Raw genomic sequence first — 85,357 nt, forward strand, 5'->3', positions numbered from 1 at the left:
CAAGCTGAGAACATCGGAAGCTGGGTGCGGTGAAAGTCGCACGCCCAGATTTAACTGAGAGATGCGGGGAATAATATCCCCCATCGACTCAACCTTGAAGATAATTTACTGAATAAAGTAGTGATCATATGTTCAGCTTTTGGGGATTCAGATAAAGTAAAGGAAATTGCAAGGTCTAAATCTAAAGAATTAATAAATTATTTGAGATATGTAATATGTGTTATGGCACATGAAAGAATTTCTGAAAATATGATGAAAATCAATATTGCTTCTGAAGCTTATATTCAAACTGAATATTGGCTGAAAAGAGACGTTGAAAATAATACAATAGCTTATGGGAGAGGTAGAGGAAGAAGACATTTACAAAAATTTGTTATTGATAATAACTTACTCAATACCCTAGAAGAAAAAGCTTTTTTAAACGATGTTAAAACATTTTTTAATAATGAAAAATTAAGTCAATTAGAGGGATGTATTCTAACTGCAATATATTGGACTGGAGAAGCTCAAAATGAATTCGACCGGGATATGGCATTTTTAAAATATTGGACTGCTCTTGAAGTTATATTTTCCAACAAGAAGGAAGATATTACTCATGCTTTGTGTAAAGGAATTCCAACTACACTAGCATTGAGCAATTATCATTTTATTGAATTCAGTGAAATTCTTAATATTTATAAAAGAATTTCTAAGCTTTATGATAGACGTTCAAAAATAATTCATACTGGGTTAAGGGAAACTATTAATGAATTAGAACTATCAGAAATTTGTAGATATACTTCATATGTAATTTTAAGCTTGTTTGATTTTAGAAATCAAGGTTATACAGAATTAAGAGAAATTGGTGGGGAAATTGAAAGACTCTATAGAGTTATAAATCAACAAAAAATACAAACAATCACAGAATTAGCTAAGAAAATTGATAAAATCTTAGAAGAAACAAGCGCTTGTGATTCAATGAATACAACTGCTGAAAAAATGATAATTGCAGCAAAAACTATTGAATATATAGAAAATAGTTCCGAATTGATGCAGGAAATTACTAATGTAATAAGACAAGGTACTATTACCGATTTGTCAAAATTACTTGCTCATCCATCTGCACCTTTTTTAATTATGGCTTTAGAAACTTGTCAGAAAAAAAAGGTATAGGCTTTGGCTTATCCCCAAAAAATCGACTGCGGGATAGAATGCAAAAAATTTAAACAGATGCAAAACCAGTAAACTGCCTGACATAAGGTGATCTAAAACCCAAAACAATATCTGTTGTTGGCACACCTAATTCTACTAATTGATTAGCTATTCCTTCTTCAGTAAAATCGCGCTGAATCCAAATTTTTTTATCCTTGATACTAATATGAATTGGGCATCCATATACTCTTTCTTCATCATGCCATCCCACATATAATAATAAGTAGCGATCGCGTTCTGTATCAAAGACAATTTCGGTATTTTCTAAATCTTCTTTGGGTTGCTCATTTACATATTTATAGATGATCCTTTTCACTAATTCCTGATAATCTAATTTTTCCATAATACTATCTCTTGTTTCTGAACATGAAAAACGAATAATTTGATTTCATACCGTTCTAATACACTTTGAATAAAAGAATCTATAAAAAACTCTTGGTATATATCTTGAGATATTGCTAAATATAATACTCGTTCAGAGTCCTTTTGTTCTAATGCTACCCTGTAGTTCAAAAATTGACCTATAGCTGTATGAAACTCTGAGATTGCTGATACCCCAATAAAACTTTTTACCTCTACTGCTATTTTTTGCTTATCTTTTTCAGCCGAAATTAACTTTTGCGCTCCTAAGTCTATTTTAATTCTAATTTGTTCCGAGAGTTTAAAAAATAAGGGATCATGTGTAATTTTCCAGCCATCTTTTTCTAAGGCTACTTTCACAGTATTATGAAAAATATCTTTTGCTGACATAAAAACTTACAATAACACCCTCTATCCCAATACGGTTCAGTTAAAGGCTACTGGCAAAATTTTGGGTTTTCGAGACGCGATAAATCGCCGTCTCTACAAGTGTTTTGGTCTTATCTGAACTGTATTGCCCTCTATCCTATTATATTCTCTCTGTGCCTCTGCATCTCTGCGAGAGAAACACAAAAAAAGGGATAAGCAAAACGCCTATCCCTCAAAAAATCAATTAATCAATGTATCAAGTTCCACTTGTCCAAGAATTGATGTACTCAATTTGATCTGCTGTCAAACTATCAATCGTGATACCAATAGCTTGCAACTTCAAACGAGCAATTTCTTGATCGACTTCAACAGGGATTGAGTGCAAACCAGGTTCCAACTTACCCTTATTCTTCACCAAGAATTCACAAGCCAAAGCTTGGTTCGCAAAACTCATATCCATTACCGCGCTGGGGTGTCCTTCAGCCGCAGCTAGGTTAATCAAGCGTCCTTGTCCAAGAACGACAACTGATTTACCATTTTTCAACTTATACTCTTCGGTGAAAGGACGCACTTCTTTGATTTCCTTAGCTTGTGCAGCCAAGTATTTCAAATCAAGTTCCAAATCAAAGTGACCGGAGTTACAAACGATCGCACCATCTTTCATCACATCGAAGTGTTCGCCGCGAACGACGTGCTTGTTACCAGTCACAGTGATAAATATATCACCTTCAGGTGCAGCTTTAGCCATTGGCAGGACGCGGAAGCCATCCATTACGGCTTCAATTGCCTTGATGGGGTCGATTTCGGTGACGATGACGTTAGCACCCATCCCACGGGCGCGGAGGGCTGTACCTTTACCACACCAGCCATAACCGACGACGACAATGTTTTTACCAGCCAACAAAATATTTGTGGCGCGGATAATGCCATCTAGGGTTGATTGCCCAGTACCATAGCGATTATCAAAGAAGTGCTTGGTGTCGGCGTCGTTGACGTTGACTGCGGGGAAGGTGAGAACGCCTTCTCTAAACATGGCGCGTAGGCGCACAATACCAGTGGTGGTTTCTTCGGTGCTACCAATCAAATCAGCAATTTGGTGTTGGCGGTGTTGGATTAAAGCCGCAACTACATCGCTACCGTCATCAACAATAATGTTGGGGCGATGATCTAAAGCTATTTGGACGTGGCGGTTATAAGTTTCGTTATCTTCGCCTTTTTGAGCAAAGACGGGAATTTCATGATCGACGACGAGGCTAGCGGCTACGTCATCTTGCGTTGATAAAGGATTGCTAGCAATTAAAAGCGCATCTGCACCACCGGCTTTCAGAGCGATCGCCAAATGTGCTGTTTCTGTTGTAATGTGGGCACAAGCTACAAGGCGTAAACCAGCGAAGGGCTTTTCGATCGCAAAGCGATCGCGGATTTGCTTCAAAACTGGCATTTCGCGTCCAGCCCATTCAATGCGCTGTCTTCCCAAGGCAGCTAGGCCGAGGTCTTTAACCTCGTGCTTTAATCGGGGAGAAGTTGCGGTCATCAAAAGTTACCTCAAAAAATAAAAAAAGCTACGTAAATTTTACGCACTCTACTAGGTTATTGTACAACTGGTGATTTTTGCTTGAATATTGCAAATCACTAGTCAACAGTCCTCAAAACTAGCTTGACGTTTGATTACCCTAATGTCAACTTCATCGTCAGCTTCTTCCTTTTTGTTTTATCTTTGGTAAGAGTAATACTCTAATCAGCCTTACCTGCTGATTCTCAGTATCTTGTCATCTGTCGAAAGATAGAAGACAAACAAAAAAACATGAAAATTTCATTGTCTAAAGGGAAAACCTCAACTTTAGATAGGTACATCTACCCAAAGTTATTGCGGAGGATAGTTATCGAAGTAGTCACCAGTAGATTTTATTTAAGGAGGTGTTTAAGTGCGCTTTCAATTTTTGGCGTTGGCTTTGCCCGCCGTAGGCATCGCCAGTTCAATGGCTGTATGCGTTGTATCTGTGCCAAAAGCCACAGCCCAGATTCCTTTTGTACCGCAATTGCAAGCTCCCAGCAGTATTAGTAATGATTCAGATAACAGAGTTGTTTCGGGCTGGATTTATTTAGATGGTCGTCGGTTATTTCAAATAGCAGCAACAAGAACCAATTTTCCTGAGCGTTCAGAAGATATTCAAAAGAAGTTGGAGAAAATTGGTCAAAATTACTTTCAATCACCAGCAAAAACACCAGTCAAGGTGGATGTTCGCAAAGTAAACGAATTACCAGTAATTTATGTTAACGGTCAATATCTGATGACCGTTACTTCTGAAGATGCGGGACTGCGACAGGTAGATATATCAACATCGGCAAATCAAGTCGCCGAATCATTACAAGAAGACTTGCAACAAGCCAAGCAAGAAAGGCAAATTCAATCTTTAATCGACCAAGGTAAAATTGCTGGCGGTATCGGACTGGCAATGATTGTCATGAGTTGGGGAGTATATAGCTGGCAGCGGCGTACCCAAAAGGATTTAGAAAAATCCATTGCCTCCCAACCCCAAAGGGAACTCTTCAACTACCCAAAACCAGCAGATCAAGCAATTACAACACAACTAAATCAACGGCAACAGCAACATCTCCAAGAAGCCAAGAGACGATTGTTTCAGCTAAGTCAAGCCGGAATTTGGGGAGGTGGAAGCTTCTTTATTTTGGGTCTATTTCCCTATACACGAGGTTTTCAGGTAGCAATTCTCACAGCTGCCCAATTTCCTGTGCGATTAGGTGTTGTATGCTTGGCAACTTATGTAGCAATTCGTTTGACCTACGCCCTGATTGACCGCTTCGCCTCCACTCTGATTAGCAGTGGTGCTTTCCTCACTCCAGAAAGTTCTGCACGGCTGCAACTGCGAGTTTCCACATTTTCTGGTGTCACTAAAAGTATCACTACTGCTATCTGGGTAGGAGTAGGTTTCTTGATAGCCCTAGTATCCTTGGGGATAGATATCGTTCCCTTACTGGCGGGTGCTAGTTTAGTTGGTGTTGCATTATCTCTGGCATCGCAAAACTTAATTAAAGATGCCATTAACGGTTTTTTGATCATTTTAGAAGACCAGTATGCTTTAGGGGATGTAATTAATGTGGGAGACGTGGGAGGCTTAGTAGAAAATCTGAATCTGCGGATGACCCAACTGCGGGATTCTGAAGGACGCTTGATCACAATTCCCAATAGTGAAATTAAAGTTGTTGCCAATCTTTCGAGTCGTTGGTCGCGAGCCGATTTAACAATTCCCATCGCCTACCAAGCCGATACAGAAGAGGCTTTGAATTTGATTGCAACTATTGCGGATAAGATGAATCAAGAAATGCAATGGCAGCGTCAAATTTTGGAACCACCGCAAGTTTTAGGAATAGATCAATTTGGCGATCGCGGTTTGATAATTCGTGTCTGGATTAAAACACAACCCCTCAAACAATGGGATGTCGCACGGGAACTTCGCCGCCGCCTAAAAGTTGCCCTAGACGAGGCTGGAATTTCCATCTCTGTACCTCAACAAGCAATTTGGGTCAATGACGATCAATTGTTAAATTTTCCGAGTAATGGCAAAGCTAATTAGAAATTTGGATTCATTACCGCATTTTTTAGACCAAATTCTAACTCTCCTCTTATCAAGCTACGTTGTACACACAAGTTCTAAAAACCTAGCTTGATAAGACTTGACTCGTTCCCATGTTTTGCATGGGAACGGTTAATTACAAGCTTTGCCGACTCTGCCTCTAATGATACATTGAGTCATCAGCATAAATGTGTGTATTCCCATACTGACTATAGGAAAAAGAAAATATCTAACATTAAGCCTTAATAAATCCTTATATTAATAAAAAGCTACTACGTTCCTAACCAGTCTGAAACTTTTCCTTTATTCCTTGATTTATGTTTGTCAATACCTTCATCAGACGGCCAGTGCTGACGACGGTCTGCACGTTCATCATCTTGCTGCTGGGAAGCATCTGTATACCGATTCTTCCCATTTCTCAGCTACCAGACCTTGCTCCAGTGCAAATTACTGTTAGCTCCAACAATATTGGTGCGGATGCTCAAACAACAGAAAATACTGTCACCAACATTATTGAGCGACAAATTAATGGTGTTAAAGATGTATCTTATATATCTTCTAATACGGGTAATGATGGTTCGAGCAATATAACTGTCTCCTTTCCGACTAATGTCAATAGCGATATTGCTCAAGTAAACGTTCAGAATAAAGAAGCACTGGCTTCACCTCAATTGCCAGATACTGTTCAACGAACAGGTGTGACTGTTGAAACAGCATCAAGCAGTTTGCTACTTGTCTATGGGTTTTACTCAGAAAATAATGAGTATGACAACATTTTTATCAGTAACTATGTCGATCTGTATATTTTCGATCAGATCAAACGGCTCCCTGGTGTAGGAAGTGCCAGAGTTTTTGGAGAACGCAAATATGCCATGCGTCTCTGGCTCGATCCCAACAAGCTTGCCCAACATCAACTAACTCCGCAAGATGTAACATCTGCCCTGCAACAACAAAATATTCAAGTGGGTGCAGGGGCGATTGGTAAGGAACCAGCACCAGATAATCAAAGCTTTGAATTTGCTTTACGGGCAACCAGTCGATTTAAAGATGCGGCTGAATTTGAGGATATGGTGCTGAAGGTAAGTCCAGCTGGCACTAATAGCACTACTAATAACCCCACTAGCAGCATTCTAGTTAAAGTCAGAGATGTCGGTCGAGTTGAACTGGGAGCAGAGAACTATCTCGCTGATGCCAAATTCACCATCCCAGGAAATGCGCCCAAGGCAGCCGTGGGTTTGGGGATATATCAACTTCCCGGTAGTAATGCCCTGAACGTTGCTCATGCTGTTGAAGAACAGATCGAGATACTAAAGAAAAGTTTTCCACCTGGACTCAAAGCAGAGTTGGCATTTGATACCACTCCGTTTGTAGAAATTTCTTTAGAAGAAGTTCTGCACACTCTGGTTGAGGCGATTGTGCTAGTGGTCTTGGTAATTTTTGTCTTTTTACAAGACTGGCGTACCACGATCATTCCCACTGTAGCGATCCCCGTTTCCTTGATTGGGACGTGTGCGGCTCTGTTGGTTTTAGGATTTCAAATTAATACACTGACCTTATTTGGTTTCGTTCTCGCGATCGGGATCGTCGTGGATGATGCCATTATTGTGGTCGAGGCAGTTGCAGTCAAACTAGAGCAGGGTATGAGACCCTTTGAGGCCGCTGTCGAAGCCATGAAGGAGTTAACTGGGGCAATCATTGCCACTTCACTTGTACTCATGGCAGTATTTATTCCCGTTGCATTCATTCCGGGTACTACTGGGATTGTTTACAAACAATTTGCGTTAACCGTTGCTTGCTCCATTGCCATTTCCACCTTCAACGCCTTAACCTTCTCTCCGAGTATGGCAGCCATTCTGATGCGCCCGGCTCAGACTCCACGGGGCCCTTTGGGGTGGTTTTTTACGCAGTTTAATCGGGGATTTAGCTGGTTCACGCGGCGATATGTTGGGTTTGTTAGCTACCTTACCCATGTCAAGCCGATTGTAATTGGAGTTTTTGTCACTGGTTTATTAGCAACGGTTTTGATGTACAGAGCAGTGCCTACCGGATTTATTCCAGAGGAAGATCAGGGTTACTTCTTTGTAATTGTCCAAGGGCCTGATGGAGTTTCTTTGAAATATACCGAATCTGTGATGAACAAGGTGGTCAAAGAAGTCACATCGGCTCCCGAAGTTAAAGCTAGTTTTATGATCAGTGGCTTTGGTTTCGATGGCAATGCTTCTAATTTAGGCATTGCCTTTGCTAACCTGAAACCCTGGAAAGAGAGAACTGAAGAATCTCAATCTGTTTATGGCATACTTCAGAGACTGAACAAAAAGCTCTCTACAATTACAGAAGCCAGAGCGATCGCAGTAAATGCCCCTCCAGTGAGAGGATTAAGTACTACGGGTGGTTTTGAGTTTATCATTCAAGACAAAACCGGCAGTGCGCCGATTGAAACCTTAATTGAGGCTGCTCAAAAAGTGATTGGGGCGGCACGTAAAAGCCCTGCTCTCCAAGGAGTTTTCACTCAGTTCACCGCAGACACTCCCCAATTTGACATTCAGGTAAATCGCAACCAAGCCAAAGCTCTCAATGTCGAAATTAACGACATCTTTGGGGCGTTGCAAACTTACTTGGGGTCGCAATATGTGAATAACTTCGTGCAGGGACAGCGACAGTATCGGGTATATGTCCAAGCAGATGGGGTGTTCCGCTCGAATCCAGATGATATTGGCAAGCTGTATGTTCGCTCTGCCAGTGGGGCCATGATTCCGTTGAGCAGTTTGGTGAAAATTACTCCCTTCGTGGGGCCGAAAACCATCGCCCATTACAACTTGTACAGGTCAATCAAAGTACAGGGCGCTCCAGCTCCCGGTGCTAGTTCTGGACAGGCAATTAAAGCGATGGAGCAAATAGCAGCAGAAAACTTACCTCAAGGGTTTGGTTATGAGTGGACAGGGACTTATCTCCAAGAGAAAACATCTGGGGGAGCTACAGGCTTGATTTTTGGTTTAGCGATTGTGATTGTCTTTCTGGTGCTGGCGGCTCAGTATGAAAGCTACATTGACCCAATTATTATTTTGCTGACAGTTCCCCTAGCAGTCTTGGGAGCAATGACAGCGATTTGGCTACGTTCCAATATTTTCATGGCAGGCAGCCTCTTCCCGAAAGTAGTGGATGATATCTATTGCCAAGTAGGTTTGGTAACTTTGATTGGTCTAGCTGCGAAAAACGCGATTCTAGTCGTGGAATTTGCCAATCAACTGCACGAGCAGGGCATGAGCTACACGCGGGCGGCAGTGAAAGCGGGGCAAGAACGTCTACGACCGATCTTAATGACATCCTTTGCAGCGTTGTTAGGATTTTTGCCTCTGGTGATTTCTCAAGGGGCTGGAGCCAGCAGCCGTTGGTCTTTAGGAACAGCGCTGTTTGGGGGGTTGATGCTTTCGACCTTCTTGAGTTTGTTCTTAGTGCCAATTCTCTATATTTTGGTTAAGAGTTTGGCTCAGGCTATATTACCTGGGAAGCGAGGAGGTTCAAATCCTCCAGATTCTCCAGGAGCTTCGGGAACTAGACATGAAGCTCTACCTGCTGGCTCAAGTCAGCCAGAGACGCAATTTAGGTCTCAGGAGGATGGGATAACCTAAGTTTGGGCAAGGGGGCAGGGGAGCAGAGGGGCAAGGGAGCAGGGGGGACAAAACAGAAAAGAGATTAACCCCACTGTTGCGCTAGCTTCCCGTAGGGTACGAGAACCACTTATTAAGAAGTGGATGGACTCAGCCCCATGTTCTGCTCTGATTCACGGCACTAGAGAAGAGGTCTTTTCCCTCTGCCCCTCTGCTCCCCTGCCCCTCTGCCCCCTTGCCTCCCTGCCCCTCTGCCCCTCTGCCCCCTCTGCCCCCTCTGAATTATGCTGCTTAAAAGCGTATCAGCTTATCCACAACATCCTCTAACTCTGATACCATTTTCTGTAATTTCCTGCTTGCTAAAAAAATTAGTCGAATAGAATTAAGTACTTAGATAAGGAAAAGTGAAATGGGACTTAGCGACGGACTTTTGAACCCGACCAAAAAGGCTATGGTCATAGATGATTGTTGCAACATGATTGAAGGACAGCTTGCATCCAAGTCAGGCATGAGCGGCATCGCTTTGAAAACTGCCTTTGCTGCTTTGAAGGGGGTTAAGCCAGGGTATATTCCCTATGTCGTTGAGCAGATATTACCGCAATGTTTTACAGCTCTCGATCCCATCTGGAGTCAAGGCGTAGAGAAAGGCGACCCAGTTGAATATCTGAGTGCGAATCGCTCTAATACAGCAGATGCACTACTAGGTGTTACTGATGCGAGAGTCAAGAACTCAAACCGCCAAATCGTGCGAGGAACCTATGAAAAACTTCGCGGTTCAGCCAAAAAGCACGTAGAAGAAGCAGTGCCAGATTTAGCCAAAGTAATCAATAATTACACTAAGGTCTGAGCCAAACGAGTAGAGACGCGATTAATCGCGTCTTCTAGAAAGGTGGGAAGCGCAGATACAAATTTATAAAGAATTTTTAAGAAATTAACATTTTTCAGAAAACGAAAGACCTAATGCTGAAGTAATCCCCAAAAGTTCAGAATCATAGATTTTGTAGTTTACACACCCTAGTGTCTGAAAACCTTACATGGCAAAGTCTCTGATGTACTTCATCCATGTCGAAACCTAATTATTAGTTTTTCAATTTTTTGGAGGAGAGGAAAATGAAGAAGTTCACCTGTTTGATGATTGTCGGGGCAGTATTGTCGATTAGCGCGCCGGCTTTTGCTGAAAGTCGTGCGGTTAATATCAGTATTGGCAGTATTGGTGGTCCCTTAGATAATGCCGCTTTGCGAACAGTTCGCCAGGTTATCGGGTTTGCAGTCGGCACTAGCACCGTCGATAAATTCATTGTATATAGTCCCAGAACCGGATCTATTCCCATCGAAGGAGGTTTATCTGCTTGTGTTGAAGCTGGCTTCGGCATAAGCAATACAACATTTAATGCTTTTATCCAGCAGTTGCGTTCAATTAATCCCAAACCAGGGACTTTCTACAATCTAGAACTTACCGCAAGCTGCAAACTGAAATAAGACGTTTGCACTCAAGCACGGTAGATGGGCTGAGGTACGAAGCCCATCCATCGAGTTAGACTCTACGCGATAAACGCAAAACTCCATATTTTAAATTGGAGATGTAACATTAATGTTAATTTTTATCAGTGTCAAGAAGCGCCTAGATTAGTTGTATCAGACTCTGGACTCAATAGTGCAGATACTTCCAGTATGAAACAAAAAAGAATATAAAATTGGAGCGCATTTGTGGGAGCGGAGAAAAAAATATGTCTAATGTGAGCATTACAAAAGGTAGCTGCCTGTGTGGAGTAGTAAACGTTTCTACAACCCGTATGAGTAATCAGGTAGGAGCGTGTCATTGTAGTATGTGTCGCAACTGGAGTGGAGGGCCTTTGTTAGTAGTTGAGTGTGAAAGTGATGTTAGCTTCTCTGGTGAAGAAAATATCGGAGTTTATCAATCTTCAGAATGGGCAGAGCGTGGATTCTGTAAGAAGTGTGGTAGCCATCTCTTTTACAAATTGAAACAAAGTAACCAGTATTTCATACCCGTTGGACTATTCGATAGCTGTGAAGGTCTTGTTTTTGGTTATCAGGTATTTATTGATGAAAAACCTAAATATTATTGTTTTGCCAATGAAACCAAGAACCTGACAGGTGCAGAGGTATTTGCACAGTTTGCACCTCCATCAGAGCGGTAAAGGTTGGCTGATGTACTATCAACTAGCAATCGCATTGTTCCAGTTGCGTAAGTCCTGAAAAAAGATTGTGTAAAAGCTAAAAAACTGTCGCTGGGAGTAGATTGATATATTGGAACCTTTATGAAAGTCAGGTTAAAATCGCTAGCAAAGTGTAAATCTGAAGTGAAACTATGAAAACTGCTGAAAAATTAGCTGCCGGTTGGCTACTGACACTCGGATTCATGTTTGTAACTCTATCAGCAACAGCGGCTTTAGAAAAATTTGCTACACGTAAAGCTATCATAATACCCACGGATGAATATGAGTTTAATGCACCGAATGCTACTTATGAAGATAATAATACTGCTGCTGCTGGTCTAATTTTTGGTGTCCCTACCCTAACACTGGGCACGTGGTTAGCATTGGGATTGTACCGTCAAAGTCGGCAGGAGAAAAAGGCGATTAATCAACAAGTTAGCGATCGCCTACAATCGATTTTTTATGAGATGCTACAAGAAAATAATGGGCGCGTAACTGTTTTAGGCTTTGCCATCCAGTCACAACTACCCGCAGCCCATGCCAGACAATATTTAGATGAAAAAGCTAAAGAATTCAATGCAAACTTTAAGGTGAACGAAGAAGGGGCTGTATCATATCATTTTGATGTTTAATTGTCATTAGTCATTAGTGATTTGTCCTTTGTCCTTCGTCATTTGTTATTTGTTATTCACTAATACTTCGACTACGCTCAGTACAAGTGACCAATGACTAATGACTAATGACTACTTTACCAACTTACGGCTAGGTCTAATGACGCAGATTTTTTTGAGCGTAGCTGCTATTTTAGGCGGTTTGTCGGTTGCTGCTGGTGCTTTTGCTTCCCATGCCTTGCGGGAAAAGATTAGTGAGCGATCGCTAGAAATTTTTGAAACTGGCGCTCGTTACCAAATGTATCATGCTCTTGCACTTTTTCTAGTAGCCATACTAATTAGTCGTACCGAGTCCCCTCAACCCACACTCGTAGTCAGTGGATGGCTGTTTATCATTGGCATTGCTATTTTCTCAGGTAGCTTGTACGCTCTTAGCTTAACCGGTATTAAATCCTTGGGAGCGATCACACCACTAGGCGGCACAGCCTTTCTTGCAGGTTGGGGTGCTTTAGCTTTTGCTGCTTGGAATTTGAAGTTGTAAAAAAGTTAGGAGTTAAGAGTTAAAAACTCTTAACTCCATTTTTTAGAAGCTCATTTACCTCATTTTTACAAAAGCTTATAATTCATAGCTAATTGCTCTCAAGCGTATTAACAAATTATCCAAATCTGCATTAGCTGAAGGTGTTTCAGGTAATGGACTAGATTGATATGCCTCATGTAACTTATTACGCAGACGTTCATATTCTCTTTGATAAAAAACTACATTAATATCTGACAAAACAGACTTTTCTGTACCTGCTAATTTTTGGGCGATCAAATCAGAAATATATGGTAAATTAAAAACCTCATTTAGCTTAATTAAATTAGACTCAACTACTCCTGCTTGCATCAGATAGATCCCAGTTAATAGAACTCGGTAAACATAAAGTAATGGCTTAATTCGATGCATATTTTCTTTCTCAAAAAGTTTCCATTGTGTTGCTGCAAAACCAATATAATGGTAGCTATGGTGACGGGTAATACAATTTTTAGCAATATTTTTCAATTCCTCATGTTCAGGTGAGGTTATTAATATTAAAGGAGAATACAATTGTTCTAATACATAACCATTCTTTTTAAGTAGCATCAAAAAGAATTTTTTTACATCATGAGTTACTAAATCAATCTCTAAAGATTCGCGAACTTCTGAAACTTCAATAGTTTCATTTCTAGTCTGTAATCCCACTACTTCTTGAACTGGTAAAATATGCACACCACGCAAGTCATAATCAGAATCGGCTGAGGGAAAGCCATATAAGTGGGAACCACTGATGATGGTGAATAAAAACGGGTAAGGCTGCTGCTCAATAATTGTGTTAATAGAAGTTGGAATATTCATAATGTATGTGCCGTTTACTTGCTTACCTCGGTTCGCCTATTTCTTTAGAACATCTTCTGTATAAACCAGAACACTCACTCATCGTCCAGAGTTATCAACCCCGTGAAATGATTTCTGGAGTGGTAAATGCAGATGGCTTTGGTGTGGGTTGGTATCATAATCAAAAAGATACTGACCCTTTTATCTACAAAAATACCCTACCTATTTGGAATGATATAAATCTACCCAGTCTCAGCCGTTACGTCGAATCAAAGTGTGTACTTGCTTATGTCCGCAGTGCTACACCAGGACAAGCCGTAGATTTTGCTAACTGTCAGCCATTTAACCATCAACAACAGCTATTTATTCACAATGGACGAATCGAAAATTTCCGCAAAACATTACACAGAAAAATTCGCAGCACTTTAACCCAAGAATTTTACGAAAAAATTAATGGCAGTACTGACTCAGAACACATTTTTGCATTGTTACTTTCGCAAAGTCAAATTAACAAACATCGACCTCCAGAGTATGCCTTACGCACCACATTATTAACGCTTTTAGAGATGGCAAAACGCTATCAAGTAGAAGCCTCGCTCAATGTAATTTTTAGTGACGGACATCGTTTAATAGCTTCTCGTTTTGCTACCACTTCACCGCCTCCATCTCTTTACTGGATACGAGACGATCCGACTTTCCCACAGTCCGTAATTATTGCGTCTGAACCTCTATTTCTAGGTAATTGGATTGCTTGCCCAGAAAATAGCATCATTAGTGTGGGAGCAGACTGTGAGATCCAATTTGAGCAAATCTAGTGTGAAAGAGGCTATTTCTCAAGCCTTCGATAAATGTGGCTCGAAAACTTTTGCACTATTCCAGGATATGACGAAGCCACATTCTCTAGTAAATCTCATTCTGACTCGATCTGCTATTTGCTGGTACTTGGGGCATATTGCCTATATCGAATCTTTATCGCCACGAGAACATAGCACTTAGGCGCTTACTTGCTACTATTTTAATGGGAAAATGCTGAAAAATAGCTTTAAAGCTTGAGCTATATTGCTCAAGCATGATTTTATTAACTATGGCTATGTGTTTCACTGATTGGGGTAAAGGTCTGCGATCAAAGTAACCCATTACGCCAAGTAAACGGAGGTTTCATGTCAATATCTAAAACTGTTAACAGCAAGGTTACTTCTCAAAGCAGCGTTAAAAAACGCTTGCAGATAGAGCGTTTGATAGGAGCAACTCAAATAGTTGCACCTAGTGCTGGGAGTGATGTAGTGAAGGGATTAACTCAAACACCTAAATCTCTACCCCCTTGTTACTTTTATGACGATCGCGGTTCCGATCTGTTTGAGCAAATCTGTGATTTACCAGAATATTATCTTACACGCACAGAAACAACGATTTTACAGCAGTATGCTGGTGAAATTGCCAAAATAACTGGCGTTTGTGAATTGGTAGAACTTGGTAGTGGTAGTTCTAGTAAAACCCGCATTTTACTAGATGCCTACCAGCAACTAGGCTATCCTCTGCACTACCTGCCAATTGATGTATGTGCAGGTATGTTGGAAAGTAGTGCCAAGCAGTTATTAGAAGATTATCCCTTACTCCAAGTTTATGCACTAGCGGGAACCTATGAATTAGCCCTTGCAAAACTCCTACCGACGCAATTACCCAGTCGGATGATTTGTTTTATTGGCAGCAGCTTAGGTAATCTTACCCCTGATGAGTGTGATGTGTTCTTCTCTCAAATTACCAATGCTCTACAAGTAGGTGAGTATTTTTTATTGGGGATAGATTTACGAAAGCCAAAACAGATTTTGGAACCAGCTTATAACGACAGCCAGGGAGTAACAGCTGCATTTAACCTCAATATGCTGGAACATTTAAATCAGCGCTTTGAGGGGAACTTTGACACCACCCAGTTTGAACACCGGGCATTTTACAATGAAAGCGAGCATCAAATAGAAATGCATTTATGCAGCCTGCGATCGCAAATTGTAGAATTACGCGCTCTTAATCTTAAGCTTAATTTTGCACTAGGTGAGACTATCCTCACCGAAATTTCCCGCAAATTTGATCTTAATACCATTAAACAGCAACTAAACACACAAGGTTTATTACCTCTTCATGTGTGGACAGATTCAAATCAATGGTTTGGTTTACTGCTCTGTCAGCTGCAAGCATAAAGCAAATCAGAGTACGCCTCATATATATTGCGGTTCTCAGTTGAGTCCAATATATACCTAACAAAAACAGCCCTTGTCTACAAGCGTTAGGGAGTAACACTCAAAGCCTCTCTTCTAAAAGGGGAGAGGTCAAACTATATTAGACTTCTTGCACAAATGCAAGTTTGCCTACCCAGATGATATTCGTCCCACCCCAACAAGAGAGAACAATTAGAATCCCTCTTGCTGGGGTAGTATTTTCACTAGATTATGTACATTGTACATAACGTATGAATGCAAAATTCTATCAACCCAAGCAAATAAACTAAATGTTTACCTGCTAATTATTGCTGCATCGAAGGTGTGGGAAAAATTCTGCTGAATATAGGAACCCGTGGACGAGGTTTATTTGCTGTTATATTGGCATTAGTAGCAGAAGAGTTATTAGCTGCCTCAGAAAGGAGAGGTGGTTTGCCATTAGTAGAATTAGCAAAATCAGTTAATTTTGCAGCTGAAGGTGAACTTGAAGATATGGAAGTAACATTCTCAGGATTTTGACTGTTGGTTTTTACCGGAGTTTGAGCTTGACATGGAGTAACGAGGAAATTTGAACTTGTTCCTAATACCAGTATGAGCAAATGAGAAATATATTGTTGCATAGAGATTGGTAAAATGGGTTGAGAAATATTCAAAGCTTAAAAAAGTTGTGTTTGTTCTCAGTTAGAAATAAAACTGCAATTTTCCAATAGAAATCATGACGCTGTTGCCCAAGAAAACTTGAACACAGCGATTTCTAAATGAATAGACTATTAATGCTTAGTACATTAATTTGCTAACAACAATCTAACCTCCCTCAATCAAGGGGAAGCTAAACTCTCTTTTGTAAAAGAAAGAGATCGGTTATTTTAAGACTACTAAATCTGTCTGAAAGAGAGTTAGAAATAGATACACCTGGAATAATTGACGTTTTTTTAATCAACTAAGCCAGCACAACCATTAATATTTTAGTAATATTTAACTTGTTAATAAAAGAGGAATGTTACTGAACTTTTTGACAAAACTGATTTATATAAAATCAACTCTAACTCGCATATTTAACTAATTAAAGCAAAAAGTACATGAACTTTTAATAAAGCCTAAGTTTGATAAAATAGTTTTCGTTAATAAATGCGTGTATATTTCAGCAATGTACACTAATACCATTTCTTTGTGAGGCTGCGCCAAACCATTTTAACTTCTTTCTTTGCGTCCAACTCTTACGAGACGCTGCGCGTAGCAAGATCCCCGAAGGGGTATGCGGTTCGTTTTTGTTTCTTTTATTTATGGTTTAGCGCATCTTCATACAGAATTGGTATAAGTTTGACTATATTAAGTAAAGATTGAGAATATAAACCCACAGATGATTTAGGTTTGCTCGATATGAGTTTAGGTGTAGACATCCTTAAACTACAACCAATTCCTATTAGATAAGACAGATAACAATTAATTAAAATGAGATTTTTTGATTTATGTAAATCGATTACTCAACTAGAAGAGTTAGCTGAGGCGCTGTTAGATTTCAACAGTCAAAGCGATTTAGTAAATTACTTAGGAAATATCTTTTTACCTCAACCTAATCTGGAAGATTAAGCGACACCTACGCAAGAGGAAAGGGGGCAGGAATTAGGGGAATATTCCTGCATCTTTCTCCCCTTCTCCTTGCCCCCCTACCTCTCTGGTCTTGAATTATCAAAAGCGTTACAGCTTCGTCCCACACTCAGCACAGAAGTTGTGGGTAGGAGCATTTTTGGCATTGCAATGGCTACAATACACTGGCTCAGATGCCGCTTTCGGCGCTTGCTTCTGCAAACCGACCATTTGAGCGTTGCTCTTACCAGGGGCTACCATTGGATAGCAGTTTTCGTCTCTAGTGACGTGGACATTTAAGATTACTGGGCCATTGTGTGCTAGCATTTCGGCGATCGCATCTTTTAATTGACTGCGATCGCTGATTATCATGCCTTTAATGCCATAAGCTTTTCCCAATAACTCTACGTCTGGCATCCCTACTTCCATGTCGGAGCATGAGTAACGCTCACCATAGAAGGCTTGCTGCCACTGCCGCACCATCCCTTGCCAGCCGTTGTTGATAATTATTGTCTTGACATTTATTCCATATTGTGCAAGGGTTCCTAGTTCCTGTAAACACATTTGGAAACTAGCATCACCGCTGATACAGATAACTTCTTCATCAGGAAACGCCACTTTCGCGCCCATTGCCGCAGGTAAGCCAAAACCCATCGTTCCTAAACCAGCGCTAGAAATCCAGCGCCTTGGGCCATTTTTCAGGAATTGTGCCGCCCACATTTGATGTTGTCCGACATCTGTGGTGTAGAAAGCGTTGGGTGCTTGGCTGTTGACTTCTACAATCACTTCTTGGGGTGAAATGCTATCGGGATGATGCGGCACGATGAGAGGATACTCTTCGCGCCAACGGTTGACTAAATTTAACCACTCTTGGTTTTGATTTGGTGTAGCCTTAACGCCTGTTTCTTTGCAGCGACGCAATAAGTCTACTAACACATTCCGCACATCGCCGACGATGGGCACTTCGGGAATGCGGTTTTTGCCAACTTCTGCGGGATCGATGTCGATGTGAATTACTTTGGCGCGGGAAGCGAATTCGTCTAATTTGCCTGTAACGCGATCGTCAAATCTAGCGCCAACGCAAATTAGCAAGTCACAATCACTAACAGCGAAGTTAGCGTAAGCAGTGCCGTGCATCCCCAACATTCCCAAAGCGAGGGGATGATGTTCGTCAAATGCACCGATCCCCATTAAGGTTGTGGTGACAGGGATATCGAATAATTCAGCTAGTTGTTTGATTTCTTCATGGGCACCGGCTGCGATCGCACCACCACCGACATACAATAGCGGACGGCGACTTTCAGTAATCAACTGGATGGCGGCATTAATCTGCCGGGGATTTCCCTTTACTGTGGGACGATAACCGCGTAACTTCACTGAACCTGGTTTTACAGGTACATAGTCAAATTCTTCTAAAGCTACATCCTTGGGGACATCTATCAAAACTGGCCCCGGTCGCCCAGTACTAGCAATGTGGAAGGCTTCGGCGACAATTCGCGCCATATCTTTGGGATCGCGCACCACATAAGAGTGCTTGACGATTGGTAAGGTAATCCCGTAAATATCAGTTTCCTGAAACGCATCTGTACCAATGGACGGACGTGCTACCTGTCCTGTAACTACAATCATCGGGATTGAATCCATGTAGGCGGTGGCGATGCCTGTCACCAAGTTAGTTGCTCCTGGCCCAGAAGTACCAAAGCAGACTCCTACTTTGCCTGTAGCACGGGCATAACCATCAGCGGCGTGGGCTGCGCCTTGCTCGTGTCTCACGAGAATGTGCTTCATAGCACCAGTTGCTACCACCTTATACAGGTCGTCGTAAATTGGGAGAATTGCTCCACCAGGATAACCAAAAATATAATCAACGCCGTGGCGATGAAGGCTGTCAAGCAGAGCAAAACCGCCAGATGCACGTTTGGGCATAACTGGCGGACTAGAAGCACGAGACTGTTTGTGATTCTCAGTTTGTGGGAGACTAATTGGGGAAAGCGATCGCACGGTCAAACCTCAGACTATAGCTAAAGTTAATGCTGAATTCTGTAGTTAAGATTTCATTTTAATGGAAAAGTCCAATTAAATTCTGAGAATTTTATATATTAGATATAAAGCTAGATTATTAGCCTACATTAATTAAATTACGTCTTGCAAGACATTGCGGGTATTTTTCCAAGCCCAAACACCAACAACCACGACAACAATACTCATTCCTACTAGTACAAATCGCAAGCCCAGAGCATCAGTTAATGGGCCAGTAATCGCCAGAGGTAATGCCAGAGCGATGTTCACAGCATGATTTTGAAAGCCAAATACTTTCCCGTGCATGGTAGGTGGTGTTTGCTGTTGAATTAAAGTTTGCATGGGGACACCAATTAAAGCAGCACCTACACCCAAAAATGCACAGAGTCCTAGCGCCAGCAACAAGTTGTGCGTAAAAGTGAACACCCCTAAGACTAGTGCCATCATCAAAAATCCAATTAAAGGTAGAGGCTTGTGATGCAATTTATCACCCCAATGACCTAAAATTGCCGCACCAAAGACCATACCTACGCCTGCTGCTGCCAAGAAAAAACCAAATTGTTTTTCTTTAAGACCAAACTCCTCAGCTAATCGAATCGTCAGCACTGTTAAGGCTGCAAACACACAATATAAGGTTGTCAGTTGCAGCATGGCGTTCAAGATCAAAGGGTTTTTCTTGAGGTAGCGGAGGCTTTCGGTGAATTCAGCCCAAGGGTGATTTGATGCCCGATGTTCCCTCGGTTGTTTGGGTTCTTTAAACTTAATTGGCTGCATGATCGCAGCCGATAATATGTATAATCCACCAACCACAAGCTCTTGACCATATTCTTCTCCCATCCAGCTTTTCGCCAAACTCAAAATTGGCTCTCCGATGGCGAAACCAACAATTAAAGCTCCCATCATCGTGCTGGTAAACAGCGCATTGGCTGCCAACAAATTCTCTCGCTTCACCAACAAGGGAATAGCTGCTTGTTCAGCTGGTGCAAAAAACTGCGTCACCGTGGAAATGGCAAAAGTCAGGATTAACAGAATCAAGAAGTGTCGTGGTAACAAGGGAAGACACAGCGTTAATATTCCCCGCACGACATCTGAGCCAACCATAATCAGCTTTTTTGGCAAGCGGTCAACAAAGATGCCACCAGCAGAGCCGAACAAAATTGCTGGGATTGTAAACGACAGCATCAAGGTTGAGTACATCGAGTTTTGTGCCAACCCTGGAAGCGGTGGGTAGTTCTCCAAGAGAGCAATCAGCAAAACGAAGAAGACCTTATCTGCTAACTGGGACAGCAGTTGCCCAATCCACAGGAGCATAAAACCACGGTTTTTTAGCAGTGCGCCAAACCCGTTATTAACAGCAGCTGGTTCAGTTGGAAACATTTAGATACTTTTTTTGGGTAGATGGGCATTGGGCATTGGGCATGGGGCATTGGGCAGAGGGGAGAATAAACGCTAATTCCTAACTTTTAACTCCTCACTCCTAACTCCTCACTCACTCCTAACTCCTGTGTACTTACTCCATTGTCCGGATTAATTTGCTTCATAGTGCTTTAACAGCATAAGCAAAAACTCAGTTGCTGTCAGACGACCTTTGGGTGGAATAATCTCAATAGAAGAATCTACCCAACAGCCTTGTACAGTTTGGGGCGATCGCCAGATAGACAAATGATCAACTGCTGGCTCTGCATAAAAGTTATTTTGCCCACAACCTAGCAAACATGAACTCCAATGAGTGAAATAATCATGGCTCATCCGATGAATAGGGAAATTCCCCTGTAGTGGTACTCCCCATCCATCTATAGCAATAAACGCTTTCACACGACCACCCAATAGTTGCCACAAATGCGCTGCTCCTATTGCCCCGACTACGCCAGCACTAAAGCTAATGAATATAATTGGTGATTTTAAAGAGTCGGTCAAGCGATCGCGCAAAAACTGCAAGATGTGCAATGCTGATAAAACCAAAACATCTTTACCCGGATAAATCAATATATTTGTGGGATTGGGTGCGTTAGCGTAGCTCACCGCAGGTATCGCGCTCTGAGAAACTAAATCTAACAATTCTACTTTAAAGCTTTCAGTTAACTCTGGTTCATGGATTCCAGGGCAGATAATTATACTCATCCGTAACACTACCTTTGATTTTTTGACTCTTGAGATATACAGAGTTTCTTCAAAAATAAAGCAATATTATTATATATTACCTGATTTTTACTGAGCAAATTATAGCTGCTTTACATATCTCTTCCGAAAGAATACTATTCCACAAAACTATTAATTTGAATTACAAATAATATTAGATTAATCTAATAAACAAAATGTTTATTTTTCTAGGTAGTTTTATATTTTTATTCTTAATTGTTTTGGTTGCTCTATATAATAATTTAATTCAGAAAAAGAATCAAGTTGAGAATGCGTTTTCTACCGTTGATGTCATTCTGCAAAAAAGAAGCGATTTGATACCTAGACTTGTTACGTTAGCTCAAATGTATATGCAGTTTGAGCAAAAAATATTGACAGAAATTAGCAGGCTCAGAAGTAGAGCAAGTTCAAAAGATTTAAGTGACAATAGCCGAGTCGCTACAGAAGACCAAATTTCGAGAATTTTAACCAAAATTATAGTAGTATTTGAAGCCTATCCCGAATTAAAAACAAATGAACATTTTATCAACTTACAATATTCCTTGAATGAAGTAGAAGAACAACTTTCCGCCGCTAGAAGATTTTACAACTCTGCGGTAACTGAATATAATAACGCCGTAGAAATGTTTACGACAAATATTATAACTTCGTGGATCGTGTCATAAGAAGGAATACTGTTGGGTAATCTGTAAGAATTCAGGAGTCAGAATTCAGAATAGTTAAAGAATTAGGAGAAAATTTGATACATAAATGTACTAATCATGCTGCATTCCTTTTAAATTCTGACTTCTGGGTGCTGAATTCTTACGGTAATCTTAAAAACGTTTCCAGCCATTCTCGTTTGGATTGAGTATAAGTTTCAATTGCTATCCAGCTATCTGCTCCATTGATGACCGCTAAAATTGCGATCGCAATAATATCTATCAACAGATGCTGTTTGGTTCGCTCAATTCTTGGGTCTTCTAGGCGAGAAAAGTATTTGAGGATGGTATCGTCGAAACTTGGAACCATAATTAGTGGATGCACCAAACGCTTAAAAAGCTGTCACCAGAATCAGAGATTTTTGAAAATCTACTTACATCAGCATCAACTACTCTGGATACTTCCATCTGGCATGATGGTTTCGTGGAGAATGGCCCCTTCAAGGTAAACATCCTCAGCACCTCTGAGATCGGCATGACTCAAGTTAGCACCTTTCAACCTAGTATTATCCATCCTAGCTCCTCGCAGGTCAGCCTCACTCAGGTTAGCACCACGACAATCAGCAACTCCCAAGTCAGATCCATTCAACTGGGCACCGCAGAGATTGCAATTGCGAAGACTAGCCTTCCAGAAACCAGTTCCATGCAAATCGGCTCTGTGCAAATCGGCTTCGTCCAAAACAGCTTCGGAGAGGTACGCTCCGCTCAATAAGGCATGGCTCAAGTCAGCTCCAACCAAGGAGACGGAATGGAAGCTGGCTCCTCTCAAATTCACACCCCTGAGGTTAATACCATCAAGAATTTCGCCTTCTCGAACTATAATACCTCCGAAATCCTTCTCCCCAGCAGCACATCTTCTACGCAGCTCCTCAGCAGTTATGTTCATACTTTAATTCTATGTTGTTTAATTCTTGTTCCTAAGAAGGCGGCTTTTCGGCATTTTAACCGCTTTCGTTATTTCAGCAACATACGAGATGGCGTATGGTTTAATTTCCCATACCTAATGCCCTACAAAAGTCTTACTTTTGATGTATTATTTTGATTTTCCTACCTATCCTATCCCCCTGGATGGGATAATAAGTTACAAGTAGGGAAAATGTGCAAACTATTCCCTAGCTCTAAATCTCTCTGCACTCTGGTTATATTGAGGAACTAATTGTGGTTGCCACGCCGGAAAAAGTACAACACACCCACGAGCATCTATCAGGTAAAGACCGTGTAGCCGTATTGCTCATGGGCTACGGCGAAGTCGAAAGCTACGAAGATTTCGCCAACTATAACGAACAGGCTTTAAATCTACTGACAGCAAAATTTGCACCAGTACCAACCTGGATTTATCCCCCACTGGCAAAGCTTTTGGCGCTATTTGACCGCCATGAGTGGGGACACACACACCATGATTTTATCTCCCCACACAACGCCATCTTTGAACAGCAACGGGCTGGAATTGAGAAGAATTTACAAGAAAAATGGGGTGATAAAGTTCAAGTTTTCAAGGCTTTCAACTTCTGCGCCCCTTTTCTACCCAATCAAGTTTTAGCGGAAATCAAAAACCAAGGCTTCGACAAACTGCTAATCTACCCGTTGCTAGTTGTTGATTCTATCTTTACCAGTGGGATTGCGATCGAGCAAGTTAACAATGCTCTCGTTGAGTTGGCTGATGGTGAGGAACACTGGGTTAAAGCACAGCGTTACATTCCTTCTTTCTTCAACGAACCAGCTTACATCGATTTGATGGCTCATCTGGTTGAGGAGAAAATTGCCGAGTTAGCAGGAGCTTATCTCCCTTCTCAAATCGGTATTGTGTTAATGAATCACGGCTGTCCCCACAAAGCCAAAGGCTTTACTTCTGGGATTGCCGAAAGTGAAGCAATGTACGATTTAGTTCGGGATAAGTTGATTAACCGCTATCCGTTAATCTCCGTGGGTTGGCTCAATCATGACACACCCCTAATTGATTGGACGCAGCCAAATGCAGAGCAAGCTGCTAATAACCTTATTCAGTTGGGTGCAAAAGTGGTAATTTTTATGCCAATTGGCTTTGCCACAGAAAACCACGAAACTCTATTGGATGTACACCATATCATCCATGCTTTAGAGAAACAGCATCCTAGCACGAACTACGTGCAAATGGCTTGCGTCAACGATCATCCAGAATTTTTGGCAATGGTGGCGCAATGGGCTGATACTCATATAGCAGAGTTGTTGTCGGAGCAACCTTTGGCAATTAATCCCCAATTAGCTGGGGATCACCATCATCACCACCATCATCATTAAGTTTTGAGTTTACGAGGGTGGGCAAAGCTAGACCCACCCTACAATTAATTTACGCCCCGCAGTTTGCGAGTGTTATCAACTAAACTCTGAGCAAATTGATCGAATCTTTGAGAGAGCTTCTCATCTACTAGTTTGCCTTCAGGACTGAAAGCACCCCAAGCTTGTCCGATCGCAATTTGTTCAGGGATAGACCAACAATGCACCCATCTGGTAATTAACCGTAGTTCGTTTAGAGCATTACTATTAGACTGACCACCCAAAACACTAATAAATCCTGCTACTTTATCAGACAGTTGCTCAAAGCTCATTAAATCCAGGGCATTTTTCAGGACACCACTAACGCCGCCATGATACTCAGGTGTCGCTAAAATTAACCCATCGGACTGACTAACTGTTTCTTGCAACCGCTGAACATCTGGATACTCTGGATACTCCTTTGCGCCAGTGCAAAATGGTAGCTGCAACTGCCGTAAATCGAGAATTTCTACCTCTGCGCCTACAGCTTCAACTCTTTGCGCTGCGACTTCTAAAGCAAGCTGGGTATAAGAGTTGGGTCTTAAACTACCACCAATGCCAATAATTTTCACCATAATTAACCCATAAACTATTAACTAGCTACTATCGATTTCTTAAAAAGCGGAATCGTTATGACTATGTTTATCTTAGCGATTTGTGCTGGAATGTGTCAAATTAATATCTACTGGGGATTGGGGACTAGGGAAGCAGGGGAGCAGGGGAGCAAGAGAGAAGATAGCAGTAAGTTTTTCCCCTCTGCCCCTCTGCACCTCTGCCTCTTGTCCCCAATACTCAGTCTTAACAGCTGCATACTAGATAACCCTCGCTCAACTTTATGTAATAGCCTGAAGAAACTTGGGAATGCTTTTGTGAGGAAGTTAGACTAGATAAGAAAAGTGTAATTTCCAGTTATTACAATTTTTGATAGAAGAATAGGCATAAAACCAGCGCTTAACTTGTGCCAGCAGACAAAGGGTAATTATTATGACAAATTCGGGAAAAAAAGCATTGATAAAAAGGCAGTCCTCAAAGCGCGTTGCTTGGGTTGGTGCAATTGCTGCTAGTTTGATTATGTTGCCAGGAATTTTCGGAAGTACTCCTGTCATGGCACAAAAGGCAGAAACCGCCTCGCTAAATTATGGTGACTTGATCAAGAAAGTGAAGGCGGGAGAAGTCGAGAAAGTAGAGCTTGACGAAACCGAACAGCTAGCAAAGGTTTATCTCAAGGGACAAAAAGATAATACACCACCGCAACAGGTGAGACTTTTGGCGCAAAACAATGAGTTAATCAACATTCTCAAAGATAAGAATGTTGATTTTGGCGAAGTTTCCTCTGCGAACAGTCGAGCTGCTGTTGGACTGTTGATCAACTTGATGTGGATTTTGCCACTGGTGGCTTTAATGCTGTTGTTCCTCCGACGCTCTACTAATGCTTCTAGCCAAGCGATGAATTTCGGCAAATCCAAAGCTCGCTTCCAAATGGAGGCAAAAACTGGAGTGAAATTTGAAGATGTCGCCGGGGTTGAAGAAGCTAAAGAAGAACTCGAAGAAGTTGTGACTTTCCTGAAACAGCCAGAAAGATTTACTGCTGTAGGCGCACGGATTCCCAAAGGAGTGCTGTTAATTGGCCCTCCTGGTACTGGTAAAACTTTACTAGCAAAAGCGATCGCAGGTGAAGCGGGTGTACCATTCTTCAGTATTTCCGGTTCAGAATTTGTAGAAATGTTCGTAGGTGTGGGTGCATCTCGCGTGCGCGACCTTTTCAAGAAAGCCAAAGATAATGCCCCTTGTCTAATATTTATCGATGAAATTGACGCAGTAGGTAGACAACGGGGTGCTGGGATCGGTGGCGGTAACGACGAGCGCGAACAAACCTTGAACCAACTGCTCACCGAAATGGATGGGTTTGAAGGTAACACAGGCATCATTATTATTGCTGCCACTAACCGCCCAGATGTTTTAGATACAGCGTTACTCAGACCGGGACGCTTTGACAGACAAGTGATGGTCGATCCACCCGATCTCAAAGGGCGACTAGAAATTTTGCAAGTCCATGCGCGGAATAAGAAAATCGATCCTAGCGTATCATTAGAAGCGATCGCTCGCCGCACTCCTGGTTTTACTGGCGCAGACTTAGCTAACTTACTCAACGAAGCCGCTATTCTCACCGCTAGAAGACGGAAAGAAGCTGTCACCCTTTTAGAAATTGATGCTGCTGTAGACCGAGTTGTTGCAGGTATGGAAGGTACCGCCTTAGTAGACAGCAAGAGCAAGCGCTTGATTGCCTATCATGAAGTTGGACACGCTTTAGTAGGTACATTACTCAAAGACCACGATCCTGTGCAGAAAGTTACATTGATTCCACGGGGACAAGCACTGGGATTAACTTGGTTTACTCCCAACGAGGAACAGGGGTTAATTTCCCGTTCCCAACTCAAATCCCGGATTACTGCTACTTTGGGTGGTCGTGCTGCCGAGGAAATCGTTTTTGGGAAGCCAGAAGTGACCACAGGTGCAAGCAATGACTTGCAACACGTGACAGGCATGGCGCGGCAGATGGTGACGCGCTTCGGGATGTCAGAATTAGGCCCATTGTCCTTGGAAAATCAGAGTGGAGAGGTATTTTTAGGACGTGACTGGATGAATAAATCAGACTATTCTGAGGAAATTGCTGCCAAAATTGATTCACAAGTGCGCGAAATTGTTAGCAATTCCTACATTAAGGCCAAAGAACTGTTGGAAGAAAACCGCGTAGTTTTGGAGCGTTTAGTAGATTTGCTAGCAGAACAGGAAACAATTGAAGGTGATGCATTCCGTAAAATTGTTGCCGATCATGTTCAGGTAGCCGATGAACAATTGGCTGTACCTCATTAAATATAAGAGTGAAATAAATGTAGAGAGGTAGCAGTGCTACGTCTCTACAAGGGTTCTAGATAAGGTATCTTTAATTTCACCAGATGTCTATTAAGGAACAATACGCTTGGGTTAAGGCTAAAACTCTGTTATCCAAGTCAATTTTTTAACGAACCGCCTTCTCTTCGAGAGGCTTCCGCCAACGCGTAGCGTCTCGTAGAGAAGGCGCAGAGGACGCAGAGAGAAGAAAGAGAAGGAAAAAATTGCTTAACTGAACTGTATTGTATTAAGGAATAGGCAAAAGCTAATAGTTTATCAACTTTAGACTACTGAAAATCCAAAGGTTAAGATTCCCAACTTCTGAAAAAAGTTGGGAATTTTGTTGTGAAAAAAATTACAATACTACCTCAGCCTTCCCAGAAAGTAGCACACATAAAGTCTTGTCACTGTAAAGCTTAGGCTATTGTATTATATATACCCAAACAATGTACTACAAGTAAACATAAACATCATGAAATATAGATTTTGGGCAAGTTATCTGCTTGCTGCTTTAGCATTTCTGCCCTTTGAGCCTGTAAGCATGACTCAGGTTTTGGCAACAGAGTCAGTTTACCAACTGGCACAAGCAAAATCTGCTTACACTCAATATATGCAGCTTGGTTATAACGAAACCAAACGGAGAAACTATAGAAAAGCTTTATTGAATTTTCAGCAAGCAGAGCGGCTACGTCCTGGAGATAGATATGCTACTGCTGCAATTAGAAATGTTACAAGTTACATTCAACGCGGTAGAAATCGTATCGCCTTTGTCCCAGGTAGACCTGGTAGAGTAAGGTCAGCAGGAACGCGGGGAAGTTGCTTTCAAACTGGACAATACCTTATTCCCCTGACACCGACAGATAAGGAAGCTCAACGCACCACATCAGAGCGTCCCACATTCTTTTTCTACGTTCCTCAAACCTCGACAACAGTACAAGCCCTAGAATTTGTTTTGCGGGATGGTGATAGCATTGACCCATTGTATAAAGGAACTTTCAAACCTATTGGGCAGAATGGTATTGTTAGCGTAAATGTACCTGTCGATCAGCCATCTCTACAAATCGGTAAAGAGTACAATTGGACTTTTTCGATGATTTGCGATCCTAATAACCGCGATAAAGACTCTTATGTAGAAGGTACAATTGTGCGATCGCAAGATGAAAACCTATCTCTTCAGCTAAACCAACCAAACACAGATTTAGATCGGGCAGTTTTATTTGCCACAGCCGGATTTTGGGAAGATGCTCTGAGAACTTTAGCTAATTTACGCCGCCAGCGTCCGAACGATCCCGAAGTTCAGAAATATTGGGAAGATTTGTTAAATTCAGTAGACATTAAAGAAGTTGTAAATAAGCCTTTATTGCCCTGTTGTACTGCTCAGAAATAAATTAACAATTACTTAAAAACCCGGTTTTCATAGAGAAGTTGGGTTTTTTACCCTTCAATTTAAGATTAAGCGATGTCTAACGCAAATACTTATGTGTATCCGGTATCAATTCTTGCTAACTACTCCTGTAAGTCAAGCTGGTAGAAAAACAGGAAGTGCGATCGCCTGATTTTCTACCGAGACCAACACTGTTCAAACGCTGGTATGTCAAAAATAACAATATTGTACATAGTTTGCGAATTTGGTATTTATATGTCATTCCGCAAAACCCTAAATGGCTGATTATTGCTTTCCCATGTACGAATGTCTAAGTAGAGTTGTGTCTGCTGAAAGTAGATTTCTTCATAAGCAAGCCGCAAACTACGCTCAAGACTGTTCGGTTCAACATCAGCAGCTTTGTTAGAGCCAAGTGCTTTGCGTAAACCAAACGACAAAATTTCCACCAAATGATGACCACAGCAAATTTGCCAAGGATCGTGGTTATTGCTTTTCTGACTCTTTAGCCGTTCTTGCAGATTTTTCTCGTTCAAAGAGAAAGCTTGGGATTTATTCTTAATCTCCTGAATCAGCTTGAGTTCATCGATTTGCAGAGTTTGCTCATTAAGAAACTTGCTAAATGTAATACCCTCAAAGGTTAGATTTAATCCATCAGATTTAGATATCCAAAGCAAATAACCTACCAACATCCCATTTTGAACTAATACTAATCTTACGTCTCGATTAAACTGAGCAATTTTCTCTTCAGAACCAAATTCAGCGAGTACTTTGTTAAATGCTGGTGAGTTAATCAGCATAGTTTCAAGGTCATGGCTGTCGGTGTAAAGCAGATTATGACTGGTGTATAACAAAGTTTCAAGGCGGTCAAAATCTGCATCAACAATCGCTAAAACTCCCTGAAAATTTGATTTTTCCAAAATTTTCAAAATTTCAATAGCACGTTGCTTACTAGAGGGTTTTCCTGATGTTTCGACTAACTCACAAACTAATTGGTCAACAAATCGCTTATAGAAAGTTTTATCAGAACTCCCTTCCACTAATAAAAAAGTTCCAGTATATGTGCTTCGTCGTAATCGAATTTGATTAGCAAGACGGTCAACTGTCAGAAAATCTCTCACTTGTGTGGCCCTTTCAGTTCAACCGTCAAATCCCAACGATCTTGAATTATATCTGGTGAATGAGTAGCCATTAATATATTTAAATCTGCAAGCTGTGTAATGTCATGTAAATCCTTTAAAAACTGAACCTGCCATCCTACATGAAGAGATAATTCCGGCTCGTCAATTAAGACTAGGGAGTTAGGTTGAACTTTAAATAGTAGTTCATAGAGAAGAACTAACTCATGTTGCTCTCCAGATGATAAATCTGTTGGTGAAAGAGATTTTGAATCAGATAATGAGGATTTATAAAGTGTAGTGAAAACAAATCCCTTGTCTTTACTAAAGTTTATCTCTTTATAAGAATAGGCAAATTTATTATTAATAATCTTCCTTAATAAATCGATCTTGCTTGCTATTTCATCAAAAACACTCAATTTCTTTTCCACATCCTCAACATATACCGACAAAGCATTTTTAGTGCTTTCATCTATATCTTGAGGCTGGATTTGAAATTCTGAATCTTCATCTTTATCTAAAAGACCTACTTCTAAAAGACGAGAGCGAGTTGCTTCAAGTTCGTTTAGTTCATTACGAAGTTGTTCATTCGTCAAATCGGCGGATAGCTGTTGCTTCACCACCCTAACTGGAAAAGTTCTGTCAAGAGATTGAGATATTGTACCGTATTCCTTAAATTTATCTTGCATGATCTGAGCAAGTTCATCAGAATAAGCAGACACAGTAGACATAGACAACATTGAAGATGTTCCACGATACGTTCTTCCAGAACGTTTAGGGACAAAATTCAGCAAACGTTGTGATTCAATGAGGCGAATATGAATATTTTTCTTCAATTCTTCTAGCCACTCAGGCTCTTCTTGTTGTCTTAAGTTTAAGGGCAATAAATTGTCAAAGCGCTCTACAACTTCTTCTAACGAAAGAGTTTCTCCAGTAGGATCATATAGCCATTGATTAGAAGCTATTCGTTCTAGCCCTGGTATCACCTTATCCAAAATACCAAGCTGAAAGTCTATATTAGAGCGAATATTTATTGGCTTTAGAGAAAAAGAAGCTAGCTCTGAATCAGGCTGATAAAATTTAAAAACAATATTATTCTTTTCCGACTCCTCTGCATTATCGGCATTTTTTATTATTTCAACACTACTATTATTATCAAAATCAACTCGAAAATTTATAAATGGGATAGCTCTCAATTCTGCGTTTCGGGAGTTAAAAAAACTATTCAAAATTCTTAATATGGCTGTTTTTCCAAAACCATTTGGGCCATGAATAATGGTAATTCGTTCATCCATGTTCAATGGAATCACATGGTCAAAAATTCCAAATAAGCCACTGACGGAAATTTGCTTAATTCGCATAGTCATTTAGTCCTATAGCCATTGGCTTCATCGCTTTAATTCTAACTTCTATCTTTCTCTGGAAGTTCCCAGAGGGTAGCCGACACACCCTGGGGGATGTTGCTACAGATTTTCCCCTGTTTAACTGGGTTGTTGAGGCTAAAATCATAATAGTTGAGACAGTTGCAACAGCGATGGCTGCGCCAACGCCAAAGGCGATCGCACAATCAGGCATCGCGTTGATATAATTTACCTTTAAACTGAGTTCAGCAATTGCCCAAGCTTTTTGGTACAGTATTCTAGAAAATCCACATGACGAAGATAGGCGATCGCTAATTACAATTGCCAATTTATTGCTCAAAATCTAGAACGCAGTTGCTATGATCAAACGCCTGCTTGTAGTAGAGTCTCCGGGAAAAGTCAAAAAACTTAGTCAAATTCTGGGTTCGGATTGGAAAGTTCTTGCCAGTTGTGGCCACATTCGTGAACTCAGCAATGAAGGGGATGATTCCTTGGGCTTCGTCATGGATGGCAGTAATGTCCGGTGTAATTACGTTCCGCGTGACCAACGAGCGAAGGAAACAATCCAGAAGCTCAAGTCTGCGGTGAGGCAGGTTGATGAAGTTGTCTTAGCAACTGACCCAGACCGGGAAGGCGAAACAATCGCTTGGCATCTCAAAGAAACGCTGGGTTTAAAGGAACCGAAACGAGTAATTTATACTGAGATTACAGCATCGGCGGTGCAGAGTGCGATCGCTAATCCCAGAAAGCTAGACCAAAATTTAATCGGTGCTGGACTGTGCCGAGATTGCCTAGACAAGTTGGTGGGTTATAAAGGTAGCCCTTTAGTTTGGGCATTGAATAACGGCGCTAAAAGTGTTGGCAGAGTTCAAAGCGCGACGTTGCACCTGATTTGTCAGCGAGAAAACGAAATTCTGGCGTTTGTCCCCCAAGATTACTGGAGTGTCTGGGTAGATTATGCGGAAGGATTTCGGGCTTTTTACAAAGGGACGGTTGATTCTGCGAAGGATGCAGCAGAGCAAGAAACTGAAACTAATGACGACGCGAAGGTGGGTAATAGTCCAGAAACACCGGAGTCTAAGCGTGTTCTTTCCGAAGCAGAGGCTACACGTTTAGTTGAAGAAGCACAGCGACATCCTCATCAAGTCATTCATTTTGAAGGAAAAATCGTTAACCGCCAGCCACCGCCACCATTTACAACTTCCAGCCTTCAGCAAGCAGCCGGTTCAAAGCTGAGGTTTGCTCCCGACAAAACTATGATTGTGGCCCAAAAGCTTTATGAAGCTGGGTTGATAACATATATGCGAACAGACTCAGTAATGCTGAGTCCAGAATTTTGTGCCAGCGCCCGTAAATGGTTAGAGCAAAACGATCCGCCGAATGTACCGCAGCAAGTCGCCAAGCATCGTAGTAGCAAATCGGCTCAAGAAGCACATGAAGCGATTCGTCCAACCGATGTGTTTTGTCCCTCAGTTCAGTTGCGTTTAGAACTTCCTGATGATGAGTTTAATCTGTATGTGATGATTTGGAAACGGTCAATTGCTTCTCAGTGTCGTGCTGCCCAATTGCGTAAAACTTTGGTGATTACTCAGTCTGGCTCTCTACTGTGGTCAGCCAGAGGGCAAGTAATTGAATTTTACGGTTATGCTCGGTACTGGAATAATCTTAGCAAGGATAGTGTTTTACCTTCATTACAACAGGGACAAGCATTGAAACTGGAGAATGCTGGACATGAAAAGAAGCAGACGCAGCCACCACCTCGTTATAGCGAACCAAAATTAGTGCAATTGATGGAACGTAAAGGAATTGGTCGCCCAAGTACTTATGCTCCTACTGTTGCTACCTTAAAAAAACGAAATTATGTCGAGTTGAAAAAAGACCATCTACAACCAACAGCATTAGGGTTAGAAGTTGATGCGTTTTTGCTCAAGGCACTGCCGGATTTACTAGAGGCGGAATTCACAGCAAAAATGGAGGATGCCCTTGATGCAATTTCTGAAGGAAAAAACTCTTGGCAGCATTATTTAACTAGTTGGAATCAGAATTACTTTATACCAGCGCTCTCCAAAGCTAAAACTGTAGTTGCGAGTTCCCCAACAGGTAAAGCTAATGTGATAACTGAGCGCAAATATGAAACTTCTAAGACTCGATGCCCTGAGTGCAAAAATTTTCTTGCCAAAATTCCGAGCAGTAAGGTCAAAAAGAAATATTTCCTCAAATGCACAAAAGGCTGTGAAAATGTCGTGCTATTTTGGAGCGACTTTAACAAAACTTGGCAGCCACCACAAACTAAAGCAGTTCAAGCTGAAAATCAACAAAAGCCTCCCGTGAAGATGACGGCATATCCCTGCCCGGTATGTAAGAAACCTCTAGAGGAGTACAGTTATATCAAAGAGGGGCAGAGTAAGACAATGTTACGATGTTCTGACTCACAATCGCGTAAAGATACCAAACATAAAGATGTGGCTTATTTCAATACGCAAAAAGGGTGGTGGAGTCCTAAGTTTGGGGAGATATCAAAAACTTAACTAAAGCTATCCTGCTCATTTCACCTTTAGACAAAGAAATTTGAGTTTTACCTGATAACGCCTTTAACTACCAAGTTTGATACCCTGTTGGTTGAGTAGATTTATCAACAATTTTTTAAAAATACCACTTAGGAAACCAATAAGAGGAGTAGGAACAGTTAGGAGATATCGGCGGAAAGTTTTGACATCGAAGGGCCAAACGGGCAACTCATCAGTCATAGTGTATAAAGTGCGTAGCTGCTGAATTTTTTCAGATTTTTTCTTGAAAGCTTCTGTGTCTTCAGCCAGACTAGTATAAATCCCTGAATAATCTGCTCGGAACTGCCGAGCAATTTTATCTAAAGACTTTTCTTTAGCTCTTTTCATACCGCTATTTGCTGCCAGCAATGGCCCAAAAAAACATCCCATTGATATAAAAATATACAATGGAATTACCAGATGAACAAACGAGAATCCTTTTCCGACATCTTGTGTAATCACCTGATACTCAATCACGCCAATCCAGATACCCAAAACAGCAACTAGGTAGGCAGTTTTAAGGGAGTAATCACTTAGACATCGAAGACCGCCACAGCGATCGGGATGAAGAGGATTAATATCGAGATCCTTGTTTCCTAAAATTCTATAGAAAATCCAAATATTTGTAATCAGATTAAGGACAAGTATACTACCCATATATACGACTGCTAATGTAGCGATCGTAATGGTCAGTGCTGGCAGAAAACTAGAGCTAGTCCAACTCTCTTCTAATCTAGGTCTGATGATAAAAACAATAGTGCTGAAAAATAGAGCGCTGACAAGTGCAGAAAGTTTGCGCCATTTTTGGGAATAGAGATTAATAACAAATTGATCGATCTGAAAAAAGTCTATTTCTAATACGTCAGATTTTTCCAGGTCTTGAATTACTTTATCGATTGCTTGAAAACTCCACAAGTAATATCCCAAGGTTATGGGATTGATGAAAAGTCCTACTAACCAGGGAATCCAGTCTTTAAGCAACCCCATCTGCCCCTGCTTAGACCACAGCGTATTACTTATCCATGCAGTAAACAAATAAACTACAGTAGCGGTAACTGCGGCCAAAAGTCCAAAAGTTAAAGGAGAAAGACGAAATTTTTCAATTACTAGATACGCAACAGGATCGAATCGGTGAAGGTTTCGTTTATGCGAAATATCGTTTGTCATTGTTTAACAACGAGTCAAGAAAATAACACTATATATATATATTTAAAGGTAAATATGCCAATTTTGGCAAAAAAATATAGTCATAAATCTGGTGAGCCAAAAAAGCTCACTTCATAAACTTATTGAATTATTAATTTGGAATTATACCTAGTTGTGATACGTATTTATCAACACGAACTGACTTTAGCCGCAAGTTCAGCGGGGTTCATCTGCTCGTAGTGTTCAAAAGGTTGGTGAATCCAAGGGTTGTCAGCCAAGTAATCGACATAATAATTGGGTGCTATAACTGAACAAGCTTTATACCAAAGAACGGCAGTGCGAATTTCCTCAATGGGAAAATCAATATTTTGCTTGAGCCAAGGTATAGTCTGTTGGAGTGTGATCCCAGAATCTACTAAGTCATCCACTAGGAGAATGCGCGAACCTAGCTTTTCGGCAGTCATTGTCAAGTGGCGGGAGAAAACTAAATTACTTCTTTCTTGCTTGCCACTGCCACTGTAAGATGAGGTTGCTAAAATTGCCAGTGGTTGCTGGTATATACGGGAAAGAATATCTCCAACTCGTAGTCCTCCTCTGGCAAGACAGATAATCTGGTTGAATTCCCAACCGGATTGATAAATCTGAATAGCCAGTTGTTCAATTTTTTGGTGATAATCTGACCAAGAAACATAAAGGTCTGGCATAAGTCTAACGGGAGTGGTAGATGGCTAGTATTGAAAGCAATCGCAAACTTTTTATTTTAGTATGAGCGCAAGTTATTATGACTGATTCTGCTGCTGATGGCGATGCCCAACAAGATCCTCTTAGTAAAAAGCTCGACTTAAAAACAAAGCTGGCTTATGGTGCAGGAGATTTAGGGCCAGCAATCACCGCAAATATCTCCGTCTTTTTTCTGCTGGTTTTCTTCACGAATGTTGCTGGTATCCCTGCGGGTTTAGCTGGCAGTATTCTGATGATTGGCAAAATCTGGGATGGCATAAACGATCCGTTTGTGGGGTTCTTGACTGATAAAACGAAATCTCGTCGTTGGGGCCGTCGTCTTCCTTGGATGTTTTATGGAGCAATCCCCTTTGGAATTTTCTTTTTTTTGCAGTGGATTGTACCGCAATTTAGTGCAAATCAGAGTGAGAATATTTGGCCATTATTTTGGTATTACGTAGTCATTGGGGTGATATCTCAGGCGTTTTACACGGTTGTGAATTTGCCTTATACGGCGATGACCCCAGAACTGACTCAAGATTACGACGAACGCACCAGCCTTAACAGCTATCGCTTTACATTTTCTATTGGTGGCAGCATTTTATCGTTGATTTTAACGCAAATTGTTTTTTCACTGATTGCCGATCGCAAACAACAATATCTTGTTTTAGCAGCAGTTTGTACAGTAATTTCGATTTTAGGATTATATTGGTGCGTTTTTGGAGTCCGCGATCGCATCTTAGCTTTTGAAGCTAAACGCAGCCAAACCGAGGAACCTGCATCTCTCCCCTTTTTTGAACAGCTAAAAATTGTCTTTAGTAACCGACCTTTTTTATTTGTTATTGGTATATATCTTTGTTCTTGGCTAGGTGTGCAGGTAACAGCCAGCATTATTCCCTATTTTGTAGTCGATTGTATGGGACTCAAAGAATCAGATGTGCCCACAGTCATGATTGCAGTCCAAGGAACTGCTCTGTTAATGCTATTTGTCTGGGGAGCGTTGAGTAAAAAAATCGGCAAAAAAGTTGTTTATTTTCTGGGAATGAGTTTGTGGATTGTAGCAGCCGCCGGACTATTTTTCTTACAGCCTGGTCAAATAGTTTTGATGTATGTGATGGCTGTCATGGCAGGTATTGGTGTATCCACAGCTTATCTAATTCCCTGGTCAATGATTCCAGATGTGATTGAATTAGATGAACTGCAAACCGGACAACGCAGAGAAGGCATTTTTTATGGCTTCATGGTTTTGCTGCAAAAATTTGGTTTAGCTTTGGGACTATTTTTGGTGGGAAATGCTTTGCAAGTATCTGGTTTCAAAGAATCTGTAGCTGGAAGTCCACTACCCATCCAACCGGAATCAGCACTGTTTGCTATTCGCGTTGCCGTTGGGCCTATACCGACAGTTTGTTTGATTTTTGGCTTAGTTTTAACGTATTTTTACCCAATTACCCGCGAGATGCACGCTGAAATTATGCTGAAACTCAAAGAAAGGCAAGAGAAGAGGGGGAGTTAAGGGGGCAGGGGGCAGGGGGCAGGGGAGCAGGGGAGCAGGGGAGCAGGGGAGCAGGGGAGCAGGAGGTTTTAAAGAATCATTTTCTTCATAGCCAAAAGGGTCTGAGAGCAACTAAATTTATTGATTCAAAACAAAAAATGCCGCCGGGCACGAATTAGTTTGCCAATATTTAGATTGCTTTGCCGTCAGTAGGCTTCCACTCTGACGTACATAGATCAAAGATAAATAAAGTCACAGATCGCAACGGCTTAAAAAGAATTTCTTTCCAAAAGGGGTAGGCTAAAAAATAAATTATTAGTACACTAATGTTTAGTTTAGCTAATATTGTGCTTATCTAATTAGAATCAATCGCAACCAACCATTTTGCGGAAGATGCGATGTCTAAAGACAAGCTAGTATGTGTCTGTGCTTCCCCTTTCCCCCAGATTGTTGATATGCGCTGTTTAGCTCCTGTTCAGACGATAAAGCCTTCGTCTTTGGCTGCTGAAATTGTTCCTCGTTTTCAGAGCATTATTCAAAGAGGGCGGTTTTCGCTACTTATATTAAGTCTAGCCTACTTGTGTAGTGCCTGTAATGCTTCTGAAGCCCAATCAAGTGGCAAAGAAGCAGGAAAAAAACGAGCTGTGCCAGTGGTGATTGCTACTGCGACTCAAAAAACGATTCCAATACAGCTATCGGCGACGGGAACTGTGGAAGCATATTCTACGGTATCTGTCAAGTCTCAAGTGGGCGGTCAGCTTACGGGTGTCTATTTTCAGCAAGGACAGAACGTTAAAAAAGGAGACTTATTATTTAAAATTGATTCTCGTCCTTTACAAGCTGCGCTGATGCAAGCTAATGCTGCCAAAGCGAAAGATTTAGCCCAGGTGAAACAGGCACAGGCAAATGTCCTCAAAGCGATCGCTCAAGTGAACCAGGCAAAAGCGAATGTAGTCAAGGATAAAGCCCAGGCAACAAATGCAGATGCACAAGCGCAACGTTATAGTAGTTTGCTCAAGCAAGGGGCAATTAGTAAAGAACAGGCCGAACAGTATCAAACCAGTGCTGATGCTCAACAGGCGACGGTGAACGCAGATCGAGGTGCAGTGGCAAATGCTCAAGCAGCAGTGGCGGCAGCCCAAGCAGATGTCCAAAATGCTCAGGCAGTAGTAGCATCAGATGAAGCTGCGATCGACAATGCCAAAGTTCAGCTTTCTTATAGTTCCATCTACTCACCAATTGCCGGGCGCACAGGTAGTCTGAAGCTAAATCAAGGGAACTTGGTACAGGCGAATGCCACCGATCCGCTAATTACAATCAGCCAAATTCGCCCGATTTACGTCAACTTTTCTATTCCCCAGCGATTGCTGCCAGATATCAAAAAATACAGTGCAAATAACGGCAAGTTAAAAGTCGATGCTTTACCTCCTAAAGATGCAGGGCATCCAGTACGGGGCGAACTAACTTTTGTTGATAGTGGAGTCAATACCCAAACAGGCACAATTCAACTTAAGGGTACTTTTGCCAACGCTGATGAACGCCTGTTTCCGGGGCAGTTTGTCAATGTAGTACTCAAACTCAGCGAAGAACCAAATGCCATTACTGTACCTTCCCCAGCGGTACAGAGTGGACAACAGGGGCAGTTTGTGTATGTAGTTAAACCTGACAAAACAGCAGAAATGCGTTTAATTACCGTCGGCGACACCGTTGGGAATGAAACGGTAATTAAGCAAGGGCTGAAACCAGGTGAGCAAGTAGTTACTGATGGACAATTCAACCTCGTGCCTGGTGCCACAGTCCAAGTGAAACCGGAAGTGGGAAGCAGAGGGGCGGGGGAGCAGGGGGGCAGGGGAGCAGGGGGAGCAGGGGGAGCAGGGGGAGCAGGGGGAGCAGGGGGAGCAGGGGGAGCAGGGGGAGCAGGGGGAGAAAGGTAAACTCCTCACTCCTAACTCCTCACTCCTAACTCCTAACTCCTAACTCAGCACTCAGCACTCAGCACTCAGCACTCATTCAAGGGAACGCGATGAACATTTCTGAGCTATTTATCCGGCGTCCAATCATGACGACTCTAGTTATGGTTGGCATTTTGATATTTGGGCTGATCAGTTACCAACAGCTACCCGTTAGCGACTTACCCAATGTAGATTATCCAACACTCCAGGTAACAGCTAATCTGCCCGGAGCTAGTCCTGAAACGATGGCTGCCTCAGTTGCAACTCCCTTAGAGCAGCAATTTTCTAGCATAGCGGGATTGAGTTCGATGAACTCTACCAGTTCTTTGGGTACTACACAACTGACGCTGCAATTTGACCTCAATCGGGATATCGACGGCGCAGCCCAGGATGTACAGTCTGCTATTTCTAAGGGAGCGAAGCAGTTACCGACTAATATGCCTAATCCGCCATCTTACCGAAAGGTAAATCCGGCGGATCAGCCAGTTCTTTATATATCACTCAATTCGTCCATTCTGCCTCTGTCAACTGTAGACAAATATGCTGAGACATTGCTGGCACAACGCCTGTCAATGGTGGATGGGGTGGCGCAAGTGCAGATTTTTGGTTCTCAAAAGTACGCGGTACGAATTCAGCTTGACCCCGAATCGCTGAGTGTAAAGGGAATAGGAATTGATGAAGTAGCTGATGCGATCGCTAACGGAAATGTCAATCTACCTACTGGGACACTTTACGGTAAGCAGCAGAATTCTACCATCCAAGCAAACGGTCAACTTAATGATGCTGCCAGCTATCGCTCCCTAAATGTGGCTTATCAAAACGGCGCACCAGTGCAGTTAGGCGAACTAGGTCAAGTTCTGGACAGCGTGGAAAATGATAAGATTGCGAGTTGGTATTTTCCTGTCAAGAAGGAGATTAAGGGAGCAGGGGAGCAGGGGAGCAGGGGAGCAGGGGAGCAGGGGAGCAAGGGAGCAGAGGAGCAGGGGAGCAGGGGAGTAGGGGAGAAGTCCCCATCTAAAGTCCAAAATTCTGGCGTGCGGGCGATCGTTTTGGCAATTCAGCGCCAACCGGGAACTAATACTGTTCAAGTTGTGGATGCAATCAAGAAACTGTTACCCACCTTTCGGACACAGATTCCGGCAGCTGTGAACATGGATATTCTCTACGATCGCTCCCAGTCAATTCGCGAGTCGGTGGATGATGTACAATTCACGCTGTTACTCACTATCGCTCTGGTGGTGCTGGTAATCTTTCTGTTTCTCCGCAATATCTCTGCAACAGTCATTCCCAGTTTGGCAGTACCGCTTTCGATAGTAGCTACTTTTGGCGTCATGGTGCTGCTGGGCTTCTCCCTCGATAACCTGTCACTGATGGCGTTGACCCTTTCAGTAGGTTTCGTGGTTGATGATGCCGTAGTCATGCTGGAGAATATTGTCCGCCACATGGAAATGGGTGAAAGCCGGATGGAAGCAGCCCTAAATGGTTCTAAAGAAATTGGTTTCACAATTTTATCTATGACCATTTCTTTAGTAGCAGTATTTATCCCGATACTGTTCATGGAAGGCATTCTGGGGCGATTATTCCGTGAGTTTGCCGTTACTATTAGCGTTGCAATCTTGGTATCTGGCGTAATTTCCCTCAGCTTAACGCCAATGCTGTGTTCCAGATTCTTGAGTCCACCTCATCATGAGGAAGATAGTGAGGAAGCAGCACTTCGGCTACGCTCAGTGACCGAGGAGCAGGGGAGCGTGGGAGCAGGGGAGCAGATGAGTATGGAAGAAATTCTTAATTCTCAGTCTCCAGTCCCCAATCCCTTATCCCCAGAGGAAGCGCCACCTTCCCCAGCCCCCAGTCTTCAATCCCGAATCAAAAATTTCAACCGTCGTCTTTATAACTTTTCAGAAAATATTTTTAATGTGATATTGGGCGGATACGATTGGAGTTTGAAGAAATCACTCAAGTATCACCGCACAACGATGGTGATTTCGGGAGCGATTCTTGTAGCGACAGTGTATCTATTTATCATTGTGCCGAAAGGGTTTGTTCCCAACGCAGATGTTGGACAAATTACGGCAACTACTCAGGCATCAGAAGATATATCCTTTGATGAGATGGTAAAACATCAACAGGCTGTAGCTGCGATCGCTTACCGAGATCCGAATGTCGATTCCATCAACTCTAGTGTCGGGGCTGGTGGGCCAAATGCTTCCGCCAACGCTGGACGAATTTTAATCGAACTCAAGCCTCGCCATGAGCGCCATCTCAGTGCTGATGAAGTTGTGCAGGAACTCCGGCCGAAGTTGTCAGTTGTGCCTGGAATCAAGGTTTTCTTGCAAAATCCCCCAGCCATCAATGTCGGTGGACAACAGACAAAAGCGCAGTATCAATTTACCCTACAAACTCCCAATATTCAGGAACTTTACCAGTATGCTCCAGCTTTAGAAGAGAAATTGCGATCGCTATCAGATTTACAAGATGTTAACAGTGATTTGCAAATCAAGAATCCGCAAGTCAAAGTAGACATTAACCGCAACCAAGCTTCGGCTCTAGGTTTAACCGCCAATCAAATCGAAACTGCTCTGAGTAATGCCTATGGCACTCGCCAAGTTTCCACCATCTACGCCCCTGATAGCCAGTATCAAGTAATTATGGGCGTGGAACCAAAATATCAACAAAATGCCAACGCTCTAGATTTACTCTCAGTTCGTGCCCCTAGCGGACAACTTGTACCTCTTAACGCTGTCGCAACCTTGAGCAAAGATGTGGGGCCGCTGACTATCAACCACAAAGGGCAACTAGCATCTGTCACCTTCTCCTTTAACCTCAAACCAGGAGTTTCACTCGGTAACGTCACTGGCAAAATTGAGGAACTCGCCCGTCAAACCCTGCCACCTACTATTAGTACAGGTTTCCAAGGTTCAGCCCAGGCATTTCAATCTTCAATTCAGGGTTTAGGATTGCTACTGCTAGTTGCCATTTTGGTGATTTATATCGTGCTGGGGATTCTCTACGAGAACTTCATTCACCCACTGACAATCCTTTCTAGCTTACCCTCCGCTGGATTTGGGGCAATACTGACCCTGTTGCTGTTTCAAGTTGACTTGAATATTTACGCCTTCGTCGGCATTATCCTGCTAGTTGGGATTGTGAAGAAAAACGGGATCATGATGGTTGACTTTGCGATTATTGCCCGTCAAAACGGTAAAACGCCATACGAGGCGATCTATGAAGCCTGCTTGGTGAGGTTCCGCCCAATTATGATGACGACAATGGCAGCACTTATGGGTACGCTACCCATTGCCCTTGGTTTGGGAGCCGGAGCAGATACACGCCGTCCCCTCGGTTTAGCAGTAGTTGGGGGATTAGTGTTCTCACAGTTTCTCACACTTTATTTGACGCCCGTTTTCTACACCTACATGGAGTCTTGGCAAACAAAGCTGAAAAAACGCAGCTGGCGCAAACAGCCAATTTAAAACTCCCCCGACTGAACAAATAACACTTGGTTCATTTGTTCAGTCGTGTTTAAACAATTCATTGTGGTAAAAATAGGATTTTTATTAAGCCTTTATTAAATATTCAAAAGCCCTCTACAAGCTAATTCTAAAGCCGTAGGGGGCTTTTGATATGAACAAGAATATTCCATACAAAAACTTTGTTCACGAGTAAGGTAGTTTTGTTTAGCAAAGCCCACTTATATCATGTCCGCCAAATTACCCATAATAAAAGAACCCCACCCCGCCAAAGCTGTGCTTTGTCTCCCCTCCCCGCAGGCGGGGAGGGGTTGGGGGTGGGGTGATTCGGGTTTAATAAGTAATCAAGCGGACATAATATTACTTATATTTTTTGCAACTTTTGTTTGCGTAGGCGTAGCCCGTCGTAGACATCACTTTTACGAATACTTCCCAATACTGTTTGGTTAAAGTTTTTTGATGAAAATTATAAATCACAAAGACGCGATAAATCGCCGTCTCTACAATAATCATTCCTTTGTAGAGACGGCGATTTATCGCGTCTCTTGCCTTAACCAAACAGTATTAGAATACCTCCACTCATTTGATACTCGTAGCTATTCTCAAAGCGGAAGCTGCTACAGGCTGCGCGAAACACCGAAACGTTAAAGCAGAAGTTGCTACAGGGAAAGCGGAAGCTGCTACAGGCTGCGCGAAACACCGAAACGTTAAAGCAGAAGTTGCTACAGGGAAAGCGGAAGCTGCTACAGGCTGCGCGAAACACCGAAACGTTAAAGCAGAAGTTACTACAGGGAAAGCGGAAGCTGCTACAGGCTGCGCGAAACACCGAAACGTTAAAGCAGAAGTTAATTTTTAACTTGCTTAAGTTTACATTAAATCTGGCTATGTAAAAGTCAACTGGGATATCTTAATCAATTTGCAATTCGTAATTGAGCGTTGCTTATATCCCCTTATCCCCTTGTCCCCCACTCCCCACTCCTCATCCCCCATTCCCTTTGATTTTAATTTGCTCTAAACTCGACCTGAACGCACCTTTATTAGATCATGAAGAATAATTAAGAAAAACGAGTATAGACAAACATGATAAAAATGCTAGCTGAAAACTTGATGGGAATTGAGACAAGCTTAGAAATTAATTGGGTTTGGCTAAATGCCAGCTTACAGTTTGCTAGTTGGGCACTCTTCTCACTTTTACTTGCTGAGATATTGAGAGACAGCTATCATGCTTTGTGTCACCAAGTCAATTGGCTTGCTAAATGGCACAACAAGCACCATAGCGCCTATCGCCGCGATTTATCGATAGTTTCCCTGAAAATTTACCAAGAATCCCAGCTTTATCACGACATTTTAGAATCGAGTCTACTGCTGGTGGTGTTGGTAGTCGTTGCCTTAATTGTCCAGCAAATGGGGTTATGGCTGGGCGTAGCTTACGCTTGTACCTTTTTGTATGGCGCGTCTGTGCGATATTTTCAAGGAAAAATTGATACAGATTACAACCACCTACCCGGCCCTTTAGAGACAATTCCATCCATTTGGTGGGTGAATCGGTCTTACCATTGGCGGCATCATTTTGATGATGTTAATGCCTACTACAGTGGTGTCTTTCCTCTAGTAGATAAAATTCTGGGTACAGGATTGTCTCTTAAAGGTAAAACCATCGCTTTAACCGGAGCATCAGGAGCGTTGGGGCAAGCATTGGCGGCTGAACTTGTCAAGAATAATGCTAAAGTCGTGGCATTAACCACTAATCCAGAAAAATTAGTAGAGCAAGTTGGGGTAAAGGTGGTTTCCTGGCAGTTGGGCAACGAAGCCAATCTCAAGGATAGTTTAGAGAAAGTAGATATTTTAATTATCAACCACGGAATCAATGTCTACGCCAGCCGCACACCGGAGGCTATCAACTCCTCTTATGAGGTGAATACCTTTTCAGCATTGCGGTTGATAGATATATTTTCGACAACTGTAACAGGCCCACAAGCAAAAGCAACCAAGGAAATCTGGGTAAACACTTCTGAGGCTGAGGTTTCTCCAGCACTGAGTCCACTTTATGAACTCAGCAAAAGAGCGTTAGGAGATATTGTTACCCTCAAGCGTTTGGATGGGGATTGTGTAATTCGCAAGTTAATTCTTGGCCCATTTAAGAGTCAACTGAATCCTTATGGAGTGATGTCTGCACAGCAAGTTGCTCGTGCGATCTTATTTTGGGCACGGCGTGACTTCCGAAATATTATTGTGGCAATAAATCCTCTCACCTATCTGCTGTTTCCCTTAAAGGAAATTAGTACGTCACTATACTATCGAGTCTTCAGCCGGACAGCGAAAAGTGAACAAGACTTACGCAAACAATAGTCGAAAAGAATAAGTCTTTAACCGGAAGTCATTGCACCCCACACGCCAGTCGCTCATGGGGGAAACCCCCAGACGCTCGATAACTCGCTACCGCTTCGCTATCGCGCAGCGTCTCGTAGAGAAGACCGCGCTGGCTCCCCTTAATCACCTCCCCGCAAGCGGCTACGGTGTACACACAAGTGTTAGTGCAGTGTATCTATCACGCCTCGGAATAAATTCCGAGTCTCATAACGAAAGTCCTCTAAAAGAGGACTAAACAAGAAATTTAGTTCAGTCCACGCTTAGTGGACTTTAGCTATCAGCCCGGAACTTTAGTTCTGGGCGTGATATTTGCTCAGTGTGCGACTTTCACTTGAACAGAAATATTAGGTGGGTAGGATTTTTAGAGATGTGTGTACACCGTAGCCGCTCTTCGGGAGGGGAGACGAAGCGTAGCTTTGGCGGGGTGGGGTTCTTCGGGTTTAATAAGTAATCAAGCGAACATGATATTACAGGTCACTTTTAGGAATTTCCTCACGAAATTCTATGACCAATTGCATAGTTTCCACTACCAAATCGCGTAAATCTCGATTGAGCGCTACAGAGCCTTGAGGCCCAAACCAACGGTCAAAAATAGTGACATATCGCTGATTTCCATTGACGAATCCTTGCATGAACTTAACCAGAGAATAGTTGACTGTATCCAAGAATTTGGAGTTATTTTCTGGCACCATACAAGCGATACCTTCTCGTGAATAGGGGCGATCGGGTACGATCGCAAAAGCATCTGGATTTTTTTGCTGTTGCAGCCATCCCTCTAAAAGAATGCTATCGGATGAGAAAGCATCAATAGTATCTTTTTCTAAAGCGGTGTATCCCTCTGCCCTAGTTTTAAAATATACCAGTTTAGCTTTGGGTTGTACACGAGCGATCGCCTGCTCATTTGTGGTTCCTGCCAGCACACCAATTCGCTTACCAATAAGTGATTCAGGAGAACCTAGATTACTTCCTTTCTTAACTAATAATTGGGTTCCAGTCGCACCGTAGCTGACAGAAAAATCTACTTTTTTATCTCGCTTCCATGTAAAACTACTAGCATCACAGACAATATCAACTTCTTGATTAACTATTTTCGGAATCCGCTCAGAGGGGCTAAGACCAACTAATTGCAGTTTAATTTTTTTTCCGGTTTCTTTTTCTAATTGCTCTTTAATCAGAATCAGCATATCTACAGAATAGCCATTTAACTTTCCTTGACTATCCACATAGGCAAAAGGTAGCGCATCTCTACTAGTACCAGCTGTTAATACTCCTGTTCTGGCGACTTTTTTCATCACAGTCTCAGCAGCTACCACATTAGACATGAGCGTTGCAAACATGAGACTTAAAATAGGGATAGCAATTTTTTCATACATAAGCTTTAAGAGTAGGTGATTTTTTCAAAAATCAAATCTGATTTACAGCGTATTTCTGGTACAAGCGATCGCACTAATACAGCATGGTGTAAATAAACATACCATTGCAAACGGCGCAAGAAGCTCGGAATATAATTCTTTTAACTTTTGACACTTCGACTTCTCTGCGAGACGCTGCGCGAACGCTCAGTGTTAACTTTTCCCGGATTTCTCACGCATAGTGTGGGGAGTGTGGGGAGTGTGGGGAGTGTGGGGAGTGTGGGGAGTGTGGGGAGTGTGGGGGGTAAGATTTCTTCCCCATTTTCCCACACCTCCCACACCTCCCACACCTCCCACACCTCCCACACCCCTTGGATTTCTCACTTGTGAGAAATCCAGGTTTTAACTTTTGCCTTGCGTAGGCTCAGGCTGGAGAGTTTCACCGTCTCCAAGACGCTACGCGAAAAAGAAAAGCATTCACCAAAGACGATATCTACGCAAAACTACATAATTCGGTAAAATTGGGTAAAGCAATTTTTGCGCTTGTTAAACAAAGGTATCAGCAAACCCATGCAACTGAAACTCAGTGCATCTCGACTTCCCTTCGCCCCCCTGTTGTTAATCGCCCCCTTTTTCCTATGGGGGACGGCAATGGTAGCTATGAAAGGAGTCATACCCCATACCACACCGCTATTCATGGCAGGTGTGCGTCTGATACCAGCAGGGATGTTAATTCTGATTGCAGCAGCATTCATGGGTAAACCCCAGCCGAAGGGTTGGGCTGCCTGGCTGTGGATTGCCTTATTTGCCCTAGTAGATGGGACGCTGTTTCAAGGCTTTTTGGCAGAGGGATTAGTCAGAACTAGCGCAGGGTTAGGGTCTGTGATGATTGACTCGCAACCCTTGGCTGTTGCTTTGCTGTCGTTGTGGCTATTCCAAGAACACATTGGTTTTTGGGGATGGCTGGGGCTAGGCTTGGGAGTCACAGGTATTAGTTTAATTGGCTTACCTGATGAGTGGATTTTACATTTTTTCGACTCAGGCGCAAATATAACAATCGGCAACTGGCAAGATTTATTTGCTAGTGGCGAGTGGTTAATGCTGTTAGCAGCACTATCAATGGCAGTGGGAACAGTGTTGATTCGGTTTGTATGCCGATATGCTGACCCTGTAAGCGCTACAGGATGGCACATGATTTTGGGCGGATTGCCACTATGGGGAATTTCATCAGTTGTTGAATCCCAGCAGTGGGAAAATCTGGGAGGATCTGATTTCATGGCTTTGGGTTATGCTACCGTATTTGGCAGTGCGATCGCTTATGGGTTATTCTTCTACTTTGCCTCTAGTGGCAGTCTTACGAGTCTTAGTTCTCTCACCTTCCTGACACCCGTCTTTGCGCTACTATTCGGCAATCTTTTTCTCTCAGAAGTCCTCAGTCCGTTGCAGTGGGTAGGAGTATTTCTCACTTTAATCAGCATCTATCTCATTAACCAACGTGATACTTTAGGAGGACAAAACGACACAGTTACTGTCGGCGAAATAGCTAATATACAACAACCAGTTTTAGAAGCATCTGCTAAAAAATTGAACCCCATAAGCCTCGCAGTTAGAGAATCTGAACCAGAAATATTACCCTAAGTTGTTAAAATAATTTTTAATTAGTAATTAAGTAGGAGATGAGGGAGAAATCAATTAAAAATGACGCTCGCAGACTCGCTAACGCTGCGCTAACAAAATTTAAAATTTAAAATTAAAGAACTTCTACCTGGTTGTTGAGCGTAGTCGAAACACTGCCTCCTGCCTCCTTTTTCCCAATTCCCAATTAAAAATGACAGTTAACATTTGGTGGTCTAGAAGCTATTGTGGTATCGAAGATTTGAAAAGCACGTTCAGGCTGGAACTTGCAATATGAGGCTATGCCGTTCCTCAATTCTGATATTTACCTGTTTTTCTTGCGTGGGTTTTTACCCAAATCGCTCAAGTGCAGCTACACCTAACCTAGCACCTAAAATTTTAGAACTTGCACAAGCTAGTTCGACAGTTACTGCTAGTCCGGCTGTTTTGAGATATGGTAGTCGAAAATCAGATGTGCAGAGACTACAAACCCAATTAAAGCAGTTAGGGTACTACAGGGGTCTAGTAGATGGACAGTATAACGCCAGTACGGAAATCGCTGTAGCTAAATTCCAGAAAGTAAAGGGTTTAAAATTAGATGGGATTGCTGGCCCGGCGACTCAGGTGAAACTGCAAGCAGCAATAGAGGCTAAAAAGCAGTTTGTCACCTCTCCAAAAGTTACCTCCCCAATAGTTGCCTCTCCAAAAGTTACCTCCCCAATAGTTACCTCTATTGCTCCGACTTCTGCAAATCCCAAAGCATCTGGGAGAGGTTTTGTCTGGTGGTTACTATTTGCCATTGGAGTTTTAGGATGTACTAGCGGACTTTTTTATCTGCTGAGGTCGTTTCAGAAGGTCAAGCAAGTGCAAAAGTCCGAAATATCAGAGCCTAAAAGTTTGACTGAAGCTAACAAAGAACCGATTACACCACCTTTAGTGGAGACTGTCACTAGTCTACAAACACCACCACCACCGCCATTTTCCACACAATTACTGCTACCAGAAAAAACTTCCCGTCTTGCAAAACTCAATATCGTGGAGGAATTAATTCAAGATTTACGCAGTTCTGACCCAACAAAGCGGCGCAAGGCTATTTGGGATTTAGGTCAGCAGGGAGATTCGCGGGCAATTCAGCATCTGGTTGACCTGATAATTGATGCTGACTCTCAAGAAAGCAGCTTAATCTTGGCAGCTTTGTCAGAAATTGGCATCCGCACACTCAAACCAATGAACCGTGCTTTAGCAATTTCAATTCAAGATGAAAGTCCACAAGTGCGGCAAAATGCGATCCGTGACCTGACGCGCATTTATGACATGATGGGTCACATGAGTCAGATGTTGCACCATGCCCTAGAAGACCCAGATCCCGATGTGCAAGCAACAGCACGATATGCTCTAACTCAGATGAATCGAATACGAATACGTGACTTGCAGGAGCAACAGAGTCTACAGGAAGATTCCGATCGTGATTCACAACCATAGAGATTCTTAGTGTACCCAAATACTTCTCGCTTTGTGCATTTTTAATTAGGAATCAGGTTTTGGGAAAAGGTTACTGGGTTTGGGTTAAAGGTTTTTTCTTCCCCTTTTCCCCAAAACCCGATAATCCGAATTTCTCACTCATAGGGTGAGAAATCCAGGGATAAGTATTGGCAGTGTACCAAGCTTAATTTGCTATGAGCTTAAAAATATTTCAACTGGATTTGGATATTGGTATTTGGCCCTGCCACTAAAAATGCTGCTTCGCTAAATTTGGGCGCTCTTGTGCGAATTTCTGGGTTGCTGGAAAATCCAAAACCTTCGCTTGGTATACCAAAAATATTGCTATTGAGAGTGCGGTCATTATTTTGGTCGTGGAAGACAGCAACGGCGTAACTACCTGCTTTCAAGTTATCAAAGGTAATTGGTAAGGGATTTTCAGTAATCTTGGTACACTGTTTTTGTAAGACGCGATCGCCATCGCTAGGAAATCCTTCACTGCTAGCAAATATACTGGCACAGACTTGTCCTTTTTTATTTTTCAAGCCATCAATTTCCACGGTGAGTTTGCCATTAAAATTTGCTTTGGCACTAAATGACCATGCCAAATTTCCCATGACTGCCAATAGCAGCATACTAACTCTTAAACCTTTAAGCATAAAATTTTCACAAGGTAAAATGCGATCGCTAAATTATTGAAGGAGGCAGGGGGCAGGGGGCAGAGGGAAGGGGGGAGATAGTGCAGCGTAAAGCCTTCTTTTCTCTTAAAGGGAGACGCTACGGGAACTAGAGGCTTGTCTGCGACCCATAGGGGTATGCCAACGGCATAGCGTCTCTACGATACGCTACCGAAGAGCGTCGGGCAATTTTCCTTCTGCCTCACTTCGACTACGCTCAGTGACCACCTGCCCTCTGCCTCCTGCCTTTCTTGATAAAGTAATAATCAGGCAAAAAGTAGGAGGTATAAAACCCCCTACTTCTCTTTGCTTGGATAGAGAATTTTGCGGAATCAGTTCAATCGACTAATGGTGTCTTGATAGCTCATATTAAGAATATGCCAAAGAATGAACCAAAGAAATATTTACCCTAAACTCTCCCAATTGAGCTTTGTTCATCAGAAAATACTGTTGCATCACCTTCTTTAAGAAATCCACTGTAGGCTTCCATACCGTGTTCGCCGATATCTAAACCTTCTAATTCTTCTTCTTTGGATACTCTAATACCTAAAGTCGCTTTTAGTGCCAACCAAAAAATACTACTGAGTAAAACAGTGAAGCCACCCACTGAGACAACGCCTAGCAACTGGACACCAAACTGTCCCAAGCCACCACCTGAAAATAAACCTTTTTCTGGGCCAAGTGTATACCAGGTAAAAACACCAGGGCCAACAGACCATAGACCAACTGCTAGGGTTCCCCAGATACCACAAACTAAGTGAACTGAGGTAGCTCCCACTGGGTCATCAATGCCAAGTTTGTCAAAGAATGTTACAGAGAAAACTACCAGTACTCCAGCAATGAAGCCAATTACTAAAGAACTAGCGACACCTACGTAAGCACAAGATGCTGTAATCCCAACCAAGCCAGCCAAAATACCATTAATAATCATTGACAGGTCTGGTTTACCTAAGTACAACCAAGCTGTGATGGTGGCGGCAATTCCACCGCCAGCAGCAGCCATGTTAGTGGTTAGAGCAATATGACTGATCGCACCGGGATCGGCAGCCATTACAGAACCGGGATTGAAACCAAACCAGCCCAACCACAGAATCAAACAGCCTAATGTAGCAATACTCATGTTATGACCGGGCATTGCTACAACTTGCTTGTCTTGATATTTCCCAAGACGGGGCCCAAGAAATGCTGCTCCCATCAAAGCTGCCCAGCCACCTACAGAGTGAACCACCGTAGAACCGGCAAAATCCCAAAAGCCTCTGTCTGCTAGCCAACCACCACCCCAAATCCAATGTCCGGTAATGGGATAGGCAATACCTACAAGTAAGAGGCTGAAAATTAGGAAGTCAACAAACTTAATCCGTTCGGCTACTGCACCAGAAACGATTGTTGCAGCTGTCCCAGCAAACACTAGCTGGAATAAAAACTTGGCTGCTAAAGGTACACCAGCCCAATTAATGGCACTGAAGACACCTTTATAAGCGTCTGCGGTAGCGGGACTGTTATCTACTCCTTTTAAGAAAAACCCATTCAATCCAATGAAGTCATTGCCATCACCAAACATTAAGGCAAAACCGATTGACCAAAAGGCAACGGTAGACAGAGCAAATACAATCAAGTTTTTGGAAAGAACATTGACAGCGTTTTTCTGACGACAGAAGCCAGTTTCTAACATACAAAAACCAGCGTTCATGAAGAACACTAAAAAAGCTGCGATCGCTACCCACAGGGTGTCAATAGCAATTTTGAGTTCTGCTGTCGTTGGCGCTGCGGCTGGAGTTTGGGCAACTGCGGCATAACCCCAACCCAACACAATCAGACAAGCAATAGGTAAACAAGCTTGCCAACTGGGAGAAAGTCGCTTAATCAGATTAAATAGCTTGACTTTAGAGTTGGATTGTGAATTGATATCGTAATTTCTTGCAGACAAATGCCTCTTTTTTGGTTTCGATTTTTGTTTATACATAAATTTGAGCATCATCCTCCAAACCATCCTTAAAAAAGGGAAAAAACACTTTAAACAAAAAAACTACCGTCCGAAGTTAGATCCAGTGGTTTTTGATATTTTTCCTTTAGACCACTTGTTTAAAAACCAGAAACTCAAATAACCTTAGTAGGAGTTTAAGAAACTATTGGCACATCTGTAAATATTTTTTATAGTTCTCCGTAAGAAATTTATGATGTATTTTCTGAAATAGTCAAGTCTTCTTTACTTAATCTTTAATCTTGGAAAAAAATTGGCTGAGAAATTGCTCAAAATTTTCTTGAATAATGACACGCAAGTGTCCCAGCGCTTTGAGACCACCAAACATCAAAAAGCTAAAGCCGACGTTGAAAACTGCGATCGCTCCTACGCCTAAAATTTGTATACCTAATAAATCAAAGCCACCACCCAAAAATAACCCTGCCTTATTCCACTTACCTGTGCGGGTATATTGAAAAATTATCGCCGATCTCGCTAAGTATTTTCCGATATCATAAATTGGATAATTCTGGATGTTGTTAATTTTTTATACAAAGAGTTAATTATTTGTGACTTTAAAGGTATGTCATTTCATCACTACACTCAAAGTTTTTGTATTAAAAGCAACGCAGATTTCCCGCACTTATCCTGAGATGGCAGCTTGGTCGAGCTATTTATACAAGATACAGCGTTTTGCAACTACATGACTTACATCGAATTGTTACAACAAGGCTAACAAACCTAATTTCCTTAAAGAAACCGAGTTTAGAGTACCTGTAATATGGGAGACTTGGCAATATTCCCTATCAATCAGATTTCAGATGAGTAACACAATTTTGGATATTGCAGTCAAGACCATCAACGGTGAAGATAAGCAATTAAACGACTACAGCGGTCAGGTACTCTTAATTGTAAATGTGGCTTCCTTCTGTGGTTATACTTCTCAATACGAGGGGTTAGAAAAGTTGAACCAAAAGTATGGAGAAGCAGGTTTACGTATTTTGGGGTTCCCTTGTAACGATTTTGGAGCGCAGGAACCAGGAAGCAATGAGGAAATTGTGCAATTCTGCACGAGTAAATATGGTGTTACCTTTGAACTATTCGATAAAGTTCATGCCAAAGGTTCACAGCAGCATCCACTTTATGAGCGACTTACTAAAGCCGTTGAGCCAACGGGAACTGTTGCTTGGAACTTTGAAAAATTTTTAGTTAATAAGCAAGGTGAAGTGGTAGCTCGATTTAATAGTAGTGTCCAGCCCAATTCACCAGAGATAATTGCCACAATTGAGAAAGAATTAGCAAAATAGTCATTAGGTAAAAAGTTCTGTACTATTAATGATTGACTGTTAGCTCTGGACTGTTAAAATTATTTACTTCCAGACAATTAATTGAGAAAATCGTCTCAATGAGTAGTTTAATTTATTTGTGTCTAATTTGTCATGAACGTTGCAATCATTGGTTGTGGTTATGTTGGTTATAAAGTTGCTCAATATTGGCAGCAAGATATGAATTTTGTTGTCAGTGTAACCACAACTTCGTCTGAGCGTGTCCCTGCCCTACAATCAGTATCTCAAAGAGTTGTAGTTACCTGTGGTAATGACATAAATAGTCTAAAATCAGTTTTGCATAATCAAGATGTTGTACTTTTGAGTGTTGGGGCAAAAAATAGCGAAGTTTATGAAGAAGCTTACCTACAAACTGCCCAAACTTTAGTTTCGTGCTTACAACAGATTAAGAGTGTAAAACAATTAATATACACAGGTAGTTATGCAGTATATGGTGACAGAAATGGTGTATGGGTAGATGAAGAAACACCCCTTGCACCTCCTAATTTAAATGCCCAAATTCTCCGAAAGACAGAAGAGGTGTTGCTATCAGCATCTAGCGAAAATCTCCGTGTTTGTATCTTCCGCTTAGGAGGGATTTATGGAACTGGTAGAGAACTGTTGAAAATATTTGGTAGATATTCTGGTACAACCCGTCCGGGCAATGGTGAGGATACCACAAATTGGGTTCATCTAGATGATATTGTTGGTGCGATAGAATTTGCCCGTCACCGTCGTTTGCAAGGAATTTACAATCTGGTAGATGATGCACATCTCACCAGCCGAGACTTGCTAGATAGCTTATTTGAAAAACATAATTTACCCAAAGTTAAATGGGATACATCTATTAAGAGTACTCGCCCATATAATGCTTGGGTATCGAATGAAAAGCTCAAAGAAGCTGGATACGAGTTGATTCATCCACAGATGATTTTTTAGCAAGTATTAAAAACTAGGAATTATGCAACCATCTGCTGTAGCTAACACAACCAATTTAACAGCATCTCCTAGCCAGTTTTATAGTTGGCAGAATTATCGTTGTGCCTACGAAGTTCATCAACCAATTAATACAACATCTGAGGGCATTCCCTTACTGTTAATTCATCCAATTGGCGTGGGATTGTCGCGGCGATTTTGGCAACGATTTTGTCGCGAGTGGTATAACTCAGGTCAGCGTAATTTAATTTACAACCCTGATTTACTAGGATGTGGTGAAAGTGAAATGCCCCGTATAGCTTACACTCCTAGTGATTGGGCAGAACAGTTGCAATCCTTTTTACAAAAAGTAGTCCAAAAACCTGTTATTCTAGTAGTACAAGGTGCTTTATTGCCAGTTGCTATCCAACTAGTCCAAAAAGAATCAAACTTAATTGCCGGACTGGTACTTTCTGGGCCGCCAGCGTGGGCTTTGATGACAAATAAACCACCAGAATGGCAAGAAAAATTCCTTTGGAATGTCTTAGATTCGGCTTTTGGCAGTGCTTTTTATCGCTATGCACGCACTCCAAAATTTTTGCGTTCTTTTTCGATTCGTCAACTATTTGCTTCTGAAAATGGTGTGGATACAGAGTGGTTAAATACATTGCTTGCAGGTGCAGAAAATCCTGCTAGCCGCCATGCAGTGTTTTCTTTTTTAGCAGGGTTTTGGCGAGATGATTATACTAGTTTTATTGCCTCTATTGGTCAACCAACATTAGCGGTTATGGGGGAAACTACATCGAGTATTAGCCAAGACAATAAAAAAGAAACGCCAGATGAACGCTTGGCTCACTATCTTGCTTGTTTGCCTAAAAGTCGAGGTATAAAAATAAACGGGCGTAATGTTTTACCCTATGAATCAACCACTGAATTTGTAGCAGCGATCGCTCCATTCATTAATGAAGTTTCTTAGCCGATTGATAGTTACATTGTACCAGTTCTCCCATGATAGGTTATGACTGAAGTTGATTACTAAAGGCAAGCAAAATTATGTTACCCAATCATCGAGGACAAAGAGTACCCAATGTCACTTTTCATACTCGCAAAGATAACCAGTGGGTAGATGTGACAACCGATCAACTATTTGCTAATAAGACAGTAGTTGTCTTCTCTTTACCGGGTGCTTATACTCCGACTTGTTCATCCACTCATCTTCCTGGCTACAACGAATTGGCTCCGGTTTTCAAAGAAAATGGTGTCGATGAGATTATCTGTATTTCTGTTAATGATGCCTTTGTGATGAACGAATGGGCAAAGGATCAAGAGGCAGAAAATATCACATTAATTCCTGATGGAAATGGTGAATTTACTGAAGGTATGGGTCTATTGGTAGATAAATCAGACCTGGGATTTGGGAAGCGATCGTGGCGCTATTCTATGCTGGTGAGAGATGGTGTAATTAACCAGATGTTTATTGAACCAGAAGAGCCTGGAGATCCCTTTAAGGTATCGGATGCTGAGACAATGCTCAGATACATCAACCCCCAAGCAGTAAAGCCCGAAGTAGTTTCCCTGTTTGCGAAAGTGGGTTGTCCATTCTGTGCCCGTGCTAAGGAAATGCTCAAGGAACATGGCATCAACTACGAAGAAATTACCTTGGGTAAGGATATCACCACGCGATCGCTAAAAGCAGTTGCAGGTGCGACAACAGTTCCTCAAGTATTTATCGATGGTAAATTAATTGGTGGTTCTGAGGCATTAGAAGCCTACTTCGCTGCTAAATAGGGTTGAGTAGGGTTGCAATACTGCGTAGGTTTTGCCTAACAAATAGAAAATTGTAGGTTAAGTTGAGGAACGAAACCCAATATTTGTTGTGGTTTGTTGGGTTTCGCTATTGCTCAACCCAACCTACGAATATTCTTAAGCCGAGCGGTATTAAGTAGAGATTTCAGGTGAAAGCCATGATATTTTTGATCGCAGCCTGATTTGTCAGAATTGAAAACCACAGATCCCCGACTTCGTAAAAGTTGTCGGGGATTTTGTTTTTAGTCAGTAGTTAACAAATCTTCAGATGGGTAGATGTATTTTTGTCCAGCTATTCACTACCGATCATATAAAATTGATTCGGATTGAATTTCTATTTATTTAAAAGACAATATGTTTACCAGAATTCGCCGTCTTTTGAGCCAATTTTTCAGCAGAACAAGAACAATCAACAACGAACCACTGAATAAAGTCAGTTTAGTTGTCATTATTATAATTGATATTTTTATCTTGATTAATGTTTTTACCGGACTCGATGATATTAGCAGATGGCATATCAGTCCGACTGAAGCTTATCCATGTTATTCAGAGTGGCAGAATTACCGGGCGAAAACCACTAAAGATAAAGACTATGAAATTGTTAGCCTTTCATTGTCATCTTACACAAACAATCAATATAGTTTTCGGCGAAACTATCAACAAGCCGAAGCAGGACATCTGGGTAAGGTTTCTCAAACGTGCTTGCAATATGCCGATTACAAAGATAAGATTAACAATCCTGAAAAGCAGCAAATCATTATAAATATCGCTCAAAAACAAGCGAAAACCAGTAGGCTTGAACAAACCAATAGCACTATTCAATCTCAGTATGACTCAACGCTATTAGAAAAAATTGCCGGACAAGGTCGCGAACAATCAATTAATCAAGTCAGTGCTGAAAAAGCTAAACAGACATTAGAAGCAAATAATCGTCAAATTTCTACTCTGAAACAAGAAATTTCTACTCTGAAAAATGAACTGCTTGCCAAACCAGAAAGCATTAGTTTTATAACATTTATTAAAGATGACAATCGATTCCAGGAAGTTGACAAAGGCTATCATCAGGCATCATTTTGGTATCCAAGTATTCAGCTTGGTTTTCAGTCTCTCTTTCTTTTACCACTAATTCTAATTGCTTTATTAGTTCATAAATTTTCCCAAAGAAGAGGATATGGACTCGTCTCGCTAATTAGCTGGCATTTGCTAGTTATCTTTTTTATCCCATTAATCGTTAAAATCTTTGAATTCCTGCAAATAGGTGCAATATTTAAATTCTTATTTGATATAATTAGCGCCATTTTTGGCGGTTTACTTTTCCTGATAAATTATGTTTATATCTTGCTGATTCCAGTTATTGGTTTTGGAATCATCCAGTTTTTTCAAAAATTTGTCTTTAACGCTAAAGTCCAAGCCGCTAGCAGAGTTCAAAAATCACGATGTGTCAATTGTGCCAAGAAGATTCGACATCTTGATACTTACTGTCCACACTGCGGTTATTATCAGTATATTGAATGCCATAACTGTCATAATCTTACTTATAAGCATTTGTCATACTGTAAACATTGTGGAACTTCTCAAGTTTCCAGTAATTTGTAATCAGTGAAGTCATCGATCGCCTTTTAAATTTAGATATGGAAAAAGAGAAACAAATCAATAAAGAGAGTCAATCGCCGTTTGATTTTCTCGAAAACCTGTTGATTGCTCGTTGGCGATCGCTTTTACTCCTTTTGATCGGAGTCTATTTACCTTTGCAGATTTTTGAAATCCTGACAGTGAGGATATGGGAGAATCAAGCGGGCTTTCCGTGGGATGTGCCGATTCTGTTAGCAGTTCATTCTACAGCAAACCCACAATTAGATGCTTTAGCTGTCGCCCTAGCTACAATTGGGTTGCCTTGGACGGCGATACTGATTTTGGGTACGATCGCACTCATGTTAATATTTAAAAAACGCTGGCGATCGCTAGCTTATTTACTCACCGCCTCAGCAGGAAGCGTCATCATCAACCGCATCGCAAAGCAATTAATGCATCGAGTGCGTCCACAATTGTGGGAGTCCATTGCGCCTGAGTCTAGTTTTGCATTTCCCAGCGCTCATGCGATGACGAGTGTAACACTGGTAGCAATTTTTCTGTTCTTAACTTGGGCTACCTCTTGGCGCTGGTTGGTTCTCATATTCGGCAGCTTATACATCATCGCAATTGCGTGGTGTCGTCTGTATCTAGGGGTTCATTTTCCTAGTGATATTCTCGCAGGTTGGATGGTTGCATTAGGTTGGACAATTGGTGTCAGTCTAATTATCAAACCGTATATAACTATAGCCAAATCCATAGATGGCGAACCTCCTAAAGATGAAACTACCTTACTCCCTGAAGAAATAAAGTTGATAAATGAGGAGTAATATCAGCCCTCACCCTAAATCCCTCTCCCAACGGAGAGGGACTTTGAAATTGGCTCTCCTTCTCGCAATTTTGGGAGAAGGGGTTGAGGGCAAATTTTGTATTTGTGCAAGCTGATTATTAAAACCCAATACAGTTCAGATAAGACCAAAACACTTGTAGAGACGGCGATTTATCGCGTCTCGAAAACCCACAATTTTGTACAATTAGCCCTTAACCCAAGCGTATTGATTTATAGTTGACGTTGAAAAACAAAAAGCGCAGAAATAATAAAATTCTCTGCTGGTTGCGATACTTTTCGGTCTACTGACTTTACCATTCAACCTCTTGGTGATAGAGTTATCCAATAAATTCATATCTATTCAAAATAACAATCAACATAACAATGAAAACATTGCGGGCTTTAACGCCGATCGCGCTGGGTTTACTTACGCTTACGGTCGCAAGTTCTGTGAATGCTCAAGCGATAATCGATACTGTAGACAATGGTAATTTAAGTGTGACGGGGATGACACGAGGAAGCGGTTGCACTGTCCTTTTTAGCCCTCAAGGGGAGCTACTTCAAAATGGTCGTTCCTGTAGTTCAAGAGAAATCGCTAAAGCTCAAACTGCGATCGATACCTATCTCCGGGAGCAAGGCGCACCTGAGCGCAACAGTGACGACTCAGTGCGGCAAAGACTGACCTTAATCTGCTACGGTGAAGGTCGCAAACCAAGTGTTGAAAGCCGCAACAGCTATGAATGGAACTCACGTCGTCATCGCTATGAACCGCAAAATCGTGTAGAGTCTTCGACAAGCGAGTTCGATTCCGAGGTTCAAGTCGAGATTCGTAATATGCAGGGAAAAATTCATCTGGGCGGAAGGCTGATCCCGCCAATTAATTCCGGCGGTACTAATGGATGGTGGAACCTCAACGATCTCCGTGTCACACCGGAGCAAATCACGGGGAAATACCGAGTGAATGGGCTAAATCATCCGCGTGTTGAAATCGATCGACGCAGTGGACGGATTGCCATTAATGGGATTGAGGATTTCCGTGGTACTTGCGATTCAGGCGACTGGAGCACTGGCAGAACTCGTTTCTAGTCTGGCTACTTTTTCTCTAAGTTCCAATAATTGACAGCCCTCTAAATTGGATTGTTTTTCTAGATAAACCTCATCTATCTTGAAACCTAGAGTTTTTTAAAAGATATATTTATGTAGGTTGGGTGGAGTGAAACGCAGCCCAACATTACCACCAAATTTTATGTTGGGTTACGCGATCGCTGCACCCAACCTACAAAACTACGGTTTTCAAGGTAGACGAGGTTTAGCAACTACTTCTGACAATCCTGTGGACCCCCCGTGTAAACAATCGATTGGTAGCGTCCTTGGTCTGTTTGGATTGTTACACAGTAGTTGGTTTTGCCTTCTAGCCAGTAGCTGTAGCCCGAACCATCACTCTTGACCCATCGATAGCCCCGTTTTTTCACTGCGTTTTCTGCCTGTCCTGCCCTTGCCCCCACTAGATCGCCCAACCGAGAGACGGTAGTACCCGCTTCCGGCTGACGCCTAGCAGCAACCCTACCATTTCTGTTACCTGAGTTTTGTCGATTGGCAGATGTATCCCAATAGACAAAAATCGATTCATTGGCGAGACGATAAATCTGTCCTCGATCGCCAAGTCCAGATTGTCGATAGGCAGCATCACCATTTTGATCGCGATAATTGCCGGGTCGATTCCCCGAAGGGAGCAGGTCATAGCTATTACCATTTTCCAGTTGAATGCTAACCGCACCCTGTCGTTGGGAAAAGGTACACGGCCCAGAGGATGTGGCGCGGTCTTCTCCTTTTGGGAATACATCGCAACGGGCATTCACGGTATCGGCTTTGACAGATACGGGAAAACTCAAAGAAGCGATCGCCAGTGCTACCGCTAAAAAAGAATTTGAAGATTTGATCGCCATAAAACTCCTGAGTTATGACAAAGAACATGACATTTTATATCATCCCCTAAATGTGTGTTTGCTAGTTAACATTTGCAAACCCTTCTTAATTCAGTAGATCGAACGGTTTTCCAGACTTATTGTTGTGGAGTGTTATGGTTACTGGGGCGAACTCTAATATTATGTCCGGGTAATCAGTTATGATTTCCACAATCATTGCACCCCCCTCCCCGCTCTTCGGGCTACGGTGTACACACAAGTCTGTCGCAGTTATATCTTTATTAATAAATCTCACACTGCGTTTCTATCCCGCCTCGGAATGAATTCCGAGTCTCATAGCTAAAGTCCACTAAGCGTGGACTAAATGATTAATTCAGTCCACGCTTAGGGGACTTCAGCTATCAGCCCAGAACTTTAGTTCAGGGCGGGATTGCCTGTCTGTGTGACAGTTTCACTCTGACAAAAATGTGGGTAGAGAATTTTTCGACTTGTGTGTACACCGTAGGCATACTTCCAGTATAGGAGTACAGGGGCGATCGCCTCGGCGGATCAATGCTCGTATCCGTGTGCTTGCAGTTCTTCTAAACCCAAAAAAATAGTACAGTAGGTGACTATTTTTCTACAATAAAAAAATATAAGAATTTAGCAAGTCTTCTTATTTCGGTTACATTGAATTCACTTTATACCTAAAATTTAACTTCTCACTCTAAAAAATGGTTCCTTCCAGACGAGTTTATTTATTATTGGTTTTGGGTATTGCGATCGCCCCGATCCTATCCTTATTTCTGATTGTTAAAGCAACCATCGCCATCACTGTGCTATTTGATGCCATCATTCTCGGACTGATGGTTGCAGATGGTTTGCGGATACGGCGTTCTCGCGTGCAAATTATCCGCGAATTACCGTCACGATTATCCATTGGCCGGGATAATCCAGTGGTGCTGAAGGTGACATCACAAAATACCGACGCCCAAATTGAAATCCGCGACTATTACCCAACAGGATTTGGCGTGTCTGCACCTGCACTCAGCGCTATTATTCCCAGTAACAGCACTGAAGAATTGACGTATACTGTCCACCCGACACAACGGGGAGAGTTTCCTTGGGGAAATATTCAAGTCCGACAGTTGGGGCTTTGGGGATTAGCTTGGGATGATTGGCAAATTCCCCAAAGTCTGCCAGTGAAAGTTTATCCTGATTTAGTGGGATTGCGATCGCTCACAATTCGTCTGACACTGCAATCATCGGGATCGATGCGCCAATCTCGCAAAACTGGTATTGGTACAGAGTTTGCCGAACTGCGAAACTATCGCACTGGTGATGATTTGCGGTTTATTGATTGGAAAGCTACCGCCCGTCGGGTTGGGGCTTATGGTAATGCCATGCCACTGGTTAGGGTTCTAGAACCAGAACAGGAACAAACGTTACTGATTTTACTCGATCGCGGCCGGTTAATGACGGCAAAAGTGCAGAATTTGCAGCGATTTGACTGGGGATTGAATGCAACTTTATCCTTAGCTTTGGCAGGTTTACATCGAGGCGATCGCGTGGGTATTGGTGTATTTGACCGCCAAATGCATACGTGGATTCCCCCAGAACGCGGTCAACATCATTTGAATCAGCTAATCGATCGCTTAACTCCAATTCAACCAGTGTTATTTGAATCTGATTATTTGGGAGCGGTGACAAATGTTTTGCAGCGACAAACTCGGAGGGCGCTTGTAGTAGTAATTACTGACTTAGTTGATGTCACTGCCTCTACAGAACTCCTAGCAGCACTCTCCAAACTAGCACCCCGCTACCTTCCATTTTGCGTTACTTTGCGAGATCCACAAGTCGATCGTCTAGCACACACCTTTACAGATGATGTTGCAGGTGCTTATACCCGTGCAGTAGCACTAGATTTATTAATGCAACGACAAGTAGCTTATGCCCAACTGAAACAAAAAGGTGTATTGGTACTAGACGCCCCAGCAAATCAAATTGCCGATCAGTTAGTTGAGCGATATCTACAACTTAAAGCGCGAAATCAACTTTAGTAACTACCCACATATAAGACTAGTATTTGATTTTTGAAATGCACGTAGTGGACTGTTTACGCAAAATAGTTCATTAGACCTCTTGCATAAATCAAAAAGAAGAAAGAACCCCACCCCGCCAAAGCTACGCGTTGTCTCCCTGCCCCTAATCCCCAGAGGGGCCCCGAGTTCCCCGCAAGCGGGGAAGGGTTGGGGGTGGGGTGTAATGACTGTGGTTAGCATAACTAATTATGCGGACATGATATTAGACGTAGACGTAGGTTGGGTTACGCAAAGCCTCCACCCAACCTACAATTTTTTGCAATCATTTTAGCCATGACAGTCCATTACTTGACTACCGAGATTTTTTCAGAAATCAAATATGATTCCTATATAAGGCAATACAGTTCAGTTAAGGCTAAAACTCTTTGCCAAGGTCACATTATTCACGAACCCACTACTCATCTTTGTTGTATTTAGAAGTTTCTTGGATTAAATCTTTCAAACCCTGGTTTAAAGTTTCAATTGAACGATCTAATGCTTCAATTTTGGCTCTGAGAAAAATTTGTTCTACAGCTTTTAAGTACGCTTTACTACCAGCTTTACCTAAATGCTTGTAACGAGAACTCTTACCATCAATCTTTGTTGGAAATATTGCTGCACTAGCCTGTAGTTTATAATACCAATATACTGACTTCCTCCCTTTAGCCAGATAGCGAACAATCCAACAGGAAGATGCAGCTACCTCCCCCGAAGCACTTATTGCTTGGATTTCTTTCTCCAGATGCTGTTTAGCTTGAACTACGCAATGTATGCGTGCATATAAATCTTCTTGGGTTGACGGTTTGGAATTATTGTGCATAAAACAAAAAATATACGGTTCGCGAATAACTTATACGAACCATTCTTGGCTCTACAAAGCTTTTAAACAATTAAAATTAAACCATTAATTTCAAAATGTAATAAGCAGTACAACAAAATGTAATAAACAGTACAACAAAATGTAATAAAGAATACAACAAGCAAGTTTAGCGCAAGGTTTCCAACTCTAACTAACCTCTTGACCAAACTTGTATCCCAATTACACTATTTTTTATATATTCTAAGTATTCTCCTAGCCACACTATTGCGCGTATTATCCAATCAATAGTTAATTCCACATTGTTTTTCGCTTTGGAGGTATACTAGCAAGCAGCAGATGCACGTGTAATTTAGTTAACATCTATGATGTAATTATTTATAGTTTATTTCAGTACAAATAAGTCATTCTTAATAGTTTTATCGATATAAATAAGTCATTCTTAATAGTTGTGTGGCAATCAGAGTCAAAAAACCTATTATCAAAGACATCTCTCACCCACCAAGCGATCGCTTTCTGCTTTACAGCCCGATTTTAGAACTTTGCAATACTCTTCTATCTGCTAACGATACGTATACTAACTAAGAATAGAGGTAGTGTTTTGGTGTGTTATGGCAGACTCGCTTGTTAATACCTAAAATCGAAAAATCATTTTATCTCTTTACGGTTCGCGAATATCATTCGCGAACCACTTCTATTCTCAACATCGCGTGAAAAGCCGCTAAATATTCTCCGCAGAAATGGTAATAGTTCCATAGCAACTTCTCAGCTATGAATCATATTGATATCCTTGTCATTATGGGCTGAAATGTATCTGTGACTAGGGTTATACGGATATGAAAGTACTTAAAATAAGTTACAGTAAAACGCTTCTCAAACAACCTGTAAATACAAAATCAGGTAAATAGCTTGACAGCGTAAGGTTTTGTCTGATAGTAAGCAAAAAATTATGTAAAACTACTATTTATTCATTTCTAATAGTGCTATTCTTTTTTGTGACGCTAAAAAGCAATCAGTAGATTGTACTCAGACAATAATCCTAAATAGGAAGTTAATCAAAGGTAAACAGGAAGTTAACAAGGGAGAAGTATGCTTAAAATTCATGATTTAGACTGCCAGCAGAGTTACTTAGAATCTCTAAATGATGTGAAAGCCGAAAGCTTAATTGGAGGCGCTGGTACTACGATTATACTATTGACAAGTGGAACAGTGGCTGTTTACGACGACACAGGAGCTAAGATAGACGCTAGTACTATTAGTTCTGCTTCAATAACGGCAGACGCTTTCGGTAATAAAACAGTAGCGGGTGGAACTTTAATTCAAGCAACAGTAAGACCAATCAAGAAAAAATAACAGGAACACGACGTTAGCCTTGTTAAGCTCAAATACCTTTTTTAAAGTTTCGTAATAGAATTTAACCGAAGTACTTTGACCATTAGAGTATGTTTGCAAATTCAAACATACTCTAAACTAGACTTTATCCAAAATTAAAAACTCGGTTTGCTTTATCCGGCAAAACCCTTGCTTTTTGGCAAATACTTTTTCAACTTCACAGATTATTGATGAAGTTAAAAAAGTAAAACTAGTGTTGTACAAAGGTTTAAGAGGTTGTTTGAAAAGTGATTGGGTGTGATTTTAATTGAGTTGTTACCCCCCTTAGTCCCCCCTTGTAAAGCGGGGAAACAAAAAAAATCCCTAACCCTCCCCAATACATACGGGGAGGGTTAGGGAGGGGTAAAAAATATTTGATACATCAATCATCACTTTTCAAACATCCTCTCAGGGGTAGGGTTCGCTTTCCTAAAAAAATGGATAAGGTCGGGCTAACTTTTTAGTGGAATAAAATAACAATTCGCTTGTTTACCACTTGATCTAAAAGTGCTTAAAGCAAAAGCACTTTTAGATCAAGAATGGTGTAAAAAGTGCTGGTGTTCCAGATAATTCATCTAAAAGTGGATTATCAAATCAGTTCTAATTTGCATATTAATTATTCTGATAGTTAAGAACTTAAGACAACAATTTAGGTGGCGTTATACCCCACCTAAATTGTTGTTTTTTAGCATATATATCATAATTAAATTTACAAAAGTTAAGGAAAAAAGTATTGCAAAATTCTGTGAATTGTTTATAGTTATTGTGTTGAACTAAAGCAGTTCAAATTTCAATTAATTTCTTTTGAATAGATAGAATCTATGGCTACGATAAAAATATCTGAATTGCAGCCAGAAAGCCAATTCGAGAAACTTTCTGATGCCGATTTACGGTTAGTTAATGGAGGAGGCAGTGATTTCCAATTTACTACAATTGGATCTGCTATAAGCACAGGTGTAACTATTGGACCGGGAAGAATTCAAAACGGTACTACATCATCTGCTAGCTTAAATGCAGGGACTGCATCGCCAACTGTCACTGCTACTCTTTTTGCTGGTGGTTTCTCACAGTCTTTCCCTACTTAAAAATCATCAGGGAAAATTTTAGAAGGATAGTAAATAAGATACGTCAACGTATTACCAAGAAAACTCAAAGAGGAAATTATGGCTAATATCAAAATCGCTGAATTACAATCTAACTTGCTTGAAGAAGTATCAGCTACAGATTTGGAGGCTGTTCATGGGGGTGCACCTGGTATTCAAGCTGTTGGATCAAGCTCAGGAGTCGGCGTAGGTTTTTCTAATGGTGGATCAACGGGTGTTCAGACAGTGAGTCAGAGTTTCCTTAGTGGTACACTAGGAAATTTCACCGTAACATTTCAAACACAAAGCCAAGGTTTTACTTCACCCACTTAGACAACTTAATGCTTTAGGAATTACCTAAAGCTGCATATTTAGGGCTGGAGTTAAAGTTTAACTCTAGCCCTTCATTTTTTAACCTCGTGCTTGTAATGCCGCTAATGGCACGATGCAAGTATATGTCCATTTCAGTCAAGGCTTTGAAATTTTATTTAGATGTGTTTGCTTTAGCCTGACTCATATCTTGTACAATTTCACCCTGACCAGAAAAATTACGTTTTTAGAGGTTGTTTGAAAACTGTTTGGCTGTGATTTTAAGTACTTCTAGATCCCCCCTAGCTCCCCTTAAAAAGGGTGGAAGTAGAATCAAAGTCCCCCTTTTTAAGGCGAATTTAGGGGGATCGAACTATAACGTTTTGCTACCGACAAGAGGAATTTTCAAACACCCTTTTAGACCAAAAAACTGAGATTTTAAGGTTAAATCAATGGTATTTAATCTATTTTTTGATGCTAATTTAAACATTTAAATAAATTTCCTACAGAGTTATTTAAAAATTAAAAATTGAAAATTAAAACTAATTATTTCTTTACAATATTTTAAATAGAGTGATGATAAAGTATAAAAAATTGCTTTTTCAATCAAGCAATCATTAGCTCATACCTAATATCTTAAAAGCTTCAGTTGATTAGCTGAAGCTAATAAGAATATATAGAAGTTAACTGTGTAATCTAAGAGGATGTTTGAAAAATCATGATTGATGGATCAAATATTTTTTACCCCACCCTAACCCTCCCCTTGTAAAGGGGAGGGAACCAGATTTTTCTTGTTTCCCCCCTTTATAAGGGGGGATTAAGGGGGGTCATAATGTAATTAAAATTAGAGCCAACTATTTTTCAAACATCCTCTAAGTTTTCGTTCTCTAAAAATACTAGGAATTATAGGAATTAAATTATGGGGGCTATCTTATATCCACTCTATACGGTAGCTAATTTGATCTTAGCTACATGGAGCATAAGTTTATGGCAACACTCACACAATGCCAACATATTGTTGCTGCTGTTAGTGGTAGCTGGAATGACCTATGACAATCTCATTGTTTCGCTGGGTCGTTTGATTAATGAAGGTAGTTTTTTAAAATTACTTAATCGTCTGCGCTTCTTATTACATGATTTATTGATTCCATTGTTAGTGGTAGTGGCTGTGAAACTAGCCAGTGCTGCTGGTGTATTCTGGGCAAGTAAACCGATTTTGTTCTCTGGTTGCTGGACGATTACATTTGGTTTGATTGGATTGGGATTGGTGACTAATCTTAAACACTTGGAACTAGCACCAATAAACGTCGCTGGCAGTCTGCGATATAAACCGAAAAACAGTAAACCACCAATTCCGACAATTTTGATCGCTTTATTAGTTGGTGTGGCAGGATTCTACATTTGGCGTGAAATTCAATGGCCTTGGATGTTTGTAGGAACAGTGGTAATGTTGTTTGGTAATGCTTTACCTACAAAGATTTTTGGCTCTTTAGTGGGTTCGGCAGTTGATTTTGTGTTTATCTTAGCTCTATTGACAACACATATTGTATTGTCTTAGTTAGGGATAATTTCGCGCCTATCTATATATGTACAAACTTTCGTTTAAGGCTTGCTGCAAGATGGGAATCCAATCCATAAATTAGTAATCAAAGGTAATAGCATGGCTCAGACTGTCTCTAAATACACAGAAAGTCTTCCTGCTCCAGTAGAACCAACAAAGCAGCACCGCACCAAAGCGGTTCCTTTGATGTTGGCAATGGTGACGATCGCAGGTATTGGTTATTTATTTTGGAGCTTACAGCCGCAACCGAGAGCAGACATACTCAAGGTAAGTGGACGCATTGAAGGTTATGAAACTGAAATTGGCGTCAAGCATTCGGGACGAATTGAGTCGATTGCAGTACGCGAAGGGGCTGCGGTTAAAAAGGGTCAGAAGTTAATTAAATTAGATAACAGCAACGACCAACTCCTGCAAGGACAACTGCAATCTGCAAACGCACAGGTTGCGTCTGCTCTATCTGACGAACAACAGGCTCGTTCAGATGTAGAGCGGGTACAGGGTGAGATAGAAGAAGTCAACAGCCAAATCCTTGAAGCCCAACTTAATTTACAGCAGTCGCGAGGTGATACAGTCGGTCAAGTTAATCAAGCACGAGCTAACACTGCGGCAGCTAAGGCGCAAGTGGTACAAGCCCAGGCAGTACTCAAACAGGCAGCAGCAGAAGTTAAGCTAGCTAAGATAAATCGCGATCGCTATGTTAAATTGCTGAATGATGGAGCAGTTACCCAACAACAATCTGACCAAACACAAACTACCTTCGACACTGCGATCGCAACTTTACAGGCACGACAGGCAGCAGTCAATGCAGCTTCTGAGCAGTTAAGTGCTACCCAAGCGGCGCTCACCCAAGCCCAATCAACCGGTTTCAACCCAGGTATTAGGAACGCCCAGTTAGAAGCCTTAAAAAGAAAGCGCGCTCAAACATCTTCTTCCTTGAAATCTGCTTGGGCGCAAGTAAAATCTGCTCAGGCAAAAGTCAAAGTTGCGTTGGCATCAAAACAACAACTGATTACCCAAATTCAAGATTCCAATAAAGACCTAAATGTTGTCAGTCCTCTAGACGGTGTTGTAACTGCCCGCAGTGTCGAACCAGGTGCAGTAGTGGATAGTCAAACGAACATTCTGACGGTGATCGATCCCTATACGATTTATTTGAGGGGTTTTATCCCGGAAGGGGATATTGGCAAAGTGCGCCAAGGACAGGTAGCGAAAATCTTCTTAGATTCTGCACCTAATAAACCCCTCAAAGGTAAAGTAGTTGCCATTGATGCCCAAGCCTCGTTTACACCTGAGAATATCTATTTTCAGAAGGATCGAGTCAGGCAAGTTGTCGGTATTCGCATAAGTGTTGCAAACCCTGCGAGTTGCTTTAATCCTAAAAAACCCTACGCTGGTACAGATTTACCCTGTGCCAAGATTGGGATGCCAGCTGATGGAGAGATTCTATTGAAGGGTGCAGAGTAATAGGCAATGGATCGCAAAGTCACAAGTGGCACTCAAATTTTACCCCAAGCCCCAATTTCAACTCAAAGCATTTACATTCGAGGCTTGCACAAGCACTATGGTCGTTTAGCCGCAGTGCGGGGGATCGATTTGACAGTGCAGCAGGGTGAGATGTTTGGGCTGATTGGCCCTGATGGTGCAGGGAAAACCACAACCTTTCATATTTTAGGTGGCGTGATGGAACCCACCGCCGGAGAAGTGCAGATATTTGGTCAGGTTGCACGGGATGCTCGCTCAATAACGGGATATTTAACGCAGCAGTTTTCTCTGTATTTGGATCTCAACATTAATGAAAATTTACGTTATGCCGCAGGCTTGCGACAAGTGTCAGATGATTTATTTTGGACGCGTCGCGATCGCTTGCTACGCTTGATGAACTTGGAGCAGTTTGCCGACAGGCAGGCTGGACAACTCTCAGGCGGTATGAAACAAAAACTAGCACTTTGCTGTGTTTTAATTTCACAGCCCCAAGTCTTGTTACTGGATGAACCTACCACAGGTGTTGACCCAGTTTCACGGCGAGAGTTTTGGGATGTGCTAGCGCAACTATCAGCAGCAGGTATGACCATTGTCGTTGCTACACCTTACTTAGATGAAGCAGAACGCTGCCATCGTGTAGCTTTGATGTATGAAGGTCAAATTCAAAAAATTGGTACTCCTGCTGCTTTACGCTCCAGTTTAGCTTTACATCGCCTAGAAGTTCATACGTCAAATCTGCAATTAAGCGAGCAAGTATTATTACAGACAGCAGAAGCAAACATTGTAGATGTGCAAACATTTGGCGATCGCCTTGATGTTCTTGTCAAGGATATAACTTTAGGTCGTACACAGGTGCACGATCTGCTGCAACAGCAACAATTATCAGACTTTAGTATTGAGTCTAGTAGCCCGACATTAGAAAACGTCTTCGTTACCCATTTACGGCAACAGGGGTTAGCAACGCAATTTTTTCCATTTCCGAGAGCTAAGGCAACAAACCAGCAATGGAAATTGGAAAACTACAGGTTAACCGTCGCAGGCGATAGAGAAATTAACCCTAGTTCCTCATCCATTGCCATATACGCTCACAACCTCAACCGCTTTTTTGGCAATTTTCAAGCAGTCAAAAGCGTCAACCTTGAGGTACGCTACGGCGAAATCTTCGGACTCTTAGGTGCCAATGGATCTGGGAAAACCACCACAATTAAAATGTTGTGTGGATTGCTTAAAGCCAGTGGTGGTGTCATTTCTCTTGGGGGGGAAACAAGCAACCTCCGTAGTACTCAATTGCGGCGGCGTATTGGCTACATGAGCCAGAAATTCACCCTTTACGATGACCTAACGATTTTGGAAAATCTGGAGTTTTATTGCGGTGTTTATGGTGTACCTCGCAAACTACGCCAGGAGAAAATTGATTGGGTGATTGCCATCTGTGGGTTAGAAGGACAAGAAAAGATGCTTACCGGACAGCTACCGGGTGGTTGGAAGCAGCGAGTTGCTTTTGGTGCTTCGGTAATGCACGAACCAGATATTCTATTTCTTGATGAGCCAACATCAGGGGTCGATCCGCTTGCACGCCGCCAGTTTTGGAAGCTGATTAATGACTTTGCCCGCAACGGCACAGCTATTTTAGTAACCACGCACTACCTTGAAGAAGCTGAACAGTGTAACCGCATGAGTTTTATGGTTGCGGGAGAAACCGTCATCTCTGGTTCTTCCAGTTCGATTAAAGCCAGTCAACCAGGAAAACTTATGGAGGTTATCGTCAACCAAAACCAAGCTGCTGCCGATTTACTCAAACAACACCTCGATCCTTGGCGTGTCTCCATCTTTGCTGATAGTTTACACATTGTCCTTGACGACCCCGATCGAGAACTTCCTCGACTACTAAAACTTATAGAATCTGCTCAAATCACCATTTCCCGCGTCCGCCCCATTTCTTTTTCTCTAGAAGACGCTTTCATCGGTATAGTACAGCGATCGCAAAACTAGAATTTTTTGATATTTTTTATATTTATGAAACGGATTTTTGCTCAGTTTACCAAAGAACTAGTACAGTTTCAGCGCGATCGCCTGACATTAGCGTTGGCATTTATACTGCCATTTATGACGTTACTCATTTTTGGGTTTGCAATCCGGTTAGAAAGTAAAAATATTCCCTTAATCGTGCAAGATTTTAACCGCACAAACATTAGCAATAGCTATATTGAGCGACTATACGCCACCAATCAGTTTATGCCTACTCAATGGTCGGGAAACGACCCAGTGCGGGATGCGATCGACCGCGGCATTGCCAAGGCAGCAATCATTATCCCTCCTCAATTCAGTCGAGATGTGCAAGCTGGTAGAAATACTACGGTGCAAGTGCTGATTGATGCTACAGATGTCAATAATGCTCGTGTCATCAAAAACAGCATTCAGAGAGTCACGAATTTTTTTATGCAGGAGCAAGGACTGATAACATTTAATAACAGCGTCACACCTCGAATTCGTTTATGGTTTAACCCCGGTAGATTAGAGTCTCTGTATATTGTACCGGGAGTCTACGCTGTGGTTTTATGGATTTTTCCGTCTTTACTGACAGCGATCTCAATGGTGAGAGAAAAAGAAAAAGGCACCATCTTACAACTTTACGCTTCTAGTATCAGTGCAACTGAACTCTTACTTGGTAAAGGACTGGCTTACCTGCTGATAGCTATCCTTCAAGCATTCATAGTCATGGGTCTAGGTTCGCTAATTTTCCAGGTTAGCTTAGTAGGCAATTCTATCACCTTGTTAATAGGAACTCTCCTTTTTCTCACAGACAGTGTTTTATTTGGTTTGCTATTTGGGGTACGAAGCAGTAACCAAAATGCCGCTGTACAAAGTGTCTCTGTGATCGGTTTTGTTACCTCTCTATTACTGTCTGGTTTTATTTATCCTATTAGCAACATTCCCTTTCCCATATCACTTATGCCTAACATAGTTCCCGCCCGCTATTTTATAGATATCACTCGTGATGCATTTGTCAGAGGTACTGGATGGGCAGGAGTTTGGTTTGATTTAGTCGTACTGATTGTTTTTGGATTGGTGTTTTTTGATATAACCCGTCGTGCTTTAGGTAGGATGCAATTACCTTATTAAATTGGTAAGAATTCAGGAGTCATATCATGTCCGCTTGGTTACTTATTAAATCTCAAGAACCCCACCACGCCAAAGCTACGCTTTGTCTCCCCTCCCCGCAGGCGGGGAGGGGCTGGGGGTGGGGTGCAATGATTGTGGAAATCATAACTAATTACCCGGACATGATATCAGGAGTCAGGAGCCAGAATAATTGTAAAATCAAGCGTGTAATAACTTCTTGATTTTATTAAAATTATTAAATTTGAGTATCAAGGTCTTCTTAATTCTGACTTCTGGATTCTGGATTCTGGATTCTTACTTAAATTGTATTATTCTTAGCTGTTGCAGCTACTAACCAATATGTTTTTATCACGACTATTTAATAGTTCATTTTGGGCATTACTTCGCAAAGAAATCAATCAAATTTTGCGAGATAAACAGTTAATTATTCTGCTGATTATACCACCAACGATGCAATTGTTACTTTATGGATTTGCACTTAATCCCGATGTACATAATTTGAAATTGGGTGTTATTGATTATGCGAATGTAGGTGCTAGTCGGGAACTTGTTCAGGCAATGACCTCTAATAGCATTTTTAGCATCGAATCTGTACCAACAACTGAGAAAGATTTGAGCCGTCAAGTAGAAGAAGGCAAACTCAATATAGGGGTGATTATTCCACCAGAATTTCCTAGAAAGCTGGCAACAAAAGAAGCTGAGATTCAAGTATTCATTGATGGAGTAGATGCAAACGCCGCAGGTATTGCCAGTGGCTACATGACTCAGATTATTCAAAATTATAATCGAAACTTTGGGCAAACCCAGTTGAATTTTCCGGTATCACTCCAAGTGGTATTTTTGTATAATCCAGGACTAATAAGTAGCTGGTATTTTGTGCCTGGAGTCATGGGTTTAGTGTTAACGCTTGTTGGAACACTAGTTTCATCAGTCGCTGTTGTGCGAGAGAAAGATAGCGGCACTTTGGAGCAATTACTTATGACACCAGCCGCAAACTGGGAAATTTTGCTTTCCAAAATTTTGCCTTTAGCGTTTTTGCTCATGGGAGATATTCTGCTAGCTTTGACTTTAGGACAATTGGTCTTTGGTTTACCGTTGCGTGGAAATTTTCTCCTATTTTTTGGGCTGTCAATTATCTATCTGCTGGTTGGGATCAGTATAGGTATTATGTTGGCGATGTTTTCCAGTTCGCAACAACAGGTGGTATTAATGTCATTTTTCGTCAATATGCCGATATTGCAGACTTCTGGGGTGCTTGCCCCTATCGAAGCCATGCCCCCCTTGTTTCAAGTCCTATCTCTACTGAATCCCTTACGTCATTACATTGCCATTATTCGAGGGATTTTACTTAAAGGAGTTGGTTTAGATGTGTTATGGATGCATATTCTGGCATTGCTTAGTATTGCTGTTGTGTTATTAACTATTAGTCTGAGCAAGTTTCGCAATCAATTAAGTTAGAAGATGTCTATTATTTTCAATGATGGCTAAAATTTAAACTGAACCCCACCGTGCAAATGTACTAAACAACCCTTAAATTATTGCTACGTAATCAATATGAATATTCGTTGTGAAACTCTGCCCGACTACACAGCAATAGCTGAGGTGAATACATTAGCCTTTGGGCAAGAAAACGAGGCTAAACTTGTGGAGAAAATTCGCGATTCTGATCGCTATATTTCAGATTTGTCTCTAGTTGGAGAGGTTGAAAATGTTGTAGTTGGTCATATTTTATTCAGCTACATTGACCTAGTGGGTGAAAAAACACTACAGGTACTTGGTTTAGCGCCTTTAGCAGTTAGTCCACAGTTTCAAAGACAAGGAATTGGCAGCGCACTAATAAAAGCAGGGTTAGAAATAGCAGAGGCAAAGAAAGAAACTATAGTAATTGTACTAGGTCATCCCCACTTCTATACTCGCTTTGGTTTTCAGCCTTCTGTTGTTTATGAAATCGAGTCTCCTTTTCCAGTACCAGAGGAATTTTTCATGGTGAAACCACTGCAAAACTATCAAAAGCAGTATAAAGGCAAGGTTGTTTATCCATCTGCTTTTGATGAAGTATAATATTATTCCCACGTGAAGTTTGGTTAAAGCAAGAGACGCATGAATCGCCGTCAAGACGAAAGACTATTGTAGAGACGGCGATTTATCGCGTCTTTCTGATGGATTTATCGCGTCTTTGTGTAATAAATTAGATTTTTCAAACAGCCTCTGAGTTAAGAGCGTTTAAAATTACTGGTGCTGAAATTACACCCTTTGCCTCTAACGCAGCTGCAACCCGTAAAATTAAGGCTTCATTATATGGTGCTGCGATTAATTGCACACCTAAAGGTAATGCATTTTGGCACTGAATTGGTACTGATAAAACGGGTAAACCAATAAAAGATAATGGTTGAGTAAATAGCCCTAAATGAGGACGGACAAGAATTTCCTCGTCATCCAAAATCATAGTTTGTTGACCAATTAATGGTGCAGAAATTGGTGTAGTTGGGGCAAGAATGACATCGACATTTTGAAAGACTTCCCGAACGCGATCGCGATACCATCTTCTAAACCGTTGTGCTTGGAGATACCAGCTACTAGGAATTAACGCCCCAGCCAAAAAGCGATCGCGTGTAGCGAAATCAAAATCTTCAGGATGCGATCGCAACTTATCCAAATGCAGATTTGCACCCTCGCTAGCTGTAATCACAAAGGCTGCTGCACGGGCGCGGTGAGCTTCTGGTATGATTACATATTCAGTAACTTCTATTGCATCAGCTACTTTTTGCACTGCTGCTAAAGCCGCCGGTTCTGCACCTTTGGTAAAATAATCAGCTGCGATCGCAATTCTAATATCAGAAATATCTTGTTTGAGTTGTGGTAAACATAATTCAGGTGGACGCTTTGTACAAATGTGATCGCGATCGTCTTCTCCTTGAAGCACATCAAACACCATCGCGATATCCTGCACCGAACGCGCAAAAGGGCCAACATGGTCAAAACTACTAGAAAATAAAGCTACCCCAGCACGAGATAACCTTCCATAAGTTGGCTTGAAACCAAAAACGCCACACAACGCCGCCGGAACGCGAATTGAACCATTAGTATCAGAACCCAGCGTCAGCGGTACTAACCCAGCCGCAACCGCCGCCGCCGAACCACCCGATGAACCACCAGCAACTCGCTGTAAATCATGGGGGTTGTGAGTAGCACCGTAATGGGAGTTTTCTGTCACAAAACCATAAGCATACTCATCCATATTCAAAGCACCAAGCAAAACAGCACCTGCTTGCTTCAACTTCGCTACTGCGGTTGCATCTTGACTAGCTTCTGGGTTTTCTCCATTGATTTTCGATCCCGCTAGAGTCGTAAAACCAGCGATATCAAAGAGATTTTTTACCGCAAAAGGCACACCAGCAAGCACTCCAGGATGATTACCTTGGGCAATTTCCCTATCAATCAGTGCTGCATCTGTTAAAGCTGTCTCAGCAGTTATAGTCGTAAAACAGTTGAATAGATGATTTCGCGTTGCTATTCGTGCTAACGCAGCTTTTGTAACCTCCACTGCACTAACTTTACCTTCGCGTACAGCAGTTGATATTGTTATGGCATCGGCTGAATCAAAATTCATGCTGAAATATATAAGAGATAGCGCGTTTAGCTTTTTGAGTAATAGCAGTCAGCAATAGTTTTTGCTTTACTAAACATCAAGATAGCTATTATTGAAGCAATTATGGTTCAAAAACTGGTGCAACTTCAATTTCCTCTGGTAAAGGGAAAGAATTTACCAGATTAGCGATCGCCATAATTCTCTCAAAATTTGCCACCACACCATCACGATACTCATCTCGGATCTCTAAATCCAACAACAACCCCATCAGATCGACATACTCACCCACATCAAACTCTTCTCTTCTCATCTCTCTTCCTTTGCGGTAGCCTGCGGCAAGCCAAAGCCTCTACGTTATCTTAAACTTATAATTTCTTGCGACAATTGAAATGCGATTAATTTGATACAGTAACCCGGCTGTCATGGATGTGAAGGCTTGCAAAGAAAGCTAAGAACAAATCCAAAATCTCAGTTTCAAGTTGGAAGTTAAGGATATTACGACTCGTGAAGATTGGTTGAGTGCTTATTTAGCGAACCACAGAGGCGCAAAGGACGCAGAGGGGAGTGAGAAATTATATTAATTTGGTTTTCCATAGTAGATTCCTTTACCGTCGGTGCCAATGAAGACTAGCCCAAATTGCTGTTTGCTAGCTTCCATTACGTTTGGGACATTGCCGATGGGATTTAGAGGATTAGAGATGTTTGTCCATGTTTGCCCTCGATCCAAAGAACGGAAAATTCCTTTTTCCATACCAATGATTTTGCCATATAAATATAGTGCTGGAATTGTACTTCCTGTTTGTGGTTTGCCAAAGGCAAATAAATAAGCTTTCTCCACACCAGCTATTTTGGCAAACTTCGTACCACCGTTTGTTGAACGATAAAGCCCATTGGAATTGAGACTGATCCAAACTTCGCTACTCACCCCCGGAACTGTTTTGAGCATAGACCAATTTTCGCTAGGAAGTGTTGAGTTGACAACACTGAAGTATGCAGCTCCATCCTTACTGCGGTAGACTTTGCCACCGTTGTAGTAGTAAAAAATATTGCCATTTACTTTGTCTGATGCCAATGGTTGACCCCAGTACCACGGCCCCTTGGGCCCGTTGGGTAAACCTGATACTCCACTCCAAGAAGCTCCACCGTTAGTTGTACGTATAGGTTGTTTCTCGCTGGCGATCGCTACAAATAAATTTGGATTACTTGCAGACATAGCTATCCGTAGTGGCATAGTGTTCTGCGGAAAGGAGGAAAAGTTTTTCCAGGTATGTCCGCCATCTGTGGAAGTTCCTCCTGTAAAGGTATTGAACCCTCGATGTCCGCCAACGCGTACCATGCGTAAGGGATCTTTTTCACTGTAGGCAATGCTGTATGTTTCTTGATACCAAGGGCCGTTACTACCACCCAATTGAGTAGATGGATAAGTATCTAATTTCTGGCCATGGTTAAAGCCTTCTACATCAGCCATACCGCTTAACAGTAGTGAGCCTTTTGGAGGTGAGATGAGTTCAAAAGCAACTGTTTCCTCATGTCCTTTTTCATAGTTAGACCAGGTAGGCTTGTTAGCATTGATATTGTCTGTCTGCCAGGTTCCGAACCAGTCTGTTAACCAAACTTTGCCAGCAATATTTGGGTCAAATTCAATTGCTGAGGCCGCAGAAGCAAAATACCAGTTTGGCCACCAAGGTACTTGAGGATTCAATGAATGGCTTTTCTGTTGCCATGTCGCGCCACCATCGGTAGATTGAAAGACTCTAGAGTAATTAGTACTTTCCTGGTATTGGTCATAAGTAACTAAAACGTGATTAGAGTTATTAGGATCTACAGAAAGCCCATTAAATGAAATAGTTTTGATGTTAGTTGGCGTAATATTGCTCCAAGCCCCATTTGCATATTTGCTAACTCCTGAAGTGTGCGTTACATACAGTACTCCATTGCTATTAAGCACCATTCGATTTGCTTGTGATGGGCTTCCGGCTATTCTGCTCCAGGTAACACCTGTATCGGTAGACTTATATATCCCGTCTCCATAGGCATTTGCATAAACCAAGCCAGAATTCTTTTTGCTAAACAAAATTCCTGTAATACCAATGGATGCATTGGGTTTTCCAGAGAAAGAACTTACTTTCTTCCATGTTTGACCAGCATTCACCGACTTCCATAGCCCATCCAAACGTGAACCAAAGAAGATGATATTAGTATTAAATGGATTAACTCCCAGCCTTTCCCCCGTCCATCGCTTAGTTTCGTTGCCACCCATTGGCAAATCTATGTTCAGTTTGTTCCAGGTTTGACCTTTATTGGTCGATTTGAAGATTGTTCCTAAGCCAGCCTTAGTATATTTGCCTGCTGCGATATAGACAATGTTTGGATTGCTAGGGTCAAGCGCTAATCCTTCTCCGCCATAGTAGTTACTTTTATCAGACCCAAAGTGATCTGTTAATGGAATCCATCTCTTCTCTAGCGAATTCCAACGATAGAAGCCACCTATATCGGTTTTAATGTAGGCTAAATTCTTCTCTAAAGGATGCAGATAAATATTGGTAACATAGCCTCCTCCCCCTATAGAGACTTGATTCCATTGATACCCAGATGTAGCGCTGCGGCTAGGTTCAACGGTTGTAAGTGCTACAGTCGTCGTAGCTAGAGCGAGCATCGAAAAGCGAATTATTTTCCTTAAAGGAATATGGAATAAGCGAATGCTCATATAGTCTCATTTGTAAAGGAATGAAGACAGAGATAATACTTAGCAAATAAGACTAAGCAGTATAAAATTAAGTGAAAATGCGTATGCATTCCCCCCTGAGTTGGAAGATGACGTAATCCTTGCTAATAAATGATTGTTGATATAAATGTTTTGGCAGAATAAAAATACTTTGTCAATATGTTTTATGAAATTTGTGTATATTTTGTTATAACTACTTATCAAGTTGTACAAGTTAATACAAGTAGTTTTATGGTCACTTATCAACAGTTATTGTTACTAAAAAATCTATTTTATACTTAGATTGCAAGAAGAAGTTTCCTTGCTTGTTGCAGCACCGACATTGATTTGGGATGAAAATGAAGCTAGACGACTTGCATAAAAATATTTAGAAGTTTGTGTAAAACGGAGACGTTACGCAAACAGTACTGGACTTACAATCACTGCTACTGTCACCGGATTTGGCTGCGTTAGAAAATCTCACATTCGTCCAAAAATATAATTAAGTATTTTTTGAAAGATGAAAATCACTCTAAAGTCAGAGATATATTCTGTGCTGTGGTAGAGGATTTTTGGATTCTACTTCAGTAACTTAATAGGTAAATAAATTTTCATGCTGTTTACCCCAACTTAGTCCCTTTAAATTACCGATGAACGATAAAAACATGGACAATAAAAACAAAGCTGAGAGTAATAAAAATAATTTAAGTCTAGATAGAAAAGTGGATCAAACTAATATAAATTCATTATCTAATGAACCTCAAAAGTCAACTAAAACAATTAATATAGATGGTCAGCGTCCAGTTGATCCAACTAACATTGAGATTAAGGAAACAATTAATATAGATGGTCATCGCCCAATTACAAAAGATAAAAATTATAGCGATCAAACAATTGATATAGACGGTCAACGCCCGATCGATAAGAGTAATTTTGAAGAACATGAGATGCTAACTGTAGACGGTAAGCGTCCAATTGACCCTAGTGATTTAGAGGTTGAGGAAATTCTTGACATAGATGGTCAACGTCCGATCGCCAAGAGTAATTTTCAAGTTCAGGATACTTTAGAGATAGATGGTAGCCGCCCAATAGTTTCAAATAACACTGCTGATTCGGAAATACCAACAGATTATGTAGACTAAAATCCAATACGGTTCAGTTAAGGGTAAAACTCTTTATCAAAGTCAATTTTTTTAACGTAGACGCATACCCCTTGCCTACGGCACGCTGCGCGAACGGGGAAGCAAGCTACGCGGAGCGTCTGTCTGCGACACGCTGCGCGAACGTAGAGAAGCGGCTTGCCGCAGGCTACCACAGAGGCGCAGAGGGCACTGAGAGAAGAAAGACGTAGGTTGGGTGGAGCGGAGCGCAACCCAACATATATCAGGATGTTGGGTTACGCAAAGCCTCCACCCAACCTACATTTTTTGTGCAAAATTTTAGGCTAGACAGTCCACTACAAGACTACCGAGATTTTTTCAGAAATCAAATATGATTCCTATAGCATCGCCATGATTATTTATTATTTATGCTTGCTGTAGTGGTTTTGGGTCTGACTATAATAATAAATCCAAGCAAAGTAAAAACTAACATCTGCCAAGTCACCAAATTCCAGCCACCAAGATGCCAGCATAATAGACCAATGCTAGTACCTACAGCACCACCGATAAAATAGGTAGTCATGTAAACTGTGTTGATGCGACTATTCGATTGAGCATCAAGAGTGTATATCCTGGCGACATTGGTGACTTGAATTGCCTGTACGCCTACATCTAGTAACAATACAGCAACAGCGATCGCCAGCGCTGAATTAGAAGCAATTTTAGCAATTACTAAACTTGCAATCACCAGAGATACAGAAATAGTTAAGGAACGCTGGGAATTACCTCGATCGGCTAATTTACCAAAAATTGGTGCCATTAATGCACCTGCGATCGCCACAAAGCCATACATCCCAATTATGTCAGATTTAAAATTAAAAGGCACTCCGCTTAAATGGAAAGTCAACGTTGTCCAAAATGAGCAAAAAACACCAAACATTAATCCTCCAATTAAAGATGCTTCTCTCAATAAGGAAAAACGTTTTAATTGTTGAAGCGTTGATTTTAATAAATCAAAATAATCACCGCTATATTCATTATTTACATTAGGCAAGTAAATCTTGAGCAAGACAGTAACAATTAAAATCATTACTCCTGAAAATCCATATACATAACGCCAACCAAAGGATTCAGCAATATATCCACTAAAAACCCTTGCTCCTAAAACTCCAATCAATATACCAGTAAAAATACTGCCTACAGTTTGTCCTGTCGTTACTCTATCTATACTTGCTGCTAAGGGAAGAATAACCTGAGCGGAGACTGTTGTAATTCCAATTGCTACGCTCAAGATCCAAACCTGGAAGATATTTTGTGAAAACGTCATGGCTATCAACAAACAAAACAAACATATAAGTAAGGAAAGAATTAATGTTTTTTTGTTGATTTTATCGCCCAAGGGGATTAGAAAGAAAAGCCCAAAACCGTAACCAACTTGCGAAAGCACAGATATGCTACCCGCTTCACCTTCACCAACTTGAAAAGAAGATGCAATATCTTTGAGGATTGGCTGATTATAATAAACGTTAGCAACACACACCCCAGATGCGATCGCCATAATCAGTACTTGAAATTTAGTTAATCCGTTACCTGAGATTTGTTTTTCCATTCAACCTAAGTTACTATAATTTAGTTGCTTGAGGACTTTTTCCTTTAGCTTTAAGTAGGTGGATCTAAATAAATATAAGATAGTTCGTCATTGCGTACTCCTTTGGAGAACCCGTTGGCGCAGCCTCTCCAAGAGTTGGGTACGAAGTGAAGCAATCGCAAAGACTGAGATTGCCACGCTTCACTTCGTTCCGTACCCTACGGGAACGCCAAGGGCGAACGCAATGACATCTTATATTTAATTGCGTCTGCTTACTTATCTGTGTTTATCAAAACAGAATTCAGGAGTCAAGAGCCAGAATTCAGTTGGGTATTTTGAACGAAACAGTGGATAGCGTAGCGTTCGCGTTCGCGCAGCGTCTCGTAGAGAGGAACGAACGTCACGTCTTGATTCTGATATCATGTCCGCTTGATTGCTTATTAAATCCGAAGAACCCCACCCCGCCAAAGCTACGCTTTGTCTCCCCTCCCCGCCGGCGGGGAGGGGCTGGGGGTGGGGTGCAATGACTATGGGAATCACAACTAATTACCCGAACTTGATATGACTCCTGAATTCTGACTTCTTCTTCAATAGTTATTAGTTTTCCTGGTGCTAAACCGCCAAGTTAGAATTATTGCAGCGATCGCTAAACCAATAGCCAATCCCCACCAAAGACCAATAGCTCCAGACCCCAACGAGATCCCAAAAGTATAACCAGTGAATAAACCAACACACCAATAAGCAAAAATGCCAATCAACATCGGGATTTGAGTGTCTTTGAGTCCGCGTAATGCTCCTGCGGCAGTAACTTGCACACCGTCAACTATTTGAAAAATTGCCGCGACTGCTAGCAATTTCACCGCGAGGGCAACCACATCTGCATTGTTCTGATTGTTGATGTCAATATAAAGAGAAATAATTGACTTTGGTACTAGCCAAAATGTAATGGCTACTACACCCATAGCTAAAGCTGCAATGGCAATGCCTACATATCCAGCTAGACGACTGCCAACTAGGTCATTCTGTCCGGCTAACTGTCCAACACGAACTGTTGTCGCTAGAGAAATGCCTAGTGCCATCTGGAATGACATCGAAATTGTTTGTAAAGCAATTTGATGGGCAGCCAGGGCATTGGTTCCCAATTGTCCAATCAACAAAGTGACAACAGTGAACAGTCCGGCTTCGACCGTAATCAGACCCCCGATGGGCAATCCAACCTGAAAAATCTCGCCAACGATCCGGCGATGTTCTAGAGGAAAAGCTTTGTGAGACGAAGGTCGAAAAATACCGTAAACTGCAAAGCGAGGCTGATTGCATATATAAACTGCCAAAGCCACAAACATACTCCAAAGTGAAAGCGTGCTTGCCCAACCGATACCAGCTAAACCCATCGCCGGGAATCCCAGTTTGCCAAACATCAGCACATAGTTAGCTGTGATGTTGAACAGAGTACCCAAAACCACAGTCACTATCACTAATTGCGGTTGCAACAGAGCAGAAAGAAAGCTTTTAAGTACTGCAAAGCCCAAACCAGGAATAAAACCCAGTGCGATCGCCTTTAAATAAATCTCTGCTAGTGCTACTGTCTTAGCATCCTGTCCTAGTAAAAGTAGTAAAGCACCTCCATTGTAAAGCAGCAATGTAATTGGTATTCCTAGCAGCAGAGATATCCCTAATCCAAGCCGGACAATTGTGCCAACTTTTTCTCTATTTCCGGCTCCGTATGCTTGGGCAGCTAACGGACTGACAGCAGAAACGATACCAGCAACAATCAACAGACAAAAAGTAAAGATAGCAGTTCCCAAACCTCCAGATGCAATGGTTTGACTTCCCAACCAGCCCATCATTACCGTATCGACAAAACCAGTTGCAGATTGAGCCAGTTGTGCCACTGCCAAAGGTACGGCTAACATGAGACATTTTTTAACTTCAGAAAACATATACAACTGATAACCCGATGTGAAGAACAAAGGGTTTTTCCAAAATCTAAACCCATGTTCAGGAGATATTGCTCCTGGCAACTTGAATCTATCTTAATGGAATCAGATTAAATCTGAAGAACCCCACCCCGCCAAAGCTATGCTTTGTCTCCCTGCCCCTAATCCCCAGAGGGGGCCCCGAGTTCCCCGCAGGCGGGGAGGGGGTGGGGTGCAATGACTGTGGAAATCATAACTAATTATACGGACATGATATAAAGCTGAAAATCCCCATATCAGCTTTGAGTGTCACAAATAATTTCAATGTTTTGGCAATCATCTTGAAGCTACGTTAAAGTAAACAGTTGCAGTTAAGAATAGATTTATATGCGCTTACCAATTGCAATTAGTGCTGTTTTAGTGGCATCTTTAGGTTTTAGTGCACCTGTAATATCTCAACCTCCTCCTATACAGGTAGCCAAAACGCCCGCGTCTAATAGTTTAGCCTTAAAACAATTTAAGATTAATTACCGATTATGGAGACGGCAAAATATCTCTAACTATCGCTATGAATTTACTAGAAGTTGCAATTGTTTACCTAAAGCCACAGAACCAGTGATTATTAAAGTACGTAATCGAGTCACAAATTCTATTACTTATAAAGTAACTCAAAAGCCAGCTGATGCAGAATTGTTTAAACAATATAATACAATTCCTAAACTCTTTAATCTCATCAGGGATGCGCTCATTCGTAAAGCAGCAAACTTGACTGTACAATACGATCCAAAACTTGGTTATCCAACTCAAATTAACATTGATTATAATAGCCAGATCGCTGATGATGAAATATTTTTGACAATTAGCAATCTGCAAAAAACTAATTAACTATTTTTGCGACTTCATCCATAATTTCTTTACTGCTATAGTCTGGCTTCGATGGATCTATTGGTTTTAACGGAAGAAAGATAGCTAGCTGAGATTTTGGAGTCAGCATTTGTTTTAACTCGCTTTCACATATACCAATTTTTTCTTCAAACATCAGTTCAGCACCATGTTCTAATTCATCATGAATCACATCGAGATGCCGTAAGCCTCTATAAGTAAAAGTTACGGTTTGATTTTTGGGATTGAGATATGTGCTGTTCTCCTGATAACCAAGTTCTTCGGCTTTCTCAAAAGCCTCTTCTGGTGAAGAAGCACGGACAAGAACAATATTTACATGAACAACATTATGTGGATTTCCTTCAACGTTACACTCGATCACCAATTCAGCGATATACCACTCTGCATCCTTTGGAATGTATGCCATTGTTTATAAAACTAAAAATTTATATCAATAATTAATGCTATCACTGACTATTCAGTATTAAAGTGAATATCACATATAGGAATCCGATTTGATTTATGAAAAAATCTAAGTAGGGTGTGTTATCGCGTAGCGTAACGCATCAAAGCCTTCGGATGGTGCGTTAGCCAGAGGCATAACGCACCCTACGTATATTTCAAAAATCAAATATGAGTCCTATATATGTACTTGCAATTACATTTGCGTTCCTCAAATTTGTGAATTTTGAACTATATAATTACTAAACTTAAGTATTAAATAAAATGATTACCAATAGTTTAGGAAAAGCAAAGACGTGAACCGTTTCAAAAAGCTATCCTCAATTGCATTCCTGTTATTAGCCTTCATTTATCCACCTACTTTGGTTGAAGCCAAAGAGAACACTCTCAACAATGTTCTCAATGAGCAGAGTATTGAGGTACAAACAAAATTAGGTGGAGAGCAAAGTGAAGAGTTTTTGTTAGCTCACCGACGAAATCGACGACGTTATCATAGACGGCAAAGGACTGGAAGATATTATTATCAACGCCAGCGGAATCGACGACATTATTATAGACGACGCTATCGCTCTATACGTTATCACGGACAACGATATCGTCATGGAGAATGGGAACTTGTGCGCGATCGTCATGGACGATTAATGTATGATTGGCAGCGTTAATAGTAAACTTTACACTCAATTTCTCTAGAGAATCTTTATGCGTAAATCCTAATGCAAAACCCAAAGACTTTACCCGGTTTTGAATCATCTCACGGGTTGGCGGAATATCTGTGATGTTAATAAACTCATGGTCAATGTTGTTCTATTCAGATGCGATAAATCATCACAAAGACGCGATAAATAAAAGACGCGATAAATCGCCGTCTCTACAAAAGACTAATTGTTGGGGTGAGGGGATCAGGGGAGCAGCACTTCGGCTCATTTCGGCTACGCTCAATGACCAACGCTCTGTTACCGAGGATAAGTTGCAGTAAGTTTTTCCCCTCAAGCTTGTGAGAAATGCCAGTAGGGTGCGTTATGTCCACGCCGAAATAGCAAATGAGTACGCTGAAATAGCAAATGAGTACGCCGAAATAGCAAATGAGTACGCCGAAATAACAAATGAGTACGCCGAAATAACAAATGAGTACGCCGAAATAGCAAATGAGTACGCCGAAATAGCAAATGAGTACGCCGAAATAGCAAATGCATAC

The 85,357-nt window shown here is 41.6% G+C and carries 71 protein-coding genes and 3 pseudogenes; 46 read left to right on the top strand and 28 right to left on the bottom strand.

Features of this window, described 5'->3' with window-relative positions; translation table 11 throughout:
- The first annotated feature begins 222 nt into the window (after positions 1 to 222).
- Positions 223 to 1,152 carry a hypothetical protein gene (locus tag V7K61_RS32565; RefSeq protein WP_335060127.1) on the top strand — a complete coding sequence of 310 codons (930 nt, stop codon included), beginning with the start codon at positions 223 to 225 and terminating at the stop codon, positions 1,150 to 1,152.
- 49 nt (positions 1,153 to 1,201) lie between these two features.
- On the opposite strand, the gene V7K61_RS32570 is transcribed toward V7K61_RS32565, so the two are convergent.
- The 3 genes from V7K61_RS32570 to ahcY form a co-directional block, all read right to left on the bottom strand.
- Positions 1,202 to 1,534 carry a XisI protein gene (locus tag V7K61_RS32570; protein ID WP_335060129.1) on the bottom strand — a complete coding sequence of 111 codons (333 nt, stop codon included), beginning with the start codon at positions 1,532 to 1,534 and terminating at the stop codon, positions 1,202 to 1,204.
- Positions 1,522 to 1,941 carry a XisH family protein gene (locus V7K61_RS32575; protein WP_335060131.1) on the bottom strand — a complete coding sequence of 140 codons (420 nt, stop codon included), beginning with the start codon at positions 1,939 to 1,941 and terminating at the stop codon, positions 1,522 to 1,524. The genes V7K61_RS32570 and V7K61_RS32575 overlap by 13 nt, the downstream gene beginning before the upstream one ends.
- Positions 1,942 to 2,176: 235 nt before the next feature.
- Positions 2,177 to 3,454 carry an adenosylhomocysteinase gene (gene ahcY / locus V7K61_RS32580; RefSeq protein WP_099102634.1) on the bottom strand — a complete coding sequence of 426 codons (1,278 nt, stop codon included), beginning with the start codon at positions 3,452 to 3,454 and terminating at the stop codon, positions 2,177 to 2,179.
- 391 nt (positions 3,455 to 3,845) lie between these two features.
- On the opposite strand from ahcY, the gene V7K61_RS32585 reads away from it, so the two are divergent.
- The 7 genes from V7K61_RS32585 (at position 3,846) to V7K61_RS32615 (ending at position 12,450) form a co-directional block, all read left to right on the top strand.
- A complete protein-coding gene (locus V7K61_RS32585; protein WP_442936397.1) occupies positions 3,846 to 5,513 on the top strand; it encodes a mechanosensitive ion channel family protein in 1,668 nt (555 codons plus the stop codon).
- Between the two features lie 317 nt (positions 5,514 to 5,830).
- Positions 5,831 to 9,142, top strand: coding sequence for an efflux RND transporter permease subunit (locus V7K61_RS32590; protein WP_335060132.1), 3,312 nt, complete (start codon positions 5,831 to 5,833; stop codon positions 9,140 to 9,142).
- Between the two features lie 388 nt (positions 9,143 to 9,530).
- Positions 9,531 to 9,968 (top strand): DUF6918 family protein, encoded by a 438-nt coding sequence (locus V7K61_RS32595; protein ID WP_099103615.1) that lies wholly within the window; start codon positions 9,531 to 9,533, stop codon positions 9,966 to 9,968.
- Positions 9,969 to 10,231: 263 nt separating this feature from the next.
- Positions 10,232 to 10,600: a hypothetical protein gene (locus tag V7K61_RS32600; protein ID WP_335060134.1), complete on the top strand. Its 369-nt coding sequence runs from the start codon at positions 10,232 to 10,234 to the stop codon at positions 10,598 to 10,600.
- A 248-nt stretch (positions 10,601 to 10,848) separates the two neighbouring features.
- A complete protein-coding gene (locus V7K61_RS32605; RefSeq protein ID WP_335060136.1) occupies positions 10,849 to 11,280 on the top strand; it encodes a GFA family protein in 432 nt (143 codons plus the stop codon).
- Between the two features lie 170 nt (positions 11,281 to 11,450).
- Positions 11,451 to 11,930: a hypothetical protein gene (locus V7K61_RS32610; protein ID WP_335060138.1), complete on the top strand. Its 480-nt coding sequence runs from the start codon at positions 11,451 to 11,453 to the stop codon at positions 11,928 to 11,930.
- Positions 11,931 to 12,069: 139 nt separating this feature from the next.
- Positions 12,070 to 12,450 (top strand): DUF423 domain-containing protein, encoded by a 381-nt coding sequence (locus V7K61_RS32615; RefSeq protein WP_335060256.1) that lies wholly within the window; start codon positions 12,070 to 12,072, stop codon positions 12,448 to 12,450.
- 75 nt (positions 12,451 to 12,525) lie between these two features.
- Here the strand turns inward: V7K61_RS32615 and V7K61_RS32620 are convergent, their stop codons facing one another.
- Positions 12,526 to 13,287, bottom strand: a complete 762-nt coding sequence (locus V7K61_RS32620) for a nucleotidyltransferase domain-containing protein (RefSeq protein WP_335060140.1) — start codon at positions 13,285 to 13,287, stop codon at positions 12,526 to 12,528.
- Positions 13,288 to 13,292: 5 nt separating this feature from the next.
- Between V7K61_RS32620 and egtC the strand changes: the two genes are divergently transcribed.
- The 4 genes from egtC (at position 13,293) to V7K61_RS32640 (ending at position 17,069) form a co-directional block, all read left to right on the top strand.
- On the top strand, positions 13,293 to 14,081 hold the full coding sequence (gene egtC / locus V7K61_RS32625) for an ergothioneine biosynthesis protein EgtC (RefSeq protein ID WP_335060142.1): 789 nt from the start codon (positions 13,293 to 13,295) through the stop codon (positions 14,079 to 14,081).
- Positions 14,082 to 14,426: 345 nt separating this feature from the next.
- On the top strand, positions 14,427 to 15,461 hold the full coding sequence (gene egtD, locus V7K61_RS32630; protein ID WP_335060144.1) for an L-histidine N(alpha)-methyltransferase: 1,035 nt from the start codon (positions 14,427 to 14,429) through the stop codon (positions 15,459 to 15,461).
- 342 nt (positions 15,462 to 15,803) lie between these two features.
- Entirely contained in the window at positions 15,804 to 15,998 is a 195-nt protein-coding gene (locus V7K61_RS32635; protein ID WP_335060146.1) for a hypothetical protein, read from the top strand.
- A gap of 933 nt (positions 15,999 to 16,931) precedes the next feature.
- A complete protein-coding gene (locus V7K61_RS32640) occupies positions 16,932 to 17,069 on the top strand; it encodes a DUF4351 domain-containing protein (RefSeq protein ID WP_094353361.1) in 138 nt (45 codons plus the stop codon).
- A gap of 108 nt (positions 17,070 to 17,177) precedes the next feature.
- On the opposite strand, the gene ilvB is transcribed toward V7K61_RS32640, so the two are convergent.
- The 3 genes from ilvB to V7K61_RS32655 all read right to left on the bottom strand — a co-directional run bounded on the left by ilvB (position 17,178) and on the right by V7K61_RS32655 (position 21,206).
- A complete protein-coding gene (ilvB, locus tag V7K61_RS32645) occupies positions 17,178 to 19,073 on the bottom strand; it encodes a biosynthetic-type acetolactate synthase large subunit (protein WP_335060149.1) in 1,896 nt (631 codons plus the stop codon).
- A 126-nt stretch (positions 19,074 to 19,199) separates the two neighbouring features.
- A complete protein-coding gene (locus V7K61_RS32650) occupies positions 19,200 to 20,462 on the bottom strand; it encodes an MFS transporter (protein WP_335060151.1) in 1,263 nt (420 codons plus the stop codon).
- A gap of 150 nt (positions 20,463 to 20,612) precedes the next feature.
- The gene (locus tag V7K61_RS32655) at positions 20,613 to 21,206 is read right to left on the bottom strand and encodes a hypothetical protein (RefSeq protein ID WP_335060153.1); all 594 of its coding nucleotides are present in this window, start codon (positions 21,204 to 21,206) and stop codon (positions 20,613 to 20,615) included.
- Positions 21,207 to 21,400: 194 nt separating this feature from the next.
- Here V7K61_RS32655 and V7K61_RS32660 point away from each other — a divergent pair, with 194 nt between their 5' ends.
- Complete coding sequence (locus V7K61_RS32660) at positions 21,401 to 21,889, top strand: LemA family protein (RefSeq protein WP_335060155.1); 489 nt, start codon at positions 21,401 to 21,403, stop codon at positions 21,887 to 21,889.
- A gap of 142 nt (positions 21,890 to 22,031) precedes the next feature.
- On the opposite strand, the pseudogene V7K61_RS32665 reads toward V7K61_RS32660, so the two are convergent.
- Together V7K61_RS32665 and V7K61_RS32670 are read right to left on the bottom strand one after the other, a co-directional pair.
- Positions 22,032 to 22,235 (bottom strand): annotated as a pseudogene (locus tag V7K61_RS32665) (transposase family protein); the annotation flags it as partial.
- Positions 22,236 to 22,310: 75 nt separating this feature from the next.
- Positions 22,311 to 22,811, bottom strand: a complete 501-nt coding sequence (locus tag V7K61_RS32670) for a pentapeptide repeat-containing protein (RefSeq protein ID WP_335060157.1) — start codon at positions 22,809 to 22,811, stop codon at positions 22,311 to 22,313.
- Positions 22,812 to 23,083: 272 nt separating this feature from the next.
- On the opposite strand from V7K61_RS32670, the gene V7K61_RS32675 reads away from it, so the two are divergent.
- Positions 23,084 to 24,202 carry a ferrochelatase gene (locus V7K61_RS32675; protein WP_335060159.1) on the top strand — a complete coding sequence of 373 codons (1,119 nt, stop codon included), beginning with the start codon at positions 23,084 to 23,086 and terminating at the stop codon, positions 24,200 to 24,202.
- A gap of 44 nt (positions 24,203 to 24,246) precedes the next feature.
- Here the strand turns inward: V7K61_RS32675 and V7K61_RS32680 are convergent, their stop codons facing one another.
- A complete protein-coding gene (locus V7K61_RS32680) occupies positions 24,247 to 24,792 on the bottom strand; it encodes an NADPH-dependent FMN reductase (RefSeq protein WP_335060161.1) in 546 nt (181 codons plus the stop codon).
- 409 nt (positions 24,793 to 25,201) lie between these two features.
- On the opposite strand from V7K61_RS32680, the gene ftsH reads away from it, so the two are divergent.
- Positions 25,202 to 27,091: an ATP-dependent zinc metalloprotease FtsH gene (gene ftsH, locus V7K61_RS32685; protein ID WP_335060163.1), complete on the top strand. Its 1,890-nt coding sequence runs from the start codon at positions 25,202 to 25,204 to the stop codon at positions 27,089 to 27,091.
- Between the two features lie 490 nt (positions 27,092 to 27,581).
- Complete coding sequence (locus V7K61_RS32690; protein ID WP_335060165.1) at positions 27,582 to 28,496, top strand: DUF928 domain-containing protein; 915 nt, start codon at positions 27,582 to 27,584, stop codon at positions 28,494 to 28,496.
- 248 nt (positions 28,497 to 28,744) lie between these two features.
- Here V7K61_RS32690 and V7K61_RS32695 read toward each other — a convergent pair whose 3' ends face one another.
- From V7K61_RS32695 to V7K61_RS32705, 3 genes are read right to left on the bottom strand one after another with little or no spacing between them, the layout of a single operon-like run.
- Complete coding sequence (locus V7K61_RS32695; RefSeq protein WP_335060167.1) at positions 28,745 to 29,611, bottom strand: DUF4435 domain-containing protein; 867 nt, start codon at positions 29,609 to 29,611, stop codon at positions 28,745 to 28,747.
- Positions 29,608 to 30,969 (bottom strand): AAA family ATPase, encoded by a 1,362-nt coding sequence (locus tag V7K61_RS32700; RefSeq protein WP_335060169.1) that lies wholly within the window; start codon positions 30,967 to 30,969, stop codon positions 29,608 to 29,610. The genes V7K61_RS32695 and V7K61_RS32700 overlap by 4 nt, the downstream gene beginning before the upstream one ends.
- Positions 30,959 to 31,297: a hypothetical protein gene (locus V7K61_RS32705; protein ID WP_335060171.1), complete on the bottom strand. Its 339-nt coding sequence runs from the start codon at positions 31,295 to 31,297 to the stop codon at positions 30,959 to 30,961. The genes V7K61_RS32700 and V7K61_RS32705 overlap by 11 nt, the downstream gene beginning before the upstream one ends.
- A gap of 31 nt (positions 31,298 to 31,328) precedes the next feature.
- Between V7K61_RS32705 and topA the strand changes: the two genes are divergently transcribed.
- Complete coding sequence (topA, locus tag V7K61_RS32710) at positions 31,329 to 33,497, top strand: type I DNA topoisomerase (RefSeq protein WP_335060173.1); 2,169 nt, start codon at positions 31,329 to 31,331, stop codon at positions 33,495 to 33,497.
- 63 nt (positions 33,498 to 33,560) lie between these two features.
- On the opposite strand, the gene V7K61_RS32715 is transcribed toward topA, so the two are convergent.
- The gene (locus V7K61_RS32715; protein WP_335060175.1) at positions 33,561 to 34,682 is read right to left on the bottom strand and encodes a hypothetical protein; all 1,122 of its coding nucleotides are present in this window, start codon (positions 34,680 to 34,682) and stop codon (positions 33,561 to 33,563) included.
- Positions 34,683 to 34,849: 167 nt separating this feature from the next.
- Complete coding sequence (locus V7K61_RS32720; RefSeq protein ID WP_335060177.1) at positions 34,850 to 35,365, bottom strand: phosphoribosyltransferase; 516 nt, start codon at positions 35,363 to 35,365, stop codon at positions 34,850 to 34,852.
- 77 nt (positions 35,366 to 35,442) lie between these two features.
- Between V7K61_RS32720 and V7K61_RS32725 the strand changes: the two genes are divergently transcribed.
- The 5 genes from V7K61_RS32725 to V7K61_RS32745 all read left to right on the top strand — a co-directional run bounded on the left by V7K61_RS32725 (position 35,443) and on the right by V7K61_RS32745 (position 44,644).
- A complete protein-coding gene (locus tag V7K61_RS32725) occupies positions 35,443 to 36,894 on the top strand; it encodes an MFS transporter (RefSeq protein ID WP_335060179.1) in 1,452 nt (483 codons plus the stop codon).
- Positions 36,895 to 37,271: 377 nt separating this feature from the next.
- Positions 37,272 to 38,807, top strand: coding sequence for an efflux RND transporter periplasmic adaptor subunit (locus V7K61_RS32730; RefSeq protein ID WP_335060181.1), 1,536 nt, complete (start codon positions 37,272 to 37,274; stop codon positions 38,805 to 38,807).
- Between the two features lie 89 nt (positions 38,808 to 38,896).
- Positions 38,897 to 42,298: an efflux RND transporter permease subunit gene (locus tag V7K61_RS32735; RefSeq protein ID WP_335060183.1), complete on the top strand. Its 3,402-nt coding sequence runs from the start codon at positions 38,897 to 38,899 to the stop codon at positions 42,296 to 42,298.
- A 580-nt stretch (positions 42,299 to 42,878) separates the two neighbouring features.
- On the top strand, positions 42,879 to 43,151 hold the full coding sequence (locus V7K61_RS32740; protein WP_335060185.1) for a hypothetical protein: 273 nt from the start codon (positions 42,879 to 42,881) through the stop codon (positions 43,149 to 43,151).
- A gap of 224 nt (positions 43,152 to 43,375) precedes the next feature.
- Positions 43,376 to 44,644 carry a bifunctional sterol desaturase/short chain dehydrogenase gene (locus V7K61_RS32745; protein ID WP_335060187.1) on the top strand — a complete coding sequence of 423 codons (1,269 nt, stop codon included), beginning with the start codon at positions 43,376 to 43,378 and terminating at the stop codon, positions 44,642 to 44,644.
- A gap of 488 nt (positions 44,645 to 45,132) precedes the next feature.
- On the opposite strand, the gene V7K61_RS32750 is transcribed toward V7K61_RS32745, so the two are convergent.
- Together V7K61_RS32750 and V7K61_RS32755 are read right to left on the bottom strand one after the other, a co-directional pair.
- On the bottom strand, positions 45,133 to 46,038 hold the full coding sequence (locus V7K61_RS32750) for an amino acid ABC transporter substrate-binding protein (protein ID WP_335060189.1): 906 nt from the start codon (positions 46,036 to 46,038) through the stop codon (positions 45,133 to 45,135).
- 192 nt (positions 46,039 to 46,230) lie between these two features.
- Positions 46,231 to 46,401 (bottom strand): hypothetical protein, encoded by a 171-nt coding sequence (locus V7K61_RS32755; protein ID WP_335060191.1) that lies wholly within the window; start codon positions 46,399 to 46,401, stop codon positions 46,231 to 46,233.
- 186 nt (positions 46,402 to 46,587) lie between these two features.
- Here V7K61_RS32755 and V7K61_RS32760 point away from each other — a divergent pair, with 186 nt between their 5' ends.
- Together V7K61_RS32760 and V7K61_RS32765 are read left to right on the top strand one after the other, a co-directional pair.
- Complete coding sequence (locus tag V7K61_RS32760; protein ID WP_335060193.1) at positions 46,588 to 47,655, top strand: DMT family transporter; 1,068 nt, start codon at positions 46,588 to 46,590, stop codon at positions 47,653 to 47,655.
- Positions 47,656 to 47,925: 270 nt separating this feature from the next.
- Positions 47,926 to 49,113: a peptidoglycan-binding protein gene (locus tag V7K61_RS32765; RefSeq protein WP_335060195.1), complete on the top strand. Its 1,188-nt coding sequence runs from the start codon at positions 47,926 to 47,928 to the stop codon at positions 49,111 to 49,113.
- A gap of 200 nt (positions 49,114 to 49,313) precedes the next feature.
- On the opposite strand, the gene V7K61_RS32770 is transcribed toward V7K61_RS32765, so the two are convergent.
- The 3 genes from V7K61_RS32770 to V7K61_RS32780 all read right to left on the bottom strand — a co-directional run bounded on the left by V7K61_RS32770 (position 49,314) and on the right by V7K61_RS32780 (position 52,180).
- Positions 49,314 to 49,769, bottom strand: coding sequence for a DUF2141 domain-containing protein (locus V7K61_RS32770; protein ID WP_335060197.1), 456 nt, complete (start codon positions 49,767 to 49,769; stop codon positions 49,314 to 49,316).
- A gap of 427 nt (positions 49,770 to 50,196) precedes the next feature.
- Positions 50,197 to 51,750 carry an ammonium transporter gene (locus tag V7K61_RS32775; protein ID WP_335060199.1) on the bottom strand — a complete coding sequence of 518 codons (1,554 nt, stop codon included), beginning with the start codon at positions 51,748 to 51,750 and terminating at the stop codon, positions 50,197 to 50,199.
- Between the two features lie 247 nt (positions 51,751 to 51,997).
- Positions 51,998 to 52,180 carry a hypothetical protein gene (locus V7K61_RS32780; protein WP_335060201.1) on the bottom strand — a complete coding sequence of 61 codons (183 nt, stop codon included), beginning with the start codon at positions 52,178 to 52,180 and terminating at the stop codon, positions 51,998 to 52,000.
- Between the two features lie 388 nt (positions 52,181 to 52,568).
- Between V7K61_RS32780 and V7K61_RS32785 the strand changes: the two genes are divergently transcribed.
- The 7 genes from V7K61_RS32785 (at position 52,569) to V7K61_RS32815 (ending at position 59,277) form a co-directional block, all read left to right on the top strand.
- Complete coding sequence (locus tag V7K61_RS32785; RefSeq protein WP_335060203.1) at positions 52,569 to 53,054, top strand: glutathione peroxidase; 486 nt, start codon at positions 52,569 to 52,571, stop codon at positions 53,052 to 53,054.
- A gap of 132 nt (positions 53,055 to 53,186) precedes the next feature.
- On the top strand, positions 53,187 to 54,011 hold the full coding sequence (locus V7K61_RS32790) for an SDR family oxidoreductase (protein WP_335060205.1): 825 nt from the start codon (positions 53,187 to 53,189) through the stop codon (positions 54,009 to 54,011).
- A gap of 22 nt (positions 54,012 to 54,033) precedes the next feature.
- Positions 54,034 to 54,963, top strand: a complete 930-nt coding sequence (locus V7K61_RS32795; protein WP_335060207.1) for an alpha/beta fold hydrolase — start codon at positions 54,034 to 54,036, stop codon at positions 54,961 to 54,963.
- Positions 54,964 to 55,040: 77 nt separating this feature from the next.
- Positions 55,041 to 55,775 carry a glutathione peroxidase gene (locus V7K61_RS32800; protein WP_335060209.1) on the top strand — a complete coding sequence of 245 codons (735 nt, stop codon included), beginning with the start codon at positions 55,041 to 55,043 and terminating at the stop codon, positions 55,773 to 55,775.
- A gap of 372 nt (positions 55,776 to 56,147) precedes the next feature.
- Positions 56,148 to 57,389, top strand: coding sequence for a hypothetical protein (locus V7K61_RS32805; protein ID WP_335060211.1), 1,242 nt, complete (start codon positions 56,148 to 56,150; stop codon positions 57,387 to 57,389).
- A gap of 35 nt (positions 57,390 to 57,424) precedes the next feature.
- Positions 57,425 to 58,192 (top strand): phosphatase PAP2 family protein, encoded by a 768-nt coding sequence (locus V7K61_RS32810; RefSeq protein ID WP_335060213.1) that lies wholly within the window; start codon positions 57,425 to 57,427, stop codon positions 58,190 to 58,192.
- A 383-nt stretch (positions 58,193 to 58,575) separates the two neighbouring features.
- The gene (locus tag V7K61_RS32815; protein ID WP_335060215.1) at positions 58,576 to 59,277 is read left to right on the top strand and encodes a hypothetical protein; all 702 of its coding nucleotides are present in this window, start codon (positions 58,576 to 58,578) and stop codon (positions 59,275 to 59,277) included.
- Positions 59,278 to 59,507: 230 nt separating this feature from the next.
- Here the strand turns inward: V7K61_RS32815 and V7K61_RS32820 are convergent, their stop codons facing one another.
- Positions 59,508 to 60,137: a hypothetical protein gene (locus V7K61_RS32820; protein ID WP_335060217.1), complete on the bottom strand. Its 630-nt coding sequence runs from the start codon at positions 60,135 to 60,137 to the stop codon at positions 59,508 to 59,510.
- A 692-nt stretch (positions 60,138 to 60,829) separates the two neighbouring features.
- Between V7K61_RS32820 and V7K61_RS32825 the strand changes: the two genes are divergently transcribed.
- Positions 60,830 to 62,155: a DUF58 domain-containing protein gene (locus V7K61_RS32825; protein WP_335060219.1), complete on the top strand. Its 1,326-nt coding sequence runs from the start codon at positions 60,830 to 60,832 to the stop codon at positions 62,153 to 62,155.
- Positions 62,156 to 62,591: 436 nt separating this feature from the next.
- On the opposite strand, the gene V7K61_RS32830 is transcribed toward V7K61_RS32825, so the two are convergent.
- Positions 62,592 to 62,996, bottom strand: a complete 405-nt coding sequence (locus V7K61_RS32830; protein WP_335060221.1) for a hypothetical protein — start codon at positions 62,994 to 62,996, stop codon at positions 62,592 to 62,594.
- A gap of 1,086 nt (positions 62,997 to 64,082) precedes the next feature.
- On the opposite strand from V7K61_RS32830, the gene V7K61_RS32835 reads away from it, so the two are divergent.
- From V7K61_RS32835 to V7K61_RS32875, 9 genes are all read left to right on the top strand, one after another.
- Positions 64,083 to 64,346 (top strand): hypothetical protein, encoded by a 264-nt coding sequence (locus tag V7K61_RS32835; protein WP_335060223.1) that lies wholly within the window; start codon positions 64,083 to 64,085, stop codon positions 64,344 to 64,346.
- A gap of 839 nt (positions 64,347 to 65,185) precedes the next feature.
- Positions 65,186 to 65,449 carry a hypothetical protein gene (locus V7K61_RS32840; protein ID WP_335060225.1) on the top strand — a complete coding sequence of 88 codons (264 nt, stop codon included), beginning with the start codon at positions 65,186 to 65,188 and terminating at the stop codon, positions 65,447 to 65,449.
- A 78-nt stretch (positions 65,450 to 65,527) separates the two neighbouring features.
- Entirely contained in the window at positions 65,528 to 65,779 is a 252-nt protein-coding gene (locus V7K61_RS32845) for a hypothetical protein (RefSeq protein ID WP_335060227.1), read from the top strand.
- 895 nt (positions 65,780 to 66,674) lie between these two features.
- A complete protein-coding gene (locus V7K61_RS32850) occupies positions 66,675 to 67,313 on the top strand; it encodes a hypothetical protein (protein WP_335060228.1) in 639 nt (212 codons plus the stop codon).
- Positions 67,314 to 67,415: 102 nt separating this feature from the next.
- Positions 67,416 to 68,780, top strand: a complete 1,365-nt coding sequence (locus V7K61_RS32855) for an HlyD family secretion protein (protein ID WP_335060230.1) — start codon at positions 67,416 to 67,418, stop codon at positions 68,778 to 68,780.
- A 6-nt stretch (positions 68,781 to 68,786) separates the two neighbouring features.
- Positions 68,787 to 70,790, top strand: a complete 2,004-nt coding sequence (locus V7K61_RS32860; protein ID WP_335060232.1) for an ATP-binding cassette domain-containing protein — start codon at positions 68,787 to 68,789, stop codon at positions 70,788 to 70,790.
- A 24-nt stretch (positions 70,791 to 70,814) separates the two neighbouring features.
- Positions 70,815 to 71,921: an ABC transporter permease gene (locus V7K61_RS32865; protein ID WP_335060234.1), complete on the top strand. Its 1,107-nt coding sequence runs from the start codon at positions 70,815 to 70,817 to the stop codon at positions 71,919 to 71,921.
- Positions 71,922 to 72,260: 339 nt separating this feature from the next.
- The gene (locus V7K61_RS32870; RefSeq protein ID WP_335060236.1) at positions 72,261 to 73,379 is read left to right on the top strand and encodes an ABC transporter permease; all 1,119 of its coding nucleotides are present in this window, start codon (positions 72,261 to 72,263) and stop codon (positions 73,377 to 73,379) included.
- A gap of 96 nt (positions 73,380 to 73,475) precedes the next feature.
- Complete coding sequence (locus V7K61_RS32875) at positions 73,476 to 73,982, top strand: GNAT family N-acetyltransferase (RefSeq protein ID WP_335060238.1); 507 nt, start codon at positions 73,476 to 73,478, stop codon at positions 73,980 to 73,982.
- A gap of 136 nt (positions 73,983 to 74,118) precedes the next feature.
- Here the strand turns inward: V7K61_RS32875 and V7K61_RS32880 are convergent, their stop codons facing one another.
- Both V7K61_RS32880 and V7K61_RS32885 read right to left on the bottom strand, forming a co-directional pair.
- Positions 74,119 to 75,531 carry an AtzE family amidohydrolase gene (locus V7K61_RS32880; protein ID WP_335060240.1) on the bottom strand — a complete coding sequence of 471 codons (1,413 nt, stop codon included), beginning with the start codon at positions 75,529 to 75,531 and terminating at the stop codon, positions 74,119 to 74,121.
- A 100-nt stretch (positions 75,532 to 75,631) separates the two neighbouring features.
- Complete coding sequence (locus tag V7K61_RS32885) at positions 75,632 to 75,820, bottom strand: DUF4089 domain-containing protein (RefSeq protein WP_292779297.1); 189 nt, start codon at positions 75,818 to 75,820, stop codon at positions 75,632 to 75,634.
- Between the two features lie 126 nt (positions 75,821 to 75,946).
- Between V7K61_RS32885 and V7K61_RS32890 the strand changes: the two are divergent.
- Positions 75,947 to 76,037: pseudogene (locus V7K61_RS32890) on the top strand (glutaredoxin family protein); the annotation flags it as partial.
- 50 nt (positions 76,038 to 76,087) lie between these two features.
- On the opposite strand, the gene V7K61_RS32895 reads toward V7K61_RS32890, so the two are convergent.
- Complete coding sequence (locus tag V7K61_RS32895) at positions 76,088 to 78,217, bottom strand: WD40/YVTN/BNR-like repeat-containing protein (protein WP_335060242.1); 2,130 nt, start codon at positions 78,215 to 78,217, stop codon at positions 76,088 to 76,090.
- A 647-nt stretch (positions 78,218 to 78,864) separates the two neighbouring features.
- Between V7K61_RS32895 and V7K61_RS32900 the strand changes: the two genes are divergently transcribed.
- Entirely contained in the window at positions 78,865 to 79,356 is a 492-nt protein-coding gene (locus V7K61_RS32900; protein WP_335060244.1) for a hypothetical protein, read from the top strand.
- A gap of 373 nt (positions 79,357 to 79,729) precedes the next feature.
- Here V7K61_RS32900 and V7K61_RS32905 read toward each other — a convergent pair whose 3' ends face one another.
- Both V7K61_RS32905 and V7K61_RS32910 read right to left on the bottom strand, forming a co-directional pair.
- Positions 79,730 to 80,923: an MFS transporter gene (locus tag V7K61_RS32905; RefSeq protein WP_335060246.1), complete on the bottom strand. Its 1,194-nt coding sequence runs from the start codon at positions 80,921 to 80,923 to the stop codon at positions 79,730 to 79,732.
- A 566-nt stretch (positions 80,924 to 81,489) separates the two neighbouring features.
- On the bottom strand, positions 81,490 to 82,842 hold the full coding sequence (locus V7K61_RS32910; protein WP_335060248.1) for an MATE family efflux transporter: 1,353 nt from the start codon (positions 82,840 to 82,842) through the stop codon (positions 81,490 to 81,492).
- A 363-nt stretch (positions 82,843 to 83,205) separates the two neighbouring features.
- Here V7K61_RS32910 and V7K61_RS32915 point away from each other — a divergent pair, with 363 nt between their 5' ends.
- Positions 83,206 to 83,703 carry a DUF6174 domain-containing protein gene (locus tag V7K61_RS32915; protein ID WP_335060250.1) on the top strand — a complete coding sequence of 166 codons (498 nt, stop codon included), beginning with the start codon at positions 83,206 to 83,208 and terminating at the stop codon, positions 83,701 to 83,703.
- On the opposite strand, the gene V7K61_RS32920 is transcribed toward V7K61_RS32915, so the two are convergent.
- Positions 83,696 to 84,127, bottom strand: coding sequence for a DUF4288 domain-containing protein (locus V7K61_RS32920; RefSeq protein ID WP_335060252.1), 432 nt, complete (start codon positions 84,125 to 84,127; stop codon positions 83,696 to 83,698). The two genes, V7K61_RS32915 and V7K61_RS32920, sit on opposite strands and share 8 nt — an antisense overlap.
- A gap of 331 nt (positions 84,128 to 84,458) precedes the next feature.
- On the opposite strand from V7K61_RS32920, the gene V7K61_RS32925 reads away from it, so the two are divergent.
- Positions 84,459 to 84,824, top strand: coding sequence for a hypothetical protein (locus tag V7K61_RS32925; protein ID WP_334955081.1), 366 nt, complete (start codon positions 84,459 to 84,461; stop codon positions 84,822 to 84,824).
- Between the two features lie 332 nt (positions 84,825 to 85,156).
- A pseudogene (locus V7K61_RS32930) lies at positions 85,157 to 85,357 on the top strand (hypothetical protein); the annotation flags it as partial.

Source organism: Nostoc sp., assembly GCF_036918015.1.
In the GTDB taxonomy this organism is placed as follows: Bacteria; Cyanobacteriota; Cyanobacteriia; order Cyanobacteriales; family Nostocaceae; genus Nostoc.

Coding starts and splice junctions, on each gene's coding strand:
- ahcY (WP_099102634.1), bottom strand. CDS start 3,454: ATGACCGCAACTTCTCCCCGATTAAAGCACGAGGTTAAAGACCTCGGC.
- V7K61_RS32680 (WP_335060161.1), bottom strand. CDS start 24,792: ATGGTGAAAATTATTGGCATTGGTGGTAGTTTAAGACCCAACTCTTAT.
- V7K61_RS32735 (WP_335060183.1), top strand. CDS start 38,897: ATGAACATTTCTGAGCTATTTATCCGGCGTCCAATCATGACGACTCTA.
- V7K61_RS32600 (WP_335060134.1), top strand. CDS start 10,232: ATGAAGAAGTTCACCTGTTTGATGATTGTCGGGGCAGTATTGTCGATT.
- V7K61_RS32820 (WP_335060217.1), bottom strand. CDS start 60,137: ATGGCGATCAAATCTTCAAATTCTTTTTTAGCGGTAGCACTGGCGATC.
- V7K61_RS32910 (WP_335060248.1), bottom strand. CDS start 82,842: ATGTTTTCTGAAGTTAAAAAATGTCTCATGTTAGCCGTACCTTTGGCA.
- V7K61_RS32615 (WP_335060256.1), top strand. CDS start 12,070: ATGACGCAGATTTTTTTGAGCGTAGCTGCTATTTTAGGCGGTTTGTCG.
- V7K61_RS32595 (WP_099103615.1), top strand. CDS start 9,531: ATGGGACTTAGCGACGGACTTTTGAACCCGACCAAAAAGGCTATGGTC.
- V7K61_RS32690 (WP_335060165.1), top strand. CDS start 27,582: ATGAAATATAGATTTTGGGCAAGTTATCTGCTTGCTGCTTTAGCATTT.
- V7K61_RS32885 (WP_292779297.1), bottom strand. CDS start 75,820: ATGAGAAGAGAAGAGTTTGATGTGGGTGAGTATGTCGATCTGATGGGG.
- V7K61_RS32875 (WP_335060238.1), top strand. CDS start 73,476: ATGAATATTCGTTGTGAAACTCTGCCCGACTACACAGCAATAGCTGAG.
- V7K61_RS32800 (WP_335060209.1), top strand. CDS start 55,041: ATGTTACCCAATCATCGAGGACAAAGAGTACCCAATGTCACTTTTCAT.
- V7K61_RS32920 (WP_335060252.1), bottom strand. CDS start 84,127: ATGGCATACATTCCAAAGGATGCAGAGTGGTATATCGCTGAATTGGTG.
- V7K61_RS32640 (WP_094353361.1), top strand. CDS start 16,932: ATGAGATTTTTTGATTTATGTAAATCGATTACTCAACTAGAAGAGTTA.
- V7K61_RS32900 (WP_335060244.1), top strand. CDS start 78,865: ATGAACGATAAAAACATGGACAATAAAAACAAAGCTGAGAGTAATAAA.
- V7K61_RS32860 (WP_335060232.1), top strand. CDS start 68,787: ATGGATCGCAAAGTCACAAGTGGCACTCAAATTTTACCCCAAGCCCCA.
- V7K61_RS32785 (WP_335060203.1), top strand. CDS start 52,569: ATGAGTAACACAATTTTGGATATTGCAGTCAAGACCATCAACGGTGAA.
- topA (WP_335060173.1), top strand. CDS start 31,329: ATGATCAAACGCCTGCTTGTAGTAGAGTCTCCGGGAAAAGTCAAAAAA.
- egtD (WP_335060144.1), top strand. CDS start 14,427: ATGTCAATATCTAAAACTGTTAACAGCAAGGTTACTTCTCAAAGCAGC.
- V7K61_RS32750 (WP_335060189.1), bottom strand. CDS start 46,038: ATGTATGAAAAAATTGCTATCCCTATTTTAAGTCTCATGTTTGCAACG.
- V7K61_RS32855 (WP_335060230.1), top strand. CDS start 67,416: ATGGCTCAGACTGTCTCTAAATACACAGAAAGTCTTCCTGCTCCAGTA.
- V7K61_RS32565 (WP_335060127.1), top strand. CDS start 223: ATGGCACATGAAAGAATTTCTGAAAATATGATGAAAATCAATATTGCT.
- V7K61_RS32815 (WP_335060215.1), top strand. CDS start 58,576: ATGAAAACATTGCGGGCTTTAACGCCGATCGCGCTGGGTTTACTTACG.
- V7K61_RS32610 (WP_335060138.1), top strand. CDS start 11,451: ATGAAAACTGCTGAAAAATTAGCTGCCGGTTGGCTACTGACACTCGGA.
- V7K61_RS32810 (WP_335060213.1), top strand. CDS start 57,425: ATGGAAAAAGAGAAACAAATCAATAAAGAGAGTCAATCGCCGTTTGAT.
- ftsH (WP_335060163.1), top strand. CDS start 25,202: ATGACAAATTCGGGAAAAAAAGCATTGATAAAAAGGCAGTCCTCAAAG.
- V7K61_RS32850 (WP_335060228.1), top strand. CDS start 66,675: ATGGGGGCTATCTTATATCCACTCTATACGGTAGCTAATTTGATCTTA.
- V7K61_RS32770 (WP_335060197.1), bottom strand. CDS start 49,769: ATGCTTAAAGGTTTAAGAGTTAGTATGCTGCTATTGGCAGTCATGGGA.
- V7K61_RS32870 (WP_335060236.1), top strand. CDS start 72,261: ATGTTTTTATCACGACTATTTAATAGTTCATTTTGGGCATTACTTCGC.
- V7K61_RS32795 (WP_335060207.1), top strand. CDS start 54,034: ATGCAACCATCTGCTGTAGCTAACACAACCAATTTAACAGCATCTCCT.
- V7K61_RS32670 (WP_335060157.1), bottom strand. CDS start 22,811: ATGAACATAACTGCTGAGGAGCTGCGTAGAAGATGTGCTGCTGGGGAG.
- V7K61_RS32760 (WP_335060193.1), top strand. CDS start 46,588: ATGCAACTGAAACTCAGTGCATCTCGACTTCCCTTCGCCCCCCTGTTG.
- V7K61_RS32835 (WP_335060223.1), top strand. CDS start 64,083: ATGCTTAAAATTCATGATTTAGACTGCCAGCAGAGTTACTTAGAATCT.
- V7K61_RS32895 (WP_335060242.1), bottom strand. CDS start 78,217: ATGAGCATTCGCTTATTCCATATTCCTTTAAGGAAAATAATTCGCTTT.
- V7K61_RS32880 (WP_335060240.1), bottom strand. CDS start 75,531: ATGAATTTTGATTCAGCCGATGCCATAACAATATCAACTGCTGTACGC.
- V7K61_RS32845 (WP_335060227.1), top strand. CDS start 65,528: ATGGCTAATATCAAAATCGCTGAATTACAATCTAACTTGCTTGAAGAA.
- V7K61_RS32915 (WP_335060250.1), top strand. CDS start 83,206: ATGCGCTTACCAATTGCAATTAGTGCTGTTTTAGTGGCATCTTTAGGT.
- V7K61_RS32825 (WP_335060219.1), top strand. CDS start 60,830: ATGGTTCCTTCCAGACGAGTTTATTTATTATTGGTTTTGGGTATTGCG.
- V7K61_RS32865 (WP_335060234.1), top strand. CDS start 70,815: ATGAAACGGATTTTTGCTCAGTTTACCAAAGAACTAGTACAGTTTCAG.
- V7K61_RS32840 (WP_335060225.1), top strand. CDS start 65,186: ATGGCTACGATAAAAATATCTGAATTGCAGCCAGAAAGCCAATTCGAG.
- V7K61_RS32725 (WP_335060179.1), top strand. CDS start 35,443: ATGACTGATTCTGCTGCTGATGGCGATGCCCAACAAGATCCTCTTAGT.
- V7K61_RS32715 (WP_335060175.1), bottom strand. CDS start 34,682: ATGACAAACGATATTTCGCATAAACGAAACCTTCACCGATTCGATCCT.
- V7K61_RS32620 (WP_335060140.1), bottom strand. CDS start 13,287: ATGAATATTCCAACTTCTATTAACACAATTATTGAGCAGCAGCCTTAC.
- V7K61_RS32720 (WP_335060177.1), bottom strand. CDS start 35,365: ATGCCAGACCTTTATGTTTCTTGGTCAGATTATCACCAAAAAATTGAA.
- V7K61_RS32745 (WP_335060187.1), top strand. CDS start 43,376: ATGATAAAAATGCTAGCTGAAAACTTGATGGGAATTGAGACAAGCTTA.
- V7K61_RS32650 (WP_335060151.1), bottom strand. CDS start 20,462: ATGTTTCCAACTGAACCAGCTGCTGTTAATAACGGGTTTGGCGCACTG.
- V7K61_RS32805 (WP_335060211.1), top strand. CDS start 56,148: ATGTTTACCAGAATTCGCCGTCTTTTGAGCCAATTTTTCAGCAGAACA.
- V7K61_RS32590 (WP_335060132.1), top strand. CDS start 5,831: ATGTTTGTCAATACCTTCATCAGACGGCCAGTGCTGACGACGGTCTGC.
- V7K61_RS32575 (WP_335060131.1), bottom strand. CDS start 1,941: ATGTCAGCAAAAGATATTTTTCATAATACTGTGAAAGTAGCCTTAGAA.
- V7K61_RS32790 (WP_335060205.1), top strand. CDS start 53,187: ATGAACGTTGCAATCATTGGTTGTGGTTATGTTGGTTATAAAGTTGCT.
- V7K61_RS32775 (WP_335060199.1), bottom strand. CDS start 51,750: ATGTATAAACAAAAATCGAAACCAAAAAAGAGGCATTTGTCTGCAAGA.
- V7K61_RS32905 (WP_335060246.1), bottom strand. CDS start 80,923: ATGGAAAAACAAATCTCAGGTAACGGATTAACTAAATTTCAAGTACTG.
- V7K61_RS32605 (WP_335060136.1), top strand. CDS start 10,849: ATGTCTAATGTGAGCATTACAAAAGGTAGCTGCCTGTGTGGAGTAGTA.
- V7K61_RS32655 (WP_335060153.1), bottom strand. CDS start 21,206: ATGAGTATAATTATCTGCCCTGGAATCCATGAACCAGAGTTAACTGAA.
- egtC (WP_335060142.1), top strand. CDS start 13,293: ATGTGCCGTTTACTTGCTTACCTCGGTTCGCCTATTTCTTTAGAACAT.
- V7K61_RS32765 (WP_335060195.1), top strand. CDS start 47,926: ATGAGGCTATGCCGTTCCTCAATTCTGATATTTACCTGTTTTTCTTGC.
- V7K61_RS32660 (WP_335060155.1), top strand. CDS start 21,401: ATGTTTATTTTTCTAGGTAGTTTTATATTTTTATTCTTAATTGTTTTG.
- V7K61_RS32730 (WP_335060181.1), top strand. CDS start 37,272: ATGTCTAAAGACAAGCTAGTATGTGTCTGTGCTTCCCCTTTCCCCCAG.
- V7K61_RS32570 (WP_335060129.1), bottom strand. CDS start 1,534: ATGGAAAAATTAGATTATCAGGAATTAGTGAAAAGGATCATCTATAAA.
- V7K61_RS32700 (WP_335060169.1), bottom strand. CDS start 30,969: ATGCGAATTAAGCAAATTTCCGTCAGTGGCTTATTTGGAATTTTTGAC.
- V7K61_RS32830 (WP_335060221.1), bottom strand. CDS start 62,996: ATGCACAATAATTCCAAACCGTCAACCCAAGAAGATTTATATGCACGC.